This window comes from Spartinivicinus ruber, assembly GCF_011009015.1.
Lineage (GTDB): Bacteria > Pseudomonadota > Gammaproteobacteria > Pseudomonadales > Zooshikellaceae > Spartinivicinus > Spartinivicinus ruber.
This window is the reverse complement of the sequence record NZ_CP048878.1, coordinates 1066545-1181887: the sequence shown is the minus strand read 5'-3', so window position 1 is coordinate 1181887 and position 115343 is coordinate 1066545. Positions and strand designations below refer to the sequence as shown.

The following is a 115343-nucleotide window of genomic DNA, read 5'->3' as shown; positions in this document are numbered from 1 at the left end:
CACCAGTACCACCACCAGTATTAGCTAAGCAGTCCTCAACATACTTTGCTAATTCACTTTCAAATTTTTCAACAGAGCTAAAATCACTGAGTTTTTTAAAATCACTAACCTTTTTATAATCAAAATCAATTGAATAGGCCTGCGTGCAAATAAAAAATAAAAGAAAAATACCAGAGCACAATACTTTCAGCATTTTATACTTTTCCTGATGTCAGTTACTATTAGACTGCTCATGCAATCAAGTATATACCCATCACATTGGGTATTATCACTTAATGCCACTTCGTTACAAGACCATCTTACTGTATTTTACAGAAGTAGGCTATTTTGCCTAAACATAGCGCCAGAACACTTATTTTTCAGGTATAAACCAATTGGAAAATATTTTTTAACACTAGATACAATATTTGGATTAGAGGAAATAAAGAATCAAAAGTTGAATGTTAGCTTCTGATTATCACTAATCATTTCAACCACCGACTCTTTCTTGTTTGCTGCCAGGGAATAAAATGCATTCTGCCCTGCATTCACTTTGGTCAATACTCGCTTGCCTTTACCAACGTAATCACCATTAACAAAATGCTCAGCATCATCACGATTGCTTAATATCACTACCTCAAATGCATTAATACCTAATGCTCGATTAATCTGCTCATTAATATCATTACTAAACGTGCCAGTGAAACGCACATTTACAGCAAACTTAGCATTTCCACTCAAATCCAATGAAAAACTTGAAAAACTATGCTCTAGTATATCGACTTTAGCGACAGGTAAGCTCTGCTGTGCTTTAGCCAAAATCAGTTTTTTAAGTGGCACCAATCCCATACAATCATGGATACTGACCCGAGTACCACAGCTAAAAGTCCCCTTATAGTCCAAGGTTTTAGCTGTTGACACTTCTTTCGTATATCGATCCAGAATCACTTCACGTAAGGCCAATAATTGGATATCTTTTTGATTACGAGTACGTTTAAAGTTACGCTTTAAAGCATCCAACTTGGTTGTAAACTGGGTTAGTTGCTGATTTGTTGAGGCCTCACTGATCTCAAACCGGCTAATATTTGTAGCCAAATCTTCAAGGTCTTGAAACAACACTTTAGGCGTACTTTCAACCGATGAAAGTAGCTCATTGGTAATTTCAGCTCGCTTACTCTTCAACAGAGTTGTTTCAAGCTCCTGAATTTTTTGTTTATATCGTTCCTTATACTCAACCAGTCGCTTGGCTTTCTCTCTCCTCTCCAGCTCCAGATTACGACGCCTGTTTTGCACCTCATTGATTTCTATCAAAATGGATTCAGTGTCGTACTTTTCATAGATAGTGGTTTTGCTCTTTTCCTCTTCGGCAGTCAGCAACGCACCATGGGTGTGGAATGTCACCAACAACACTAACACTCCTAGCCATCTTTTCATTCTCTGCCCCGTCAAATACTCTGCACCTATTTATATAGAAAAAGACTAGCTTCAGGCCTAAGATCGGTCAATAAAGCATCAAATATCATGGAGTTAGTGACGCACACATGTCGTTTGGATGACTGCCAGGTAAAACAAGTAAAGGTTACTGACCTTACTTAATGACTTCAATATTTAGCCAAGTACTAACCCTGAGAAGGTGTTTTAAAAAGAGTGAATGCATACAAAGTTGTATTGTAAGAGATAACTACCAAGGGGTTACTCGTACGGCGGGCATATAGGAATAGGCTCCCTTACTGTTTATTATTGGTTTCGCAAAAATCAAAGATAAACAATAAAAAGAGCCTAAATGGATTATCCAACAGATTTAACTGATACACAATGGGAAATACTGAGCCCTGTATTACCTGCATCCAAATGGCAACCTGGCAATAGAGGCAGACCACCCGTTAATAGACGCCTATTGCTTTATGTCCTAACAACTGGCTGTCAGTGGCGAATGGTGCCTAAAGACTTTGGCTGTTGGCAGACAGTATACGGTTATTTTAATTCCTGGAGCCAGCAGGGGGTTTGGGAAACCATTATGGATACCTTCAGGAAATGCTATCGTGAAAAAGTAGGAAGAAAAGCCGATCCCAGTGCAGGTTGTATTGATAGTCAAAGTATTAAAACTCATACGCAAGGTATTCATGTTGGTTTTGATGGTGGTAAAAAAGTAAAAGGTCGCAAACGTCATATTTTAGTTGATACGCTTGGTATTATTATCTGTGTTGTAGTGACTTCAGCTGCCGTTGGTGAGCGAGAGGGATTAAAACAGCTACTTAAGGGCTATGTTGCAAAAGGCATGACGAGTTTACTCAAAATTTGGCTGGATAGCGGTTATTCTGGCACGCCTATTATTGATTGGGTTAAAGACTTTCATCAAGCTACTCGAAAAATTATTCTAGAGGTGGTTGAAAGGGCAGGTAAAGGATTCAATGTTATTAAACAGCGCTGGGTGGTTGAGCGTACTTTTTCTTGGCTAATTAACTATAGACGACATGCTAAAGACTATGAGGTTCTAACAAAAAATAGTGAAGCAATGATACAGATTGCCATGTTACATATTTTAGTCAGGAGAATCGCTTAAGCTTTTATTTTAAAACACCTTCTGAAACATAGCCCTCCCTATCAGACTGTTAAACCAAAACAATTATTGATAGCTCGCTCAATTAAAACCTGTTATAAAATATCAAACCCAATTATGAACAAAAAATAATAACTCCATATATTGTGTATATCACCAATTAATAAAAACCATTTATTCAAATAAAATTAATTAGCTACAACTAAGTAAAAATATTATGCCAAATACAATATCTCACCCTAGTTTTAAATCAATAGAGCAAGCTCCACTAGTCGAGACAAGCTTCTCTACCACTATTAATAATATTTCACAGTTTGACTCACTTGCTGGCAGCCATTTAGGCGTGACTGCCTGGAGCCCAAGCGTTGCTAATTTAGATGACACTAAAGGAACGTTTGATGTACGTCTAAGCCTGATTGCTCAAGCACTTGAACAATCGAAAAACGATGTTTTTATTGCCCCAGAATACTACTGGAATCAACATGGCGATGAGCTCACTCCTTTCAGCACTGAACAGAAAGATGAACTGGTTGAACAATTGAGAATATTAAGTGAAGGTCAGCAAGATAGACTTGTCATACCTGGTACCATTGTCTGGAGCGATAATGACAACAAAGGTGTGGTACATAATTCAGTATTTGTGTTTTTAAATGGCGAGCAACTTCAAAGTTCAAATGGACTGGACCGATACGACAAACTTGACCTTGACTATGAAAGCAAAACATTCCCTGCTCTAAAATGGGGAGAGGGTGTGCAAGCAGGCTTTGATATTAATTTTAAAGATACAAATGTACGAATAGAAATATGCAGTGATAATGGTATTGATGATAAGTATAAGTCTTCTCCCGCTTCCGAGATTGATCTAAATTTGGTGCTTTCAAGCAAAATCGGTGACCCTTTTAAAAATACCAAAATTGGTGGATCAACTGTCGTTTGTGATGGTGAAGGATGGTCTCGGCACATTGAAAAACTACCACCCGAGCCGAAGCCAGAAGACCCAATGAAATTATTAAGAGAATACCTTCCTGAAGAGCTTCGTAATAAGTTCATGCCGAAGCAACGCCTTAAAGAACTCTTACTAGCACATGTACCTAGAGAGATATTACAACAGCATAAACCTGAGTGGCTACCACCACCTACCGGTGCTCAGGGGGTTTAGCAACTACCTTATACAGACAATTATCATTTTATATTATACCCTGAATAAGTACTAGTATAATTCAAGATTCAAGGTAGTTAAATACTTCTCATTTAAATCCAATAAAAGCCAATTTACAAAACAGTAATTACTGTAAATAAATAAGTATTTATACGATTCTTCCATAAAAAGTATTGAAACCACTCGTTACTTATCAGTAACATCCAGACACTCTACTCTCCTTATGTAAAGACTATAGGAGACATAGAAGCCAAACAATGTATATACAAAAACTTATATAAGATTAATTACACACATTTTATAACGTATAGCCTTCAGGACTACAAATGCAATTTAATAAAACAAAGCTATTTCCATTATCCGCATTATTTTTATCAGTAGTCTCAGCCAGTAGTTTTGCAGCACCAACAAATGACCCCAAAACTGTAGTATTTAAACCACTCAAAAATGCTAAAGGGGTAATAATCAGTAAACCCAAACATCCCAGCAAACAAAAACGACGAGTTAAACGCAATACGCTTTTACAAGATTCAATAAACACCAATGATTGGTTTAACTTAAACCCTGAACAGGATAGCATAGAAGGTTCAAATATAAACAAGGTATACAACAACTTACACCTGAACAATAGCAATCCACCTATCATTGTTGCAGTAATTGACTCAGGTATAGATATTCATCATGAAGACCTTCAAGGTAAAATGTGGGTGAATAATGATGAAATCCCAGATAATGGGATTGATGATGATAACAATGGTTATATTGATGATATTCATGGCTGGAACTTTATTGGTGGATCAGATGGTAGCCAAGTTACAATTGATACCAAAGCAGTCACTAGAGAGTATGCCAGGTATAAAGCATAAGGAACAACGCTATCTGAAGAGCAACTTAGATATTTCCAAAAAGTAGAAGAAAGATACAATCAAGAAATCGCTGAGTATGACTTTAACTATTGGCTGGAAACTGAAGAAAATATTAATGATGCAAAATCAGTTATATCTATCTATGGCCTCACTGATTACTCTAAATTTAGCATAGAGCAGTTTTCTCACTCTGATAGTGAGGTAATGGCAGAAAGAAATTACTTATTAGAGATAGTAGAAGCTTAAGCTCACTTGATGAATACGTAAAGTCCTTAAAAGGATATTTTGATTTAAACCATGATTCAAGAGCCTCTATTGTTAAAGACGACCCTAATAACTTAAGGGAAACAGGTTACGGCAACAATAATGTACTTCCTGCTAGCCCTGATGAAGATCACGGTACTCATGTTACGGGTATAATTACAGCGAACAGAAATAATGATATCGGTATAAGTGGTGTTGCTAATAACGTTAAAATAATGGCAATACGGGCAATTCCTAATGGGGACGAGCGGGACAAAGATGTTGCTAACGCCATCCGTTATGCAGTAGATAATGGTGCTCGTATTATTAATATGAGTTTTGGCAAGCGTTATTCACCGCATAAAAAAATTGTTATCGAAGCCTTTCAATACGCTGAAAGCAAAGGTGTGTTGCTTGTTCATGCAGCAGGTAATGATAGCGAAAATATAGACTTGAATCCTAGCTATCCTAGCAAATACATATCACTAGGTGTTAGTTTAAATAACTGGCTAGAGGTTGGTGCATCTGCTATTAAACCTGATAAGCTCGCTGCCGGTTTTTCTAACTATAGCAAAAAAAGTGTAGATTTATTTGCTCCAGGTGACGACATTCTCTCTACGCCCCCCAACAATGAATATAAAAAGCATGGTGGTACCAGTATGGCTGCACCTGTTGTCTTAGGTGTTGCAGCTCTTGCTTTGTCACAATACCCAGAACTTGATGTTCAAACGCTCAAGCAATACCTACTAAATACTGTAAGAGCCTGTCCTCGTCTACAAGTCGTAAAGCCTGGAGCGGATGATGAAAAAGTCAACTTTTCAGACTTATCTTCAACAGGCGGGGTTGTTGATGCCTATGCTCTTATGCAAGCACTTAGCAGTGACCTCAACAACTCTAGCGAAACAAAAATCAATGATATCTACAATGGTTACCTAGATGATCCTCGAGCATTAGAAAACTGTATCGCAAAAACAAATATTTCATCACAACAAAATAATAAATACTATTATGTTTTTGTACCTACTGGGACTAAAACTCTCAAGTTATCTTTAACTGATGGTGAGGGAAATGCCGACCTTATGTATCAGAAGCAGTTAATGGTTGGCCCTCTGCTACTGAAAATGACTTTTCTTCAACAAAAGATAATAGTACCGATGTTATTGAAATTAAAAATCCTACTTCTGACCAGTTTTATCATATTATGATAGCACCTGCGTCAACATATAGTAATGTTTCCCTTAAAGCAGAGTTGATTAACTAATTTTTTCATTTTCCCTCAAACCATGGTATTTCATGGTTTGAGGGATATGAATTATATGAAGTTTCAACCCTATGAATAACAACAATAATCAGACTGGATGAGGGAGCTCAAGTATTTTTTTGATTATTTTCAACTTTAGTCGGATCAAACTCAGCAAAGTGTTGTCTTCTGACTTCTCCAGGCCCAACACCAAAAATTTTTTTAAAGTTTTTACTAAAGGCAGATACAGATTGATAGCCAACGGTTTCAGCCACTTCAATAACTGCCTCCCTATTTTTTAGTTTTTTCCAGGCTGTTTGCATACGCCACCAGACTAAATACTCCATGGGTGACATACCTGATAGTTTTTTAAACCTATTTGCTAATGTGGTTCTTGATACTGAACATAAACCTGCCAGCTCTTCGAGCTGCCAGTTTTTCGCAATATCTTTATGTATTGCAGATAAAGCTTTTGAGGTTAATGAATCGGTATACAAGTCCAATATCCCCAGCGACTGATGGTTATCAATATAGTATTTTAATATCCTGACGAAAAGAATCTCAGAAAGTTTATTAATTATTAAAGGCAATTCTGGGGAATCGCTTTCAATAATGATTAACTTCAATAAAGGGTCTATCCAAGATTTGGTTTTTTCTATATAAGGAACTAACACAATATCAGGTAATACGTCCAGAAAGCTATTCACTTGAGGATTATCAAATGATAAATAGGCACACAAAGCACCTGCTTTATTGGAAGCATTATTTTTTTCTACATCATAAAGTTTATGCGGCATTTGCCTTGGAAATAGCACCAAGTCACCAGCCTTCAGTTGAAGACTCTTCTTACCGGTTATTTCTAAGTTACAAATCCCCTCTGATACCAAGTGAAAGGATGTTCTACCATAGTTTCTAGAAGGTGGAGACAATAGTAAACCATCACAAGTATGCAGGTTTTTTACTACAAATGCATGCATTGAAAAAACAGACAATAAATCATTAAGGGGAGATGAAGCGACAACCATCAGATAACCTTATCTACTTACAGCTAAAATAATAGTTGAAAATATCATAAACAATACATACAGCATTAAAATTCAATCAGAAGTACAACTAGCTGTCTTTATATTAAAAATAGTAGCGCAAAGGACGTTTTTACAAACCAGATAGACTTAGTGACATTTTTTGTTGCTTAAAATGAACTGAGATACCAAGCACTATACAAACAAGCCCAACCCAACAGCTCCATGTCCAGCCACCATAAGCATAGGCAGCAGCTCCTAAATAAGAACCTAAAGCACCCGCTAAATAGTAGACCAGCATATACATTCCATTAATTCTGCTTCGAGCCTCAGGATTAAGCGAAAAAACTCTAGCTTGGTTGGGGATCTGAGCCACAAATACGCCTAAATCCAGCATAATAACGCCTATAACTAAACCAATGATGCTTGATTTTGAAATGTATAAGCAAACAAATGCTGATAGTATCATTAATAACGCTAACGAAATCACGGGATTTGTACCATAGCGGTCGGCCATGATTCCTGCTCGTCTCGCCCCAACAGCACCAGCCAAACCTACCAAACCAAATAAACCAGCCTGCTGAGTGCTCAGCAAAAAGGGCTCAGAGGTAACATGCATTGCCAACGTGGCCCAAAGACTATTAAACGCGGCAAACCACAAAGCCCCAAGCACTGCTGCTTGCCTTAACTCAGGTAGCTGATTAAATAAACGCAACATTGACTTAATCAACTCTGCATATCGCTCATTTGTACTCGGTTGGGTTGCAGGCAACCGCCAGGCTAATATTCCCCCAATAACTGCAGCAATCGCTGCAGCAACCAAAAACATGGTACGCCAACCAAAGTGTTCACCAACAAAACCACTTATGGTTCTTGAGCATAATAATCCAATGGTTAACCCAGTCATGACAATTCCAATTATACGTCCTCTTGAGCTTTTATTGGATAAACTTGCTGCTAATGGAATTAGTTGTTGAGTAATATTAGCAAATATACCAATTAATAGGCTTGCCAATATTAACATATAAATATTTACCGCAATACTCGCTAAAAACAACGATAAAACAAGCCCTATAGAAAGGAACCGAATTAATACCTTTCTATTAAGTTTATCTCCTAATGGAGATATAAAAAATAAGGCAAGCGCATAACCTAGTTGTGTTGCAGCTGGCACATAACCAACCAAATCGAATGATATACCAAAACTATCTGCAATACTTGGTAACAAAGGCTGATTGTAGTAATTATTTGCTGCCGTTGCAGCAACTGCTACAACTATAATAAAAATAAGGCTAGAACTTAGTTCTGCTTTATACTTTTCCATACTATTCCCACAATATGTTAGTACCACCCAACTTCAGCCCTTAAATGATGCAGTTAAAGGCTCACAGAATTGTAAAGAAAACTACAAGCAGTTAATATTCTCAATTTACAAGATTTCATTCTCCATAAACAAAACTTGTTTACACTATGTTAGCTCCTCCAAAAAACTCATTCTCTATAACTTTATTTTCAATAATCCTGCTTATATACCCAATACGAAGGGCTTTTAGGTGAGGTCATCAAGTGATGAAGTCTCATGAGCCTATATAAATAGATGATTAGAAACGATGATAACAAAACATAGAAATGATTCGCGGCTGGTATACAAACCTTTGACTATTGTATTACTTTGGTCTGTAAACTGCCTCATTGATTATAGCCATCTAATCAACTACACTATACTAAGGATTACATTTATATCTTTTATTATTAAAAGCAGACCAAGATTTAAATGGAATGTTATCGCCAACCCGCAAATGCCATGCACTAATAACAGCACTCCTAATCTGGCTACCACCAGGCTTTGCCTTAGATTGCTTTACCCCCTCACCAAGCAGCCAACAGGGTAAAAAAACTTTCACACCAGTTACAGCATCCAAACTATCAAAATTTTATCAGAAAAAAATATCATTACTGTTTGAAAACCTTGAGGGTAATTGGCGAGGCACAGCGAAAGAAATCGAATGCTTTGGCACCGAAAACTCACCTAAAAAAGAACAATCAAATTATATTGTAGATTTTAGAGTTAGAGAATTTTCCCAGGGGGATATAGAAATTAATTCAACATTAGATGAACAAACCAAAGGGGAGTCAATACAAGAGTATTTCAAGCTCTACAGCAGTAAAGACTATTTACGAATTGAAACAAATAACAATGCGGGTAATGTTGAAATCAATAAACTCTCTTCAAATACAGTAGAATTCGTCCAAAAAATAAGAATACATGGTTTAAGAAAAGAAACCTTCAGACGTTTTGCTATCCATGGTTCACACCTGACAGTGGACTATGAGTTTTACACCCAGGATGTATTAGCTAGAAAAATCACATATCAATTAAAAAAATAGTAACGTATATAAATTTGAACAACCATCCATGGCTGCTATTCATCAACTTGCTTGCAGCTGCTGCCCATCCTGTGCCTGTTTAACCTGGACTACCGCGTTATAACAAGCTTGCAATGATGCCAGTACACTATCTTGCTGAATAGCTACACCATAGCCATTACTGTCATCATATTTAATCGCAATATAAGCAGCTGCATCAGCTTTACTACCAGCTCCGATAGCATGTTCTTGATAATCGCTAATTTCATAGCTAACACTGTCATGGGCCATTAGCGCATTTAAAAATGCTTCTAGTGGTCCATTACCAATACCCACAATGGTAGTTACGCCATTAGGTGTTTCAATGGTAGCATCTAAACGCTGCTTGTCGTGTTGTTGGTGAATATCATAACTCAATATTTTGCCAGCATTATGAACAAAAGTTTCTGCAAATACACTATAGATTTCATCTACAGATACTTCTTTACCAATCCCTTCTGCTTTTTGCTGCACTACTTTGCTTAATGCAATTTGCATCCAACGGGGTAATTTCAGGCCATAGCTTTGTTCCAAGACAAAAGCAACACCACCTTTACCTGACTGACTATTAATTCTAACCACTTCTTGATAGCTACGACCTACATCAGTAGGATCAATGGGTAAGTAGGCTACATCCCAGTGATCATTTTCTGTCTGTACTTGCAGACACTTTTTAATAGCATCCTGATGGCTACCAGAAAATGCGGTATAAACCAGCTCACCCACATAAGGGTGGCGAGGGTGTACTGGTAGTTGCGTGCACTCCTGTACTGTTTGCACAATTTTACTGACACCACTTAAATCTAAAGTTGGATCAATACCCTGACTATATAAATTCATTGCCATAGTGACAATATCCATATTGCCAGTACGCTCACCATTGCCTAATAAAGTACCTTCTACCCGTTGTGCACCTGCCAATACTGCAAGCTCTGCAGCTGCTACGGCACAACCACGATCATTATGGGTATGCACACTTAAGATGACCGAATCACGATAAGCAAAATTCTCGTGCATATATTCAATTTGATCAGCAAATACATTAGGTGTGGTCATTTCCACTGTGGAGGGTAGATTGATTATGGCTGGCTGTTCAGGGGTTGGTTGCCATGCAGCCAACACAGCATTACAAATTTCCACTGCAAACTCTGGTTCAGTAGCACTGAAACTTTCTGGTGAATATTGAAATGTCCAATTTGTTTCTGGGTAGTTGGCTGCTAGCGACTTAACCGTGTTTGCACCATTAACAGCAATTTTCACAATGCCTTGTTTATCTAACTTAAATACTTTTTCTCGCTGAGTTGGTGATGTGGAATTATATAAATGCACAACGGCTTGTTTAACACCTTTTAGGGACTCGAATGTTCTTTCAATCAAGTCACTCCTAGCCTGGGTTAAAACTTGAATAGTAACATCATCAGGTATTTTATTTTGCTCAATCAAGCCTCGAACAAAGTCAAAGTCTGTCTGGCTAGCAGCAGGAAACCCTACTTCTATTTCTTTAAATCCTACTTCAACCAATAAGCTAAATAGTTGGTCTTTTTGCTCAACCGTCATGGGATCAATCAATGCCTGGTTACCGTCCCGGAGATCAACAGAACACCAGATTGGGCTATGCTCAATAGTAGCATTCGGCCAGCGTCTGTCTGTTTTATTGATAGGATGGTAGGGGCTATATTTTGTGTGATCGAATGCCATGATTATAAACCAAGTGATTACCCTATTAATGGTGCAATGCGACCCACTTCAACTAATGTGTGCCGCATCTGTTATCTGCTGCTTTTGCTTACGTCATCATTCCCTTTTGGGGTACTTAAACTAAGCTCGTCTACCTTTTGGGCTATGTCATTTGCTTTGACTAAGACTGGGGACACCTTGTGGGTGGAGTGGGCTTACCATGGGTTAGCTCACCTCTTGACGATGAATAGTATAATTCACTTGCAAGGGTGAATGATTGCAAATATCCTCAATTAAAACCCATTTCAGCAATAGTTAACCAATATATATGATTTTATTAGCATAATTCACCTTATTAAAACCAGGCATTAGCATGACAGCATCATTAGATCGTACTGATAGACGTATTTTAGAGGCCATGCAACAAGATGGTCGAATCAGTAACCTAGAACTGGCAGAACAAGTGGGGCTTTCCCCCTCCCCATGCTCACGTCGAGTAAAGCAGTTAGAAGAATCTGGTATTATCAAACAACATGTCACTCTGCTGGATGCAGAAAAGCTTGATCTGAAGTTAATTGCACTTATTCAAATCTCTATGGACCGTCATACGCCTGACCGTTTTAAGCAGTTTGAAGACAGTATCCGCGAGCTACCCGAAGTATTAGAGTGCTTACTTATCACCGGTCAAGCGGCTGACTATCAGTTAAAAGTAATCGTACCTGACATGAACTACTATCAGTCTTTTTTGTTGGGCAAGCTCACTCGCATAAAGGGAGTTACAGGCGTACACTCAAGTTTCGTACTACAGCAGGTGGTTAATAAAACAGCTTTACCGTTAAATCATTTAAAGTAAAAATACTAACTAATAAGTTTTATACTTTATGAGTCAAGCTCTACAAAGCTGATATTAGCTTGTTGAATCTTGTCTAACTACTTTTGGTGAATGACTTGTTTCAGTTCAGCTTTGCGCTGCTGTCGGTTAGATAGCATTTGAAAATGCTTGAATATTTTGTTAACTATTGTTGAATACATTTGATTTATTATGAATTCCCCCTTATAAATTTACCTACACTAACACCAATTAAGAGAAAATAATGAGCACAGGCAGAGTTAAGTTTTTTGATTCAACCAAAGGCTTTGGTTTTATCACCCCAAGCGAAGGCAAAGACCTATTCTTTCATATGTCAGAAATTAAAGGGCCAGAGCCGCAAGATGGCGACAAAGTAGAGTTTGAAGTAGGCCAAGGTAAGAAAGGCCCATGTGCTGTCAATGTTCGTGTAGTGGACTAGCAATTAATTACTAAAGCCAGCTGCTGCCAGAGATACTGACTAAAAAGCAAGTATTAAGGTTGCTTAACAGCAGCGGCCTTATATGTTTATAGTTGGTTTCTGGATTATTACAAGGCTAGTGTAGTGGTCCATACGCATCAAGCCGAAGCGCCATGTAGGTCTAGGTCATTCTCAATAAAGAAAAACGGTGAGTGTTTTCCACCGCTTTTTCTTTATTAGTGATCAGAAGGCCTCTTTTCCAAAGATTTGAGTTTACTCTACAGGCTTAACTGTAAACTCAGCATTCCCAAAGCCAAGTGCTTTTAGCTCCTCAGCATCAAAGTTGCTAATTATTTCAATACCACCACCAGCATTTTCTCCTCGTAAAGGCTCTGAGCGTTGGACACGCGTTTTAGCACCAATTTTATAGGCTTTACCAAGATCAATAGTGCCTGCATATTGTGACTCCGCATAAAAGTCACCAGATACGTGTGAATAAAATGGACGTAAACTCCTACCAGCGGCATATTGCATACTGCTTAAACCATTTTGTTCAATGGCCCAACTCCAGTCCCACCATTTCACTTCGCCGGGAATATAACGATGATTCCATTGGTAACGGATGTCATTAGCAGGTGCACTTGAGCGACCCATCGTAAAGGTATAACTTTTATAAGGGCGGTTATCAGGGTGAGTATGCCAAGCATTGCCACTCCATCGCAGGAAGCCATTAAAGTTAACGTCGTAGCTGATATCAGCCCCAAACCGGTATGGATAAGAAATGCTTGAGCGGTATAACTCCACTTTAATAGGCATTGCTGAGCGAGCTGGTAGCATCGGACGTGCTTGTAAAGTTACCTGTTCACTATTTAAGCCACCATTAGTATTAGAAAAGCTTTGATTAGCCTCTAAAGAAATAGCTATCTTAGTCTCGCCTACCAATGGCCATTTAAATGTATTTTCAGTTTGCACTTTCTCAGCAAAACCAAAGGTATTAGTTTTTGACCAGTTAGTTGACTCATCCGCTTTCAAGTCCACCACTACTTGTTGTGGTGTATCGTTATGGTTAATTGCAGTGGCATGGAGGGTTTTAACCAGTTGCTTACCAGACTCCACCACTTGTCCATGCCAAAAGTCCTTTTCATTAAGGGTGTAAGCGAAGTTATTTATGGTGATTTTGGTTTTATCATCACAGCGATACCCACTGCATGAGCCATTATTATTCCCCTGGATATACCATTTATCACCAGAACGCCATACATTCATATCTTCAGCGACATACTGCCCATTATTGCCACTCAGCCACGCATAACCTAAATTATGGGCAAGGTAGCTTAGGGGCCTCACGAAAGAGCCAAAGTTATTTACCAGGCTATACTGCACATCCAGCTCACTACCCTCCTCAACTGAACGTGGCGAATACTCTGGCAGCTTTGCTTGATCAGAAACAGGATGGCACCAGGTATTACTATTTGGATAATCTTGTTTTATTTCTCCGTTATAGCCACTCCCCATAATGACCCAGTTATCTTTTAATCCAGCAACCTCCCATTGGCCCATCCGTGCTACAAGATAATCACGGTGAGTGCTGGCTTCAAAATGGTCGATAGGTCGATAACCACTGCGACAAACATCATCACCTAACGAGTCTTTGACTAACTGATCTGGATAGATTTTTGCGTGAGAGCCAGCGGATAAACCGGCAAGTACCGCTACTGCTAGGAATTTTTTTTTCATCATTATGCGGTTCCTTTTCTGTTTTGGGTGTTGTCTTTTTTTGTTTTATTAATTCCCCATTTTTAAACAGGGCTTACCGATTATTAACTCGGGCTAACACCACCTTTTCATAGCAAGCATCACATGAGAACTGAAAAAAAATGAAAAATAATTCCCTTAATAATCAAGTATATAACAAAAAAAATTATAGAAACTTTCATTAGCCTAAACGAGTATTTCCTATGGTTTAGTATTTTTAAAACACCCCAATATTTGACCTCATGCGAAAGATTGTGGCCTTTATTGAAATACAAAGAATGTTTTTTTGGTTTATTAGAATATCCAGGCTAACGACCTCTTTGAACTAGCCTTCCGTTTAGCCAACATTATGGTCTTTCCATTTTGCTTCTCATGAACTAACGTCATGACTGAATCGTCATAAATTACTTCAAAATCATAGGAAAAATAGTCATCATTAAGCAGCAACAGGCTCTGATCTGGATAATCATCAGGAAAAGGCTGCTGAACCTCTGCTGATAACAAGTTTGCATACCCAGAGACATGTAACTTATCAAACTCTGCTACATCAATCAGACCTTGATAACGCACTACTGCAGGTAAACCTGTCCATGGATCATTAAACGACAGTAATTGCACAACTTTACCTGCATGCACTCTTGTTATCCCTGTAACCCGCAGCGGCTTTGCATCAGCTTGAAAATTGACGACACTCAACCGGTAATTATTGTCAGGCAACATCTCAGGTGAATCAACAGTCACAGTAAGAATAAGCACCAATAATGCACCTGCTGTGGTTAAATAAGGAATCATGGCTCAGCCTCCTCAACAAACCGCTGAATCTCATTTACTACATCATTAATTTCAGTATTTTGATAGAAGATATTTATCACCTGATGAGTTTGACGATTGATCACTGATATTTGCTGGTAACTATGAGCCTGCTCGATATAGCTATGACAATTACAATCAAGATTGGCAAGCACCCCTTCTAGCTCAGCAGGGATTTGGTTATTAGCAGGGTAAAATACTTTCACTTGCCCCAGTTCAACGCTATTTAAAGTAGGATGGGGTAACTCAAACAAACGCCATTGATTCAACCTGTAAAACAATATTCCAAGTGCAGAAATCAATAAACACAACGTTAGTATGTAAAGAGTTTTTGCTCGTTCAGCTTTAGCAAAAATCAAACAGTTCTTCAACAACTGCCCAAGTAAATAGATTAACCCTTGAAAACTCTGAAAGAAAGTATTAACTGAAAGCTTTAATTGAGCAGACTTACTAGTTTTACCAGAAGCATTACATCCAATATTTGTTATTAGGGAATTAGCATCTGTATTCGTCTCAGTGCCATTAGTTAGTTCAAGAATAATGGTTCCAGCTACCAACCGATAGCCGACTTTAGGCTCGGTAATAATAAAAGATTGCTGAATACCTAATTTAGTAAAAGCACGACGTAATGCACTAATACTCTTCGCCAGGGAAGTTTCGCCAATAAATTCGCTGCCCCATGCATAATGAATAATATCCTTTCTTTCTACTGCTTGCGGTGAGTGTTGGATCAGGCAATTCAGCACCTGAGCATCACGATATCCTAGCTTTACAGAACGCTGCTGATAAAATAGCTTACGTTGTATCCGATCGAAGTGAACCATAACAGCACTATTGTTATTTTAGACTGCTCTTTTTTTGACAGCTTTAATTAAAGGGTATTACTAACGGACATTTATAAAAAATGATTCGCGATCTTATATTTTTTACAGAAGTTTTCTTTATTAAAACAGCTAATTATTATATTTTTTCCACATAAAATTTTAATTATAAAACATTAAATACAAGACACATCCTTAGAATCCAATATTAGTAACTTAACATAGTTACATCTAATTATTAACCACTAACATTAAAAAAATATTTACAAAAAATTAAAAAAACCAAACTCTGAGTTATATCCAACCTAATACTTGACAAGCTAATCCCCAAACCCGTTATGCTGTATAACCACGCTTTCGTAATTGGAGCAAGGTTATGGTAAGGAAACCAGTTACAGCCGCCTTTATCAACGCTATTTTAGCCGGCTTGTTTAGTTTAGGAGTTAGCCTAGGCTTTTCACAAGTTACACTGGCACAAACGCCACCAAGTGTATTGGTTGTTGGGCAAATCGCTGAGCCCAAATCCATGGATCCGCATACAGCAACTGCATTAAATGATTTTCGTATTTTAATGAACCTCTATGATGGGTTAGTGCGTTATAAAGATGGAACCTTACAAGTAGAGCCTGCTTTAGCTAAATCCTGGCAAATCAGTAAAGATGGCAAAACCTATACTTTTCAGCTCCGACAAGGGGTGAAGTTCCATGATGGCTCCCCTTTAACGGCAGAAGCAATCAAGTTTAATTTCGACCGGCTATTAGATGAAAGTCACCCTTACCATAACACCGGGCCATTTCCATTAGCTTTCTTTTTCAGTGCAGTTGATAAGGTCATTGCCAAGAACATTCATACCATAACATTCCAATTAAAAGAACCTTATGCACCTTTCCTTTCTAATTTAGCTTACCCTACTGGATTAATTATATCGCCAGCTGCAGTCAAAAAACATGGTAAAGCTTATGGGCGCCATCCATCAGGAACAGGCCCATTCCGCTTTGTTGAGTGGAAAAGCAATGCAAAAGTGGTCATTGAGCCTAATTCCAGTTACTGGAATGGTTCCCCTGGCTTAAAAGCAGTTATTTACCGGCCAATTACTGATGCTAATACCAGAGTGGCAGAAATGCTATCTGGAGGTATCGATATGATGGTTGAAGTACCTCCTGACAATTTAAGTAATTTTTCCAAGGAAAAACTCTACCGAATTTATGAGCAAATAGGACCACACTTGTGGTTTTTAATTTTAAATACCAAGGAAGGTCCTATGGCAGATAAGCGAATACGACAGGCAGTGAACTATGCCATTAATAAACAAGCAATAGTCGACAATGTCTTGCAGGGAACAGCTACTGTTGCTAGTGGCCCGATACCTTCGGCTTTTTCCTGGGCCTATAATAGCAACCTACAACCTTATTCCTATAACCCCGAAAAAGCCCAAACACTGATTAAAGCAGCAGGCTATCAAGGTGAAAAATTAACCTTTTATGTTACCGAAGGGGGTTCAGGCATGCTGAATCCTGTTGCCATGGGTGCAACCATTCAGGCTGATTTAGCCAAAGTAGGACTAAACGTAAATATTGAAACCTATGAGTGGAATACTTTTCTTGGCAAAGTTAATCCAGGCTTATCAGGCAAAGCCGACATGGCAGAAATGGCCTGGATGACTAATGATCCAGATACTCTACCTTATTTAACTTTACGCACCGCAGCCTGGCCAAATAAAGGGGGGTTTAACTCTGGCTATTATTCTAACCCCAAAGTCGATAAATTACTGGAGCAAGCTCGCCAAATTACCGACCAAACAGAACGAGGCAAGCTTTATAAAGAAATGCAAACTATTGTACAGGAAGATGCTCCATGGGCTTTTATTGCTAACTGGAAACAAAATGCAGTGGCCAGTACAAGAGTAAAAGGATTTAAACTGCAACCATCGTTCTTTTTATTGTTAAAGGATGTTACTAAGAAATAATAAAGATTGATGTTAATTTATATCATTAAACGCTTACTCACTATTATTCCCATCTTATTTGGCCTGACCCTGATTATCTTTCTGGTTATGGCCTTAATACCAGGTGACCCAGCCACTGCTATTTTAGGTGCTTATGCTACCCCGGAAAATGTAGAACGATTGAATAAACAATTAGGATTAAACAAAACACTCGTAGAACAATACATCATTTGGCTGGGCAATTTATTGCAGGGCGATTTAGGCCGCTCTTATAGCTTGAATCGCCCTGTCATTGATGAAATATTTGAACGTTTTCAAGCGACAATCGTCTTAGCCGGTACATCGTTAGTACTATGTAGTGTAATGGGGTTATTAGCTGGCATTGTGTCAGCAGTTAGACAATTTAGCTGGACTGATAAACTAATTACTTTTTTTGTATTAATTGGCATTTCTATCCCCTCTTTTTGGTTAGGGTTGCTGCTAATCATGTTATTTGCAGTGAAATGGCAATGGTTACCCGCTAGTGGAATGTATGCCATTTATGGTGGTGGTGATTGGTTAGACCTACTAAAACATTTAGTTTTACCAGCCGTTACCCTAGCCTTAGTAGCTACCAGTGTAATTGCCCGATTAACCCGTAGCGCCATGTTAGAAGTACTACGCAAAGATTATATACGCACTGCCCGTGCTAAAGGGTTAACAGAACGAAAAGTCATTTATCGACATGCTTGTAAAATAGCATTAGTCAGTGTGATTCCGGTTATCGGTATTCAGGCTGGTTTTGTGTTAGGTGGTGCAGTTTATATAGAAACGGTTTTTCAATGGCCAGGTATTGGAAGAATGTTGGTTAATGCCATTTCAATGCGGGATATTTTATTGGTACAAGGAGGTGTTTTAATGGTTGCACTTGCTTATGCATTATTTAACTTACTGGCTGATATTATCCAGCACTATCTAGATCCTCGCCTCACTTCATGATTTTTTTAATTAAGAAGCTCAAGGCTGTTCAAACATTAAGTTTATGACTATTCAAATATTACGCTCATGACTGTCCAAACATCGACAGCTCAAATCTCCAGGCCATCTGCCTGGCAACTATTTGCCAACAACCGGTTGGCTTTTATTGGGCTCATTATTTTTTTAGTTTTGTTACTATTAGCATTAACAGCCCCTTTGTTGCCGTTAGCTCGTCCAGCTGAAACAGCTTTAACTCAACGATTACTCCCTCCTCTCAGCAGTGAAAGTGCATTTCTAGGTACAGATCACTTAGGTCGAGATTTATTATCCCGCCTGATATGGGGCACTCGAATCAGTTTAGTGGTTGGTATTTCTGCTACTTTAGTAGCAGCCATTATAGGCTCCACTATTGGCCTATTGGCAGGTTATTTTGGTGGTCGCATTGACAATTTATTCATGCGAAGCATTGATATGCTAATGGCATTTCCCTATATACTGCTTGCGCTGGTCATTGTTGCAGCCCTAGGGCCAGGCTTAATGAACGCACTTTACGCTATTGCCATTGTCAACATTCCCTTCTTTGCCCGTAATATTCGCGGTGCAACCTTAGGCTTATCTCAACAAGCGTTTATTGATGCAGCCCGCCTTTCAGGAAAAGGCAACAGTTTAATTCTAATCACTGAAATATTGCCTAATGTCATGCCTACGATTGTTATTACTATGGCCACCACCATTGGTTGGATGATTTTAGAAACAGCAGGATTAAGTTTTATAGGACTAGGTGCCCAACCACCCCAGGCGGATTTAGGCTCTATGTTGGGAGAAGGCCGCAAACTATTATTTACTGCACCTCATGTTTCTATTATACCTGGGTTAATGATTTTTGCTCTGGTTATGAGTATTAATTTAATCAGCGACGGTATCCGTGATGTCTTAGACCCCCGATTAAAGTCCGGTATTATGAGCCGACCAACCGCAGCCACCGTCGTTAAACACGCCAATAATATCCAAAAACAATTAATCACTAGCAAAATTAACGGATTAAAAGTAACAAGCTTACAAACTGAGTTTCACCTAGGTAAAACAGTCTATAAAGCAGTGGGCGGAGTTGACTTCAATATTCAGCCAGGAGAATGCTTAGGTATTATTGGGGAATCAGGCTCAGGCAAATCCGTCACAGCCATGTCCATTTCACGACTAGTGTCCTCTCCTCCAGGACAAATTGTTGATGGTCAAGTTTTGCTTGATAAACAGGACATATTATCGCTGCCACTCACACAGCTACAACATGTTCGCGGAAATAAAATAGCTTATGTTTTTCAAGACCCTCTTTCTGCCTTACATCCTCTGTTTACTATTGGTGAACAAATTACCGAAGCCATTCGTGCTCATCAACCTATTTCTTATCAGCAAGCCTGGCAAATCGCTATCGACTGGTTGAAAAAGGTAAAAATGCCTAACCCAGAACAACGAGCAAAATGTTATCCTCACCAATTATCAGGCGGCATGCGTCAACGAGCAGTCATTGCTATGGCACTTGTCAATCAAGCTAATCTATTAATTGCTGATGAGCCAACAACTGCATTGGATGTCACGGTACAAGCCCAGATATTAAAATTATTACGTACACTTCAGAAACAAACGAAAGCGGCCTTATTATTTATTACTCACGATTTTGGGGTGGTTTCAGCTATGTGTGAACGGATTGCAATCATGTATGCCGGACGTATCATTGAGTCTGGCCCCACTCACATTGTATTAACAAAACCTGCTCATCCTTATACCCAAAAGTTGATTAATTGTGTACCTACATTAGGCAAAAACAACCAACAGCTTGCGACAATTGAAGGCTTACCACCATCAATGAATCAATTACCTAAAGGCTGCCACTTTGCGGACCGCTGCTCTCAAGTAGAAGATAGTTGTCGACAACAACCTATTGAATTAATGGGTTTATCAAAGGAGCATACGGTACGATGTATTAAACCACTTAACCAATAATAAAGTTAACTTGTTTAATAGAAAAATTACTAACATATGGAAGAGAATATATTACATACACAACAAATAGTTCGCCGATTTGGTGGGGGAAAAACTTTATTAGGCAAGCAAAAGCCTACAGTACACGCTATTCGTGGTATTGATCTGCAAGTTCAACAAGGCGAAATCCTTGGAGTGGTTGGGGAATCTGGTTGCGGTAAATCCACTCTGGCTAAAATGCTAGTGGGACTTGATAAACCTTCTGAAGGAAACATTTATTTCCATAAACAAAATCTTGCTGTCTTTGCTAAACAAAATCGACATGAATTATGCCGACAAATTCAGTATGTATTTCAAGACCCCCTCAGTGCCCTTAACCCACGAAAAACCATTGGTGACATTTTATCTACTCCAATGGTTCATCTGCTCTACATGAATCAAGCAAACCGAACAGAGCAACTGCAAACACTGATGTCAGACATCAGTCTACCTACTGACTTTTTACAACGCTACCCTCATGAACTGTCTGGTGGTCAAGCCCAACGAATAGGTATCGCCCGCACACTAACAGTTAAACCAAGCCTATTAATTCTGGATGAGCCAGTTTCAGCTTTAGATGTATCTGTGCAAGCGCAAATACTCAATTTGTTGTCAAACTTAAAAAACCGTTACCAACTCACTTATGTATTTATCAGCCATGATTTATCTGTGGTAGAAGCCATTAGTGACCGGGTGATAGTAATGTATTTTGGCCGGGTAGTAGAACAAGGACCAGCACAAACCTTATTTAACAACCCAAGCCACCATTACACTCGGTTATTACTAGATTCTGTACCAATGCCTGGTAAACCTCTAGTTGTTGAAGCGGCCAACACCACAGAATTACCAGACCCATTTTTTCCACCACCTGGTTGTGCCTTTGCCCCCCGTTGCCCAAAAGCAACAGAGCACTGCAGACAAGTAATGCCAGAATTACAGCAAATGAAGTATACAAACCACCAAGTAGCCTGTCATTTTCCTCTGGAAGAAATAGAATAATATTTAAATACAAATATTTTAATATATCCTCCATGTTATTTAAAATTCTTGTTATACATATTGGCAATACGTAGTTATTTAAATGGCTTTAGGATAAAATATTCTATTTTCTAGAAAGCTTTGGCAGATATAAAGCTTTAGATCAATAGAGAAAAATATAGCGTCTAATTTTTATTTGGCTACAGATTATAAATAGATAACCTTAACTTTTCTTAGGGCTTGTTAACACCATTTGAGTCATCACTGCCGTAAACTATTTTTCACCTAGCAAAGAACAAAGCATGCCGTGTAGTCATTCTACATAAATGACTACACGGCTAGGGAAAAAATAATTACGGCCCGAAGGGTTATGCACGACTCGTTGTTGCTCATTGTTTATTTAGAACACTAAATTTCTCTCCTCACGCCTAGATTAGTGCTTTTACAGTCACAATAGTGATATTCAAATAGTGTTAACATGCTCTAGCTACATAGAAGCATTCTATGGACCGAAGAAACTCAAATTCGGACAACTTCAAAAGTTAAGTTATTTTTAAATAGTCGACATTGACTAACATAACCAACTCATATTCTAATAAAAATAGAGCAATTAAATAAAAAAATAAAAACACACTACATACAATAAAATGAGGACACTATGAAAAAGTCTTCTACTTTATTTACTTTTTTAATAGCCAGCGTATATTCCTTATATAGCACGGCTGACAGTGAAATAAATATAACTTATAAACAAGAAAAGGCCATCACAAGTAATATAGAAGTAGTTCAAAACAATAACCAAGCAAACTTCATTTACTGCGAGCAAGGAGAAAACCTGGTTATCGTTAATTCCTTGAAAATACAAAAATTTAATATTAACCAACCATGCGAGTTAGTTATTCAAAAAAACAACTCTGTATATACATTTCATAATAACTACATTAAACACTGGACATATGATCAAGATTCTCTCCAAGAGGATGAAACATATTACATTAAACACCAAAAGCTAATTAGTGTCATCAAGCAGAATCCTCCTGTTCGAGCTTTTTTAGATAATAACCTAAATGTATACTCTTTCTCTCCAGAAAATGGCTCAATTTCTGTCACAATATACAACCTACCAAAGTCATCATTAACAAAATTTTTAATATCAACTACTGATACATCAGCACTGACTCTAGGTCATGCTAAACTAACAGTGAATTATTTAAAAACCTGTGTTGTCAACAATAATTACAAATATGCTTGTACTAAACTATCTCCTAAACATAAAGACAATATTACTCTCAAGCTTCATGAACCCTTGCTGAATATAACAGACAAAAATTTTTCTCTGCTTACCCGAGGAAAACTATGGATGAGTAACTATAAAAACAATTATCAGTTATGCTCACTAGAAAAAAATGACAAGTTACTTTGTGTTAGCAATCCTCATAAAAAACTGGATAACGTAGACTATTCTACAGCAATTGGCGACATATCGAACAACCAAATATCCTATAAAACTGTTAGTTATAATACCACTGAAAAGTCTATTTTTTTACAAAGTTCACAAATAGAGATACCCGATACTACAGGCAAAACAACCAAAGAAAAGTACCAGACAGCAAAAATACCGAATAAACCTAAAACATTGTTATCAATTTTTAAGAAAAAATTTACAGAAAACTATAAAAATATAACGCTTGTTGACTTGACTAACAGTACTTCAATAAATGATGCTAATAAACAGTTAAATGGTGCATTAAACAGTAGCCAAGTTATATTAGTGGAAGGAAAACCAAAATTTATTAAACAACTTCGACCCAAGGCTATTTCTGTTTGGGCAGGTGCAAACTTACTAGTCGCAGTTAAGGAGGCAGATAATATATATCATATTAGAACCCTGAATTATGAAGAAAAGAAGTTAAATTCTGACCCTGAAGATTATCTAAATAAAGCTGCTATCAATACCAACCTTACAATAAAAAAACTACTAAACAGAATACAGCACAATAAAACCAACTGATTAGCCAAGAAGACAGGAATATATTATGAATAACAAATTTAAGCACCAATTAACTGTAGTAACCACCTCTATATTAATCAGTAATATCAGTCTTGCAGCTAATATTACTGCTTCGCGCCCCTTCACAATTTGTACTCAAGATTCAGTTAATGCTAGATGTGGCTCATTTGGCACTATAAGAGGAGTTGATGAAAATATAGATGAGCAACGACGTAATATCGATTGGGATATAAGCTTTACATTTGCACTAATGAAAACTAAAAATTTTAAGAACGAGTCAGACTACCACTTTTGGATACAGTCTGCAGGTCGAGGTATAGGCATCACTAACCCCAGAAGAGAAACTGAAGACTTAATTAACTCAGTTTTTGGTCCGCTACTTTCATTTTCACTGCAGACCAATATTTCCCATGATGGGAATAATACCATTGTGTTAGAAAGAAACCCTGAAAATACAGGACAATCAATTAGTATTTCAAAAAGCTATGGTGTTTCGGGAACCTTAGGGTCATCTCCGTCTGGCGGAGTAAATGCATCAGTATCGAACTCAGTTTCCCATGAGCAAAGGCTGGTTAGCGCAACTGAAAGCAATCAAGGTAACCATGTTACTCATAAAATAACTTATACACCTGATAAAAACTGGCATTACTACTCAAGCTCAACAGACTGGTCTGGTGTAAAATATGTTAGAAATATTCCTTTGGATATCAATAATGTGTACACATTTGAAGGGTTAAAGATAGGAGACAATATTAATTACAATTATAAAGTTAATAACTTAAAAGCTACTACTTATTTTTCAGGACCTTTTTCTAACCAATATTTTACCCGTTCAGTTTATTCATTTAATACAACTGCAACCCCAATAAGAGATTCATTTACTATACAAGCTTTTTAGCCAGCTTCCAACTGGCAAAATATTTCCTAATTATCACTATACCTAAGCCATTAACTGCTGTATATTTGAACAGCATGGAAACTTAATTGAGAAGGTATAAATAATGGCTATCAACAAAGTTCAATTTCAAAAAGGCCTGAGTTTAAACGAGTTTCTCAAACAATATGGTACAGAAGAACAATGCTTTAATACCTTATACAAATTGCGATGGCCAGAAGGTTTTCAGTGCCCCAATTGTGGATACGACAAATGCTGTCAACTCACTACTAGAAAGCTTCAGCAGTGCTATAAATGTCACCAGCAAACATCTGTAACTGCAGGTACTATCTTTGAATCAACCAAATTACCATTAAAGACTTGGTTCCAAGGGATGTATTTGATCTCCCAAGACAAAAAAGGTATATCAGCCATAGAATTACATCGCCATTTAGGTATTTCCTATCAAGCTGCCTGGAGAATGAAACATAAGCTCATGAAAGTGATGCAAGAAAGAGAAGGCACCAAGCAATTGTCGGGTTTTATTGAAATTGATGATGCCTATCTTGGTGGTGAGCGTACAGGTTGCAAAAGAGGTAGGGGAGCAGATGGGAAAATACCTTTTGTAGCAGCCGTAGAAACAACAAAACAAGGTCAACCGACACGAATTAAACTGAGCATTTTAAAAGGGTTTAATAAAGAAGAGATAACGGCTTGGAGTAGGCAGAATTTGGCCAAGGGCAGTACCGTAATCTCCGATGGACTGGCCTGTTTTAATGGTGTCATAGAAGCAGGTTGTCTTCATGATAAAATTGTATGCGGTGGTGGTCGTGCATCAGTAGAGGAACCTGAATTTTATTGGGTTAACACCATCCTTGGAAACTTAAAAAGTGCTTTACGTAGTACTTATCATGCTATTCGCGCTAAATATGCACAACGTTATCTTGCTGAATTTCAGTATCGATTTAATCGAAGATTTAGCTTAGTAGAATTTATTCCTAGGCTAGCATTTGTAGCACTGAGAACACCTCCACTACCAGGTAAGCTACTAAATATAGCTTAGGTATGATGATAATTAGGTAATACTAAAAGCAATAAGCTATTTTTACAGATACTATTTCTCCCTATCTAAATATAGTGTGTTCCGATGAAAATTCAGGCCAACATCGGCGGTATAAACCATAAAATGGAGCCCTGCCCAGCTTCAACTTCCACACAGGCAACAGCAGAATTTTGAAACTGAATGACATCACTCGCCTTATTGTCAGCTACTAACTGGGAAACCACTTTTTCTAAGTTAGGTAGATGCCCTACGTACATTGCTCCATCTTCTAATAGGTTATCAACTAGTATATTAGGATCATCGTTTGGAGACATTCCTGTTACTTCAACAAGACTGTTAACATTTAGGTTTTCTGCAAATACTGCAGCAGTTTGTTTGGCTCGTAGCTTTTCACTGTGACATATTTTCTTAATGTTAACGTTATGCTGTTTTAAGTAGACAGCTACTTTCGTGGATTCATTATGCCCAACCTTTGATAAGGGCCTTTCTGCATTAACATCCTTGTCAACAGCAACACCATGCTGTACGAAATACAGTCTCATTTTTTAGTCCTTTAAAGTTTCTAGTTATCTAACAGCTTAGTGCATGAGCATAGCTAGTTGCACTAGCCTACAACGGGGTAACGTCCAGATGGAAGTTAACCCGTTTTATTAGACTTTATTTCTGTGGTTTGTTGTTAATATTTTGCTTTTAACGTTACCCCTTCGAACGGTTTTTCTGCACTAATAGTAATATGATAGTAAGAGCGTGTTTTGGGGTTATTAATTATAATTTTTTCATTGTTGTCACTTGAAACTGAGCTATATTCATGATCAGTTTTAGATGGCCAGCCTTTTGAACTATGCCCAGCAAAAAGGTTGGCATTACCAGTCCCACCTTTTAACTGAATAGAAAGTTCTTTGGCATTTTCAGGCACAAAGATAAAATAGTAACGTCGCCAGTCTGATGACAAACCTTTTTTTGGCACACAAGCAACCAGCTCTTCTGCACGACCAGTTATACTTTCACTGGGCTTGCAGTCATCCGTATCATCATCGTCATCCGTGGGCGGTTTAGGTGGCTTCGGTTTTGGCCAGTCGGGTCCATTATTATCCCCATTGTCCGTATCATCACCATCAGGAAATGGCACTGTGTGAGTTCGATGAGCAGAAATTTCTGCCGCCCGCTCTTTCCATAAGCGCACCATATCGGCATCGGCTGTCCGCCCCATGGGTTCACCTGATTTATCTTTAAGTGATGGATTGGAATAATAATTAAGCTCATTGCCGCACATATGGGTAGTCGAAACCCCATTGTCAAATCCATAAGCATAACGCCAGTTCGTTCTAGTTTTTCCCCAAGGGCAGTGACCACCACCAACATTATGGCCAATTTCATGGCGGAACACCGAATTCCACCCCGCACCTGATACCGTGACATAACCAGGCATCCGCCCCCAACCACCAGCACTACCCGGAGCATCAGTCGGCTTTTGAATAATACCGACAAAGTCAGGGGCTAAGGTTTCTATTTCTCTAGCAAACCAGCCTTCAGCATCACTTAATACAGATGTGACTACACCAGGGTTATAGGACGTTTTACCAGTACCTATCAGCCTAAGTTTTATATTATGAATTCCAGAATTTTTTAAGCCACTATTCACGGTCCCCACTAACATGGCGGCATTCGCATTGATATCACCCACCATGGCTGCTGCATCGTAAGAGTAGCCCATAAAAACATCAATAATTATGTTGCCTTTTTTGTCTCGCTCACCTTTTTCATTACGTTTACTGGCCGCTATCTTTGGATTATTTGCTAGATTAAATGCTTCAGGTTGACCTAACTGATAATACTCAGGATCGATGTCATCCAGTTTGGTTTCTTTAGTGATTCGATATAATGTTTTTGAAACAGGTACAATATTATACTTTCCATGTTCCGTTTCAATAAAGCCAGTCAGTTTACCCGTTTGATGATTTAGAGAAAAAACGGCATTACTAAACTCTTCAAATTGATCCAGACGACTATCGTATACTTTACCATAAATAGTCTCGACATTATTGATTGTTTGCTCTCTATTTATCACAACCAACTCTAAGTCGGCGTCTGCTGAAATATTTAATCTCACCTTATCAGGGAAATTAATGTTTCCCTGCTTATCTACAATATCAATTAACTTTACTTGAACAAGCTCTTCACTAATAGGAGACGTATTTACTGATTCATCTAAAGCAGCTACAGCATTATCTGAAAATAAAGCCGGTGCAGCATAACTATTCAGGTGCAACCCCATGCAACCGACTAGCAAACAAGTAACAGGCAACCTCATGCTTATACCCTATAATATTTAATTATCAAACTGTTTGGCTATATTATTGAAAGCAGAGTGAATTCTATATATGTTCTGAAGGCTGACAATTGTTTATTAAAATGGAAGGCATTTAATTAAATAAAACGTGATTAACTGTATTATGTTCAATAGTTACTGTTTAATAAAAAATATAATATAGTCACATATACGGTGATAATTGTTAGGTTAAAGTTAGCTTTATATAATTCAACAATTAGTGAATTTTCATCACAAGACAGAATGCTTATACTATTTACATCAAAAAATAACAGCACAAGCATTCTTATATAAATTTACTAGTGCCTGTTAACCACTCACCTCCGGTGGCAAAACATCAAACTTAGGAATACCTTCTGGAAATACCGCCCAGCTTGGGGCAGAAGCCGTATAGATTGCCATCTTTGGTGCAAATGTTGAGTTATCTTTCAATGTTGATGCAGCAACTGAATAAAAATCAGCCACAGTAACATCTATACATAAATTAGTTCCGCAGTTGCTACAAAACTAAACGTAAGATGCTTAAGCCGCCGAAAAGTTATCATCAACTATCGCTATATTCCCTTTACTTCGCGCCCTATCCCTTTATTTACCACTCGATTCTCTTAATCCATCCTATGCATATTCTATTCAAGTTTTGTAGCAAAAGTAAGTGTAAAATTTGTAGCAATTGAATATTGGATAATCAGAACTTCAATATTGCTTGTTATGTGCAGATGTAATACATCTAACATTAGTGATTTTGGTATCTAATTTGGTCTCAAACCAATTTAATCTATAACAACTTTATCACCTACTAAGGAAATTCGTATTGTAACTACACGTCGCCCTAATCAATCTGAGCACAGAATAACCCCTAACCGGGACTAAAAGAAAAAACAAAAGTGTACCGTGCTAACCAAAAGCACCCTCAAGACACATAAAAACAACAGACTACAGATAGTGTCTACTTCGCCTCTCCCCTATTCCCACCCATAAACACGACACTATTTGACCATCTAGTAACAAATAAAACTAAAATCTATCTTGCAATATGTTTACAAATATATTTCTAGTGCGATAATGTATTAGTTCCATATTTACATATATAAAACAAAAGGAGGTATTAGCTATGCCATAAGTACAACAATAGCAGTCCATAACAAAACATAAATCAAACCCAAGGGCTACATTAACGCAGCTCCAGGGGATTCCTATGCCTGAATGATTCCAATAGTGAAACAAAGTAAATAAATAAAAAAGAGTAAAAAGTAAAAGGAAACAAGAGAAATGAAAACATACGCTAACCTTAAGCGCATTTCAGGTACTGAAGAAGACCAAGTTAAATTGGAAGCTTCTATGGCTGAGGCAGGCCGGGACCGCTACAGAAAGCAAGTACTTAAAGCCATGGAGAAAGAGGAAGAATCCGATACCACATACGGCAGGCGTCTTGTGTCCACTAAAACAGATGACCTCGCAGATGCCATTGACACATGGAAGGAAAAAGCAGCGATAGCAGCCGGTAGACAACATACAGCCCTACGCTTTTTTAATCTGCTCGACAGTCGAACCATTGCTTACATCAGCTTGAAGATTCTCTTAAACGGGATTACAAGAGAGCAAAAGTTAACCAAGACAGCTAAGGCAATCGGCAAGGCAGTTAACATGGAAGTCGAAATGCGTAACTTGAAGGAAGAGGATGTCCGCCTTTATCGTGGTGTTCTGCGTTCAGCTGATAAGAAAAGCCAGTATCACCGGAAGGTAGCAACAGCCCGCTTTATTGTGAGTGAGGATGGGGCCAGCTTGCATCAGTGGACAGAACAAGAATGCTTCCTCGTTGGTAAAGTGCTCATTGAACTCATTGTTGAAAATTTATGGCTAATAAAAGTTGAGCTTGTGGCACGCAAAGATTCTCGTGAATATGTTGTGTCACCAACAAGAAAATGCTTAGACTGGATACGCAATTCAAATGCACTACACAACAAGTTTGCTGCTATTTATGAGCCTATGGTGGTCCAGCCTTTCCCTTGGCAAGACCCGTTTACTGGAGGCTATTTAACTAATCAGGTGACACCTATCACTCTAGTAAAAACCCGTAGCAAGTCGTACTTGCAGAAGTTGGCAGAGCAAAAAATGCCCTTGGTTTATAAGGCATTAAATAAGATACAAGCGACACCATGGCGCATTAATTTACCTTTACTCGACTTGCTATTATCTTTAGCGGAAACCGACAGTGAATTAGGAGGCTTACCAAGAGCAACAGACTTACCCTTGCCTGAAAAGCCTGATGATATTGCTACAAATGAGGACGCTAAAAAAGAATGGAAAATGGCGAAGGCTGATGTCATGAAACACAATATCAGAATGGATTCAAAGCGCATCTCTTTAGCCATGACTTTAAAAACAGCAGAAAAATATGCTTGCTTTGAAAAAATATATTTTCCATATCAATTAGATTTTCGTGGTCGTGTTTATCCAGTTACCAATGGTTCTTTATCTCCGCAAGGAGCTGACTATGTAAAAGCTTTACTGCAATTCGCTGAAGGTGAAAAGCTGGGAACGCAAGAAGCGGCGGATTGGCTAGCGGTACACATAGCTAATTTGTGGGGTGTTGATAAGGTTTCTTTTGATGAGCGTATAGAATGGACAAAGGAAAACTCAGACATGATTTGTCGTATAGCTGAGAACCCCTATGATAATCGCCAGTGGACAGAAGCAGATAAGCCTTTTCAGGCTATTGCAGCAGCTTTAGAATGGAAAGGCTACCTTGATAATGGCTTAGAACATGTTTCACGTATAGCGGTTGCTCTTGATGGTTCTTGCTCAGGATTACAGCATTTAGGTATGGCCTTACGTTGTGAAGAAACTGGAGCAGCTGTTAATTTAATTCCTTCAGATAAACCCCAAGACATTTATCAGCGTGTAATTGATAGGGTTTATCCAGTACTTGAAGCAATTGTAGGTAAAGGTTGGCAGGACTTAAGTTTACAAGGTATTGAGAAAAGAGCCGAGGAAAAAATGGAGGAAATTTATAATAAAAATAAAAGGAAATATAAAATAACAAAACCTTTTGTACGTTGGAAAGAAGAAGCTAAAGGCGAAAAAAGAAAAAAAGACGGTACACCTATGAAAAGAGCTGTGCCAGAGCAGGAAGCGTATAATATTTACCATGAAATTATGAGCACGTATGCTTGGTTATCTTACGGCTATGACAAAGAAAAAGGCTGTATGAGCCGTAAAATTGCTAAAAGAAACGTGATGACTTTCCCTTATGGCAGTAAAGAGTATGGTTTTAAAGAACAGCTTTTAGAGGACATAATTAAACCAGCAAAGCTTGAGGGAAGGCATTATGGCAATGGTATAGGGATAAGTGCGCCTGAATGGTTCCAATTATGGAATAGAACAGGATATGGTTTTATGGCTGCAACGCAAATGGCTTCATTAATGTATGATGGTGTGGTCCAAACTGTTGTTAAAGCGGCTGAAGGTATGGAGTGGCTGCAGGAAGTCGCTAAAGTGGTTGTGAAAAATGGAGAGGCTTTAACCTGGACAACTCCACTAGGCTTTCCTGTTCAGCAGAATTACTGGAAAGACCAGAGTAAAAGAGTACGCACCAGTTTTCTTGGTAATACGAGAGCAGAATTTAGTATCAAGGTTGAAACGGCTAATGTTGATAAAGCAAAACAAGCCTCTGCTGTCGCACCTAACTTTGTCCATTCGCTTGACGCAACACACTTAATGCTTGTGGTTGCGAAGTCCAATAAGATAAAGAACTGGGCCTTAGTTCACGACTCATTTGGTACACTGCCCAGTCGAACAGGGGAGATTTTCAAGAATATTCGGTATGCATTTTATGAGCTATATACAGAGCATGATGTATTTAGCCAGTTTAGGGACCAGGCAGAGGAACAAGCGCTACCAAAGGACAGAAATAAAATACCACCAGTCCCGTTCTTTGGTAGCCTGGAGCCTTCTTTAATCTTGGATTCACAGTATAGTTTTGCCTAATTAGTTCCATTTTCGTATATAAGTTTAAAGTCCTAGTTAACTCTAGGGCTTCTTCATTTATATGCCTATCAAAAAGTGGGTGCGGAAATCAAAAACACGAATCGCTACAGGCCCCGTCATTCGGGGCTTTGAGTTACCACGCAACTTAGACAATTTTAAAATTCACTTTTCAGATTAAAAAACAATCAATGAAATTAAACTAAAGATTAACTTTAAGATACCTAAAGCCAACCTAAAGATAACTCTCATTATCCCCTTAACTGAAAGGACCTCAATCAATGAATAATATTAATTCTTCATTTTTAACAACCACAGCGCCTATCATCATTGAGAATGTAAACATAAGACAAGATGAGCAAGGCAGATTTTGTCTTAATGATTTGCATAAGGCAGCTGGTGGTGCAGTAAAGCATAGGCCTAGAGACTGGCTCAGAAATAAACAGATACAGGAGCTAGTGGAAGAATACTCAAATAAGCAAATTTGCTCATATCAACAAAATCAAGCACTTAGCGTTAAGGGTGGCAGTTTTGAAAATGGAGGAGGAACATATGTTATACGACCTCTTGTGTATACGTATGCTGCTTGGATAAGCCCGTCTTTTCATAGGAAGGTTTATGACTCATTTGATGCACTAGTAACCGGTCAAATAAAACCGCTAGACGATGACATGGCTATAACTCAAGGCCTCTTAGCAGCCCAACGTAAAATAGAAAAGCAAGAAGCTCTCCTTCTAGAAAGCCAAAAGCAAATCGAAGAGATGCAGCCTAAAGCTGACTTTGTATCTAATTACGTCGAAGCTAAAGGCACAAGTAATCTGGAAGAAACTGCAAAAATACTGAAAATAAAACCTCGCACTTTCACTAGGCAGCTACGCGAAGACCGCGTCCTCTTCTACAACGTGAAAGGTAACAATGTTCCCTACCAGACCTACCTAGACCGTGGTTACTTCACACTCCGTACAGAGCTTAACAAGCAGAATGAAATGGTTTACCAAAGTACGCGTGTAACGGCTAAAGGTCACGAATGGCTGGGTAGGAAATATAAGCACCTAGCTATCCCATTTTAAATGACTTTTTACTGGTCCGTTAAATATAAAATAAAGGCTAAGGAACTTACTTACATTTTTTATCTATTTCTTTATCTATCTCACTTTCAGTACTTCTTTTGAAATATAAAGGATAATCTGGTAAGTGAATAACTAGCTGGTCTTCTGCCTTAGTGATTTTTATTTCTTCACCACCTTCAGTTAATATGGTCCACTTTCCAGGCATGACTGTACTTTTCACTTTTCCATTAAGGATAAAATCAGTACATCCATGTTTAAGGCCTTCTCTAGCTAATAGAGCCATTGTAATCTTGTCGTTTTCTTCTACACCAATTCCCGCAGCACCTGCATCAGTCTTTGGTGGGGGATTTTTTAATAACCAAAATCCTTGGATAGGTTGCAATTCATTAGCTACCGCATTAACTGAGCACAGCGCAAGAACCAGGGACATACAGCGGACCAGCTTCATTGAATAACCTCTTCACTTGTCTTTTAAAGTCAAGTAATTATTCAACAATTAATTACTTATTGTCAATCAAGCAGACCGCTTACGAAGAGAGTATTACATCATGACACCTTTAGTATTAAAAAATAAAAGGGAAATTAACTAACTCCCCCTCCCAGCGCTCAACCTGGAAGCACACAGCTCTCCTTGAGCTTTCTTACATATATACCTTAAATAAATCAAAAGGATTTCCCCATGACTAATTTGACTCGCGCCTACCTTCATTTCTGGGACCACGGCAAGACACTACCTTTAGACCTTGCAGCTCGCCTTATAGAAGATGGTTACGATGTAGAAGCACTTGAACAAAAAGAAGTAAACAACGAAAAACAACGGAGAAATAAAAAGCACTAATGGCAAAAGAAAATTTTATCTCACCTCGCGGCACTCTTGGCCCTTACCCTCATTTAAACACAGCAGACACCAAATTTGATGCTGATGGTGTATACGACGTAAAGCTTATTTTGTCTCATGAAGATGCACAGCCTCTCATTGATGAAATAGACAAACGCTTTGATGCATACTACCAAGAGCAGTGTAAAAAGCTGAAAAAGAAAAAGCTGAAAAAATCCGATTTGCCTTATGAAGAGGATGAAGACGAAGGCACAGTAACTTTTAAGTTTAAAATGAAGGCAAAAATTAAAAAGAAAGATGGCACCGAGTATTCCCGGCGTCCCGCTTTATATGACACCAAGAATAATATAATTCCTGAAGATAAAGTCTTGGGTCAAGGTAGTGAGGTCCGTATTTCGACTGTCTTCTACACTTGGTATACCCCCTCAATAGGTGTAGGTCTCACGCTACAACCACAAGCAGTCCGTGTATATAAATACGAGGAACCAAACTTCACAGCGTCAGCATCTTCTTACGGTTTTGATGATGAGGAAGAAGGCTTTACCTTGGATGATGGAGCCCCATTTGATGCAGAGGAAAAAGACGGCGATATACCTGAAACTGACGAGGAGGACGACGGCGACTTTTAGTGAAGCAACCTATCACAGTTAAAACTAAACCTCTCTCAGTCAATGAAGCCTTTCTTGGCCGTAAAGTAAAAAGCAAGAAATATCGTGATTACGAAGAAATATTAATAAGCACCTTACCTGACGTGTCCGTACCCGAAGGTAAATTAACGCTAAAACTTCTTGTTTCTTACAGTAATAGTAGAGCTGACATTGACAATGCTCTTAAGCCCTTCATTGATGTTCTCCAAAAAAGGTATGACTTTAATGATAATAAAATTTATCGCTTAGTCATCGAAAAGAACATCGTAAAGAAGGGCGAAGAATTTCTTAAATTCCAATTGATACCTTACGAGAAACAGCATGGCAAAGAAGAAAACCAAGAAACCCCAGCGCCAAATAGTCACTGAGCACATATTAAAATACGGCCACATAACCCGTAACGAAGCAATAGGCATGTATGGCATTACGCGTCTAGCTGCTGTGGTCCACGATATGACAAAGAACTACGACGTGCCTATCATCGCGAAACAGGAAGACACTGATTATTCCTACTCTTTCCGTTGGGACTTTTTAAATAAGGTCAGAGATATTAAACACGCCCGAGACTTAATGCATAAGCATGACCTCGCATTTATCCACTAGAGTTGTAAGCCGCGAGCCATGCCCTAGGTGTGGCTCACAGGATAACGTTGCAGTTTATGATGATGGACACGCCAATTGTTATACCCCTAACTGCAACTATTTTCTTAAATCCAATGGAGAGGAAGGAGGAAATAAAAAATCAGTGTCGCACTCTTTAATTGAGGGTAATTATAAAGGCCTAGTTAAACGCAAAATTAGCGAGGAAACATGCCGTAAATTAGGCTATAAAGTAGGCCGATTTAAAGATAAATCCGTTCACATTGCTAACTACGTTTGCCCTAAGACGCACGTTGTACAAGCCCAGAAAATACGCTTTCCTGATAAAACCTTTACAATACTTGGGAATACCCGAAAGCTTCCGTTTTTCGGCTGGCACACTTGGCGTAACGGTGGGCGCAAGCTTGTAATAACTGAAGGTGAAATAGATGCGCTCTCGGTCTCTGAAGCTCAAAATAATAAATATCCTGTTGTGTCCCTACCAAATGGCGCATCTTCTGTTAAGCAGACCTTCCTTGATAATAAGGCTTATTTAGATGGCTTCGAAGAAATTATTATCATGTTTGATAATGATGAACCGGGCCAGATAGCCACAGAAGAAGCCTGTCGTTTACTTGGTGCTAAAGCTCGTGTTGCCTCTCTCCCATTTAAAGATGCTAATGAAGCGCTTGTAGCAGGCCGTATTGACTTAATTATTCCTGCTATATGGGATGCTAAGCCTTTTAAACCCGCTTGCATATTCACTGGTGAGGAAGTTTTAGCAACAGCTTATCAAGAGCCTGAAATGGGCTTATCCTGGCCTTTCCCCACGTTAACCCAGGCAACCTATGGCAAAAGACCAAATGAAATGTACGCCATCGGCTCAGGCACTGGATGTGGTAAAACTGACTTATTAAAGGAGGATATCGCACACAACATTGGGGTCCACAACGAAAAGTGCATGACTTTCTTTCTTGAAGAACCCAATTTACAGCTAACGCTAAATACCATCGCAGGCAAGGTTGACTCAAAATTATATCACGTTCCCGGTTCTTCGTACGATTACACGCAATTTAAAAAGACCAGGGAAAAAGTAGCCCAAAATTTATTGATGTACGCTGTGGATGGCAATACGGAACCTGAAGATATCTTGCAGTACATCCGGTTAGGCGTTGAAGGCTACGGAGCACGTCATGTTTACCTAGACCACATCACTTATATTATGGATGCAGTAGGAGAAGGCCAAGGTCTTGAGGTCCTTAAATCCTTTATGCGTGGCTTGAATGATTTAAATAAAGAACTGCCTTTCACACTCTACTACGTTTCGCACCTACGAAAAAAAGACGGTAAAAAAAGTCACGAGGAAGGCGGTCGAGTAACACTTGACGACTTTGCTGGAGGTAAAGCTAATGTGCAATATGCCAATTTCACCTTTGCCCTTGAACGAGACCAGCAAGCAGAGGAAGACGAAGAAAAAAATAAAACTGTATTTCGGATACTTAAGGACAGATATACCGGCCAGTCTACGGGAACCACGATTAACCTGCTATATGACCCCGCCACAGGCCGAAAGCAAGAGCATGACCCCTTTGATGTAGAGGATGTAAAGGAGTCATCAACGAGTGGATTTTAATAGAAACTGACCCAACTAAGAATCATGCTTTCTTATTTTTTTATACCAAAAAATACTAACAGCAATAGATAAACCGTAAAACAGTAACAGGCTGATATAGGCACCATAAGTGCTTGAGTAAACTTCTGTTATAAATTTCCTTGGTATTACAAAATATAATAATGATTGCGTAGCAGATACAAGATAAAAAATGCCCAGGACTGCTATGTAGTTTGTAACTTTATTTGTCTTGCCTGTTAAAAACAATGCAAAAATAAAAGGAAATAAGGCAAGCAAAATGCCAATAAAATAAACGCTATCCATACCATCCATAAAAGTGCGACTCATCAAAACATAAAAGGGTTGATTATATTATATCCAGCACAAACTATCAATATGAATAACTTCTTCAATTAGTTCAGCAGATACACAAGAAAAGAAAGAGGATTTCTCAATGCAAATTCAAATTAAGCCCATACCTTCTGAGTGGTCCCAGCTAATTTCCATGGTTAACAAGCTAAGAAAAACCAATGTAGTTTATTTAGCCGGTGGTGCACCACGTGACTACCTTTTAGATAAACCAATAAAAGATTGGGACCTTTTTATTTATGTAGAAAATCCTTTAGCTGTTCGTAGCTGTCTCCAAAATCATTTTAACCTTACGCGCTCAGTCGGTAATGCTGATGGTTTTTATAAGGGAATAGCTGAAGAACGAGGCGTTCAGGCAATTGACTACTTTGTGAATATGAATGGTGAACTGCAAGTCATTTACCTATCACGCGACATGCCCCTTGTAGAGCTGCTAGAAGGTATGGACTTTGGGCTTTGCCAAGTGGGAACTGATGGTAAAAGCTGGACCTTTACAGAAGCCTTTATTAAAGACCTGGAAAACCAGACCTTAACGCATTACCGCTACTTTGAAGCTGAAAAGCGGATGAAGGAAAGGTACGCAAGGCTTAGTAAAAAGTATCCAAATATGAAATTAAAATTCGCTTATTAAGGAGGTAAATGACTTCAATTGAATTTGATATAGAAACTAATGGCCTTCTTGATGTCCTCACCAAAATACACTGCATTTGCACCTATGATAAAGTAAAAGATATAAAAGAGAGCTTCCGCCCGAATGAAATAATGGACGCTATTTTATATCTTGAAGACGCCGACGAGCTTATAGCACACAACGGTTTCTGGTTCGATTATCCCGCCATTAAAAAGCTTTATCCCAAATGGAAGCCCCGTGGCCGACTTCGCGATTCCCTAGCAGAAAGCCGCCTTATCTACTCGAACCTTAAAGACATGGACTGGGAGCGCAGCAGGAAAAAGCCTTACGCCTTACCTGCCAAATTATATGGGTCCCACTCCATTAAGGCTTGGGGTTACCGTTTAGGCGTGCTTAAGGGTGACTTTGGCGAAGCTACAGATTGGCAACACTTTTCTGAGGAAATGCTTTCTTATTGTGAACAGGACGTTGAAGTTACTAGGCAGCTTGTAGCCTTACTAGAAAGCAAAAATTATTCGCCTATGGCATTAGACCACGAAAACCGTATTTCTGCTCTCATGGCACTACAGGAGCGCAACGGGTTTGCTTTTAATAAGAAGGCTGCTGTTTCTCTTTATCAGGAGCTAGCACAGAAAAGAGCTTCTATTAAAGAAGATTTAATTATTTCCTTTGGCTGGTGGAATAAGAAAAAGGAAGTTAAACACCCTAAGAAAACTCTCAATTATAAGGACCCACAAAGAGCAAGTGTTGTTGAAGGAGCACCTTACACCACCTTTGAGCGCATAACATTTAATCCTGCTAGTCGTGCTCATATAGTCCAGCGCCTTCAAAAGCTTTACGGCTGGGAACCAAAGGAGTTCACTGATAAGGGACAGGCTAAAATAGATGAGAAAATATTAGGTCGCTTAAATAATCCTCACGCCAAAGCTTTATGCGAATACTTAATGATTAATAAGCGCATTGGTCAACTGGCAGAAGGTGATAACGCTTGGCTACGTATGGAACGCAACGGCTTTATCCACGGTCATGTCAATCCCAATGGTGCAATTACAGGTCGAGCTACCCACGCTTATCCTAACATTGCCCAAGTGCCAAGCACTAAAGCCCCCTATGGTAAAGAGTGCCGGTCCCTCTTCACAGTTCCTGAAGGCTGGACTTTGTTAGGGAGTGACGCTGACCAGCTCGAACTGCGAGTCATGGGGCACTACATGGCTCGTTATGACAAAGGCAAATATGTTGAAGCAATTAAGGCTGGCGATATTCACTGGACCAACACATTAGCCCTTGAGCTTTTACCAAAGGGTACTGTGCGAGATATACATAACCCTAAGCATGAGCACGCCAGAAACATAATAGCTAAGCGCTTTGTTTACTTACTCATTTACGGAGGAGGAGACGAATTAGCAGGTTCAGTAATTAAACCAGATGCACCACCAGAGCTGCATAAAAAGTTAGGCAGAAAATATAAAAATAAATTACTTAAAAACTTACCCGCTCTTAAATACTTACTTGATGCAGTAAAGAAAACAGCAAAGGACCGTGGCTATCTTGTTGGTCTCGATGGTCGTCATGTAGCTGTTTCTTCTCAACACAAAGCCCTTAATTACTTACTTCAAGGGGCCGGTGCTCTTATCTGTAAGCGTTGGTTACTTGAGATAGAGGACTTGTGCCAAGCTAACGGTTTAACTCACGGCTGGCATGGTGACTATGCCTTCTGTGCTTGGGTTCATGATGAGGTCCAGATAGCCTGTCGTACTGAAGAAATAGCTAAGCAGATTGGTTCCTACTGTGAGCAAGCAATGGATAGAGTAACAGAAATATTTAGCTTTAGGTGTCCATTAAAAGCCAGTTATGACATTGGATTAACTTGGGCAGATACACACTAATCTAAAAGTCCAAGTCCTGCAGCAATAACTAAGCAATTAATAAATAAGAAAAGAATTATACATAAATGAAATTTAATAGGATGGTTTTTACGGGTAAATACTGAGTTATTTAACAAATTTCCAAGGAAAGTTATTTCACCTTTGATATAGCATGAAAGAGTCAATACCACACCAGCTAACCCCCCAACAACATATGCAATCTCAGTTACAGTTGGCATTTATATACTCACAAATAAAGTTAATTATATCAGCAAACAGGAGACAATGCGCTTAACACAATTCTCACTTCTCTTTTTTCTAACTGCTTGTACCTCTCATCCTCTATCTACAACAGACCTCCAATGCCTAACCCTCAATATTTACCACGAAGCCCGTGGCGAAGGGCTTATAGGCATGTTGGCAGTGGGTGAAGTAACTCTGAACCGGGTGAATGACAAACGCTGGCCTAGCTCTATATGTGCTGTGGTCTACCAAGAAAAGCAATTTTCATGGACTCATGACAAGCTACCAGATGCTATGAAGGAACCCGAATCAGCTTACCTATCACACCTAGTAGCAAAGGAGTTACTTGCAGGCACAAAACTAAATTTAACCAAGGGAGCAACACATTATCATGCAAATTACGTAAGGCCCTACTGGGCTGAATCTTTAATCAGGACCACAACAATTAATAATCACATTTTTTATAAATAAGCGTGAGAACCCCTAATGAACTTAATTATCAGCCTTATCACAGCTCTTCTTGTTCTATGGGCTTTAACAATTCCGCCTGATGTTGTCCTGATGCGAGATAAAAAGGGTGAGTGGGGCCTAAATAAGTACACTATGGAGCATCATTGCGAAACCTATATAAATAATAAGGAGAAAAAATATTGCCGACTCGTGAAGGTATACAAAAGCACTGGAAAGTAATCGAAGCATTTAAAAACGGGAAAGAAATAGAGTCATATTGTAGACGGGAAAAGGAATGGCTTGACGAGGATTTTCCTACCTTTAACTATTCAGAAGAATTTAGGATAAAGCCTGAAGAAGTATACAAGGTGGATGATTTTGTAAGAGTTACATTTCCCGGTTTACCTGCCGAACTAGCAATAGTGGCCAATGTAGCCCGCGATACTTACTGCCTAATCAGTATAAGAAACGGACAGTGTTGGGCTGAGCCTAAAGTATTTAAAGGGGAAAGGACTAAAATACCCAAATCAATATTAGATAAGGATGGAGATTTAGACCTAGAAAAAGTATGAATGACGTTCTCTGCAATCAATTAGAAGTAGGCGATAAAGTCCTTTACTCCACTATAGGCTCATACCTTCTCCCTGGCCTCGTAGAAAAACAAGACGAATATTTAAAAGACTATTTATGGGTTGATGGTTGCCGTTGTTACTACAAGACTGTTATTAAATTGGAAAATAATAAGGGTAGAAATGATTAAGTATCTACGCAATAACCCTCGGATTACTGTTGGTGAGCTAAAAGCTTTTCTAGAAAAAAATAAAGTGCCTGATTATGCCTTGCTACAAATAGAAGACACTCAAAAGCCCTATTGTGGCTCAGGTCGATTATACGCAACTAACGCTTTCTACGATGCAGAAGAAACAGCCTTAGCTTTTGAGTTTTAAAGAGAGGAAAATAAATGGTCGAATTTACTACAGAAGACATTATTACAGTTAAAGATTTGAAGCGATTTTTAGATGAATATGAAGTCCCAGATGACACCATGCTTTGTAGTAAGGCATTTGAGCATCTCGCAACAATACCCACAGATAAACTCTATTTCGATAAGGTAGACAGGAGCTTAACATTTGAGTTCTAAAAAAGTAGGACTCCTCGACACAGATATACTTTGTTTTCAGGCTTCCTCAGCCGCTCAGACAGCAATTAATTGGGGCAACGATTGGTGGACTTATCACGCTGATTTCAACACTGTTCGGTCCATATTTGAAGGTAAAGTAGATTACATTATCAAGGCTTGCCAATTAGACGAAGTAATTATGTGCCTCACGGATGCAGAAAACTTTCGTAAATCTATTTATCCAGAATATAAGAGCAACAGGAAAGAAGTTCAGAAGCCGTGTGCTTACGCTGGCATCGTTGAGTACGTTAAAGATAATTATGAAACTTTCCAGCGGCCAACGCTAGAAGCTGACGACATTATGGGCATCTTGGCAACGTGGCCTAAGTATAAGCCTGAAGCTGATAAAGTTATTGTGTCCGAGGATAAGGACATGCGTACCATAGGTGGTGTATATCTCTTTAACCCTAACAAAGACCTTGAGCCAGCCTTTAACACTGAACAAGACGCAGAGCTGTACTTTATGCAACAAGTGCTTACTGGTGATGTGGCTGATGGTTATCCGGGTTGTCCTGGCGTTGGCGAAGGGCTAGCACAAGAGCTGCTTAAAGGCGGCTTAAAGTTCGAGCCTTACGAGCACACATTTAAGTCTGGGCTACGCAAAGGGACCACAGAAATAAGGTGGCAAAAAACACCGTCTAGCTCTCTTTGGGAAACCGTGGTGTCATGCTACGAAAAAGCTGGATTAGGCGAGGAAGCCGCATTAATACAAGCTCGGTGTGCTCGAATATTAAGAGCATGTGATTATAACTTTAAGAAAAAGGAGGTTCGCTTGTGGCAGCCTTAATGTCCATATTTTTAGAAATATTTGGTTTTCTGGTCCTATTATCCTTATTTATTGTGGTTGCAAATTCTAAAGGAGAAAAATAAATATTGAATTTTAAAGTAGGCGAAAAAATAGCTGTATCTGATGAATATACGCGCACATGTCTCGCGAAGGGCTTTAGATTACTGTTAAATCCAAATCGGCTTTATACTGTTAAAAAAATATGTAGAGACTTTAGTATTGAGCTAGAAGAAATTGATGGTAATTATCACTTTAGCCACTTTACAACAGCTTCCTATAACACAGAGGAATTCTGGGCGCATATTGACGATACTGATAGCAAGCTGACCCAAGAGAGCAGCAAGACCATTAATTACACATTCTGTGAAGATAAATACTTGAGTGAGCTTGAAAACTACATCAAGAGCACCTACAGCCAGCACTATGCATCAAAAGGCGTACAAACAGCAGAACTTATTTACTCAAATGCTCAACGTGGTCTACATTACACATTAAGTAACATCATGAAATACGCTGACCGCTTTGGGATAAAGGACGGTAAGAATAGACAGGACTTACTGAAGATAGCTCACTACACCATACATGCCCTTCACTGCTTAGATAAACTGGAGGATGACAATGGCTAAGAAGAAAAAGAAAGACAAAGAACCCAAAATAACAGCGCTGGATTACCTAACGTTAATTTCTGAGACCTTACGAATACAAGACACAATGGAGCTAAAACGGTTTCTTGAAGATGGCTCAGTGGAAACTTTCATCGTGAGGAGAGCTGATTAATGAAGCAGGCTATTAAAACAGTTATTAACTACTTCCTTGATAGAGAAGAAGATAAAACCATTTTTACTTATACCTTACCCGATGGCCGTAAAGCATACTTAACCTGCCTTCTGGTAATTGACGAAAAGGCTAATTAATGGACGAAATAGACTTAATTAAGCATAAAGAATTAATCCACTTCCTAGACAAAGAATTCCCATTCAGGACACCAGTACCTAGCGATAGTTTTGAAGATATTATGTATGCCGCTGGCGCTAGACAGATAATAGATGCTCTGGTATTTGGACTTAAAGACCAAGAGGAGGAAGCTTACCAGAAGTAATGTGTTCATCAAGACGCCCTAAAATCCCCCAGCAACCACCACCGCCACCTCCCGCACCACCACCTCCAGAACCTGCCCCAGCTCCTGCTCAGATAGCGACACCCGACAAGGGAAGTGCACAAAGCCCAGCTGCGAAAAAGGCTAAGAAAAAGAGTGGAAGGTCATCTTTACGTATTAACAGAGCAACTCGCGTAGGTGGAGCAGGTGCAGGCTTAAATATTAATGCAGGTTAGCCATTGGAGTTAAATAAAAGTACAGCTAAATCACGTTACGAAAAATTAAAATCAGAGCGAGGTCCCTTTCTCGAAAGAGCACGTTCTTGTGCACAATTAACCATTCCAGCCTTGGTTCCCCCTGAAGGGGCCACAGGACACACAAACTACGCAACGCCTCATCAGTCCATTGGTGCCAGAGCGTTAAATTATTTAGCCGCTCGTTTCCTGTTAACCCTGCTGCCACCTAATGCTCCCTTTTTCCGCTTGAAAGTAGATGACGAAGTAATGAAAGAAGTTAACCCAGCGGATAAGGGAAAAGTCGAGCAGGCCCTCTCAGCAATTGAGCGGCAGGTGATGGATGAAATAGAACAAATGGCTTTACGGGTTGCCTGCTACGAAGCCTTAAAGCATTTAGTCGGCACAGGTAATGCCTTGCTTTACATGGACCCAAAAGACAATAAGACGCGTGTCTTCCACCTATCATCCTACGTTATCTCAAGGGACCCATTGGGTAATGTACTTGAAATAATTACCCATGAAACCCTAAGCCCTTCAGTACTGCCTGATGATGTCCTGATGTATCTGGCAGATGGGAACGCAGATAAAAGGCAGGAATTGTCTAACCAGAAAACACTTAACTTATACCGGCACATTAAACGTGTTCGTGAGCAGTGGGTGTCGTATGAGGAAATTAATGATAAGGAATTACCAGATACAAGAGCTTCATTCCCGCTTGATGGGTTACCTTGGCTACCCCTACGTTTTACCACAGTTGATGGAGAGTCTTATGGTCGCTCTTATGTTGAGCAGTACTACGGTGACCTACATAGCCTAGAAAAGCTAAGCAAGGCCGTTGTTGAAGGCTCTGTGGCTGCATCAAAAGTACTTCTTTTTGTGCGGCCTGATGCAGTAACTAAGAGGAAAGATATTCAGAATGCAGCCAACGGAGAAACAGTACGTGGTGATGTTAATGATGTTGGTGTCCTGCAATTAAATAAATTTGCTGATTTTCGTGTTGCCTCGGACACCATACAACAGTTAACCCAGCGTATAGCCGCAGCCTTCCTCATGAACAGCAGTGTGCAACGGGATGCTGAACGGGTAACAGCTGAAGAAATCCGCTTTATGGCTCAAGAATTAGAAACGGCGCTTGGTGGTGTCTATTCGATATTAAGCCAAGAATTTCAACTGCCCATCGTTAAAATAATTCTCAAACGGTTACAAAGGAAAGAGAAAATACCACCTTTATTTAACAAGGTGCGTTCTTTCGTTACCACAGGTATTGAAGCGTTAGGCCGTGGGCAAGATTTAGATAAGCTAACGACCTTTATGCGCTACCTTGATGCTTTAGGACCAGAAACCATAGCGCGTGAATTAAATCTTAATGACTACATGGCTCGTTTAGCTGCATCCATAGGCATAGACACAAAAGGCTTAATTAAAAGTGAAGAGCAGAAAAAGCAAGAATTACAACAGCAACAAGAAGCTATGCAACAAGAAGTGATGCAGCAGGCCGCACTTAATGCTGCTGGTCCTGTTGCCAATAATTTAACTAAAGGAGATTAATATTTGGACGTAAACGAGCAAGAAAATAAAACACAGGAACAAGAAACAGAAGTAACCGAAACACAGCCACAAGAAAGTCAACAAGATACACCACAAGACCCACCTCAAGCTGAACCTGAAGCAAAACCCGAAGACGAACCAAAAGCTGATGTTAATGAGGAGCAAGTAAAAAGCCTCATTGAACAGGCTGGTTTAGACTTTGATACTTTCCAGGGCGAATACGAAACTGATGGCTCCTTATCTGATGAAAGTTACCAAAAGTTAGAAGCTGCTGGATTCCCTCGTTCAATTGTTGATGCTCATATAGACGGTTTGCGTGCTACTGAAGAATTACAAATGCAAACCCTTTATAACACAGTTGGAGGTGAAGAGAATTTAAATCAGCTTTTATCCTGGGCTGGTCAACATTTACAAGAGGAAGAAATTAATTCTTTCAATGATATTGCCGCTAATGGAGACATGAGCCAAATTAAACTAGCCCTGAATGGACTTAAGGCTCAATATGAATCACAAAATGGCTCAATGCAGGTTACGTCTTATAGCGGGACACAGCCACAAACAGCAACTGATGTATTTACCTCTATGGATGAGTTAGTCGAAGCAATGAGTGACCCGCGTTATCAAGACAATCCAGTATACCGCAATGAAGTTTCTCGAAAATTAGAACGTTCACCAATTTACTAATACCCTTTCTATAACCCTTCGGTGTTGCCTTCAGTGCAGCACCAACCTTTCCGCAATGGAGCAAAATGACAACAACCGCAACATTCCCAGAACAACAAACAGTTTCCTTTACAGGTCAAGAAAACCTAACAGGAGAACAACGAAAGCTTTTTGAAACAAAGTTTGGTGGTGAAGTTTTCACGCTATTTAAAAGTGAAAATATAATGATGTCTCGCCACCGTGTCATGAAAATTTCAAAAGGTGACTCTTACTCTTTCCCTATGATTGGTAAGGCTGGAGGCTACTACCACACACCAGGGCGTCAAATTAAAGCTGACCCAATTGCACACGCAAAACGTAAGGCAACAATTGACGCATTAATGGTTAGCCCAGTCTTTATTGATAATTTACAAGATGCACTAACAGAGTACGAATACCGTAAACCATACGCTGACGAGTGTGGCTACTTTCTTACTGACTGTGCGGATAAAAATATTTTACGCATGGCTTGTAAGGCTTCCTTTATTACTAATGAGGATGAATGCAAAGCAGCTGGAATTATCCCAGTAAAAGGTGAAACCTTCACTGACAATATTACCTTAAATGCCAAAGGTGATGAGCTGAAAGGGGATAAGATTTATAACGCATTGGTTGATGCTAAAAACGAACTTGCTAAAAAGAAAGTCCGTGGCAGACCTTACGTTATTCTTGCTTCTGACCAGTATCACGCACTACTGAAAGCACATAACGGTAATGTCGCTGGTATGGTCCACATGAATAAAGATGTTGGTGGCGAAGGCTCAGTTTCTTCAGGCACTGTTCCTCGTATAGCTGGTTTTGACATTCTAATGTCTAATAATTTGCCTCAACAGGATGAATCAGCAGGTCTTATTGATACGCCTGAATTTGAAGGAAGACCAGAAGCATATCGAGGCGATTATTCAAAAGTCGTTGGAATCGTAATGCTTCCTGATGCCGTTTGTACTGTGAAAGCTTTTGATTTAGCTATCGAGAGTAAGTATCAAATGGAGTATCAAGGCAATTTAGTAATTGCTAAGTATGCAATGGGACACAATATTTTACGTCCTGCATGTGCGATTACAATCTTGAAAAAATCCGCTTAATTTAAATGGGGGAGTACTTAGCTCCCCTCATTTTATTTTTTTAATTTATTTCTTTGCCGTCGATAGCACATTGGATACGTTTAGCAAGAATTTCTATGCTACCAATATTTTCAGCTAATGGCTGTTTGCTTGCAGATTCAGATAGAGCTTCAGCTCGAATTAATTCTAGAGCAGCCAGAACAGATACATAGCGTTTATAATCATTATCTTGTTCAGTGTAAATGGCATAAGAACCAATAATTTCGTGGAATGGTTCATTCGTACTCATAGTAACTTCCCTATTTTAACTTTATTTAACTTACCTCTCACTTAACTAAAAATGAGCATAATTGTTTTAAGCGCAGTAAATGAAATGTTGCAATCCATAGGTGAAAGTCCAGTAACTTCTCTTAACAGCGGCCTTTTGGAAGCAGCAATAGCACTCGATTTACTGGACCAACAAAATGAAAAGATACAGGCTATTGGTTACCCTTTCAATACAGAAAAGAACTTTCGCTTATCCCGAGACATTGATGGAATAATTCACTTACCTGATAACACCTTAAAAGTCTGTGGTCCACTTACTGATAACGGTTATGTGAAACAAAGAGGCCACAAACTTTATAACAGCAAAGAACAATCATTTACCTTTTCAGCAAGTGTTGTAGTTAACTTGGTCCTGAAGATTCCTTTTGATGAACTAACAGTCACAACGCGTAATTATATCACGCTTAAAGCTGCTCGAATTTTCCAAGACAGAACGATAGGTGCTAATGATTTACACGGCTACCAAAAGCAAGACGAGGAAGAAGCAAGGCGACTCTTTTTAGATGAAGCTGACACAGAAAAATACAACATATTCCACGGGCCAATGCGTTATGATTTACAACGGGATTTATTTTAGTGCTAATTGAAAAGCCAATACCTAACTTAATTAATGGGGTCTCGCAGCAACCGCCGGGTATCCGTTTGCCGACCCAATGTGAAGAGCAGGTTAATGGGTTATCAAGTGTGGTCTATGGGCTACAAAAAAGACCGCCAACGGAACACTTAGCCCGTATTTCTAATAGCAGTTTTACTGGCTCTTTTATCCATACAATAAATAGAGATAAATGGGAAAAATATATTACCGTAATTGCTAATGGTGATATTCGTGTTTTTGATTTGAATGGACAAGAGCGTACAGTTAAAAAGCCTAGCGATACTACATATTTAAAAGCGCATGACCCTGCAACCGCCTTTTCAGCCGTCACAGTAGCCGACCACACCTTCATAGTTAACAAAGAGCGAACAGTAAGAAGTTATGACCCAACGAAGAATATAAAGCTGACGCCAGTTAACCAGCGATACCAGACGATAACAATTACGCCTATCGTTCCAGCCTATAAGGATGAACTGTGGAATAGAGAAAAATGGTTCCGTTGTTGGTCCCTTTATAAATGTCGTGTAGGTGGCCGTACCTATGCCTACTCAGCCGAGAATGGTGGTGCTTCAGGTTTTGCCTCGTACCTTGCAGCAAAATTAAGAGACGATACAGGGCTGCATGTAGTTAACAATGGCCATGCTGTTGAAATACCGTTAAATACTAATCAGCAGCCTTTCTCAGTAGCCGACGAGAGCGCGACAGGCGTATTAACCTGGGATACAGAAACGTATTACAGAGACAAGCGAGAAGGTGTCGAGCGGCGAACCAGAAAGGTAAACCCAAGATGTAGCCATAAGAGAACTAGCGGCATTGTCAGGAGCACGACAAGTACTCGCCTAATTGGTTATAGGAGTGAAGGAGGAGATATTCTCCCAGCACCAACACCTAATAATAAAATGGGTATCGTGCATGTTCGTGTGGGTGACTATGGGACAGCTTACAAAGTTAATGTAAATGGTGTACAGCAAGCTTTAGTTGAAACTGATGCTAAAAATAGGTCGGAAATATCGACAGTAGCAATTACTACTAAGCTTTATGAAAAATTAAGGGATAAATTAAAAACCAACTTTACTGTAGCTCAAAAAGATAATGTGATTTCCATTACAGCTAAAAACCCCAAGGCAGACTTTACGTTAACTTGCAGCGATAGTTTAGGTGATAAGGCTATTTTTGCATGTAAAGGGCGTGTCCAGTCATTTACCCATTTACCGGCCTCTTGTTTCCACGGTTTCACAATTAAAGTGGCTGGTGAAAATGGTGTTGCTGATGACGATTATTATGTGCAGTATCAGGAAAATACCAAGGGAGAAAGTACGTCTGGCTCTTGGGTTGAAGTAGCTAAGCCAGGATTAGATAGGCGACCTTCACCACAAACTATGCCTCACCGTTTAGTGTCCAATGCTGATGGCTCTTTTACTTTTGAAGCTATCGATTGGGACGCGAGGAAAGCAGGAGATGAGGACACAGCCCCTGAACCCTCATTTATAAATAAGCCCCTCAGTGACATTTTCTTCTTTAAAAATAGGCTTGGCTTACTTTCAGATGAAAATATTATCTTTAGTGAGCTTGGGTCCTATTATAATTTTTACCCGGCAACAGTAGTTCAAATGCTGGACACAAACCCCATAGATATTGCTGTTACAAATGACACAGTATCCTTATTACGTCATGCAGTCCCTTTTAATGAGACTCTTTTATTATTCTCAGATTTAACGCAATTTATTATTCGTGGACAGGACAGATTAACAGCTGAAGATATTTCTGTTGATGTTACCACTCGATTTGAATGTGAGCTTAAAGCGAAGCCTGTAGGTGCCGGTAAGAACGTTTATTTCTCAACAAGACGCGGTAATGCTGCTGGTATCCGTGAGTATTATGTGGACCCAGAAAGTAAGGTAAATGACGCTGCTGATATAACTTCACATTGCCCGACGTATATTAAAGGCAGCGTAAGGCACCTATCAGCTTCTTCAAACGAGGATATGTTACTTACAGTTACCGACCAGGACCCAAGCTCTCTTTACGTATATAACTATTACTGGCAAGGGAACGAAAAGCTACAAAGCTCTTGGTCCCGTTGGGAGGTTGACGGCGTTATCCTGGCAGCTTCTTTTATGGAGTCCAATATAGTGCTTGTGGTCGATAGAGCTGACGGTGTTTGCCTGGAGCGCATCACGTTAACCAAGGTCAATGAGCCAAGGTCTCGCTCGTTCCCAACAGAGATTAACTTAGACCGCCGCTGCTTTATTCCTAAAGGTGGCAACAGGCCATATCAGGATAACAGGACACGAGCTGTAGATATCGAGGGCAACATTTATGAAGGCGACAAGTTAACTGCATTCTTTACTGGTGGCGCTAAGCAGGACTGCTACATTGGCATACCTTATCGTTTTTATTATCTCTTTTCTGAACAGGTAGCAACTGACGGGAATAAGGTGGCTATTTTAGAAGGCCGTTTGCAGCTTAAGCGTTTTACGGTGTCCTATGTTGAGAGCGGATTCTTTAAGGCATCTGTGGAACCTGAAGCACGCCCAGAGCAAACTTATACATTTACGGGTCGTCTTATCGGGTCCACCAGAAACCGTATTTCTCGGGTTCCCATAGAGAGCGGCAAGTTCTCTTTTAATATTCAGTCAGAGGCAAGCAAGGTGAAAGTAGCGCTTATTTCTGAGTCACATCTTCCATTAACTTTTCAGGCTGCCCAGTGGACAGCTCGATTTTACAAAAGGAACCAACGTATTTAAGCAGTTACACTTCTTCTGCTTCCTTTATTTCAATATGTTTGCCATAAACGGTTTCACTTATTAACTCAGTTATCTCTCGTCTAGGGCTAATAATTGTTAATTGACCACAATACTTTTTAATTACTGAGCTCACTACAGCTAAGTCTCCTATTCCCATTGAGTCAATATACTTAACTCCCGTAATATCTAATATTACATTGATGTCATCCTTGCTTATCCGCTTGTTTAACTTATTGACCAAACTAATCCTGTTCCCAGCAATCAAGTTTCCCGTCACGCAAGCGATTAATGTTTTCCCGACTGCTCTGCAGTGTAATTTAAATGACATTAGACCGTACCACTTATGCCAATATACACTTTAACTTAAGCACAACTAATGAAGACTAAAAATTTAAAGCGACACTCTACAATAAAAATCCGACAAGCGGACAAAAGCGACTGCTACTTACTGGCTACACGATTAAGACAGCAAGATTTAGATGAATTAGAAGCTCTTGGGGTTACTCCTCTAGACTAACTATTAGTGTTGTACTGCAGGGGGAATGATAAGCCTATTGTTTTGTTTGGCGTTAGAGGTTACAAAAATTCAGGTTGTTCTTGGATGTTAGGCAGCTTTAGTATACAAGAGAATGGCGCAAGACGTGCTCACCTAATGAGCACATTAAAACAAATTGAATAGTACTAATTTTTCCATCCAGTTCTTCAGTAACTGATTTAAATTCAATTTCCCAGCTGTTACCTTTGAAAAGTTCTATTGTTATTTCGGCTGCTCAATGTACAGCTCGCTTTTACAAAAGGAATCAACGTATTTGACAGTATAAAGGAATGGCTATGAAACGTTTTTTATTCTCACAATATTTTTAAATATTAAATTTAGAATTGAGTTACAGGATTGTGATGGATTGATGATGGTAAAACTACCTCCTAGCTTATAAATCATAGAATGTAGTGCCAATAACTCCCCAAGTCCTGATGAGTCAATATAACCAATATTTGACATATCCAATTGAATATTAATAGGACAAGTTGTTATGATTTTATTAACTGCATCAGTTAGGCTGATTTTATTAAATTGAGTTAAGTTACCCTTCAAAGAAATTAGAGTTAAATCTTTTTCTACTTTATAACTCAGTTTACAGGACATCATACTATACCTAATTAGGGACACCTATTTAGCAGTATAATACAGGCAGTCATTAGTATGAAGTAAACCTTGGTGTGTTTATTTTAAGAGGATTATTATTTGATAGAAATTAGACAAGCAGAAGAAAAAGATTGTTACTTATTAGCTCCCAGGATTAGACAGCAAGATTTAGACGAACTAGAAGCGCTTGGAGTCACTCCTTTAGATTCGCTATTACACGGCTTACGCTATGGTGTCGAGTGTTATACTGCATGGGAGAATAATAGTCCCATTACTATGTTTGGAGTTTCTAAACAAAATGGACAAGCTATTCCTTGGCTTTTAGGAAGCGATGAATTGAATTTTAAAAGGAAAACTCTTTGTCAACTCGGTAAAAAGTATGTAAATGAATGGATTAAAAATTATAGGTATTTAAGTAATTTTGTCTACATAAAAAACATCATGGCTATTGAGTGGCTAAAGTATTTAGGTGCAACTTTTGATTTTAGGAGTAAATATGGAGTTGAGGCTGAGTTTTATTCTTTTTCCTTTGGAGAAAAGGCTTCTTATGTTTGATATCCACTAAAGTGAAGCCTTTAAGTTTTTTTATCTATACTTGGAGAGTGTAATGAATTTTAAAACTATTAGCTTCCTCGTCTACTGGGTTTAGTTTTTTCTGTATGCGCCACCCTTTATCACGATACATTGACTCTACTGTATCAGCAATGAAATTAAGTTCATCTTTTTTAAAGTCGGCGCTATAGTCTGGTAAAGCAAGAATATCTACTTTATTTTGTGTCTTGCTTTCGTCTAGAGCTAAATTTATTGCTTCTATTGATATCTTTATTAAGGGTTTATACTCTTGAAACATATCCTCTATTTGAGGGTTCTTAAAATTTTCTGGTAAAGGTACTAATTCCGCCAGTTCTTCATCACTACATAGCATTTCCTTTAATTTCTCATTTTCCATAAGCAGGATTCCTTAAAAGAATAATTTATGTGTCACCCAGCAATACCTGCAATTATAGCAGCTGCTGGTTCCGCTTACAGCATACACGAGCAAGGCCAGCAAACTAAATTACAAAATAAGCTCGCAGAGCACAATCAAAATAGGCAGAATAGAGCCTTATTAGAAGATTACAAAAATCAGAATTCTCAATTAAATATTCAAGAAGCCGAAGAAGACGATGCGGCTACCGAAGAAAAAATACGCATAAAACGTGAAACCCAGAAGCGTATCGCAGAAGCTCGCGTTAGCTCAGCAGAAGCTGGCGTTTCTGGTTTATCCATTGATTCCCTCGTTAGCGACATAATCAGAGGAGGTGCCAATAACGTAAGCACAATTGAAAGTAATTTAGAGTCATCTGCTTGGCAAAGGCAAAGAGAGCGACAGGCGCTGTGGAATAATGCCCGGTACGGTTTAAGGACACTTGCCAGTTATAAGCCAAGTAAGATGGCCAAAAGTGTTGGGTCCGCCTTACAGATAAGTAGTTCTGCAATGGGTGCCTATTCCTCAGCTGGCGGCTCCTTTGGAGGAAGCTAAATGACAAGACAAAAAGTAGAACCCATGAGCCAATATAGACGACAAGTTAACGCCAGACCCACAACGCCCTTTGCCTCTGCTGCTCCCATCACTGGCTCAATAGACCCACAAAGTAACGCGCTTATCCGTGGGTTAACTTCCTTTACGCAAAGCCTCGCAGGAGCTGTACGACAACAGCAGCAGGCCACCTTTGAATCTCAAGCTCTTACAGCTCACGCCAATAAATCAGCGTACATAAAAGAGGCATCAGAATACCTGGAAAACACGCCAGATGGTGGCTTAGGTGACCCAGCACAGTATCAAGAAGCGTTAGGTAAACTGCGTGAGAAGTACTTCAGCAGTATTACGCATGGGCGATTGAAAGAGAGCATTAATACAGAAATAGATGCTTGGAATACAGGGCAATTAGGTGCACTTCAACAAAATGCAGCTGCTAAGCAACGCCTGGAACTGGGCCAAAATGTGCTTGAAACAAAGGTAGAAGAATTAGGTGCTCTGCTTGAAAAAGGCGAGATAAATCAAGACCAGTATAACCAAGAAATAAGTGCTGTATTTAAATATGCCCGTGAATCTGAAGCTATCGCAATGAGCGAGGAAGATGTAGGCCGCTTTGCGATTCAGTTGCAAGAATTAAATGGACGGAACCCGGCACTAGCAAAGGCTTTGGAAAACTCGGAGCTTATCTCAGTGGGTCATAGGGCAACCCTGAAGAAACAAAGAGAACAAGCTGAGGCCATGCAGCCAGCCGAAAGACAATTAAAACAATTAGAGCTGCAAGCCCCTATTGAAAAATTGATGGCTCAGAATCAGCTAACCCGCTCTTGGTTTAAGCCCTACGTTGCTAAAGGCATCTTCACAGCTGGCCAAGCGCAAGCTTATTTAAATCAGCAGAAAAAGTTACAAGAAGAAGCCGCAACTAATTTTAATTATCTCGCTATTTTTGGGTCTGAAAACGTTAAGCTGTTGAAGCAGAAAGACCAACAAAAGGCACTGCAATTTAGTCATCAGCAATATATAAAGCAGTACGGGTCCAAGCAAGGCCAAGACCTTTTTGATATGAAGTTAAGAAAAAATGGCATTGTCTATAAGCCATATCAGTCTACCTTGCGTGCTGGTCTTCCCGCTTTAGGCGCTGTTATCACCTCTGAAAAAGACATACCGAAAAATACCGTTGAAGCCTTTAATCTTTATAAACGGTTGGAAGCTATGGGTATGGTCGATTTGTATCTATCGAATGAAGAGGCCACGGCTTATGCGGCTATTGATGGCTATGTTGAAACAGGCGATACAATGGAAGAAGCCTTAAATAAACATTTAGCTGTTGAAAATGACCCAAACACACAGCATCTTGTGCCTACCTGGAATGAGCTAAATGATGTAGCAGCAGATATTAGAAGCGAGATGTCGCCTTATTGGGGTGATGCTCCTCCAATGCTTTCGGGTCTTGAAGCTTCCGCGAAGGCGATGTATACCAATCTAATTAAACGCAAAGTTGCCCCAGAAAAAGCGAAAGAACTTGTCGTTAATCGGATGACAAATACTTATGACGTTATCGATGGCCAATTAATTAATAAGCGTTTATTGGGTTTTAATTATGACAGAGACGATTTAACCGCACGTTTTAACCATTTAATTGACCACTACAAAAAAGAAAATCCGGCTATTGATAAGGACGAAGAGTTAGCTCTTGAACCCATGGAAGGTGGCTTTTTCCGTTTGGTCGATAAAGAGTCAGGCTTTCCGTACTTTGATAATAACGGCAAAGCTTATCGTTTTTCTTATCAGCAAATGATGGGAAAAGGTGAAGATACAGTGTCAAAGATAATGAAGAATACTAAGTTAAAAGCTTTGCAGGAGGAAATTAAAAATAGAAATCAAATTAGACACAACAAAGCCGAAGCAAGAAGACTCTTTAAATACAGACACATACCTTACAGCCCCGACGATTAATCAACAGGATATCTTAAGCGAGCCTGAAGATACTGATATAACTTCCATGCGGCCTATTTCAGATAGGCAATATGCGCAATACAACGCTTACTTAGCGCAAAAAGAAGAGACGGTAGCGAACAGCGTTTCTACCAGCGAATTTATTTCTACCACACTTGACGAGCATTGGATTTCTTCCCATGCATTAAGACAGCTTAACCGTGATGACCTTGTGCCTGACCCCTCGTGGGTCCCCTCAATGGAAGAATACGACCAGTTAATTAATGGGATTCCTGAAGATTTACACGATGAATTTAATAGTGCGGTAAGTCGTGGTCATGCCTTTCAAATTAGGAATGAGATTTTAGAGTCCTTAAAACGGAAAGAAACGTTAATGTCTCAAGGTGCCTTTATTGGGATTAGCGCTGGCTTAGCTGCCTCCATAGTTGACCCTGGTGCTTGGGGAATGGCTGTGGCAACTGAGGGATTAGCCTCACCACTCTTAGCAGTACATAAAATTACCCGGTTTAAACGTATTTTATCCTCTGGTCTTCTTACAGCAACAAGCTCTGCGACAGTTGAAGGTTACATAGCTTCACAGGACCCAACCTATGATGCGACTGATGTGCTCATAGGCTCTGCTGCATCTTTCTTAATGGGCGCTGGCATATCAACATGGCGGACTCGCTTTGATGCCAAGGTTAATGAATTTAGGCAAGTAGTAGAGCTTGAAGAAATACGACAAGCTGGTGGTGAACTGAGCGAGGCAGGGAAAAAGAAATATAAAAAATTACTGAATGCGGATGGCTCGATTCCAACCCCAGAAGAACGCATAGCGGCTATTTTTGAAGATGGCGCAGAACGTGGAACCGAGTTTGGCAAGCAGCGTTTTGACAGAGCAGGCATTAATTTAAGCTCAGATTTAGACGAGGTTAGAGGACTTTCTGCTGCTTTAATGTCAGATGCATTAGGTGGCAAGAAAGGCGAGTTAGTTAAAGAAGCGGCGTCTATCTGGAAGCGGATAAAAACCGATGGCTTTATGGTTGCCTTTTATAAAAGCCACAATCAACATTTTAATAACTTTTTACGTGCTGAAGGTATTTCTACTGTTGGGTCTAATCTAAAACACCAGCACAGAAAGCGCTTTAATGAGCTGGTCACCCGATATATTCGCGGAGAAGCCATTGAGAACCCTCACGTAAAAGCCCACGGAGACATGCTGAAAGACGCCTACAAGCGTATTTTATCTATGGCAAAGAAACCCCAAGGTGATGAAAACATACCTAATGCTGTCCCTGTGCGTGGCGCTGATGAGGTGGATTTTAATGAATTTTATAGCCCTCGACACTGGAGCGCCGCAAAGATAGTCCAGCAGATTCAGCAAGCCGGTTATACCCGAGTTCAACATACTATAGCTCGTGCATTTAATAATATTGAAGGCGAAGCTGCTTTAGAACTAGCAGGTGCTTTTATCGATATTATTACTACAGCTAAAAGAGGCAATATTGATTTACCCCAGTTAAATAAAGCTATTAATGAAAACCTTTCTGAGCAATTAATTAATGAGCTTGGTCTCGATGCAACAAAAGCGGCTGAAATAGCTAAGCGTATCCAAAAGGCCCTTAAGCAAAAAGACCAGGGGAAAACAACACGCTTAAAGAGTCGTGTGGACCTGGATGAAAATAAAATAGCTGACTTGCTGGAGAATGACTCAGAATTACTTTTCCTTAATTATTCCAATACGATGTTGGGTCATATTGCCCTAGCGCGACAGGGGATAGACAGTGAGTCCACCTTTAAAGCTGCTATGGAAAAAATCGAGAAAAAGCGTGCTTATAATCCAGGTAAAACAGAAGCTGAAAGGACGCGGCATAAGCTAGAAATAAAGCAACTGTACGATGCCTATAACCACCTTGTCGGTCGTCCTATTGATACAGACCCAACAGCCAGAAGCAGCCGTATTCTTCGCACAATAAGAAAGATTCAATATGCTCGCAACATGAACCAAGTGGGCTTTGCGCAGCTGATGGAAATGGGACCCGCTTTAAGCCATGTTGGTTGGTCTCAATTTTTAAAGCATGTGCCAGAGCTACGTAAAATGATTAAGCGCATGGAGAGTGGCAATTATAAAGATGACTTGCTAGAAGAACTCTCTGACGCGATGGGTGGTTGGGCCAATGGGCGGCTAATGCATCAGGTGACTAATCAAATAGACGACTTTGGTGCGACGTTTAACGGCCATACAAATAAGTGGGATAAGCTAGAGCGTGGGTTAGACCACATGGGCAAATTTACAGCGAATATGTCGGGTTTCCATTCTATAAACCACATGCTCCAGAATTTAACCATGAAAGGTATGGCTCAGCGCTTCCTTGATTACAGCCTGAAGAATAAAGCTGTACTTAAGCCTAATAGACTACGGGAGCTGGGTATTGATGATGCGCTATTAGCAAGAATTAAAAATGAATATCGGCACGTTGAGCATAAAAATGGCAAGTTAACCACAATGAACTTTGATAAGTGGGACCCTGAAGTCTTCGCTAAGTTTTCTTACGGCCTGCGCTTATGGGGCAACCGGATTATTCAGGAACAAGATTTTGGCGATGGAGTTTCCTACTTGATGAGCAAGGAGCTTGGTAAAACCTTAATTCAATTTCGTACCTTTGCTATCACCGCTTACTCAAAACAGTTGTTGCATGGTCTCAAGCACAGGGACCTACAAACCGCTTCACTTTTCCTACATTCAACTTTCTTTGCTGGTCTTGTCTATGTTGGTCAAACCCATTTACAAGCCACTGGCAGACACGACAGACGGGAATTTTTACGCAGACGGCTAGCACCGGATGAAGTCGCTAAGGCGGCTTTCCAGCGCTCTGCATATGCTTCTGTTTTCCCGATGTTTATTGACAGTGGTGCAGAGGTATTAACAGGTGAGCCGGTCTTTAATGCGCGTATGTCTGAATTGGCTACTAATTTGTGGACAGGTAATGCGTCGTATGACTGGATAGAAAAAGCTTCTTCAGGTGTGTCAGGTATCGCCAGAGCAGGACTAAGTAATAATTATGATTTCTCACAAAAAGACTGGAATAATTTATATCGCACGTTACCTTTTCAGAATATGTTAGGTATACAGCAGTTTTTACATAATTTAGGTGCAGACCTACCCAAATATTCGGAGGACAGATATTAATTAATGGCATTATCATACAAAGATTATATTGCCGATGGACAAACCAAAGACTTTGCAATTCCTTTTAAATTTCTCAACCAAGTGCACATTAAAGTTTTCGTTGATGGTAAAGCGCAAGACCACGTAATCAATAATAACGTTGTCTCTTTGGCTTCCCCGCCAGAAGCTAATGTTGTGGTCCGTGTTAAACGAGAGACACCATTGCATGAACGTGCTGTTGATTTTGACGATGGCGCTATTTTATCTGAGGCAGTCTTGGACATGGCCAATGAACAGCTCTTTTATGTCGCTCAGGAAGTGCTCGATTATTCCGAGGGTTTGCTGAAGATGAAAGAGGACGGTCATTTTAACGCTTTGAATAGGCGTATACGTCAAGTTTCGAACCCTGTTGAAGAAAATGATGCTGTTAATTTAAGTTTCATGCGCTCACAGTATATCCCGACTGCACGAGCAGAAGCAGACCGAGCAAGGAACGAAAGAGAAACCTCGGAACAGATTAGAGCGACTACTAATCAACTAAAAATTGACACAGAGCAAACTTTAAGTGAAGCCAGAACTTTTACTACTTCAATTAAAAATGATACTGAGGTAATAAGGGGGAAAGCTGAGCAACATATGGTGACTGCCCATGCGCATAAAGAAAAAGCTATTGCAGAAGCAAATAAGGCAACGTCGGAGGCTAATCGCGCATATGGAGAAGCCAACCGAGCCAAAGGCTATGTTGAGCAGTACAAGCCAGAGGTAAAAGGCGCTTGGACATTTGATAATTATGTTGAGTGGCCAACCCTTGGCGTAGGTCAAGGGCGCGCGGCCATCTATAACGACGGCATATACCACAAATGCCTTATGATTCACGGAAATGACTCGAAGGTTGCTGGAGAATACCGCGTAGGTATGTGGAATCATGTCACGGTCTATGGCAGTTTATATATCACAGGTGAGTTATACGTCAAAGATAAGCCTGTTTATCACCGAGGGAATATTCATATAAGCACGGGAAACCCTTCAGGTGGTGCCGATGGTCAAATCTGGTTTAAATACAGTTAATGTCAGAAACCTTTTTAAATATCAATAATCACTGGCGTTCACTTGATACCGCTTTTGTTAATGTAAATGGTCGTTGGAAAGAAGCGGATATTTTTATCAATGTTAACGGCTCTTGGAAATTAGTTTCCCTTAAACGTGTTTCACTAGGTAGCGGAACAAATGTGAATTTATTTGCCACTCTACTTTCTCATGTTGGCAGTGCGGGTAATATTGAAATTACCTTAACTGGCACTTTTAAAGCTTCCTCCACTAGAAATGCTGCGCTTGTTTTAGGTACTCAATTTGCCAGTAGAAAAGTCAAAATAATTAATAATGCCATTATCCTTGGCAAAGAAGGTGCCGGTGGTCCGGGTGGTCAAGGGGTTACTAATAGAGACAGTAGTGGTTATGCGACTAATGGAAACGGTGGAGGCGCTGGTGGTACAGCATTACTCGTCAATACTAATCATGGTTGCAAACGTTTAGAATTCTACAACACGTCAGGTGGAAGGATTTACGCCGGTGGAGGTGGAGGAGGCGGCGGTGGAGGCACCTATGCTGAAGCACGAAGAGGTGGAGACCGTCAGCAGTTTACAGGGACAGGAGGAACAGGTGGACGCGGCAGAGGCTCCGCAGGTAACGCTACAGATGGAGGCCGTGGTTCTGGACGAGATACCCGTGGTGGCAATGGCGGAAACGGCGGTGACTACGGTACGAAAGGGGCTAGCGGTGGTAAAGGTTCAAGTAATATTTTTCTTTCCAAGTTCGGCTCTGGAGGTCCCGGTGGCACTGAGGGTATCGCTATACATAATGTGCGGTCTATGATTTTATCTGGCTACACCAACACCAGCTACATTATCGGAAGGAGAATTTAAATAAGTAAAAAATGAAATTTAAAATAATAAATTATCAAAAAGAAACAGGCTCACTGGATATTGAGCTAGAAAACGGATTTACAGTTAATATCGGTCTTGATTCATTAATAGATAAAGACAACCCAACAGAACAAGAATTAATTGAGGCCATTTCCCGGTCCCTGCCTGAAGACGATTACTTTAACCGTCGTATCCCCAAAGCCCCTGTCATTAGCTCTATGCTTAACAAGTTGTATACCCCTGCCAATGTAGATGCCCACTCAGAAATAGGCACCTGGGACATTATACGCGGCCACAGGAACGAGCTGTTACGGGCGACAGACTGGACACAAATGACTGATAACAGCCTTACCGATGAGCAAAGAAAGGCTTGGGCCAAATACCGGCAAAGGCTGCGAGATATACCACAAGTTAACGATGAACCACAGGAAGTAACGTGGCCAATTCCCCCAGATACAGAAGGATTTGAAATTTAATAAATGCTAGATTGGTTTAAAACCTCACTTCCCACAATTGTAATAATGCTTACGCTTGCCTTTGGTAGCTACGTTGTTCTAATTGAGCAAAGGCTCAGTACATTAGAAGCAAACTACAAACAATTAGAAACCTTGACTGAAGTTGTAAAAGATTTAAATAAACTGATGCATAAAACAGACAAAAGAATAAGTATTTTGGAGGCCACGCTATTAGGTACGAATGAGGGACTATAAAAAAGAATATCGCGAATATCACAGTAAACCTGCACAGAAAAAACGACGCGCAATGCGTAATGCCGCAAGACGATTGATGATTAAAAAGGGTCTTGCAAAGAAAGGGGATGGTAAAGACGTAGACCACAAAGATAGAAACCCCTTAAATAATAGTATTAAAAATCTAAGAATAACTAACCAAAAGAAAAATAGAGGATGGCGAAAGCATGATAAGTAGTTTTATTTTACGATTTCTGGCGACAAAGCTTGTTAAGAAAATTGTACTGACCTTGTTAAAAGAAATGGCTAAACGGACTGACAATAAAATAGATGATGCAATTGTAGCTATTGTTGAAAAGGAGGCTTTAAATGACTGAGGAATTCACTAAGACGCTTGCGGAGCATGAAGAATTATTCAGACAAACCAGTATTTATTACAACGTTACTGAACATGACAACGGCTACTTTACAATGAACTATTTTCTAGGCGAACAAAAGCATGAATTAGAATTTCGTCCTGATGGCTCTTTAATTGTGCAGGAGAATCTTTGACAAAAACTATCGACCAAATACTATCCCAATTACATGAAGAATTAGCCGAGCATCTTCTCGACAAATTAACCAAACCAAAAAACGGCGAAGCACCTAACGCTTCTGAGCTAAACGTTATTCGCCAGTTTCTAAAAGACAATCACATCAGTGATATTCCCCGCCCCAATAGTCCGTTAGCCGAACTTGAAAATAAGCTGAATGAAATAGATATGTTCGATGCTGACGATATACGACAAACCCACTAAATAAACAAGCTGAGGGCAGCTCTAAGCCCTCCTTGTTCCCGCCTATATCAACCCACCAGGAATTAATGAAACAACGAGAGAAAGAACTAGAACACCGATTAAAGACAGAATTTGTATTCTTCTTAACTGTTATATGGAAATATTTACGGCTACCGCCTCCAACGGAGCTACAAAAGGACATAGCGCTTTATTTACAGGAGGGACCCAAACGAAAAATAATTATGGGGTTCCGAGGTGTAGCTAAAAGTTGGATAACGTCAGCTTATGTGCTCTGGCGGTTATATAAAAATCCTCAAGTTAAAGTGTTGGTCGTATCTGCAAGCAAGGAACGGGCTGACAGCTTTTCTACGTTCACAAAGAGGCTAATTGATGAAATACCCTTTCTAAATCATTTAAAGCCTAGGAGAGAGCAGAGGGACTCTAAAATAGCCTTTGATGTTGGACCCGCAAGTGCTGACCATAGCCCCTCAGTTAAATCTGTCGGAATTACTGGGCAACTGACAGGCTCACGCGCTGACATCATTGTGGCTGATGACATTGAGGTCTTAAATAACAGTGCAACGCAAACGGCCAGGGATAAGTTGGCAGAACTGGTCAAAGAATTTGATGCTATTTTAAAGCCCTTAACAACCTCTGAAATTACTTTTCTTGGGACCCCTCAAACGGAAATGTCCCTATATAATAAGCTGGTTAAAGAAAGGGGTTATAAAGTCCGTATCTGGACAGCGCTTTATCCTGACCCTGATGTAATCGAAAAATGGCAAGGCAATTTATCCGCGCTTATTTATGACAAAGTCATTCGTAATGCATCTTTAGCTGGTACTACCACAGAGCCTAGCCGTTTCCCTGATTCAGATTTAGCTGAGCGGCGTTTGTCGTATGGTAAAGCAGGATTTGCACTGCAATTTATGCTGGATACGAGTTTAAGTGATGCTGATAAGTACCCGCTTAAATTGGCTGATTTAATGGTGATGTCCCTCGACTTAAAACGAGCTCCTATCGATTTAGCGTGGTGTAACTCAGCAGATAAAGTGCTAGAAGTACCAACCCTTGGGTTAACAGGCGACCGCTTCTACTCGCCAATGTGGGTGGACAAGGAAATGGCAGAGTATACCGGCTCAGTCATGTTTATTGACCCATCAGGCCGGGGAGCCGATGAAACCAGTTATGCTGTGGTCAAGTTTTTACACGGGTATCAGTTTCTAATTGACGCTGGCGGTTACCGCGATGGTTATACGCCTTCTACCTTACAGAAATTGGCTAACACTGCCCAGCAGCATAAAGTGAACATGGTGCAAGTGGAAGATAACTTCGGTGATGGCATGTTTATTGAGTTATTTAAACCCATACTGAGGAAGGTTCATAGTTGCCAAGTTGAAGGGAAAAGAGCTAAGGGACAAAAAGAAAAGCGTATTATCGACTCTCTTGAGCCAGTCATGAGCCAACACCGGCTAATAGTGGATACAAGACTTATAGAGAAGGATTATAAGGAATGTGAGGGTGATTTTAGTTACTCACTTTTTTATCAAATGTCCCGCATAACACACGACAGAGGCGCCCTAAAACACGATGACAGGCTCGAAGCTGTCGCAGGGGCTGTTGCGTATTGGGTAGAGCAGATGGCGCTTGATGGGGCTGTGGAGGCTGAGAGGCATAGGGCTGAAGCTCTGGAAGCTGAGTTTGAAAAGTTTGCTGAGGGGTGCCTGGGGTTTCAGCCAAAGAAAGAGGTAGGGAATTTTTGTAGTTAATTTAGAAGACAGGAGGAGAAAGACTCCTCCTATTTTTTATTAAAGACCTAACTTACGCAGGGTATCCATCAGTTTAAATGGTTTTTGTAGCTGCGGGATATCTTCAAGCTGCTGACGCGTTTTTTCATTAAGTAGTAGATATTCAGCATTTAGTCGTAGGTAACTCCAATTATTGCCTGTTATTAACTCTGAAAGTTGCGCAGGGTCTTTATCACCTATGATTTTTTTACCTATTACTGGGTTATGTTTAATAGCTTGTTGCCAGTTACTTAAAGCAAATAAAAAGTTTGCATCCTCTTTATGCGTACACTCTGCTGAGGCCTTACGACTAAGGAATGTAAGTGCTCTAAACAGCTTTTCTTTTTCAAGGTTAATCTTTTTGAATAAATCTGGTGACAATTCAACCTCTTGCGCTTTACATTCTTCTATCTTGGCACCAGCAGCAGCAACAGCCTTGTTTAACTCATTTGCAGCAATTTGAAATGCCAAACGTTCTACGTCAGGTGTAGGCTTTTCTCCAGCAAATACTGCGAAAGATAAACAGCCTGTAATGAATAAAGTGGTAAGATGCTTACTTTTGACAACCATATTCTACCGCCTGCCAGAATTCTTTTTGTTTTTGGTCATTAAGGTGAGCAAGAACTTGATTACCTGCTACCTTCTCAATTTCTCTACGTGCTATTGTTGGGACACTGCCCATTGCTTGCCCGAAGGCTTCCCAGTCAGTAGTGCTAATGGTGAAGCTGGACTCAACCATGCGATTGCCTAAAAAGATATTCACAACTGTTCCCAAAGATACTGCTGTTGCTAGGGCATTCGCTAAGCCTTGAATATCTTTAATACGCTGAATAGCTTGTTTACTGGCGGAATCAAAGGTAACTCCATTTATCGGGACACAACGCATTTACACCTACTCCATCAAATTACATATGCTGGCAGAATGCTATAAGGGGAGATGGGATAAAGCAACATGGCTTAAGAGGCATGGGTCATAATATTAGATGAGGCAGGCTTGTAAGTGTGATGCTGTCTGACAGATGGTTAAAAAGCAGGCGCGGAAATTAAAAAGTCCAATCGCTGAAGCCCTTGGTATCCGGGGGCTTGAGTTACCACGCAACTTAGAAGGGATTCCCCCTGGGTTGAAATATGAGATTTAACCTTAAGATATCTTAAAGACACCTATAGATACTTAAAGATTATCTTAAGGATGCCTAAGCTAACTTTAAGACTCCTATGAACATAGATGACTTAAAGCTCACCTTAGCTAAGCCTTAATACACCTTCTGCTTTGTTCTTCATTGTTGTTTATTACCCAATTAATAAGAAATAATAGCCTGATACTACATTAGTTGTATTTTCTATTTCTACGATAACTTCCATCTATCCTATTTTTCAAATAAAAGCTGAGGCCAATAAACATTACTCCAAATGCGAATATCATATTAGCTAGACCGAAAACATGAGAGAATGTTAGTAAGAACTGAGGGAGATGGCTTTGTATAGGTTCGTAGCTTAAAGATATCCATTCATTGAAATTTACGTAATGAAGAATCTGTATCGAATAGAACAGTGATGAAGCAGCAATCAGGAAGCTTCCACTTATTAAGCAGATGAGATGCAGTAAAAACATTGTTAGCTGGTATCCTTCGTTACTACAAGTTACTTTCTTCAAGCCAACCACCTAATTATAGTAAGTGAGCACCTATTGGTCCAATGCTATAAGGCGAAGATTCTGATATTTAGTCGTGTTTAGGTTTAAAAAATATATAGAAAAAGCTAGAAAGAAAATTTCCTTCTTAGCAACTAAGCATTTGAATTTTGTGGTCCATATCCTTGCTGCGAGTGGACGTGCATTGGTTACCTTATAGCTGACTATTATCAATCCTTTAGTCATCTTTATGCGCCTATCAAGCTTATTATCCTTTGTTGTGTGGTCCTGTAAAATAAATATGCCCTGTGCCCTCCTCAGTGGCTCTATAAGCTTTCTCGATACAAACCAAGACATTCCCCTTCGTTATAGATTTAAATTGTACGTGAAGGCTTTCAGGGGGCTTATACGACACATTGGACGCTGAGAAAGACTTAGGGTAGACTCTGGCTCCTTTGGGATACATTGAGGATTGGAGGGTTTGTGTTAAGGCTAAAAGAAGTTGTACGTATACGGCAAGTACTAGCTGAACATAATATCACCATATTGCAATTTGAAATTTTATTAGCTGTCGAACTAAATGAAGGAAGTACATTATCAGATATAATGGGAAGAGGATTTCTACCAACCTCTAGCACTATTGCTACTATATCATCACCAATCCAACGTTTAGCGGAAGGCACTCCAAGAACTCCTGGTAGAGGGTTAGTAAAAAAAGAACCAAGCCCACACCATAAAAACGCCAGCCTTCTATATCTTACAAAAGATGGTAGAGAAGTCTTAGAAGATATTAAAAATAAATTGGATTACAAATAATTTTTGACAAAAAATCTGAGAGCTGTTTTTGAATAAAACTCTCCCGAAATCTCCCCCGTAGCCTCCATTTTAAATAAGCAAATTCACGCCAATAGACACGCCTTTTAGTCACAGATATAGCTACAAGCCTTTTAAAATAAGGAGTACAAATACACACACAGTTTTATTCTTAATTGCATTAAGTGTGTTTAGATGCCCACTCTTTTTATTTATCTCTTTATGTTTAATATCCTGTTTTTACTTGTTGACGTATTTAAAGTTTTTTGCTAGCTTATATATTAAGTTGAACATAGCGACCCAGAAATAATAAATTAATACTTCCTATACATCTTAGGGGCAAAGAGAAAGATGTAAAAATAAACCCCAAGTATTAATTAAATAACTTAATGTTACCTCCTTGGTTCTCTTTAAGTTGCGCTCAATATATCGCGATGTTCAATATTGTAATCACCAAGCATTCTACAGCACGCCACTGTAAGTAAGTTCTTTAACAATATGGATTAGAAATAAACGGATTTAGTAAAAGTAATATTTTACCTCCCTCTATTTCGCTGTAAGTACGCTTTAAGTAGGTCATTAGTTATCTAGTGGCCTATCTAAAGCCTGCTTAAAGAAAATAAATATAAATTAAATAACAAAAGGAGACCAAAGCCAATGGACCTATCATTATTACCTACGTACCCAGTAGAAGAGCTAGAACGTATTAATTACTTTGAATATTCACCATCTCAATTAATCAGCTTTTTAGGCATTATTAAATGCAGCTACGAACGTGAAGTTATCTACAATGCCTTAGCTCTTAAAGGTGTTCAAATAGATAGAGATGTATTTTTTAGGATGAATAATATTGATAATTAAGGATAAACACATGCCTACCTACCTTGCAGGCTGGAATGTTCCCGGCTATTTGCCTGAAGTTGAACCCGCCACATTTAGCACACACAGCGAAGCCCTAGATTATATAAAAGACGAGATTAAACAGCACATTGACCTGCTCATAGACTCAGGCCAGAGGGAGCAGATAGCGCCCAACTTAAAATCTTTATGCTGTCTTGAAAACTGCCCAAAGGAAGGTAAGCCTGTTGCTGTCTTCTTCGCTGATTATGTTTACTGGATTCAACCACAATAATTAATTAAAAGGATATTTAATCATGGCAACAATCACTTTCTACTCACTCTATGACTACAACTGTGGTGAACTCCTTGCTAACACTTTTGACCTTGACAACTATGAAGCATACGAGGAATTAATCAGCGATATACACGCATGGCTACAAGAATTAACCAAGCAGATTAATGACGGGGTTCTACGTGAAGAGTGGATAGTCGCTGATTATGAGGATATACCCGATAAATATGTAGGAGAGCATAGCCTTGACTCGGAATATTTTACTTATGTTGTGGTCCTTAACGAGCTTAGCGAATGGTACAATAATGACGCTGAGAATATACTACAAGCCTGGATTGACTATGGTTACCCTTTGGATGCTGAGCAGATAAAAGACGCCTACATAGGCCATTATACGACACCTCGCGACTTTGGAGAGGAATATTTAGCTGAGCTTGAGGACTTGTCTAACATTCCTGAGCGTTTGCGCTATTACATTGATTGGGAACGAATGGCAGAAGATGCCTTAATAAATGACTTTTGGGAAACAAAAGGTTATACCTTCTTTCGCGTATAAAACAAGAAGGTAACCAGTAGATAAGTCCAAGCGAGTAAAAAATAATAACTACACCAACTGTCCTACAACAGTGAAGTGTTTCACCTGCCGCAAATCTCCTTAATCCTCTATACATCACATGCCAGCTATCAGCTATAGGAATAGTTGCCCTTCTGGAACTTTTCCTTACAAAAGTGTGGCCTAGTTCACTGTACATGTATACAATAAGACATTTGTGTTACACGCGTTACGTGATGCAGCCAGCTTACGCACCTTTAGTAGTAAATGTAAGCTTACTCCAGAATTATATTCACCGATAAAGGAGAAATAATGGATAAAAACCCAATAGGTGAACAAATGAATTTAAGTAAATTAATTTACGCAGAACACACCGACCTCGTATTTAATGCACTGTTAAGCGAGGAAGAATGTCAAAGCGAGTATCAAAGCGTTAAACACTGGTGGTCCATCAGTCCCCAATTAGGCCATGAATTAGCAAGCAAATCAATAGCAGGTATTTATATACTTGAGCATGACTATGGTACATGGCTTGGACTAACTGAGGAAACACGCGACGTAGAAAGTGCAGTAAGTCGTCTGTTTATTTAATCACCTATAGTTTGCTTGCACTACATTACATATAGAACTTATGTTCTGTTGTTACGTAGTGCTTTTTTATGTAACATATTTGGAGGGGATAATAAATGATTAAAAGTCATACACATCTGAGCACATACAAAAAGAGAACCCAACAATGTACAACAGAGGAAAGCTTTTAAAGCTACAAAACTTACTAGTAACGTTGCAAAACGAAGAATTAGGAATGTCATTAGTTCAGTTTGCAGCATTATTGACCATCGCCCGAGAAGAAGGACAAGGTATTACTGAGGTTAAAGACCGCTTAGGATTACCTAAAGCGACAGGCACACGCACTATTACCGCTCTCACAGAAAGAGCAGGACCAGGAAAAGAGGGCTACGGATTGGTTGATGTACGCTTCGACCCAATGGACGCAAGACGAAAAGGTTTATATTTAAATGAGGCAGGCAAGGAGTTTGTTGCTAAGTATGTAAATATGATTTAAACCCTTTTCGCTTTATCCGAGGTTAGCGCGTGTGCATAACCTCACCCTCCCCCTTATTTTTTCTGTTTTTTTTCTTCCCAATAAAAATACCTATCATTAAAGGATTGTAACCTATGGCTATCCGTAAGCGCGGCCAAAGGTGGCAAGTTGACGTATATATCAATAAAAAAAGAGTACGTGAAAACTGTGCTACTAAGGCAGAAGCCCTAGCAAGGCAAGCAGAACTCTTAGCGATTAAAGCAGGTAATGAAGAAAACCCACAAGCACCCAAGCAATACAAAAAGTTAACCCTTAGCGAACTTTTAGAATTAACTACGGCGCGCTACTGGGCAGGAACTAAAAGCGAGTTGGTCCAGTACAAAACAGGAATGCAAATAATTAAAGCCATTGGACCAAACACCTTAGCCACTGATATTAACCTCACCACAATTGATGCCTTTATTTCCCAATGTAAAACTGAAGGCAACGCAGCTGCCACAATAAACAGAAAAATAGCTGTACTACAGAAAATGCTCCGTTATGCCCACGAGCGCGGCTATATTTCCTCAATGCCACGCTTTGAACGTATGAAGACAAGGCAAGGCCGCATTCGTTACCTATCATATGAGGAAGAAGAGCAACTACTTTTATTAGCAGATAAAGATTTGGCCGATTTTATTTTACTCGCCATAGAAACAGGTGGCCGACGTTCAGAAATATTTAAATTAAAGCCACAAGATATTCTCGACAATAAAATAATATTCAGCGACACAAAGAACGGCAAAACGCGCTCTGTCCCATTAACCAGAAAGGCTAAAGCTGTCGTACAGCGTCGTTTAGAATCTGCTGGCAACCTATGGCCTACCCAATGGACAACAGACAGCATTACACAAGCCTGGGCCAAGCTGCGGAAACAGATGGACCTGGAGCACGACACTGACTTTGTATTCCACTGCACCAGACATACATGTGCTACAAGACTACTTAGGGCCAAGGCGAGCTTAAGGGAGGTCCAGCACTGGCTAGGACACTCCAATATCACGCAAACAGCTATTTATGCTCACCTTGAGGAAGACGCCTATTACAGCCTTGCAGAGCAGCTAGATAGCCAAAGGACTAAACCTTAATCCTTGACTAATATGTCTCTCACGCAGCTGAAGTCTATCTGTTGCATACTTTCATTAAGTAGTTTTAAGCTGAACCCTGAGCCGTAAACACCGTGGGTCATGTCGCCCTGTGCATGGCCTAAGAGTGCCTTGATATGCTCGCTAGGTACACGACTCTCAACAGCTAAGTCCCTGAAGGTGTGGCGGAAGCTGTGGAAGACTTTTGATGGTGGAAAGCCAATCTGCCTTTTTAGCTTGGAAAACCAAGATGTAACACTCTTACCGTATAACCCACCATTAAGAGTTAACGCAAAAAGCTTTGTCTGTCCTTCTTGGCTATCTACATAATCAAGAAACTCTATAGACATTAATAGGTCATGCAATGGAATCTTTCTTATAGATGCTTTATTCTTAAGTTGGTGTGTGCCACAGTCATTAATATCAAGATAATAAATATCACCTGCTTGCTTTATATCAGCCACGTTTAATTGGGCTAACTCTTCCAGCCGCGCGCCTGTAAATAAAGCAAGTGCGGGTATCCAAAATTGCCATATTTTTTTTAGCTGCGAGTCTTTGTTCAGGTAATGCCCGAATAAAGTACGTAATTCAGAAGTAGTAAAAGCCTCTTTGGTCTTAGCTGTGATGTGTTTAGCTCTAGGTTTAAGTCCTGAAAATGGGTTAGCCTTTATATAATCTCTACGTTGCATCCAGTTAAAAAAACCAGAAATATAATTGAGCATTTTTAATGCAGTGGTAGGTGCTATAGTAGGCACACCTTTTTCTTTTAAAGAAGCAAGGCTTAAATTTTTATTTTTTCCCCGGCTACGTTTGACAGGATAATCATAAAGCTCTTGAACGAAATCTATTGCTACATTCTTTGTTACTTTTTTAACCTCCAAATTTCCTAAAATATCTATGAGACATTTAAAGGCAGGTAGGTTATTTTCAGCTGAACGCTTCCCCCAATCCATCTTTTTCTTCTCTTTCAGAAAAAGTGCATATACCTCTTCTAGTGTTAAACAGGGTTCTTCTTGTAGTTGCTCTGACAAAACAGGAGCTACTATAACTGGCTGTAGTTTTTTAATCTTTCCTGTCGCCTGAAATGTCTTAATATAGACTACAAGCTCTCGATAAACATTTTTCTGCTGCTCTCTGCATGTTAAGCGCTGCATTTCATATATGGAGCTTTCAACGGCTGCTTGAACAGCAAAGGCTTTGGAGTGAGCTAAACGTTTTGCCTTGGTGTGTAATGAGAAAGTTATTTCTCTTTTTTGAATCACTTTTTGTAGGTTTTTAGGTAATACCTTTCTGTAATGATATGTAGTACCACGTAATACTAAATTGCGCATCCGCCGACCTCATTTTTGTAGCAAAAGTAGATTCTTTTGAAACTAGGCAGGACGGATAGTGAGAATCTTTTTGTAGCAATTCTCGATGCAGAATTTGTAGCAAACTGTTAACCACTCACCTCCGGTGGCAAAACATCAAACTTAGGAATACCTTCTGGAAATACCGCCCAGCTTGGGGCAGAAGCCGTATAGATTGCCATCTTTGGTGCAAATGTTGAGTTATCTTTCAATGTTGATGCAGCAACTGAATAAAAATCAGCCACAGTAACATCTATACATAAATTAGTTCCGCAGTTGCTACAAAACTGATGATGCATATCTTTACCAGAATCTCCTTTACGGGTATAAGTATCAGGCTTGCCTTTAGTAATGGTAAACTTACCCTTGGGCACCCATAACCCGAACCACTTATCAGATCCTGAATGCACCTGGCATTCCTTACAGTAACAAAATACCGAGTTAATAGGCTCTCCTTCAAAACTGTATTCGATAGACCCGCACCCACAACGCCCTTCATAATTTGCCATACGCTAGAACTCCCCATTAATGTTGACGAATTTCTCGCCAACAATATAAAGTAAGACTCCTGACAGCATTATGTCAGGAGCTTAAAACGCAACGCTTTGGCCTCGCTGGGGAATATCTGCTTGTATCCCCTTTTCATCCCACAGCTTTTGTGAAAGAACATCCAAGGATTCAGGCTCACCATGAACTAACATGATATGGGGGTTACCTTTAAATTGGCTGATCCATTCAACCAGTTCTGTTTGTCCTGCATGGGCAGAGAAACCTCCTAAGGTTTCAATACGTGCCTTCACAACATACTCTTCACCAAACAGTCGTATATGTTTAACTCCATCGACTAAAATGCGTCCAAGGGTTCCATATGCCTGAAATCCTACAAAAATAATCCGGTTAAGCTTGTTCCAAATCCGCTGTTTAAAGTGATGTCTAATTCGCCCACCCGTGCACATACCACTGCCAGCAATAATAATTGCTCCACTTTTAATATTGTTAATGGCCATAGACTCTTCAGGTGTTATTGTTAAGTGAAGCTTAGGAAGAAATTTACCTAATAACGTTTGATCACCTGAACAAAGTGGTTTAATACCTTCACAATCCAGTGTATGCAACCAACGATCATAAATTCGGGTTACTTGAATCGCCATGGGGCTATCCAAATATACGTGCCAATTATCCAATACACCTTCATGATGTAAACGACCTAAATAAAATAACAGTTCCTGGGTTCTGCCAACCGCAAATGCAGGAATAAAAACATTCCCACCTTCCTCCCAAGTTTCTTGTAGAATATCCCTTAGTTGGTCAATGGTATTATCAAGAGAACGATGATCACGATTACCATAAGTGCCTTCCATTAACACCACATCAGCCTGGGTAAGCGTTACTGGGTCATTCATTAGCACAGTATTTTTTTTGCCCAAATCACCCGAAAAAACCAATGTTTTTCGTTGTTGCTTTTCCTGAAGTATAATTTCAACAATCGCTGAGCCTAAAATATGGCCAGCATCATGAAAAATGACAGTTGCATCATCAGTGAAGGCAAATTGCTTGTTATAAGGTTGAGGTTTACAAAGCTTTAACACTTTAGCTACATCACCTGGTACAACCTGTGGTTTTAAGGGCTTTTTCCCTTTTCTGGCACGACGCAAGTTCTCTTTTTCCAAGTCTCTCTGATAAAGGTTCGTGGAATCATTCAGCATAATATCAAGCAGTTCAGCTGTTGCTTCAGTACAATAAATAGGTCCTTTGAAACCATCATGAACTAGCTTGGGTAGTAAACCAGAATGATCAATATGCGCATGAGAGAGTATAACTGCATCAATCTGTTGAGGATCAAACTGAAAGCTCTCATGCTGCAGTCTATCAACAGCATCTCCCCCTTGGTGCATTCCACAATCCAACAGTACTTTACCAGTAGCAGAAGACTCTAAAAAGTGGCAAGATCCCGTTACCTCTTGAGCAGCTCCAATAAACTTTATTGTTGCCATATCAAAACTTTTCCATACGAGTATGATAAGTTAGGTTATTATAGTCGTATTAACCTGGATGCTTCACCCAGCCATATTACTTTTGGTTAAAATAACAAAAATAGCGCTTCACTTTTTGTTAATAAAAATTAAACTACAACTGAAATATAACTTTATGAATACTTAAGCTACAACTACATACTATGCAAACAAATACCAACACCCAACAACTTACAATAGAAGCAAATAGCTCCACGAGGTGGTGGGGTGAAATGACATTAACAATGGAAAGAAATCAAATCTGGGATTTCGGAACATTGTTATTTAGCTTAAGGCGCCAACAACGTGAATGGCAAGTTCATTACAAGCACTTTAATATAAACCCTGAAGCAGAACGAAACGACGTGTTAACCTGGTGTGGTGAAAGCGAGCTAACTGATAGCGATAACTTTAAGCGATTTGTATTTAGCCGTACTCACAAAGATCTGACAATAACTCCGATATTGCCTGACCGAAACCTAGTAGCCAAACCAATCGTCAGCATCACCTTAATGCCTGAGGAACAAATAACACTTTATGTCAGCGTAGCACTATGGCTTCGAGTTAGTGTTAAGAACCCCACTGTAGAAAGTATTAAAAATAATAAAGATGACTATATAACCCTTTGTGAATTGCCTATACGTGAGTTGTCGAATACTTGGTTTGGTCCCAACACCTTAGAAGGTGAACTCTGTTATGCCAGCAAAACCCACGCCCTGGTTAACCAAGAGTCACTACCTTTAAAACCCTATCGAGCGATTGTTCCCGTAACAGTAACCAACAATCAACCAGAGATTTTAAAAATCGAAAAAATTAACATTCCCGTATCAGCTTTAGGCTTGTACCGGAACAGTAATGGTTTATTTTGGGCATCAGGTGTAACATTAGTTAAATTAAAAGGGAGCAATCAAATTAAACTCTCTACAACCAATGATATCAGCACTACATCTCATGAAAAGTTTAAGAATGAGTCAAATTCTGACCTCAATGAGGTTAGTAAAAATACTGGCAATGAGCCTGCCACTCAATTTCAACAATGGGAAAAAGTTGCCGACCCACGCAAACCAATTGAAGAAAAATTTATTACCCGAGCATACGATGTATTCTTTTCCTAATTAACCCTATTGAATTACTATTTTACACAGCTATGGAAACACTACGTAACTTAAGTTTTAGCCAGATACTTATCAGTCTTGCTTTTATTATCGTTGGCTTTATTTTAGCTAAACTAGCTACCAAAGCAATTGCCAGATTAAGCAAAGACAAACTGACTCAGCATCAGTCATTACTATTCCAACGAATTAGTTACTACCTTATCATCGCGCTTTTTATCATCACTGCTCTACAACAAATCAATGTGGATTTAGGTGTTATTCTTGGTGCCGCAGGTATCTTGTCTGTTGCTATTGGTTTTGCTTCACAAACTTCCGCTTCAAATATTATCAGTGGTTTATTTTTACTTGGTGAAAAGCCATTTGGTGTCGGAGATGCTATTAAAGTAGGCTCAACGACGGGAGAAATACTTGCTATTGATTTATTATCAATAAAGTTACGCACCTTTGATAACTTATTTGTGAGAATTCCCAATGAAACTATTATAAAGTCGGAGGTCACTACCCTTACCCGTTTTCCAATCCGTCGTTTTGACCTAGTGGTTGGAGTTGCTTATAAAGAAGACTTAACCAAAGTTAAACAAGTTCTATTAAAAGTAGCAGATGACTATCATTTGTGTTTAGAAGACCCTGAACCTCTTTATTTATTGCAAGGATTTGGTGACTCTGCTATTAATATTCAACTTTCAGTATGGGCAAAGCGTGAAGACTTCTTAGCATTAAAAAATGGCATTATTCAACGGGTTAAAGAAGCATTTGACGAAAACGATATAGAAATACCATTTCCACATCGAACGTTTTATACCGGTTCTGAGACAAAGCCCTTTCCAATCCAGCACATTAAATAGCTATAAATGTAGCTAAAAAGGTAGCCAATGTCTGACGAAAACGACTTTAACTGTAGAGTTTTTCCTAGTGCAGCTGACGATGTAGAGCACGCCAAGCGCGTCGAGTGCAGTAAGCAACTCATGACTTCTTCAGCATTTCGATTAGCATATGATGATAAAGAGTTTGTCCTAAGGGACGAAATGAGGCCTGTTAGGCTACTACTTGAGCTTAGCAAGACCGAGTTGACGCTTAATGATCATAATATCAATAACACTGTAGTAATGTTTGGTAGTGCTCGCATATTAAGACCTAAAAAAGCTAAAAAAAGACTATTTCACACCAAACAACAACTGGAACAACAACCAGATGACCCAGAATTTAAAAATCAATACCAGCAAGCTAAAATACGGCAACAACAAACTGACTATTATACCCAAGCACGAATATTAGCCAAAATAATTACAGAACAATCCATGCTGGGTGATATACCCAATCTATATGTTGTGACTGGTGGTGGACCAGGTATTATGGAAGCTGCTAACCGAGGAGCCAACGATGCCAACGGAAAGTCAGTAGGCCTTAACATAGTACTACCAGAAGAACAGCAGCCAAACCCTTATATAACCTCTGAGCTTTGCTTTCGCTTTCACTATTTTGCGATGCGCAAAATGCACTTTCTACTAAGAGCTAAAGCATTAGTGGTATTTCCTGGAGGCTTTGGCACCCTGGATGAGCTGTTTGAAACCCTTACCTTGGTACAAACCAAAAAAATAAAGCCCATGCCCATTTTATTATTCGGCAAAGAGTACTGGCAACGCTTGTTAAACTGGAATGTCTTGGTTGAAGAGGGAATGATTAATGAAGAAGACTTAAACCATTTTGTCTATGTGGAGAGTGTTGAGCAAGCATGGCAAATTATTGAAAAACATGTCAAAGGGTTACGTAAACCACATAAAAGCTTATAAAGCCTTAGGCACCAACCTGTGACTCAGCGGGTAAATTTAAAACTGAAGAACTAGGCTTAGTTGGCTCAACTGCTTCTATTACAGATAACTTCTTACAAATCGCATTAGCCTGTGACATTTGTTCAATAAAGCGTCGACTTAAGCTGACAACCTGTAAAGCGACATCTATTATATGAATTCCCGCTCTTTCATCAACGACTGCTGCAATAAGCTGTTTTTTCAGAGCATCATATTGTTCAATTAAACTTGTTAACTGCTCCTGTTCTAATAAAGTGTCGCAATGATGGAGTATGTGAGTAACTTGGTCAGCAGCAGCTAACCAATGATGCACGCGCTCTACCGCAGTCAACTTGTCAAGCCGGATAGACTGATATAGCAAGACAGCTTCTGCATATAATTTACAGGCATTATAAAGCCGGTAAGCGACTGCAAGACCATTAGTGACTATTGCACCTTGTTCTTTAGCCAGAGTAGATTTCAACAGCAAGCTAATAAATACATTAACTTGCTCAATCCTAGTTCTAAACTGCAGTATTTCTTCCTGCTTTTTTTCATGAACAAAGCTGAATTGACCCACTTCTTCCAACAATAAATTAAGTTCCAATACCATCGCTCGAATAGCTAAGTCAGGTACAGTAGCAATATTGGCATCTAAATGAGATTTGAAGTGATCTTTCACTGGCTTTTTATAACGTGACAATAAAAAACGCGACAGGTAAGGTTCAATAGGCCACATCAACACCACACCAAGAATATTAAAGCAAGTGTGAAAAACAGCCAACAAAGCCGTCAAGCTGCTATCTGTTCCAGTTAATTCTACCATCCAAGTTACTGTTGCCCAGAATATTGGCAACATTACAAGTGCAACTGCTGCCGTAAGCATATTAAAAACCACATGTGCCCATGCAAGCCGTTTAGCATTAATAGTTGCACCAAAGCTGGCAATCAGTGCTGTAGATGTGGTGCCAATATTAGCACCAATAACTGCTGCTGCAGCTACCTGAACACCTGCTACTCCACTTGCAACTGCAGTTAAAATAATGGCTATAGCAGCACTTGAAGACTGAGTAAGTAAAGTTAAAATAAAGCCAATAAATAACCCCCACAGAATTTCATGGCCCCCTTCAGCTAAAATACTGGTGATATTAATTTGATTAGCATAACCGGAAAAATTTTCTTTAAGGGCATCAATTCCCATAAAAAGTAAACCGAATCCAGCCAACGCCATACCCAGTGCTTTACCTCTTTCATAAGGGAAGAAAATTCGTAACGCAGCTCCTATTCCTACTAAAGGAAATGCAAATGCATCAATCTTCACCGTAAAACCAAACAGGGTAACAATCCATGCCGTTAACGTTGTACCAACATTACTACCAAAAACCACCCATAATGCTTGCTGAAATGTAAGTATACCTGCATTAACAAAACCAATAGTAGCGACAGTAACAGCACTGGATGATTGCACCAAGCCTGTAATTAAAACACCAGAAAACAACCCCCGTTGTCGGTTAGACGTCCACTGTGCTAGTAACTGCTCCAAAGCCTTGCCACCAGCTAACTTAAGCCCTTCAGTCATTAACCACATACCTAATAAAAACAGACCTAATGAGCCCACCAGATTAAAAATCACCTGTTTCTCCTAAGTAAAAACCTAACCTAAATGTCAAAATTTTTGATAGCTAATGAAATATTCAAACGAGGTTATAAACTGGCTATTATAGTCGTATACTATTAACTCAATAATTTAAAGTGCAAGGATGATGATAGCCAAATCACTCCAGCAAAAAATATGAATAATTTATTACCAACAAGCGATTGTAAGTTTATTTATGCTACTACCTATATTTCTAACTATTAAATCAGTCCTCCTTAACTCGTTTCTATACCTGAAACATGCCACCTATTTAAGGAGCAGCTAATGGATTTACTGATTGGGCTAGGAATACTTATCTGTATCTCTCAATCAGCTATGTTTTCTGGTCTGAATCTGGCTTTTTTTAGTATCACCCGACTACGGCTTGAAGTAGAAGCAGCAAAAGGAAGTGCACAGGCTAAGCAAATACTCACATTACGCAAGAACTCTAACCAACTATTGGCAACTATTCTTTGGGGTAATGTGGGTGTTAATGTACTGCTTACATTATTATCAGACAGCATACTTGCTGGCATTTCGGCATTTGTATTTTCTACTGTGGTCATTACCATTTTAGGTGAAATCATGCCTCAAGCTTATTTTTCCCGGCATGCGATAAAAGCCGCTTCTTTTTTTTCACCTCTTTTAAAATTTTATCAAATTTTACTTTATCCAGTTGCTACACCAACAGGCAAGATACTAGATTGCTGGATTGGGCCTGAATCCATTAATTATTTCCAAGAGGAAGATTTTTACCAACTCATCAAGCTACATGTCACTTCTTTTAAAACTAATATCAGTCACATTGAAGGTACAGGAGTAATTAATTTTTTAGCACTTGATGATATTCCCGTGAAAGATGAAGGCGAAGAGGTTAGCCAAAAGAGTATTATCACTTTGCCATTTAAAGAGAGCAAGCCTATATTTCCTGATATTACGTGTGACACCAATGACTCTTTTCTTAGACTGCTAAGAAGTGCTAGAAAAAAGTGGATTATTATTGTTGATGAAACTCAAACCCCTAGAGCCATCATTAATGCCTACCGTTTTACCAGTGGTGCACTATTTGACAATGACTCATTTGATCCAAATAGCTATGTAATAAAGCCACTCATTATTGAAGATAATCATGCTCAATTAGGCTTCTTAATCAGCCAGTGGAAAACATGGGGAGACTCATTAGTAAACGATGTAATACTACTGTGGGGCAAAAATAAAAGAATTGTTACTGGTTCAGATATTTTAGGCAGACTACTTGAAGGCATTATAAGCACATCGTCTTATAAACCAACACCAGAACAGATATAGGGCATTATTCTATACCCAATGCGAAGGATTTTTAGGTGAGGCCATCAAGTGGCGAAGCCTCATGAGCCTGTATTAATAGGTGATTGGGGTGAGGAACTAAGATAACAAAACTTAAAAATGATTCGTGATGGGTATAGATTAATTTGAGAGAGTATTATGAGTCTTAGTCAACTAGAAAAACAATTTCCCTCATTTCGCTTAATCCCTGATGCTTTAGCTAGATTAATTGAAGGCAGGTTGTGGGTAAAAGTATTAATAGGCCTTGGCCTGGGGATAATAGTCGGTATTTTATTAGGTCCCGACCTTGCTTTACTTTCAAAAGAAAATTCATTGGTAATCGTTGGTTGGCTAGCACTACCAGGTAAACTATTTATTGCCATGGTACAAATGATTGTTGTGCCGTTAGTCTTTACTTCCATTATTCGCGGTTTAGCATCCACTTCAGACCTTGAAACATTGAAACGAATGGGTATTCGTTGTGGACTATTTTTTTTGGTAACCACTGCTATTGCATCAGTTGTTGGGTTAACTATTGCAGGCGTTATAAATCCTGGTGAATTTGTAGACCGGGAAGCAGTAAAAGCCAGCCTAATGAGCGAACCAGCACCAGCTGTTATCAATAAAACAATGCAAATGCCATCTTTGGCTGAAATACCACAAACGTTGCTTAGTTTACTACCAGTTAATCCCGCTCAGTCTATGGTAAATGGGGAAATGTTACAGGTTATTCTATTTGCCATGATTATTGGTATCGCTCTACTTAACCTAGCAACTAAAAAGAGCGAGCCTATTTTTAATTTACTGATTTCAATTCAAGAACTGTGCATGAAAATAGTTTCATGGGCAATGATTCTAGCACCTTATGCAGTATTTGGCCTGGTTGCCCGATTAACCGCTATGGTTGGGATTGAAATACTCGCAGGCATGTTTGTTTATATGATAACCGTCGTTTTGGGTCTGGGAATATTACTTGGGTGTTATCTATTCTTTATCAAAGCAGCCAGCGGCATCATACCTAAACACTTTATTAAAGAATCTAAAGAGCTTTTATTAATGGCATTTTCTACCTCTAGCTCTGCTGCAGTCATGCCACTTTCTTTAGAAACAGCAGAAAACAAACTACATGTGCCTCCTCATATTGCCAAATTTGTTATTCCCTTGGGCGCAACCGTCAATATGACCGGTACTGCGCTATATCAAGCTATAGCAGTCGTTTTTCTCTCTCAGGTGTTTTCAGTACAACTCGATACCATGAGCTATGCCTTGGTTGTTTTCATGAGTGTTGCTGCTTCTATTGGCTCCCCTGCCACACCCGGTGCAGGCATTATTATTTTAGCGATGATATTAGAGTCAGTCGGTATTCCTTCTGCAGGTGTGGCATTATTACTGGGGGTAGATCGAATTTTAGATATGATGCGAACAACAGTGAATGTAGTGGGAGATTTATCTGCATGTCTTTTCTTAAAAGAAAACCCAAAGATTGCGGCAATCTCTTCTAATGCTAATCAAACGACTTAACATGTCATACATTTTCAACACAAACCCTTTTTAGTTAAAACATAAATAAGGCTATAGTAACCATGTGCCCAACAGGTCTAGCGACTCTTGATTAGACCTGGCCATTGTTTAAGCATTTACTACTACTGTTTAGGACAATACATACCTATGGCAAATCACCATTTATCGCAATGGGAAAGTTCTGAAGCCAATATCCCTCAATCTTTTCTTAACTTATTATCACTACTGATTCGTAATCCTTCTGTTGTAGGTGCAGAGCACTCTTTCTTTCGTGTATTGCAACGTGAGCTTGAAGAGCGCGGAGCGCATGTCACCTGGTATGAAGGTGTATTGGTTGCTCAAGGCAATGCACCTGATAGTTTGATGTTGTCTGCTCATATTGATCGGCACGGCTTAATCTGCACAGGCCCCAATGAGTTTCAATATGCCGCTTTTATTTCTGGTGCCCGTTCTGACTTATTAGGTAACTCTGTTAGCGAGCAGTTAATGCGAAAGATTTCTACCCGTTTTCAAGATACGCCAGTTTACGCCTATGAGCCTTGGTCTGGTACTTATCGTGGCAAAGGCCAGATTCGTGGAACTTATATTTGCGAGTATCGTAATAACCTAATCTTCGAGTTAAATGACTTAGAACATTTAGTCGCTGGCACCCCTGTGGCTTTTACAGATAAATTAACAGTTACATCAGAAGCTTTGGTTGGCCAGCTAGACAATGTATTAACAGCAGCAGCGCTCGTCTATTTATTTGAGCAGGGCTTTCAAGGAACAGCTTTTTTTACTGCACAAGAGGAAGCCGGAAAAAGCTGGCGTTATTTGTTAGAGTGGTTTCGTCGCTTTGGTGGTTCCACCAACCAGCTAATTGTGGTTGATACCAGTCCTTTTTCAGACTTTGAAACAGCTAAACGACAACATCTTGTACTAAGAAACAAAGATGCCAACGCTACATTCAACCAAGAGTTAACTCAAAACTTAGCCTCTCTTTGTCAACAACATAGCATTGAAGCACTATTCAAAGACCAATATGTAGAAGAGCTTAATGCCCAACTGGTTGCTAGAGGAGAAGAGCCAAACTCCATCGGTTCAACAGAGATGGGGCGCATTATTGCCGCTTCCAATGGCTTAGTAGATGGTACAACCTTACAAATTCCAACATCGGGTTATCACACTATGATGGAATCAGCCCCAATAGCATCAGTTAATGCGTTTCTTCATACATTAAAAGCAATGGCCAATTTAACTTAAGCAGGTTGAAGCTGCTCGGGCCTGTTAACACTACTACAGGATGAGGTAAAATAGCCAAGTCCGAATATTTCATCAGATATTAAAGATTCAGGGCATTCTGGCTACACATGCTAAAGCCCCTAACATCACTGGGTTAAATAGCATTTTTCTGTGGCTTAATGAATTATTCGGGCTAGTGTTGCCTTCTTTTTGATGTGACAACACTAGTCAACTCAATGGCTTGGTAGTTATTAGATATGCAGCTAAACCGCTTTACCGATTATTCGATCCGTGTCTTGCTTTATGCTTCTGTTAATCGCGAACAATTACTTACCATGGCAAGTGTCGCTGCGTTCTATCATGTCTCAGTTGAGCATATGCGCAAAGTTGTACACAATCTAGCCAAGCTTAATTATATCAAAACCTACAAAGGCAAAAATGGTGGCTTCGAGCTCGCCTGCGAGCCTAGCGAAATTAACCTAGGTTCCATTATCAGGGAAATAGAGGGGCTTACCCCATTAATTAATTGTGAAAAAGAAGAATGTCGACTTAACCCACAATGCACACTCAAGGGAATTCTACGTGAAGCTCAACTGGCTTTTATTCAATCACTTGAGCAATATACCTTAGCAGATCTCGTGACCGACAAATTTATGCAAAAAAGTCTCAATATTCAGCTTATTCAGAAAAGCTAGCTCCTAACTCCTCCTTCGTTAAGCAATTCAATCACCCTATATATACTTTTAGTAAGTAAATATACTCTTCACGAATCATTTGTGAAGAGTATATATCCTAATTAATACCGACAAGTTAAATTATCATCTAGAAAATATTAATGCATACAACTACTGTTAATTTTTACAAATTATTTTAAACTATAATGGCTAAAGTTTTTCACTTAATAACCAATAAATACCTGACACGCTATTATAAGCTAATTACATAAGAAGTGTTTCTATCAGGATTCCATTCAAAGAAAATGGCAGGAGTAACTGAATTGAGCAAACGTCTTTTTTGCACCACTTTATGTGCAACCCAATTACTAGTAATAACAGGAGCTACCGCAGACTCCTTTACTGGTGATTCAAAACTCAATCTACAACTACGCAATTATTATTTTAATCGGGATTTTCGTCATAACACGGGCGGACAAAGTTATCGTGAAGAGTGGACACAATCCTTCTTTGTTAACTATGAGTCTGGCTACTTTGCAGATTTTATTGGGTTTGATGCTTCTATTTTCAGTACCCTTAAATTGGATTCAGGCAAAGGCACTTCCGGTACTGGGTTATTGGTTACTACTGATGATGGTGATTCAGAAAGCTATGCATCACTTGGAGTGGCATTACTTAAAGCTAAATTTGCTGAAACTGAGATCAAATGGGGGCGTCAGTTAACTACCTCACCACTATTTTATTATGGTGATTCACGGGCCCAGCCTCAGTCTTTTAAAGGCATTAGTATCCAATCTAATGATGTTAGCAATCTGACAATCACTGGTGGACGCTTTACTGAAGTTAAAAACAAAGCCAGCAGTAATTTTGAATCATTCAGCACAACAGAATATGGCTTTAATGGTGATTCTGATAGTTTCAGCTTTATTGGCTTTGACTATAATTTAAGCGACACCTCCAGTATTAGTTTTCATACCTCAAAATACGACGACATCTGGAAACAGTTTTACTACAACTATAACCAAAGCTTCACGCTTACTGATGACTTAGCTTTAAGTATGGACCTGGTTCATTACCGTACAATCAATGATGGAGACCCAACTGACACTGGTTACACCGACCGTGATAACAAAGCCAGCAGTGCTAGCTTTAAACTAAGCAAAGGTGGTGCAGGTGTAACAGTTGCCTACCAAACCATTACTGGTGACTACTTATACGATTACATTTTAGACTCTGATTCAATTTACCTGGCAAACTCTGCTCAGCTTTATGACTTTAACTTTGAAGATGAACGCAGCTGGCAGGTGCGGTTTGATTATGACTTCAGTGGTGTAGGGATCCCTGGTCTAAACTTTATGACCCGCTATATTAAAGGCGACAATATTGATCTAGACTCCAGCCTTTCCAATTCAGCCCTTGGAATCAGTGGCGAGTCCAGCCGTGGTGAAGAATGGGAACGAGATATTGAAGCCCGTTATACCCTTCAAAATGGTTCATTGAAAGGGATGCAATTCAGACTACGATTAGCTTCATTAAGAACAAACTATGATGATAGAGACCGCGATGAAATCAGGTTAATAGTTAACCATAGTTTTGACTTGTTATAATGCAAGAATAACAGCTGCTACCTACATATCTAGGTAGCAGTATCTATCTAAGTATTACTACTTTTTCTTATTTGTTTTAATAGTAGTTATTCAACTGATACAGTTTCTTAGCAGTCATCACTGTTCCTGTACGACCAACACCTGTAGTACAATGTACTAGAAAATTATCAGTTCCACCTTATTTAATATTTTCTCTCTAGCATCATTAATAGTTTCTACCAGCTGACATAGTTGCCTTATTTAATTACACCATGATCAGGCTATTGTTGACCTTGTAGATTATATAGTGCCTGACAGAAAAAGCCGTAAATTGCTCTTAGGATTATAAATTGTTTAACAATATGCTTATTAACAATAGCTATTTTTGCTAGCAAAAATAGCTTTCCAGTAAAAATAGGGTTTTTTATCCACAAGAAAGGGTGGAGTTGCTTAATTTTAAGCAGGCTGCCCCCTCTAGAGTGACTTTATGACTAGATGATAATGCTTTGTTTATTGGCAAAATATTTATTACGCGGCTTTTCGACGTGAACTTTTTGCTTGGCGATAGCGTTTTTCTTTTTCTTGTTGGTAAAGAATAACCCCTAACTTTTGGATATTCCGTCCCAACACGGCCAGTGACACATAGCGCTTAAACCCACGAATGCTATGGTCAGGGCATCGATCAAGTCCATGGACTTCTAGGGCATTAATGGCAGACTCTACAGCTGAATGTTGTTTTCTTGCTTTTTTAAACTGGTCTTCATTTTCATCTGCTTTTTCTTTAACTGTTAAACGCCCTTTTTTAGGTAGCACAACCTGATCTAATTCTTTCTCCAATTTCAATTGGTTTTTCGATGAATAAAAGCCTTTATCAAAGCTACACTGACGGAGTAAAGGAAATTTAGCCTTTGTGGCTTTCACCATGTCTACTGCTACGTCGACATCTTGCTCATTTTCCATCACGCGATGGTACAGAATAAAACCTGCTTGGCTCTCTAGTACACAGACTTTGATGCCTAATTCAACAGGCACGCCAGCCTTACCTTTACTTATCCACTCTGTATGTGGTTGAAAAATTGAATACACTTTTTCATCTTGGGGATGACTTCTCCTTCAATCACCCGTCGCCAGCATTGAGAGGCTTGGCGTTGCCCATGGCTCAGGTAATGATGAATGTTTCGTAACTCCCAGACCGGCGCAGACAATGCTGATAATTTGGCTAAGGTGTATTGGGCCTTTTGCATAAGCCCTTTGGCGTGGGTGACATAGTGCCGATAGGCAGCCTGCTTGGCTGCCGCTGATTTTTTACCTTTCGCTTGATTGCTTTTCTGCGCTTGTCTGAAACATCTTTTAAGTGCCTTTAAATTATACCGATATTGTCGCCAATCACTCAGCCCGTAGCATTCACATAGCCGACTGATCAGCAATATCACTTTTCGTAAAGCATCCCATAATAAATGAATATCGGTAGGGTAATGGACCGTCGTTTTAACTACAAATGAGTCACAGCGGCCCCGCAAGCTTTCTTCAGTGTTTTTTTTAACAGGGCATGACCTGACTCAACCACGAGGGTATTAATTTTATCTAGCATCTCCGGGGTTAGCAGCGGGACATTATCTTTGAGTGTTTGGATATGGTAGGGCGTTAAATCTTCCCAATGCTCTCCATGACCCAACATGGCCCTGATGGTTCGATGTTGATTCACCAGTTCATGCAAACGGTCAAAATCACAATTTAAATTCAGCCGGAGTATCCCCATCACCAGTATTTTCCACCAATCCATCCCAGGGCGCCCTAGCATTGGGTTGGCCCGGCTGGCCATCTCCTCTTCAATAATGCTAAACACCTGGTTTCGAAGCTCATCAGTACAATACAGGTGTTGCAAGCCTCTCAGCGCTTGGGGAATATCATCTCGGGATTTAGGGTCAAAATGAATCGTTGAGATGTCTGTTTGACCAAACTGAAGTTGAGGGTTGTGTACGTGCCGCATACTGTTGTATCCACCGAAGTTTTGCCTATTTTAACTGAAAAATGGCTGATTTTAAGCATTCTCCAAACATAAGGCTGTAAACTTCAGGTGGTGTTTACGTATGGTAAGCCTTGTCAATGAAGGGATTAAGGAGTTTTCGGTCAGGCACTATATAGTATTAGGACACAATTCATTATTGTCGACTTACCTTTAATTTTAATTAACTTAAAAAAACCTTTTCTTCTCAAATACAACACAAGGTTCTCCATAAACTCCACCACCTAATAGTTTAGGATCACCAATTTCAATAACTGGCCCCGACCCCATCTTAGATTCCCACGAACCATTTATTTTTTGGCAAATTGAGTGAGTTGGATAAATAACACCATCATTAAACTTCACTACTGTTGCAAGAGTATCCTTAAGCTCATCACTTATGCGTTTATTACTAACTAAAATATCCCTAGCTACCTCAGGTGTTATGCCAAACACAATAATTTTTTCTTTTCTTGGGTTACGTTTAAATGGATCAGGCTCCTGATCTAGATTGGTAGCTGTGTAGCCCATACGTGAAAACCATTCAACAACAGCACTATGAGCCTCCTGGGCATCCATATAAAAAGCCAAAAGATCTGCAGGCCCATCATACCCAGAATCCAGACGAACAGCATAGCAGTGGCAATTTAGTTTATCATCTGCTCCTCTGGTTTCAGAAAACTGCTGCGTTTCTAGCCTAGGTAATTCATCGGGATATAGAGTTAAATAATCACTAAACTGATGATTAGTAGAAACCACAAGTTCTTGGCCTTCGCTACTTATAGAAGCAATACCTAGCAATGAGTTGTCAGAAACTTTCATATTCGCTAACTTAAAAACACTGAAATAATATTACATGAGCCTTAATATTACACAACATAACATATTGAATGATATAGATTTTAGCCTGATTTTATTAATATTAGGCAGGACATGAAGTATAAAAAGTAAAACTACAACAACCAAAGTAGTCTTAAAAAAGTATATTTCAAATACTTAGCAGTGTCATATTGATATAAAAAGCATACTCTCTCCAAAAAAAACAACATTCTCCCAACTAGTTACAATAAAAAACTCATATTTTTGAATCAAAAAACAACCAAAAAATAAAAAACAATATACTAAATTTAAAATATAGCTTACTCAAAGAATACTAAGTTCACTATCATAAATTAAACTTCAGTTAGAACAGCCATAATAGATGACGACTATTTTCATAATATTAATAGTCTATTACATTTTCCTCACCATTTTATTTATATTGACTAAATTTCACTTGATTTATATCGGTTAGCACAATGCTTCAAGCCCCAATTAAAACCCAACATTCGACGGCATCTTCACCCAACACTCAAACAAGTCAGTCAGCCAATTCAGGTCGACTATCTAATGGAAATAAAGTAGAGTTAAAACCCGTGGAGAGTGATGCAAAAGATCTATTTAATAAAGAAACAAAAAATACTAACAATATTCAAGCTAATAATACAGATTTAAGCCTACATAAAACAGAAAACTCAACTCAAAGTAGTAAATCAATCTCCCTTGCTCAATCCATATCAACCACTCAAGACATACAAACAGCCAAACTAGACCTTCCACCATATAAAGGTGAGTTTAGTGATTTTTATTACTCTGTCGCTCCCTCTTCTGTACACGAATTAATAAAGTCTCAAGGGCTGAAAGTTGCGGATGAGCAGAGAGTTCTTAATGGAGCCACCTGTGGAAATGAATATTTAAACAAAAAATCATTACCAATGAAGCGTGCTATCTATCAAGCCTCCATTAAATCAGGAAAATTTGATGAAAGTGCTTATAAGGAAAATGTAACAAAGCTTAAGGATAAATTAAAATCTACGACAGCACATGGCCATTCAATGAAAGATCTAGTTGAAAGTTATGAAGGTAATAATAAGCATAAATTTAGATATCATCCAAGTTATATTCAGCATATAAAAAATAATTTCCCAGATCAAAAATTACCTGATATAGCATTTATTCAAGAAACTCTTGGAATCAAAAGACTAAATAGAACTATTGGCACACCTGCAAAAATAGAAGAAGCATTAAAACTCGATAATGATCAAGAGTTAAAAGACATTATATGTGCAAGCACATATGAAAAAGCTAGCGAAGAGGCATATGGAAACTGTATTGGCAAACTATATCTTACAACAAGTATTGATAAAATTAAGGATTATACTGGTCATAAAACTGATCCTAAAGATGAATCAGCATACGCTCATGTTTATCGGATACCAAAAAGCTTAGTGCAAATAGCAGGGGAAGATACACAAGAAAACGATGCTGTTTTTATGACCCAAGATATCCCTGCTGACAAACTAGAATGGATGACAGTTAAGCCTCGAACAGCTTACGAGCATAAAGATTTAGGCAATAATCAGTTTAATGTCTCTGTTAGTAACAACACAACAATAAAAGCAGGAACAATACAACAGATAAAAGACACCTCTCAGAGATCTGAGCAAAAAACCAGTGCCAGTAATGGTAGCAATATATTCGGAGAATCATATACCCTACTTAAGAAAAGCGCCGAGGCTCCAAATCAATTGGGAAAATTTGAAGCTCAACGAAATACACTTAAAGACAGCTTTGAAACGCTAGATCAACTGACTAAACAAGCCAACAACCTAAACTTAAATAATCACCCAGAAAAATCTCTACGAGCTGCACAAAAGCTAATGAGTAATGAGTTTTCATCAAAAATGGTGAACATGCTCTACAATCCTGATGATACGAAAGAAACCTTCCATTTAAAACTAACAGCTAATCGTGACTATGTTAGTTTACTTACTGCTGCTATCAAGGAAGGGAAAATCAACGCTAATCAGGCGCTTGACGTGCTAACAAGAAATGCAAGAGAGTTTAAAGAAAATCAACCAGGTTATTTATTCCGGATTACAAACTTTTCAAAAAATAACTCTCCAAAGATGGCCAATGCTGTTGCAGACTTAATTATTGCTATCAATGATAAGCTTCCACTTGCGGACAAAGAGTTAGGAAAAGTCAGAATGGCATTATTAGCTGAAAATAGCTATAGAGAAAACAAGACCAATTGGCAAATAGTACGTAATTTTTTCAAAAGTAAACAAGGCCCCAGAGATTTTTATAGCAAACTATTTGACGATGGAAAAACTAAAAATTTAGGGAAAGGGGCTATGATTATTGCTGAAAAACTTAGAGAAAATGACTTACTGCCATATGCCCATGAAGTAGAGTCACTTATCTCAAGCTCTCGCCTGAAAAAGTTTGACCGAGCATCAGATAATGCCCAAAATTACATAAAAGATCATAAGGACTTAGTTACCAAATCAGAATACAACGTGGATGATAGCTCCAACAAATTGGCTTCAAATATTAAGGAAAGTAATGTGGACGGAATCATAAAAAATGAGCTTAATAAAATTGATCAAAGTGAAAAATCAACTAAAGTCGAAAACCAAATAAGTAGATTTGAAAGAGAATTAACCAGTCAAATTCATGAAATTTGGGATAAGATAATTAAAGAAAAAAAGCGTAAGCTATCCTCCAACGAAACTGAGTTCTTAAATACTAAAATACCCCCATCATTAATAGATGAGTGCATTAGTAAGGCTAAAAATCACCCTGATTTTGCAAACTTAATGAAATCACAAGCGCTTTATAATCATAATGGTATTAAACCTGAAGAAATTAAAATAAAACCTGGAGATTTTGATAATTTAGAAAAAGAAATTGCTAAACTAGATAAGGACTTCATAACATTACGTGTCGATAGTTTATCTGACAAAGCCGTCAAACAAGCTAAATCAGATTATGCTGACTTTAAACGTAAACAGGAGCAACAAAGACAGCAACAGCTTGAAGAACAAAAGCGAGCTCAAACAACAAGAGTTGCCAGCCAAAGTACTTCAAGTAGACGCTCTCACTCTACATCACAACCAAATAGTTCATTTGGTGGCTTTTCAGAATCAAAGCCTTCAAGTTCATCAACACCAAAAAGCTCGACGACGACTAGTTCAGCCAGCACCCCATCATCGGTATCTAGACCAGCTCCCCAGCCCGCTCCAGAACCAAAACGAACTGCGAATTATGCTCGCTGGTCACCAGAACACAGAGGTTATACTGAAAGGCGTTAGCAAATAAACTGTAGTCTTTTTGCCATAACCACAGTTCAATTGTGGCTTTTTTGATTTGCACCAAATCTGCACATTTCCCTCACGGAAATTGCATTTTAGCTTGCCATAATCAGCACAACTGTCAAGCTCAGGGGTGTTGATTATGTTTAAACAAAAGATTCAGCCAGTGGTGCTGGTGGCTAGCCTTGCTGCCGCAGGGTTAGCGTTATTCTTAGAAGGTGCGCTTGGGTTTGCTCTATTCATCTGCACCTTATTGGTGATCTTAATTGCCGCTCGCCGGTCATTTAATAATAATGACGAAATAATTAAAACCCAATGGTGGCTGATTGGAACAGCTTGCTTATTGACTCTACTGCCTGTTTTCAGAGCATCTCCAGTGCTACATGCATTAAGTTATCTAGGCTTAGCTATCACATCCCTACTTGCTTTAGCCATTGCCTACTCCCAAAAAAACCCGGTCAACATTGCCATTGTTACTGTAATAAGTAGCCCATTTAAAGTACTTGGCTATTTAGTTGCCACTTTACCTAGTTTTACTATTCAGGCTGTATCACCATTTACAGCCATTAATAGTACCAAACGCCACTATCTTCGTTCTATTATATTTGGACTGTTATGGGCAACACCTCTGCTGTTATTATTTGGTGGATTATTAATCACCTCAGACCCCAGATTTCAGAATTTTGCAGAGAATTTTTTTGCATTTAACGCTAATGAAATAATATTAACCGGTTTAGAGTTTGGCTGTTATTGGCTAATTACCCTGGTTTTTTTCTATTTAACCCTAGCACCAGGATTAGGCCAAGCAAAGCCAAGTAATGAGTTATTAAATACAACTGAACGAGCGCCGGTTGCCATTGACAGCATTCAAGTTTTAACCGTATTAGCCAGTATTAACCTATTGTTCTTTGCTTTTATTGGGGTTCAGTTAACCTATTTTTTTGGTGGCGATAAACTGGTACTTGGCACTAATAACCTTAGCTACGCTACCTATGCAAAACAGGGTTTTTGGGAACTAGTATTTGTAGCCATACTTGTCATCCCCGTTCTGTTGGTTGTTGATGCATTACAAACCAATAAACCATCTAACATCAAAAAGTGGTGTATACGACTTTCTGTTTTAACAATTGTAGCTACCGCCATTATCGAATTATCTGCCTTACATCGAATGGCACTTTATTTAAAAAACTACAGCTTAACTGAGCTAAGGTTTTATTCAATAGCCTTTTTACTTTTTATTATGAGTATCTTTATTTGCTATGCTGCTACTGTACTGCGGCAAAAAAGAGGGGCTTTTGTGCTTTGGTCAAGTAGTGCTGCTTTAAGCTTTATTCTCGTACTCAATATCATTAATCCCGATGCATTAATCGCTAAAGCCAACTTGGAAAACAAGTTTTCCAATATAAGACCAGATACCTCTTATTTATCGAGCTTAAGTGAGGATGCTTACCCAGTAATTGCAGATTATATTCAGGAAAACTCGACAAAAAACTGGTGTAACCTATTAGTGCAATTTAACTATCGTCTACAAGATTACCAAAATGCCAGCTGGCAGCAGTGGAACAGATCAAGAGATCAAGCACAACAAGTCGTTGCTTCATTAAGTGAAAAGCAAGATTGTAAAATAATGACTTACCTTCAATAAGAGAAGTATTTCAGTGCTGGTAGGAGGTAATGGCTTTCAGCACTGAAATTAAGCTTAATAAAAAATTACTTTTTCCTATTATAGAAAAAACCTTTTATTAATCCTACTGCCGTTTCAATATCATTCTGGTTAATATCCTTATGAATGACAAACCGAATAGTGTTGGAAGGGCTGATCAGTATACCGTTATTTTGTAAATGACTTGCTAGTTCTGCTGGGGTTGAACTTTTTAACTCAGCAAAAACCATATTGGTTTGTACTTTCGTTATATCAACTGAAAGCTCTTCTATATTTGCCAGTTTATGAGCGAGAATCAGTGCATTTTCATGGTCTTCTGCCAGCCTGTCTACTTGCTCATTTAGTGCAACAATGCCTGCCGCGGCTAAAATACCAGCCTGACGCATACCACCACCAAGCACTTTTCTCCAGCGACGAGCTTTCTTAATCAACTCATGACTACCACATAATAAAGAACCCACGGGGGCAGCCAGCCCTTTAGATAAACAAATGGAGACTGAATCAAAGTGTTGGGTAATCTGTTTTACATCAATGTTTTGTTTAACCACTGCATTAAATAACCGTGCACCATCCAAATGGCAGGCTAATCCGACAGATTTAGCATAGCTGGTCGCTTCTTTGATATAATCAAGTGACTGCACTCTACCGGAATGGGTATTTTCTAAACACAGTAATTGGGTTCTAGCAAAATGGGGGTCAATAGGCTTTATTGCCGCTTTAATATCCTCCAACGGTAAGCACCCATTTTCACCTTCTAAAATAGGTTGCGGTTGAATACTTCCTAAAACAGCAGCCCCACCTCCTTCAAATTTATAGGTATGTGCTTGCTGTCCTACCAGGTATTCATCCCCCCGTTCACAATGCGCCATTAATGCTATTAAATTGGTTTGCGTGCCACTGGCTGCAAAAATAGCATCCTCATATCCTAGTTTTTCAGCCGCTATTGCTTGCAGTTCATTAACCGTTGGATCATCACCATAAACATCATCACCTACTACAGCATTAGCCATCACCTGACGCATTTTTTCTGTTGGCCGCGTTACTGTATCACTACGAAAATCAATAGATTGCATAAATGACCCCTTAACCTTTTTAATCATCATTTACAGAAATATGGAGTGATGGAGGTATTCTGAAACGACGGTCTGGAACCTGTTTAACTCTAAAGGCCATGGATGGATTTGTAGAGTGACAGAAGAATATCCCATTACTTCATATTTAATTAAGGTAAATCTTAAGGGAATAACAGATTCAATAACAGATACAGATTGATTAGCTTTCAACCATAACAGATAATTAAAGTTGAGATAACAGTAGAACGTCATGCTTATAATCGTTCACTAATGCCTTAATATAGTCAAAGTCATTCGCGAAGAGTATAACAAATAGTTACTTCTATGAAGCAGACACCGATCTATCAACAGCTTGCGGAACAGCTTGCCGAGCAAATAAAAACAGGGGTGTATCAAGCCGGACAGAAACTGCCATCGGTAAGAGGTCTAGCTAAACAAATGAATATTAGCATTACCAGTGTAATGGCTGCTTACAATTATCTGGAAGCCCAAGAAATTATTGAAGCGCGTTACAAATCAGGATTTTATGTAAAACCCCAAGTGCATTTTGCTGCCCCTCAAGCAGGTGATAATAAGATACCACCCACCCCCGAGTCAGTTACTAGTTCCCAGCTTATAATTGACTTGGTAGCCAGCGCTGCTGATGGCAAATACCACCAGTTTAGTGTAGCAAATCCAGCGGCTGACTTACCTGCCAATGAACCATTAAGAAAAAGCTTTGCCAAGCTGGTTCGTCAGCGTTACTCCGTTATGCAGCGCAATACCGAGTTACAAGGTACGATTAAGTTACGCCAACAACTTACCCGTGTTTTGGCAGATGCAGGGATTATGACAACACCAGACAACATCATCATTACCACCGGTTGCCAAAGCGCCATGATGCTGTGTTTGAGAGCATTAGCTAAGCCTGGGGATATTATTGCCATCAGCTCACCCGCTTACTATCGTATATTGCAACTACTGGAAGCGTTGGATCTGAAAGTGCTTGAAATTCCAAGCCACCCAGTCACCGGCATCGACTTAACTGTACTTGACGGCATGCTAAGTCAATGGCCTGTAAAAGCACTGATTACTTGCCCTAATTTTGCTAACCCTTTAGGCGATAGTATGCCTATAGAACATCAACAACAGCTACTGGAAATTGTCACTAAGTATAATACGACAATTATAGAAGATGATGTTTTTGGCGAGCTAGGCTATCAAAAAGAGCGCCCTAAAGCGTTAAAATCGCTGGATAAAAATGGGCAAGTGTTATATTGCTCGTCCGCCTCAAAATCGATTTCTCCTCAATTAAAAACAGGCTGGTTAGTAGCAGACAAACATAAACAAACGATTCTTTACCAGCAATTACTGATGGGGCTAGCTCCCCCAATGATAAACCAACTTTCCCTGGCAGATTACTTAACGTATGGCAATTATCACCAGCACTTAAGTCAGGCACGGCAACGCTATCAACAACGTTATTATCAAGCACTGACTATTCTGCAGGATTACTTTCCTACGGATATTCGCCTTTCAAGCCCCAAAGGTGGTTTCGTATTATGGGTAGAACTACCCAAATCCTCTGATACCACTCAACTGTATTTCTCAGCTAAAGAACAAGGAATTCTTATTGCTCCAGGAGAATTATTTTCTGTTAGCCCTGAAAAATATAAACATTGTTTCAGGATTAACTTTTCTCAACCATGGGAACAAGATCGAATTGAGGCGATTAAAAAACTAGGTACATTAATTAAGCAGTTAACTACAAGCATATAAAGCTTAACTGATGAGCCTCTAGCGGGAGCGGCATCTCAAATCGGCCTTGTTGCTCTAAAATAACGTGATCTGGCAAACTATTGGCACGTTTCCGGTTTTGTTTAATGCATACGTCCACTGTATTTATTAGCATAACCAGCTGCATTAAGCCGTCATAGTTTCGAATCATCGTGAATAACTGATCCCTAAAATCACGTCTGATGTTAGTAGCATCCCCAGGGCAATCGCATATAAATTTACACGGAACAAATCAACTTCATTAAATACTCATGATCCCAACCAGCAGACAGCCTCTTATTTTTTATACCAATTTTATAAGTGTCATCTTGTTTAAGTATATTAAGGGCTATTTGTCTAATCCTGGACATGTTTTCAGCTGAATGGCCTATACGAATTCGACTATCATCTTCCCTAAATGCAACATCCAGACTCCAATGTAGGCTATTCTCAATTTGCCAATGATGCTGAATCATTTCACTGACAGCTTTTGCTGACAAGGGCTGGCTAGAAATATAATAGCGTTGTTCTTTTGCTTTTTTGCCTTGCAAGGTGCGCTCTGTTTCAACCCTAACGACAGCCGCTAAATCGATCCACTCTGTTGCTATAGGTAGTTTAGCCACTGAGTGATAAACCCAGCAGCGCCGTATCTCATGACGGCCATGCTGTTCTTTTTCTGAAGAATGAAAGTCTATAGCGGGACGTTGATACACTTTGGCTTTTTTAGAATACAGTTGTTCTTGAATAGCAGAATATAAACGAGGTTGGTTATTTTTAACTGCCAACAAGTAATGAGCCTCTTTTTCACGAGTTTTTTCAGCAATGGCTTTGTGACATCCCATCGCATCTATTGATACAACAGCACCTTTAACTGTTATTGCTTCTAATAGTTCAGGAATGGCGGTGATTTCATTGGATTTCCTATCAGTTTTAAGTTGGCCTAACACCAGCTTATTTTCTATTGACCATGCGTTAACCAAGTGAATAGCGTTCTTCTTATCAGGTTCAGTAAATGATCGTCTAAGGGTTTTACCATCAATTGCTACCAGCTTGCCAGGTAAGCTATCAGTGATTGACTGAATCCATTGGATGAAGCAGCTTTGAAACGAGATAGGGCAAAGGCGTGAGAAAAAACGACCAAAGGTATCATGAGAGGGTATTCCATTCGGTAGTTCTAGAAAGCTTTTAAACCATGATTCTTTGGCGTTACCAAATCGCTCAATAGCTACCCAGTCATCTGCTCCACATAAAGCGGCACAAATCGTAATAGTAATAATATCAATGAGCTTATGGCGACGATGGCGTTCCATTCGAGGATCATCTAACTGTTCAAAATGATCTAAAACTGTACTATTTTTTACCAATGTTGCACTCTATATCAGTTGCTTTTTATCCTATTATACTGATTTTGTTGTATTTTTATATGCGATTGCCCTGTGTATTATCCCCTGCTCCCGCAGATAAACAGCCTCTGATTTTATCAATGCCTGTGTAGTTTCTGGTAAACCAGCAATGTCTTGCTCAATTGCCTTTAACCAGTCTTGGTGAGGTGGTTGCTGCCACAAGTTAAACTGCAGGCACTGCATTTTAAATAATTCCAGTAATTCTAGTTGCCACTGTTTATCTTCACACTCTCTACCTTGCATATCAGCTAATGCCAGAAAATAAATCAATTCCAAATCCACTTTTCTGGCCAACTGCAAATAGTCCACAAATGGCTTATCTTTTATCACTAACCATTTAGGTACCTGATGCTCTCCAACCAAATGCAAAACAGTCAACCAAGCCGCTTTTGGCAATTCAAAAGGTAACAGGCGAAATAATAAATAATCGCGCCCGATAGTTTCATGTTTAGGGGATACCCATCTCAGCAGGTCACGCACCTCACGCTGCAAGGTAGTAACTGGCTTGGCTATATCATGCAGCAAAGCACCTAAGATTAAGCTGGCCCGTCGCCACCCCTTAATATGGGCAGCCTCATTATCCAACAACCGATAAAGCGCGGTTAACACCATCTCTGTATGAATAGCCACATCCCCTTCTGCATGCCATTGTGGCTCTTGTAGTGTATGTTGAAATTCCTTTAATAAAGGGAGTTGCTCACCTAATACCGATAAGCATTCAGTAAAAGATGGTTTTGCACGATCAGTTAATGCCATTATCCAGTTCTTCACTGGATTTATTTTTGTGCCATTAGTTTTCACTCTATTTTTATTATTCATCACTATGCACTCCCCTCAGCGTCCACTATTTTATTTGGCGCTAATTTATTGGGTAGAATGGGTTTATGCATCCAATGTTCATCACTGGTAACATGGCCAGCCCGCACCCATTTGGCAACGGCCTGGCTAAACTCATCGTAATGGAATGATGTAGCTAGTCTAACTACATAGCCTTCTGATTGCTGGGTATTAATTTTTAGGGCTCTAACCAGTTTTTCATTCCATTCGCCTTGATACAACACATTTGGTATGGCTAGCCCCCATTGGTTAGCTTGCTCCAATGTTTGCTGCCAATTAAGACAAACATTATTTTCATCCCAAATCGAAAACAGATAAAAATAGCTGATTAAGTTGTCGTAAATAATGGAATGTTGGGCATAAATATTTTCCCCACATAGCCGCCAACCTTCAGGAATAAGATGACATATCTCACCATGTAAACGTTTTACCCAATTACGAGATGGGTGCTGCCGGCTATCCACTGAACGAGCATGGATATTATCCCGATACATAGTGGTATTTTCACCATCCAGTTTTTCGGTAATCACCACTTCTTTGCCTGTAAAACGGTCACAATGGTCCATGGCAATATCATCAGCGGAAAAACCAGGAGACCAGGGCAAATGCAAGGTGCGGGGGTATTTATAGTAGTTCATGTAATAAACCTCACAAACCAACTACGGACTAACTATAAAAATGCACTTTCTCAAGAGCACAAAACAGCAGATCACTTAAAATCTACGCAATCAGTAGTTGATTAATTAAAACAATAGAAACCACTCTGTCGATCATGACGACAGAAACTCCGTATGGTGTGAATATCCTTCTCGAAGGATTTTTAGGGTTTGTTGTCGTCGTTCTTCACCCAGTCATTTATAAATACATAAACTCATGGGTCTCATCACTCGACGGCCGCCCCTAAAAGCCATTCGCTTTGGCTATATAGTTTGAGGTATTACATGGTTCTTCTGAGTTCTACTCAGCCTTTATCTTGGTGTTCTATATTGAAAGGCGAGATTTAATCATAGTTAATTGAAAGTTACAACTAAGATTAGATCAAACAATATACTTTAGCTTGATTACAACCTTCCTCACAAGCAAATGCCATATAAGTATTTTCAAACTGGCCTACATAGTGAATTTGGTAAATACCATTTTCATGCTGATAAGGTACTGCTAGTTTAATACTTTTAAAATTGAGTGACATTCCTTTGCCGATGGCTTTGGTTAAAGCTTCTTTTTTTGTCCACGTCTTATAAAAAAGGTCTTCATTTAATCCTTGCTCTTGCCAAGCTGCATATTCATCAGGGTGCATAAAATACTCGGCCACTCCCTGTCGATCATTCATTGTTTTTGATGTTTCAATATCAATACCGCAAGCCGCTTGATGACAAACCATGACTGCAACAGCACAGTCAGTATGAGATAAATTAAACTGGCAGTCTGTCTGGTCAACAAGTGATGGTTTTCCATATTTATCACTAATAAATCGAAACTTGCTTGGATCACACTCAGTAAACTTGGCCAAGACTATTCTTTTAAAATAGTGGGACAACCTAAATTTTAGTCGTAGTTGCTCAGTAACAAAACGCTGTCCGCGCTGCTGTTCTTCTTCACTTAAAATACTGGTATCAAGATACGACTCTAGATTATTAAAATCAGCATAAAAAATATTAATTCTATTATTTTTTAACTGATCAATTTTAAGAAAATCAGAAAAGTTTATAACTGTGTGTTCAATATTCATAAAGAAAAAAATACTTAGAAACTTTTATACCCTCACCCCACCCCTCTCCCAGAGGGAGGGTGAGTGAGCTAAAATTGAAGCAGAGCAAAAACTCTAGGTGAGAAAAACCACAACAGTTATTACACAATTTTCATGTATTGCTTAATAACATTAGTAAACCCTTGATCAAGAGACTCAACAATCAAGGCATGACCAATAGAGACTTCTTTAATATTAGGGATTGTTAAAAAAGTAGCCAAGTTTCGCAGATCCAAATCATGACCTGCATTGACTTCTAAACCAATAGATGTCGCATATTCAGTGGCTTGCTTATACTGCTCTAATACAGATGTATAATCACCTGCTTGAAATGAGCTAGCATAGGACTCTGTGTATAGCTCTATCCGATCAGCTCCAACCTGTTTGGCAAGTTCAATTTGTTCTTTAACGGGATCCATAAACAAACTAACCCGAATGCCAGCCGCTTTAAGCTGTTCAACAATAGGGGCCACCTGTTTACTTTGAGTGATTAAATCCCAACCATGATCTGACGTTAGCTGATCTGGTTGGTCAGGAACCAAAGTGCATTGATGGGGTGAGTTTTTTAATACTACATCCAGAAACTCAGGAATAGGATTCCCTTCTATATTGAGTTCTTTACCAGAAAACTCCTGAACAACGCCCTTTAGCAAAGCCACATCATCATAAGTAGCATGGCGTTGGTCAGGGCGAGGATGAATGGTTACACCACCAGCTCCTACCTGTAAACACTGCCTGGCATAGTGCTCTATTTGAGGGTAATTACGCCCTCGTGAGTTTCTTAACAAAGCGATTTTATTTAAGTTAACACTCAATACCGTTGCCATTTTCCAACCCCACCCACTGTTTTAGTAACGCCAGTATAAATTAGTTGTTACTCATCATCACTGAGCAAATGCTCCATCAGCTGAGCACGAATATTATCATCAATGGGTACTGAACGCTTAGTTTGATAGTCATACTGAACTAAAGTGGTATTTCCTTGTGCCACACGTTGCTGTCGTTGATAAGCACGCTGGCTAACAACAAACGAAGCATTACCTACTTTCTGCAAGCCTGTATGAATTTCAACCGGCTCACCATACTTAATTTCGGCTAAAAACTGTACATCAAAACCGGCCAATATTAAACGCCATTTAGTGGGGTCTAAGTCAGGGGTAAAATATTTAAAAAGCGGTTCTCTTGTTTTTTCAAACCACATAGGAATCACTGTATTGTTGATGTGCCCTAATGCATCCGTTTCGTAAAAGCCAGGTGTTATTATTTGTTTAAACATAGTTAGCCTTGTTTGGTACAGAGTTTAATGAGATAGTATAAAGAGGTCGTAACGCCGAGTACAGAAACAAAAGGTGAAGCAAGACAGTTATTATTGGTTGCTTTGCTTATAATAAGTCATCGACTCCTCTACCCACTTTTCAATTAGCTTAGTATTTCTAATCTTTATTATTTCCTGGTTAATCTTTGGCAATAATGAAGCATAAGGCGATTTTTTTGAAACAGTAATATAGAACTTTTCATTAACCACATGCTTTTTAAGAGCAATGATTTTACCTTCATAGCCATATTTGTTTACTTCTATCAACCCAGGGTATAAACCACACAAAAAGTAATCTACCCGCCCATACTCTAGCTTTTTAAAATGGTTAATATATTTTTGCTCCCAGTCCATTGCTAGATTCTGTTTAATGTACTGGTCAAATGCTTCTCCATAACTTTCACCTAGTTGGGTTGTACCCTGTTTTTCAATTAAGTCATCCCATGATTCATAATTAAACTGCCTATTATGCCATACAAATAGCACAACAGGATCTTCCATAAACCACTCACTATATAATAAATACTCTTTTCTTTCACTATTCATATAAGCTGCAGCAATAATATCTATTTTTCCATCTTTAGCACTTTTATGCACCCTCTTCCAAGGCCCTACTGGAGTAGCTATATATTCAATGGATAGCTTAGTAAAAATATGGTCAATTAATTTAAAGGCAGCGCCAACCATTTTATCCTGTTGCTGCCACATAATAGGAGGATAGGAAGGATGAGCGGAAATAATTGCAGGTTTTTGTATATCAGCTTGAGCAGAAAAGCTCCACCAAAATAATAAAAAAGAGATAATATAAATAAATTGCTTAAGCACATTTAGTAATTTTTTAAAATAAATAGTGCTCACACCAAAACCACAAACTACTTATCCAGCATAGTTCAATAATGCATAGAAACTTTATCTAGACTAGCCATTGCTTGATTGGATAATAAAGCTGTAACAAGTCAATATATGCAATTATAGCTTATATTAAAAAATTTTATGCAGCTTCAGCTTGTAGTATAGAAGTAGCTTGAAAGAAGTGTTTTAGTAAACGAGGCGTTGTGGAGCCATTTTCATAATATGTCTGCCATAACTGGGCTAAATTAAGTTTTGTTGCACTCTCAGGTAATATCAGTCCTTGTGAGCAGTAAATACTCCACGCTATTGCACTTGCATAACGAATATTAACCACTAACTCCTGATGTGGCGCTTCCAAAAAAGCCCGCTGTGATGCCATCCCTCTGATAGTGCTTGCCTGTTCAGGCGAAAAAGCCAAACATTGATCCCACACCGCTTGATGGGCTGCTGGTGTAATTTGAAATACACCCAGCTGCTCTTCCATAAACCGATGTTGACCAGCACGCCAACCCTCTGTTTTAGCCGTGCCTAGCAATAGCTGACAAGCCACGTTTGAAGTTTCGCCCAGTTTATCTAAGGCATCTCTTATAACTGCTGTCAGTAGGTTGTCGGTAAACCACATTTTCAACACCTCTACTGAGTTAGACCATTATTTTTTTACTTATTGTTCATATTTATCTTATCGGCCAAACCACCTGCTTATTTATTTTTTAATGCTCAATAATCAAGTAATCAGTTATACTATTTTCTAACAAAACAGTTTAGTTTTATGCAGTATACTTATCACGATTCATTTTTAGGTGTAAAATTCATTCGCAAAAGGTATGCAAACACTTTCAGCTAATAGGGACTACTTATGCTGACAGGAAAGGTAATAAGCCAGGGCTGGCCTGTTTCACGTTTATATTTACTTATCTGCATCTCACTATTTGTCGCTTGCTCTGATGAATCATCCACTAAACCCAGTCAACAACCACCTGCCGTTAAAGCAATTTCGATTAGCCCTCAACCCATCCACCCCAGTGTTGAGTTAGTAGGACGAACTGAGCCTACAGAAGACGTAAAAATCCGCTCTCGGGTATCAGGCAACTTGTTAACCCGGCACTTTCAAGAAGGGCAGGAAGTGGAAAAAGACGCTCTGTTATTTGAAATTGACCCAGGACCTTATCAGTCAGAAGTTAATCGTTTAAAAGCAGAACTAGCTAGTCAGATAGCAGCAAAAGAAGTTGCCGACCTTAATTTTCAACGTGGCAAACAATTAGTAAGAAAAGGCACTATCAGTCAATCACAAATGGACGACTTAACCAGTAAAAAATTACAGGCTGAAGCCGCTGTCACTGCAAGTGAAGCCGCTTTGAAAACAGCAGAGTTAAATCTTAGTTACACGAAAATAACAGCTCCAGTTAGTGGACGCATTGGGCAGTCAGAAAAAAGTATTGGAGACCTAATTAGCCCATCTCAAGATGTTTTAGCCAATATTGTCACCCTAAACCCAATGTATGTACATTTTCAGGCCAATGAAAAAGACGTACTCAATTTCAGACAAGAGACAAAAGCATTACAACAGAATAACACACAACAACTGGTGACTGTTCAACTGAAATTAGCGAATAAGAGCATTTACGATAAGCAAGGTAAAGTCGATTTTCTGGATAACCGCATTGATGAAGCTACTGGTACTCTTAAGGTACGTGCCGTCTTCCCTAACCCTGATAAGTTACTGATTCCAGGTCAGTTTGTAACAGTCATTATTAAGCGAACCCAACCCAGACAGGCAATTACAATTCCACAAGCTGCCGTACAAGAAGACCAAGCAGGCAAGTTTGTAGTTGTGATTAATGAGCAAAAGCTTGCTACCGTACAACGCATCACCATTGGAGCAAAAATAGGTAACAGTTGGGAAGTAAAAGAAGGGTTAACAACTGGCCAGCAGGTTATTATTGAAGGTTTACAAAAGCTAAAAATAGGACAGCCTGTTAAAGCCACACTTATCAAAACCAATACAACACCAAAAGTGTAGGCTACACCCAATACTGCTAGTCAATGATGAGTTAAATTATGTTTAGCCAATTTTTTATTAGCCGCCCTAAATTTGCTTTTGTTATTTCTATTGTCATTACTCTCTCAGGTTTATTATCCATTCCTCTACTGCCAGTTGCCCAGTTTCCTGAAATTACGCCGCCTGTCATAGAGGTCACTGCATCCTATCCAGGCTCCAGTGCCAGTATTGTAAAAGAAACTATTGCAAACCCTATTGAAGCAGAGGTAAACGGGGTAGAAGATATGATTTATATGTCTTCTAAAAGTGCAAATGATGGCAGTTATAAATTAGCTGTCACCTTTGCTGTTGGTACTGACTCAGACCTGGCACAAATTAATGTGCAGAATCGAGTCGCACTGGCCAACCCCAAATTACCAGAAGAAGCAATCCGCCAGGGCATTTCAGTCAAGAAAAAATCAAATAATATGCTGCTGGTGGTTAACCTGACCTCCCCTAATAAGAGCTACGATGCTCTATTTTTATCTAATTATGCCAGTATCAATATTCGCGATACCCTGGCTAGGATTTCAGGGGTGAGTGATGCACAAATTTTAGGTGGTACTGACTATGGCATGCGTATTTGGTTAAACCCTGACCGAATGGCAAGTTTAGGAATCACAACGTTGGACATTGCCAATGCTTTAAAAGAACAAAATCTCCAGGTACCTGCCGGACAATTAGGTGCCGCGCCCACTCCACCTGACCAGCAGTTTCAATATACCTTGCAAACCAAAGGAAGATTAAATGAACCTGCTGACTTTGAAAAAGTAGTCCTCAAAGCAACAGCCGATGGTTCTATCGTCTATTTAAAAGATGTTGCGAAAATAGAGTTAGGTGCAGCAAACTACAGCTGGTTTGGTGAATTAAATAACCAACCTAGTGTGATTATGGCTGTATACCAGTCTCCTGATGCAAATGCCTTGGCTATAGCTAAAGCTATTAATCAAAAAATGGAGGAGCTGGAAAAACAATTTCCAGAAGATGTACAGTACGAAATACTCTACGACTCCACCCGTTTTATTGAAGAATCCATTAGTGAAGTAGTAGAAACCCTGTTTGTTGCTGTCGCTTTAGTGATTTTTGTTGTTTTTATTTTTCTTCAGGATTGGCGCTCAACCCTCATACCAGCAATTGCTATTCCCGTATCATTAATTGGTACCTTTGCCGTGTTATATGGTTTAGGCTTTTCAATTAATACCATCTCTCTATTTGCTGTGATTCTAGCCATTGGTATCGTTGTAGATGATGCAATTGTAGTCATTGAAAATGTTCAACGCCTATTGGCAGAGGGCCATGACCCTGTCACTGCAACACGACAGTCAATGACTGAAGTTTCTGGCCCAATTGTCGCCACAACGCTGGTATTATTAGCTGTATTTGTACCAGTTGGATTAATGCCGGGTATTACAGGTAAATTATACCAGCAGTTTGCTGTTACCATTTCCATTGCCGTACTGATTTCTTCAATTAATGCATTAACATTAAGCCCTGCCTTATGTGCCAGCTTGCTAAAAAACGAGCTAACCACACCTATCTATCCACTGCAATTATTCAACAAATGGTTTGACTGGTTAACTCATCATTACTCCAGTGGAGTCAGTCAACTGCTAAAAAGACTAAGCCTGGTAAGCTGTTTATTTGTCGTGTTAATTGGCTTTATTTGGTTATTTGCAAAACAACTGCCTTCTGGTTTTATCCCAGCCGAAGACACTGGCTATTTTATGATTGATATTCAGTTACCTGATGGGGCTTCATTAAACCGAACCAGCCAGGTCTCTCAAAAGGTCAGTAATATTATTAAACAGCAGCCAGGTGTATCCGATGTAATGACTGTAACAGGCTACAGTTTGCTAAACGGGGCAGTTTCTTCTAATGCTGGCTTAGGTATTGTGGTATTAGAGCCTTGGCATAACCGAGAGAAGCCAGAATTATTTCAGCTGCAAATTTTACAGCAAGTGCAGGCTAAATTAAGTCAATTAGCCGAAGCTAAAGTAATGGCATTTAGCACTCCAGCTATACCCGGGTTAGGTACTACTGGGGGTTTTGAATTTGTACTAACTGATCAAATGGGCAGAGATGCCGAAGAAATAGCAGGGGTAATGCGTGCTTTAATTCTACAGGCCAATCAGTCAGAGGAGATTAGTGTTGCCTATAGCACTTTTCGGGCTAACGTACCGCAAATTTATCTGAATGTTGATCGACTTAAGGCAAAAAACTTAGGGGTCCCTTTAAGTGATATATTTTCAACACTGCAAACTCAGTTAGGATCTTACTATGTAAATGATTTTAATAAATTCGGACAAACCTACCGGGTTATGTTGCAGGCTGAAGCAGACTTTCGTGATGATGAAAAAGATATCAACCGTTTTTATGTAAGAAGTCACGAAGGAAAAATGGTGCCCTTAGGGACTCTAATTAATACCAGCTCTATTCTGGGGCCAGATATTGCTACTCGCTATAATCTCTTTAACTCAATTAGCATTAATGGCCAGCCTGCTGAAGGTGTCAGCTCTGGTGAAGCCATTACCGCGATGGAAGCAGTAGCCAAAAAAGTGCTACCCACAGGGTATAATTTTGAGTGGACAGGGATGACCTTCCAAGAATTAGCGGCTGGAAATCTTGCACCTGTATTATTCAGCCTAGCCTTGGTTTTTGTTTATTTGTTTCTTGTCGCACAATATGAAAGCTGGTCAATTCCTTGGGCTGTGATTCTGGCAGTACCCGTCGCGATACTTGGCGCATTTATTTACGTTTGGTTAATGAGTGCTGATATTAACCTATACACCCAAATTGGCTTAGTATTATTAATTGGCCTAGCCACCAAAAATGCCATTCTCATAGTAGAGTTTGCAAAGGTTCAGCGAGAAGAACATGGACTTAAGATTACTGAAGCAGCTATGCAAGCAGCTAAATTACGATTTAGAGCCGTATTAATGACTGCTTTTTCTTTTATATTAGGCGTCTTACCCTTGGTGATTGCCACCGGTGCAGGGGCTGCCAGCCGTCGGTCAATTGGTTATAGTGTATTTGGTGGTATGTTAGCAGCAGGCATAGTTGGTACTCTATTAGTACCTGTATTTTATGTAATTGTTCAGTCTATTCGCGAACGGTTGAAAAGGGGAACCACCAACGTCAGTTCAGGACATGAAAAATAATCCAATATCAGTGTATGATCCTGCAGAGTAATCTATGAAACGACCGTTCGAGTCTATTTATTTTTTTTTAGCAAAATACTAATACTATATCATACTACTCTTAGTGGTAAGCCGTTACCAGCTTAACCTTAGAGCAAAAACCACTTAAAAATGATATACCGGTATTTCAATGAAATATTGTACCTTAACCCTGTTTATTTTATTCCTTAGCTTCAAAGCCGTTGCTGACATAAAGCTTTGTGGTGTTGAGTGGCCACCATTTACTTATGGAAAAGACAATCATCTGGTTAAAGGGATTTCCATCGATGTTTACAAAGAAGCATTTCCCAGAATGGGGATGATATTCATTGCTGATCAGTTACCTTGGGCCCGTTGCTTAAAAGATGTAGCTGAAGGCTATTATGATGCAGTTATCGATAATGCGAATCTTCCGCCTTATATTGTTGCTGATACACCTACTAGTGTCTATCCACTAGGAATTTATGTACGTAAAGACTTTCCTCAAAATACGTTTTCCTGGGAAAATATCACAGGTAAACCAGTTGCAATGGTTACTGCTTATGATTATACAAAAAAAATTGCCGCTTTTTCCGGCTGGCAACGTGTTGATTTTGCCAGTGACGAAAAAGTACTAGAGGCGCTAAAGCTAAAACGCTATAACTATGCCTTGATTGATGTATTCAGTGCCCCTATATTAGCAAAAAAAGTTAATCTACAAATTAAATTGCTTAAGCCAGTGGTTGACTCAACCAATCTTTATCTGGCTTTTGCTCCTAAAAACAATGTGTTAGCAAAAAAATTCGGTGCCACAATCAAAGATATGATTAAAGAAGGCATTATGGACAAAATTTATCGAAAGCATATATCGATGAGTTACTCAGAAGTGTTAGAACTTAGCCAAAGCAGTAATAAGTAATAAAAATCTTGTTTAATTATTTGTGTTTTTAACTTTATTCAATTGATCAGGAGGCACCATCATTATTGCCTCTTTTAATGAAGCCTGTGGGCGCATATAGTAAAAGCCTTGAGCCTGTTCACACCCCATCCTTACTAATGTTTTAGCATGTTCTGGCTGTTCAACCCCTTCAGCTACTACTTCCAGATTAAGCTCTTTGGCAATCGAAATAATAGTTGAAACAATTGCTTTATCATCTGAATCAACCAACATGTCACGAGTAAAGCTCTTATCAATTTTTAATTTTGAAGCAGGTAAACGCTTCAAATAAGACAATGAAGAGTAACCAGTACCAAAGTCATCCAAGGCAAGTTTAATTCCCAACTCACGGATTTTATGCAATCGTTGAATGGCTCCACTTGAGTCATCCATTGTTAAGTCTTCGGTAACCTCAAGCACCAGCAAATGAGGAGGTAAGCCAGTTGTTGTTAATACATTACTTAAATGATCAATAAATCCCTCACTACCAAACTGAACAGGACTAACATTCACTGCAATAGGCACTTGGCGTTGGCAACCACCTTCTTTTAGTTGTGCCATCATTTCCTTACAAGCTTGCTCTATAACCCAATTCCCCACTTGCATAATTAACCCCGTTTCACTTAGCTGAGTTATAAAGTTATTGGGTGATATCAGCCTCCCGTCTTTATGCCATCGAATTAAAGCTTCAATGCTCACAACTTGATTTGTTTCCATATCAACGATAGGTTGGTAGAAAAGCACAAACTCCTTGTTATGAATAGCTTCTCGTAAAGCGACAAGCAAATTAAGTCGTTTAGCAGAGGCTATATCGAGTTCTTTTGAATACATCGTAAAATTATTACGACCTGCAGCTTTTGACTTATACATTGATAGATCAGCTCGCCGCAATAGTTCATCTACATCATCACCATCTGCTGGACATAGTGCCCCCCCCATACTTGCAGTTACAGACAGCTTATTACCCGTCACATAGAACGGATGTGCCAGTGATGTACATAACTTGCCAGCTACTATTGCTAAAGACTGTCGAGCAACAGTCTCACTTTTCCCTAAATTGTTCAACAAAATAATAAACTCATCACCACCCAAACGCCCAACAGAATCCTCCTCTCGCACATCTTCCTTCAAACGCAGACTAACTGCTACTAACAATTCATCACCAATATTATGTCCTAAAGAATCATTAATATCTTTAAAGTAATCCAAGTCCACAAATAATACGCCACTATAATCATCGTGGCGTTTATTATGTAGTAATGCTTGATGAATACGGTCACGAATAAGTGCTCTATTAGGTAAACCAGTCAAACTATCATACCATGCCATTCGATTGATTTTGGCTTCTTGAGATTTACGCTCGCGAATATCCCGAGACAAAATCAATAACTGGGGGCGCTCGTGATAGTCAATAATTGAGCTCACTGCTTCAACAGGAATTGACTGACCATCTGCAGAAAAAACCCTTAACTCCTTTACCTCAATATTTTCATCACTAGCATCTATTTCATTATTAAATGCTGTAATATCCTTAAAGTTACAGGGGAATATCTGCTTAATCAGTTGCCCCGATAATTCACCCTCTTGATACCCTAAAACTTGCTCTGCCCGCCGATTGCAAGTGCTAATTGTTTGTTTTTCTATATCAACGACTAAGATAATGTCACTTGATCCATCGAATACCTTTTTTAGCTGGTTTTTTTGATTTTGAACATCATCAAACAGCTCCTGCATCTTTTCAAATGAACGACTCAAGCGTATGCGCATTTCTTCAATGATTGATACTAATTCGTCCAACTCATCTGGTTTAGCTTTGGTTCGTTTTGATTCTATTTTTGGCGGTAACTCATCGGAGCTGGGATCCCACTTAGCTAAAAAAGCTGAAATAACTCCCAAACGATGGGTAACTACAGAATAAATGATAAAAAGAATTACCCCAGAGACCAGAAATGTTTTAATGGCTTGAGAGGTTAATATAACAAATACTTTATCCAACAAACGGTTGTAGATATTATCTAATGTTGCCCAAACAATTAATACTCCAATTCTCCTTTCTCCTTGAGGACTATCATAAATTAATGGCCATTCTTTTTTAATCAGATACTCTCCCTCTTTCGCTCCTACATGGTAAAACACCCTATCTTTATCATCCAGCAACTCAGTGTAAACAAAGTCAGGAAGGCTATTAATTCCTTCTAACTGAGATTCGACTATATCTTTATTCAATAACCAAATATTAGAAATTAAACTGGGTATATGACTCCGCTCAACTTCAGCAAAGCGTTCATCTAAAAGCCCGCGATCTACTCTGTAATCAAGATAAAGCTGAGTGATAGTAAGAAATAAAGTAATGATTGAACTGGCAATAATAATCAAAAAAAGTAATTTTCTACCTAATCCTGTAGAGCGAATTTTAAGAAATGAAGGAATATCCATGGACTTTTTTATATCATTTAAAGTTATGGCTTTTATCTATGGGATTAAAGTATTTATATATTACATTGATTCTATAACACCTATCGGTAAAAAGAGTCATGGATAGCCAACAAAAAGCAACGGCATGCATAGCTTTATAATTAAAAATAATTTCTTTATTACTTTTAATGGTGATAAGCTTACTAAAGATAGTTAGGTAACTAAAGAAAGGAAATAGTGACAGGAGTTAAAATATTCTCTTCTCTAAGGCCCTTTAATAGGGCCACCCGCTTTATTTACTATTCCACCGCCTCTATTCGAGTTACTCCGAAATCTTCAAGGATTGAGTACAATGCAGGTAAAACAATCAATACCAAGATGGTCGAAGCTATAAGACCAAAAGTGATACTGGCAACCAAGGGTATTAATATTTTTGCCTGAAAACTGGTTTCAAATAATAATGGCAGCATTCCCATCACTGTTGTTAAAGAAGTGAGAAAGATTGCCCTGAAGCGATCCCGTGTTGCTTGACTTGCGGCATCATGAACACTCATTCCTTCCCTTACCCGTAGCTTAACAAACTCAACTAACAAGATAGAATTATTAATAACAATGCCTGCTAGAGATACAAACCCCATAACACTCGGCATACTCAGGTCCAATCCTAAAAGATAATGCCCCCAAATAACCCCTATTAACGAAAGTGGTATAGCGACTAGCACAATGATCGGTTCTATATAGTTTCTAAACTGCAAACTCAACAAAAAGAAGATGCCGGCAATACCCACAAGGAAAGCTTTAACAAATGAGTTTCCTGTTGTTTTATTATTTTTACTCTCACCTTCAATAAGTAGTTTTACTTCAGGATATTGCTTAGCTAATTCAGGAAAGAAATTTCGCTGAGTATCCATAATTATTTCTGCTGCATTAGCAACATCTGACTCTATTTCTCCATATACTGTTACTGTGCGTATATTATTCAGCCTGTTTATTCTTGCATAAGAACGGGTTTGATCAATATTAGCGATAGCAGCTAAAGGTATTGCTTGTTTAGTTTGTGGATGAATAATTGTCATATAGTCAAAGTCCGTTAAGGTGTTTTTTGACTCATCAGCAAGCATAACCTTTATTTCATAGGTTTCATTCTCATATTGAACTTCATCTACCTTTACACCTTGATAAGCAGCCCTCAACTGTTGTGATAAGTCTTGTGCATTAATCCCTATTCCCAGCACTCCCTCCTGTAGATTAACCGAAAATTCAGGCTTTCCAGGCCTTAAGTCATCGGCAACATCAACGACTCCAGGGTATCCACGTAACCAGTTTTGTAATGCATTCGAAGCTGCAGACAATTCTTCCAGGCTATCAGCCTGAAGACGAATTTTTATTGGCCGACCTGCCGGCCCGCGAGAAGGCTCCTTGTACTGTAATGAAATAATATCAGGTATATCCCCTACTTTTTCACGCCAAGTACGAGCAAAGGTTGTAATAGTCGTATTACGTGTTTCTGCAGATAACAAGTCAACACTCACTGTAGCAATATGAGTACCCGACTCATAAGCTTCTGAGTTTTTATTAAAATCGACTCTAATATTGCGGACTAATGCATCCTTTTCATTAGCACTTAATTCAATATCTGTTGCTTTTAGTCCTGTTACTACCTGCTTCACTACTTCTTCAGTTTTTTCAAGCGGTGTCCCTTGTGGTAATAAAATAAGGGCTTGAACAATGTCACCATCAATATCTGGAAAACCTTTAAATTTAACCACACCAGCAGGTATCAGGCTGATAGTTAAAAACAGTGCAGCAAACGTTAGTCCAACAAAGGCATATCGAAACTTAACCGATAAATCAGCTAAACGCCCCACTTTCTCACGAAACTTTTCAAATGTATCAGCAAATGTCTGCCGCCAGCGAGGGGATTGACCATTATTTGCCTGTTGTTTTTCTAACGACTGCTTTAAGTGGTGAGGTAAAATTAAAAAAGCTTCAATCAAGCTAACGGTTAACACCGAGATTAACACAATCGGTAATACCTTTAGGACCTGCCCAATATCCCCTTTTAAAAATAACAAGCCCCCAAAAATAAGAATGGTCGTTACAAACGATGATAAAATACCTCTAGCAACTCGCTTAACACCTGCTACTGCTGCATCTAGTGGCGATAAACCTTTTTTATACTCTGTAGCAATACTTTCAGAGATAACAATCGCATCATCCATTAATATTCCAATAGCAATTAACATACCTACCATTGAAATCATATTAATCGAAACACCAAATGCAGAAATCACCAAAAAACTGGCCATAAATGAAACCGGCAGTCCCATCGCGACCCAAAAGGTATAACGTGCACTAAAAAATAAAAATAATGCCAATATAACTAAGATAATGCCTTGCCAGCTATTAGTTAAGAGTAACTGCAGTCGATCTTTTACAATAGAGGTAGAGTCTTCAGTAAGGTATAGCTTAACACCTTCAGGCAACCTGGCATTTTCTTCCGCTACAAACCGAGTGACTGCATCAAATATTTTAAGGCTGTCATCAGCTTTATTTTTACTGATTTTTAGAATGGCTGCAGGGTTGCCATTAAAAATAATTTTATCTTCCTTCGTTTCAAAAGTATCGGTTACAGTAGCTATATCACCTAGTCTAACTTCACCGCCTTGTTCACCGGATATAATGATCAATTCTTCTAACTGTTCAGGCGTTCTCCGTAAGTCAACAAATTTTATCTGGTGGCTACCATACTGCGTTTCTAATTCACCAGTGGGTAAGTCGAGCGCTTGTGATTTAATGATATTGGCTAAACTGTCAACACTCAGTCCATATTTTTGTAAGTTATAGTCTTCAACCTCTACTTTTAATAGCCTGTCCGAAAACCCTTGAATATCCACAATGGGGATATTCGGTTGTTGCAATAGCTTATTTTTATAATATTCAGCAAGATATTTAAGCTCTGTGCTGGATGCATTGGCACTGATTGCGATACTGATTACCTGACTGGTCAAATTTAATTCTTGAACAATCGGGTCTTCTACATCATCGGGAAAACTATCAATACCATCGACAGCTCGGTTTATATCATCAATAAACTGGAGCATATCTCCTTGCTCCTGCATTTTTAAAGTCATTACCCCGGTGCTGTTTTTTGCCTCACAACTTTTTTCTTCTATATAGTTGATACCATCTGTCGCATCTTCTAATGGCTGGCAGATCCCTTCTTCAACATCACTTGCACTAGCACCTGGGTAAGCCACCGATACCTCAACCTGATATTTCTCAATAACTGGGAAGGTCTCTTTTTTCATGCTAGGTATCGCTACTATCCCCAGCAACAGAAATACCAGCATTAATACATTAGCTGCAGTAGGATGGCTCGCAAAATAGCGTATCATTTAAAGTCTCCTTTACCACTTGCCAATAACTTCATGGCCTCTTGGAGCTTTTCATTATGTGCTAAATCTAGCTGCATACCTTCTACAGCCGGAATTACATCACTTGTTACCAGTCGGTCACCTGGCTTTACCCCTTCAGCAATGGCAATCAATTCACCCTGGTAAAATTCAATTTTCACAGGCTTTATCTGTAAAGTGTTGTTTTGACTTGCGATATACGCTTTACCTTGGTGAATAGCTTGACGGGGTACTACTATTCGCTGTTTTGCTGATGACTGAAACTCAACTTCTGTGTACATCCCTTTTAATAAGGGTGGTCGTTCCCCCGGAATACCTTTTTGATAGCTACTATCAACAGCCACGATAAAAGATACTGTACGACTTGTTTGGTCAATTTCTTCCCCTAAACGTACTGCTTTTGCCTTCCAGCTTGCTTTCTTTAAAGTGCCTACCAGTCTTACAGTGACATCAAGGCCAAGTGCCTCCAATATTCTCTGTGGAGATGGCGGTTGTTGAGTAAGTAAAGAGCGGTCAACCCCAAGTACTAAGGGCCTAGCATGCTTCATGGGTAATTGCGCATGGATTTCTACTCTGCCAATACTACTTGCATCAAAAAGTTTGGTTCCTACATTCACATACTCATCCAAGTCAACATGAACTTCACCAATTCGTCCTCTAAATGGCATGGTTATAGTCGTGCGTTCGAGGTTTTTTTGCTGTTCTTTCAGTTGTGCGCTGGCCTGTGCAATTTGCGCTTCAATTACTGCTCTACGGCTGGGTGAAGTAGATAAGGTGTTTTGTAAGCTTTGAAATTGCTCTTGCAGGGCAAGTACTTTTTGCTCTTCGGCATCAACTACTGACTGGGAAACAGATTGCTGTTTACGCAGCTGGTTTTTACGCTCAAGCTCACTTTTGCCTATTTCATAATTACGTTTAGCAATTTCAAGCAAGGTTTTGGTATTTTTCTCTTCAATATCCAACTCCTTTAAGTTTGCTTGATAGACTGCCAAGTTAGCTTGTGCTTGACTAATTCCCAGCTCATAGTCAGTTGTATCAATCTGAAGTACTTTTACTCCCTTATCAATACTGCCGCCTTTCTTCAAGCCAGGATGCACATAGACAACTTTACCTGCCACTTGAGCATTAGCTGCAAGTGTCGTTTCTGGCTGGACTGTGCCATAACCAATGGCTCTTGCTTTAACTGGCATCTCTTGTACATCGATATACCATACTTTGCGAGATACTTTAGCCTGCTCAACACGAGCCATCTCTGGCTTTTGTTTTATAAAAGAGACAGCCAAGATCAACCCAGCAATAGCAATAAGAGGTAAGCTCAACTTACTTTTCAACCAATTGGTTAACATTCACACACTCCAATCTACTCATTCCAATTTCAATGGATAAAAGCACCTGCAAAGTAATATAGCCAATACTATCAAGAGTCCCTAATAGATAGTCATAAAAGTTACACCAAGAATTAGAAGCAGGGTTAAAAAGTATTGGGCAGAATACGAATGAAAAATTACCCGTTCACTAAAAACGCAGCCTAATAGCAAACGGGTCAAGGGACTCAAGAAGCTTTACCAAACCTCACAAGTAAAAGATTATGCTGGCTAAAATAAGACAGGTTCAATCGGATTTACGTAATATTTACACTTATTTAAAGTAAGTTATGGATAATTAATCAAAATATCACACTTTATCAGAAACAGAAAACTGCCCTATTTTGCTGATGCCATTTTGATCCAAACAACGACAGTAATATAGATAAGGAACATGAAACTTCAAACTTGTTGGATTTGTTTTAGCCTGAAACCGATTGACACCTTGGCGATAACTCACATAATTAAATTTTATTAGTAGCTTTATTTTTTGTATTTTATTTTCAGTTTTTAGTGGCTTGCCAATAAATAATGTATCCTGCCAACCAATATCACTGGTAACAAGTGGCTGATCATCAATACTAATAATAAGAAATGATGCACCATAAATATGAATAGAATAGTTACCCGTCAGCTCAAGCATCCATATTTCGTCTTCTTCTCTCAAGAGTGTACTTTCAATTTCATTAAATTGATAAATAGTATTAGCAGCTAAACTATCATTTTTTGAAACATCAGATCCAAATTTAATTTGTTTAGTTACAGGTAATGTATTAACCAAATTGTAATTAACGTTCAAACTATTAGGTCTCAATCGACTTGGAAGCACAGTTTCCGTACATGCAACATCCTCAACGGTTATTTTTAGTGCAAGGAAAGAAATATCTGAAAATAATTTATCAGTAGCAAGTAGAGCAATATTTTTATTTCCCTCTTTTAAGAAAATCATAATTTCACTGCGCTCACCAGAAGCAAGGGTTAAGCTTGTCATCGCGACTGGGCTATTCAACATCCCCCCATCAGATGCAACTTTATAAAAGGTGGCTTGCTCAGAGAATGAAAAATCAAAAACCCGTGTATTTGACGCATTAAGCAAACGGAAACGCACCCAACCTGGAGCAATGGATAAATAAGGATTTATTGTCCCATTAACAATAACAGTATATTCATCTAACAAGTTAGTTGATTGTTTAGTGTAAATTTGCTGGCCATTGTTATCAAAAACTTTATCTTGAACAA

Annotated in this window: 112 protein-coding genes and 3 pseudogenes (2 of these 115 cut by a window edge); 74 read left to right on the top strand and 41 right to left on the bottom strand. The window is 39.2% G+C overall.

Annotation, left to right across the window (positions count from 1 at the left end; translation table 11 throughout):
• Positions 1-193, bottom strand: partial view of a lysozyme inhibitor LprI family protein gene (locus G4Y78_RS05430; RefSeq protein WP_163832065.1) — the 5' portion only. 323 nt of this gene lie to the left of the window's left edge; 193 of the gene's 516 nt are visible here — the first part of the coding sequence; the start codon lies at positions 191-193; its stop codon lies beyond the left edge, outside the window.
• Between the two features lie 236 nt (positions 194-429).
• Positions 430-1413 (bottom strand): hypothetical protein, encoded by a 984-nt coding sequence (locus G4Y78_RS05425; RefSeq protein ID WP_163832064.1) that lies wholly within the window; start codon positions 1411-1413, stop codon positions 430-432.
• A gap of 349 nt (positions 1414-1762) precedes the next feature.
• On the opposite strand from G4Y78_RS05425, the gene G4Y78_RS05420 reads away from it, so the two are divergent.
• From G4Y78_RS05420 to G4Y78_RS05405, 4 genes are all read left to right on the top strand, one after another.
• Complete coding sequence (locus tag G4Y78_RS05420; protein ID WP_163832063.1) at positions 1763-2542, top strand: IS5 family transposase; 780 nt, start codon at positions 1763-1765, stop codon at positions 2540-2542.
• A 214-nt stretch (positions 2543-2756) separates the two neighbouring features.
• Positions 2757-3698 (top strand): hypothetical protein, encoded by a 942-nt coding sequence (locus G4Y78_RS05415; protein WP_163832062.1) that lies wholly within the window; start codon positions 2757-2759, stop codon positions 3696-3698.
• Between the two features lie 326 nt (positions 3699-4024).
• Entirely contained in the window at positions 4025-4564 is a 540-nt protein-coding gene (locus G4Y78_RS05410) for a S8/S53 family peptidase (protein WP_163832061.1), read from the top strand.
• Between the two features lie 224 nt (positions 4565-4788).
• Positions 4789-6012 carry a S8 family serine peptidase gene (locus G4Y78_RS05405; protein ID WP_163836391.1) on the top strand — a complete coding sequence of 408 codons (1224 nt, stop codon included), beginning with the start codon at positions 4789-4791 and terminating at the stop codon, positions 6010-6012.
• 163 nt (positions 6013-6175) lie between these two features.
• Here G4Y78_RS05405 and G4Y78_RS05400 read toward each other — a convergent pair whose 3' ends face one another.
• Complete coding sequence (locus G4Y78_RS05400; RefSeq protein WP_163832060.1) at positions 6176-7072, bottom strand: AraC family transcriptional regulator; 897 nt, start codon at positions 7070-7072, stop codon at positions 6176-6178.
• A 130-nt stretch (positions 7073-7202) separates the two neighbouring features.
• The gene (locus tag G4Y78_RS05395) at positions 7203-8393 is read right to left on the bottom strand and encodes an MFS transporter (RefSeq protein ID WP_163832059.1); all 1191 of its coding nucleotides are present in this window, start codon (positions 8391-8393) and stop codon (positions 7203-7205) included.
• A gap of 455 nt (positions 8394-8848) precedes the next feature.
• Here G4Y78_RS05395 and G4Y78_RS05390 point away from each other — a divergent pair, with 455 nt between their 5' ends.
• Positions 8849-9457 carry a hypothetical protein gene (locus tag G4Y78_RS05390; protein ID WP_163832058.1) on the top strand — a complete coding sequence of 203 codons (609 nt, stop codon included), beginning with the start codon at positions 8849-8851 and terminating at the stop codon, positions 9455-9457.
• 42 nt (positions 9458-9499) lie between these two features.
• Here the strand turns inward: G4Y78_RS05390 and leuA are convergent, their stop codons facing one another.
• Positions 9500-11173 (bottom strand): 2-isopropylmalate synthase, encoded by a 1674-nt coding sequence (gene leuA / locus G4Y78_RS05385; RefSeq protein ID WP_230425702.1) that lies wholly within the window; start codon positions 11171-11173, stop codon positions 9500-9502.
• Between the two features lie 352 nt (positions 11174-11525).
• Here leuA and G4Y78_RS05380 point away from each other — a divergent pair, with 352 nt between their 5' ends.
• Together G4Y78_RS05380 and G4Y78_RS05375 are read left to right on the top strand one after the other, a co-directional pair.
• Positions 11526-12005 (top strand): Lrp/AsnC family transcriptional regulator, encoded by a 480-nt coding sequence (locus tag G4Y78_RS05380; protein ID WP_163832057.1) that lies wholly within the window; start codon positions 11526-11528, stop codon positions 12003-12005.
• Between the two features lie 241 nt (positions 12006-12246).
• Complete coding sequence (locus G4Y78_RS05375; protein ID WP_163832056.1) at positions 12247-12441, top strand: cold-shock protein; 195 nt, start codon at positions 12247-12249, stop codon at positions 12439-12441.
• A 252-nt stretch (positions 12442-12693) separates the two neighbouring features.
• Here G4Y78_RS05375 and G4Y78_RS05370 read toward each other — a convergent pair whose 3' ends face one another.
• From G4Y78_RS05370 to G4Y78_RS05360, 3 genes are all read right to left on the bottom strand, one after another.
• On the bottom strand, positions 12694-14160 hold the full coding sequence (locus G4Y78_RS05370; protein ID WP_163832055.1) for an aerolysin family beta-barrel pore-forming toxin: 1467 nt from the start codon (positions 14158-14160) through the stop codon (positions 12694-12696).
• A 309-nt stretch (positions 14161-14469) separates the two neighbouring features.
• Complete coding sequence (locus tag G4Y78_RS05365; RefSeq protein ID WP_163832054.1) at positions 14470-14967, bottom strand: hypothetical protein; 498 nt, start codon at positions 14965-14967, stop codon at positions 14470-14472.
• Positions 14964-15809: a winged helix-turn-helix domain-containing protein gene (locus G4Y78_RS05360; protein ID WP_163832053.1), complete on the bottom strand. Its 846-nt coding sequence runs from the start codon at positions 15807-15809 to the stop codon at positions 14964-14966. Before G4Y78_RS05360 ends, G4Y78_RS05365 begins: the two co-directional genes overlap by 4 nt.
• A 373-nt stretch (positions 15810-16182) precedes the next feature.
• Between G4Y78_RS05360 and G4Y78_RS05355 the strand changes: the two genes are divergently transcribed.
• The 7 genes from G4Y78_RS05355 to G4Y78_RS05325 all read left to right on the top strand — a co-directional run bounded on the left by G4Y78_RS05355 (position 16183) and on the right by G4Y78_RS05325 (position 25653).
• Positions 16183-17772 carry an ABC transporter substrate-binding protein gene (locus G4Y78_RS05355; protein WP_163832052.1) on the top strand — a complete coding sequence of 530 codons (1590 nt, stop codon included), beginning with the start codon at positions 16183-16185 and terminating at the stop codon, positions 17770-17772.
• A 9-nt stretch (positions 17773-17781) separates the two neighbouring features.
• Complete coding sequence (locus G4Y78_RS05350) at positions 17782-18729, top strand: ABC transporter permease (RefSeq protein WP_163832051.1); 948 nt, start codon at positions 17782-17784, stop codon at positions 18727-18729.
• Positions 18730-18795: 66 nt separating this feature from the next.
• Complete coding sequence (locus G4Y78_RS05345) at positions 18796-20709, top strand: dipeptide/oligopeptide/nickel ABC transporter permease/ATP-binding protein (protein ID WP_163832050.1); 1914 nt, start codon at positions 18796-18798, stop codon at positions 20707-20709.
• A gap of 36 nt (positions 20710-20745) precedes the next feature.
• Positions 20746-21726, top strand: a complete 981-nt coding sequence (locus G4Y78_RS05340) for an ABC transporter ATP-binding protein (RefSeq protein ID WP_163832049.1) — start codon at positions 20746-20748, stop codon at positions 21724-21726.
• Between the two features lie 637 nt (positions 21727-22363).
• A complete protein-coding gene (locus tag G4Y78_RS05335) occupies positions 22364-23716 on the top strand; it encodes a hypothetical protein (protein WP_163832048.1) in 1353 nt (450 codons plus the stop codon).
• Positions 23717-23741: 25 nt separating this feature from the next.
• Positions 23742-24614, top strand: coding sequence for a hypothetical protein (locus G4Y78_RS05330; RefSeq protein ID WP_163832047.1), 873 nt, complete (start codon positions 23742-23744; stop codon positions 24612-24614).
• Positions 24615-24717: 103 nt separating this feature from the next.
• On the top strand, positions 24718-25653 hold the full coding sequence (locus G4Y78_RS05325; RefSeq protein WP_163830705.1) for an IS1595 family transposase: 936 nt from the start codon (positions 24718-24720) through the stop codon (positions 25651-25653).
• 92 nt (positions 25654-25745) lie between these two features.
• On the opposite strand, the gene sixA is transcribed toward G4Y78_RS05325, so the two are convergent.
• The 3 genes from sixA to G4Y78_RS05310 all read right to left on the bottom strand — a co-directional run bounded on the left by sixA (position 25746) and on the right by G4Y78_RS05310 (position 28447).
• On the bottom strand, positions 25746-26195 hold the full coding sequence (gene sixA, locus G4Y78_RS05320; RefSeq protein ID WP_163832046.1) for a phosphohistidine phosphatase SixA: 450 nt from the start codon (positions 26193-26195) through the stop codon (positions 25746-25748).
• 134 nt (positions 26196-26329) lie between these two features.
• Complete coding sequence (locus G4Y78_RS05315; protein WP_163832045.1) at positions 26330-27964, bottom strand: pre-peptidase C-terminal domain-containing protein; 1635 nt, start codon at positions 27962-27964, stop codon at positions 26330-26332.
• A 327-nt stretch (positions 27965-28291) separates the two neighbouring features.
• Positions 28292-28447 (bottom strand): hypothetical protein, encoded by a 156-nt coding sequence (locus tag G4Y78_RS05310; protein ID WP_163832044.1) that lies wholly within the window; start codon positions 28445-28447, stop codon positions 28292-28294.
• 804 nt (positions 28448-29251) lie between these two features.
• On the opposite strand from G4Y78_RS05310, the gene G4Y78_RS05305 reads away from it, so the two are divergent.
• Positions 29252-31969, top strand: coding sequence for a DNA-directed RNA polymerase (locus tag G4Y78_RS05305; RefSeq protein ID WP_163832043.1), 2718 nt, complete (start codon positions 29252-29254; stop codon positions 31967-31969).
• A 278-nt stretch (positions 31970-32247) separates the two neighbouring features.
• On the top strand, positions 32248-33036 hold the full coding sequence (locus tag G4Y78_RS05300) for a phage antirepressor KilAC domain-containing protein (RefSeq protein ID WP_163832042.1): 789 nt from the start codon (positions 32248-32250) through the stop codon (positions 33034-33036).
• Positions 33037-33082: 46 nt separating this feature from the next.
• On the opposite strand, the gene G4Y78_RS05295 is transcribed toward G4Y78_RS05300, so the two are convergent.
• A complete protein-coding gene (locus G4Y78_RS05295; RefSeq protein ID WP_163832041.1) occupies positions 33083-33466 on the bottom strand; it encodes a hypothetical protein in 384 nt (127 codons plus the stop codon).
• 249 nt (positions 33467-33715) lie between these two features.
• On the opposite strand from G4Y78_RS05295, the gene G4Y78_RS05290 reads away from it, so the two are divergent.
• From G4Y78_RS05290 to G4Y78_RS05270, 6 genes and pseudogenes are all read left to right on the top strand, one after another.
• Positions 33716-33874 (top strand): hypothetical protein, encoded by a 159-nt coding sequence (locus G4Y78_RS05290; RefSeq protein ID WP_163832040.1) that lies wholly within the window; start codon positions 33716-33718, stop codon positions 33872-33874.
• Positions 33874-34503: a hypothetical protein gene (locus G4Y78_RS05285; RefSeq protein WP_163832039.1), complete on the top strand. Its 630-nt coding sequence runs from the start codon at positions 33874-33876 to the stop codon at positions 34501-34503. Before G4Y78_RS05290 ends, G4Y78_RS05285 begins: the two co-directional genes overlap by 1 nt.
• The gene (locus tag G4Y78_RS05280) at positions 34503-34889 is read left to right on the top strand and encodes a RusA family crossover junction endodeoxyribonuclease (RefSeq protein WP_178124451.1); all 387 of its coding nucleotides are present in this window, start codon (positions 34503-34505) and stop codon (positions 34887-34889) included. Before G4Y78_RS05285 ends, G4Y78_RS05280 begins: the two co-directional genes overlap by 1 nt.
• Positions 34879-34929 (top strand): annotated as a pseudogene (locus G4Y78_RS31615) (hypothetical protein); the annotation flags it as partial. The gene G4Y78_RS05280 and the pseudogene G4Y78_RS31615, both read left to right, overlap by 11 nt.
• Positions 34930-34974: 45 nt before the next feature.
• Complete coding sequence (locus G4Y78_RS30955; RefSeq protein WP_163832038.1) at positions 34975-35124, top strand: hypothetical protein; 150 nt, start codon at positions 34975-34977, stop codon at positions 35122-35124.
• Positions 35102-36733 carry a toprim domain-containing protein gene (locus G4Y78_RS05270; protein ID WP_163832037.1) on the top strand — a complete coding sequence of 544 codons (1632 nt, stop codon included), beginning with the start codon at positions 35102-35104 and terminating at the stop codon, positions 36731-36733. The genes G4Y78_RS30955 and G4Y78_RS05270 overlap by 23 nt, the downstream gene beginning before the upstream one ends.
• Positions 36734-36748: 15 nt before the next feature.
• On the opposite strand, the gene G4Y78_RS05265 is transcribed toward G4Y78_RS05270, so the two are convergent.
• Positions 36749-37045, bottom strand: a complete 297-nt coding sequence (locus tag G4Y78_RS05265) for a hypothetical protein (protein WP_163832036.1) — start codon at positions 37043-37045, stop codon at positions 36749-36751.
• Between the two features lie 121 nt (positions 37046-37166).
• Between G4Y78_RS05265 and G4Y78_RS05260 the strand changes: the two genes are divergently transcribed.
• Together G4Y78_RS05260 and G4Y78_RS05255 are read left to right on the top strand one after the other, a co-directional pair.
• Complete coding sequence (locus G4Y78_RS05260) at positions 37167-37712, top strand: hypothetical protein (RefSeq protein ID WP_163832035.1); 546 nt, start codon at positions 37167-37169, stop codon at positions 37710-37712.
• 8 nt (positions 37713-37720) lie between these two features.
• On the top strand, positions 37721-39598 hold the full coding sequence (locus tag G4Y78_RS05255) for a DNA polymerase (RefSeq protein WP_163832034.1): 1878 nt from the start codon (positions 37721-37723) through the stop codon (positions 39596-39598).
• Here the strand turns inward: G4Y78_RS05255 and G4Y78_RS05250 are convergent.
• A complete protein-coding gene (locus G4Y78_RS05250; RefSeq protein ID WP_163832033.1) occupies positions 39595-39816 on the bottom strand; it encodes a hypothetical protein in 222 nt (73 codons plus the stop codon). The genes G4Y78_RS05255 and G4Y78_RS05250 overlap by 4 nt on opposite strands.
• A 46-nt stretch (positions 39817-39862) precedes the next feature.
• Here G4Y78_RS05250 and G4Y78_RS05245 point away from each other — a divergent pair, with 46 nt between their 5' ends.
• From G4Y78_RS05245 to G4Y78_RS05185, 13 genes are all read left to right on the top strand, one after another.
• On the top strand, positions 39863-40291 hold the full coding sequence (locus tag G4Y78_RS05245; protein WP_163832032.1) for a cell wall hydrolase: 429 nt from the start codon (positions 39863-39865) through the stop codon (positions 40289-40291).
• A 179-nt stretch (positions 40292-40470) separates the two neighbouring features.
• Positions 40471-40842 carry a hypothetical protein gene (locus G4Y78_RS05240; protein ID WP_163832031.1) on the top strand — a complete coding sequence of 124 codons (372 nt, stop codon included), beginning with the start codon at positions 40471-40473 and terminating at the stop codon, positions 40840-40842.
• A 180-nt stretch (positions 40843-41022) separates the two neighbouring features.
• Entirely contained in the window at positions 41023-41217 is a 195-nt protein-coding gene (locus G4Y78_RS05235) for a M20 family metallo-hydrolase (RefSeq protein ID WP_163832030.1), read from the top strand.
• A 14-nt stretch (positions 41218-41231) separates the two neighbouring features.
• The gene (locus G4Y78_RS05230) at positions 41232-41411 is read left to right on the top strand and encodes a hypothetical protein (RefSeq protein ID WP_163832029.1); all 180 of its coding nucleotides are present in this window, start codon (positions 41232-41234) and stop codon (positions 41409-41411) included.
• Positions 41401-42237: an exonuclease gene (locus tag G4Y78_RS05225; protein WP_163832028.1), complete on the top strand. Its 837-nt coding sequence runs from the start codon at positions 41401-41403 to the stop codon at positions 42235-42237. Before G4Y78_RS05230 ends, G4Y78_RS05225 begins: the two co-directional genes overlap by 11 nt.
• A gap of 86 nt (positions 42238-42323) precedes the next feature.
• Positions 42324-42863: a DUF3310 domain-containing protein gene (locus G4Y78_RS05220; protein ID WP_163832027.1), complete on the top strand. Its 540-nt coding sequence runs from the start codon at positions 42324-42326 to the stop codon at positions 42861-42863.
• Positions 42856-43014 carry a hypothetical protein gene (locus G4Y78_RS05215; protein ID WP_163832026.1) on the top strand — a complete coding sequence of 53 codons (159 nt, stop codon included), beginning with the start codon at positions 42856-42858 and terminating at the stop codon, positions 43012-43014. The genes G4Y78_RS05220 and G4Y78_RS05215 overlap by 8 nt, the downstream gene beginning before the upstream one ends.
• Positions 43014-43151, top strand: coding sequence for a hypothetical protein (locus G4Y78_RS05210; protein WP_163832025.1), 138 nt, complete (start codon positions 43014-43016; stop codon positions 43149-43151). The genes G4Y78_RS05215 and G4Y78_RS05210 overlap by 1 nt, the downstream gene beginning before the upstream one ends.
• Positions 43151-43336 (top strand): hypothetical protein, encoded by a 186-nt coding sequence (locus tag G4Y78_RS05205; protein ID WP_163832024.1) that lies wholly within the window; start codon positions 43151-43153, stop codon positions 43334-43336. Before G4Y78_RS05210 ends, G4Y78_RS05205 begins: the two co-directional genes overlap by 1 nt.
• Entirely contained in the window at positions 43336-43569 is a 234-nt protein-coding gene (locus tag G4Y78_RS05200; RefSeq protein WP_163832023.1) for a hypothetical protein, read from the top strand. Before G4Y78_RS05205 ends, G4Y78_RS05200 begins: the two co-directional genes overlap by 1 nt.
• 3 nt (positions 43570-43572) lie before the next feature.
• On the top strand, positions 43573-45117 hold the full coding sequence (locus G4Y78_RS05195) for a portal protein (protein WP_163832022.1): 1545 nt from the start codon (positions 43573-43575) through the stop codon (positions 45115-45117).
• Positions 45118-45120: 3 nt separating this feature from the next.
• Positions 45121-45801 (top strand): capsid assembly protein, encoded by a 681-nt coding sequence (locus tag G4Y78_RS05190; RefSeq protein WP_163832021.1) that lies wholly within the window; start codon positions 45121-45123, stop codon positions 45799-45801.
• A gap of 65 nt (positions 45802-45866) precedes the next feature.
• A complete protein-coding gene (locus tag G4Y78_RS05185) occupies positions 45867-46904 on the top strand; it encodes a major capsid protein (protein WP_163832020.1) in 1038 nt (345 codons plus the stop codon).
• Positions 46905-46944: 40 nt separating this feature from the next.
• Here the strand turns inward: G4Y78_RS05185 and G4Y78_RS05180 are convergent, their stop codons facing one another.
• On the bottom strand, positions 46945-47172 hold the full coding sequence (locus G4Y78_RS05180; RefSeq protein WP_163832019.1) for a hypothetical protein: 228 nt from the start codon (positions 47170-47172) through the stop codon (positions 46945-46947).
• Positions 47173-47223: 51 nt separating this feature from the next.
• On the opposite strand from G4Y78_RS05180, the gene G4Y78_RS05175 reads away from it, so the two are divergent.
• Positions 47224-47787 (top strand): hypothetical protein, encoded by a 564-nt coding sequence (locus G4Y78_RS05175; RefSeq protein ID WP_268935052.1) that lies wholly within the window; start codon positions 47224-47226, stop codon positions 47785-47787.
• Positions 47787-50552, top strand: a complete 2766-nt coding sequence (locus G4Y78_RS05170) for a phage nozzle protein (protein WP_163832017.1) — start codon at positions 47787-47789, stop codon at positions 50550-50552. Before G4Y78_RS05175 ends, G4Y78_RS05170 begins: the two co-directional genes overlap by 1 nt.
• Positions 50553-50556: 4 nt before the next feature.
• On the opposite strand, the gene G4Y78_RS05165 is transcribed toward G4Y78_RS05170, so the two are convergent.
• Positions 50557-50880 carry an STAS domain-containing protein gene (locus G4Y78_RS05165; RefSeq protein ID WP_163832016.1) on the bottom strand — a complete coding sequence of 108 codons (324 nt, stop codon included), beginning with the start codon at positions 50878-50880 and terminating at the stop codon, positions 50557-50559.
• A 48-nt stretch (positions 50881-50928) separates the two neighbouring features.
• Between G4Y78_RS05165 and G4Y78_RS05160 the strand changes: the two genes are divergently transcribed.
• Positions 50929-51069, top strand: coding sequence for a hypothetical protein (locus G4Y78_RS05160; protein WP_163832015.1), 141 nt, complete (start codon positions 50929-50931; stop codon positions 51067-51069).
• Between the two features lie 312 nt (positions 51070-51381).
• Here G4Y78_RS05160 and G4Y78_RS05155 read toward each other — a convergent pair whose 3' ends face one another.
• Positions 51382-51699: an STAS domain-containing protein gene (locus tag G4Y78_RS05155; protein ID WP_163832014.1), complete on the bottom strand. Its 318-nt coding sequence runs from the start codon at positions 51697-51699 to the stop codon at positions 51382-51384.
• 96 nt (positions 51700-51795) lie between these two features.
• Between G4Y78_RS05155 and G4Y78_RS05150 the strand changes: the two genes are divergently transcribed.
• Positions 51796-52251, top strand: coding sequence for a hypothetical protein (locus tag G4Y78_RS05150; protein ID WP_163832013.1), 456 nt, complete (start codon positions 51796-51798; stop codon positions 52249-52251).
• A 34-nt stretch (positions 52252-52285) separates the two neighbouring features.
• Here G4Y78_RS05150 and G4Y78_RS05145 read toward each other — a convergent pair whose 3' ends face one another.
• The gene (locus G4Y78_RS05145) at positions 52286-52645 is read right to left on the bottom strand and encodes a hypothetical protein (RefSeq protein ID WP_163832012.1); all 360 of its coding nucleotides are present in this window, start codon (positions 52643-52645) and stop codon (positions 52286-52288) included.
• Positions 52646-52672: 27 nt separating this feature from the next.
• Between G4Y78_RS05145 and G4Y78_RS05140 the strand changes: the two genes are divergently transcribed.
• From G4Y78_RS05140 to terL, 12 genes are all read left to right on the top strand, one after another.
• Entirely contained in the window at positions 52673-53218 is a 546-nt protein-coding gene (locus tag G4Y78_RS05140; protein ID WP_163832011.1) for a virion core protein, T7 gp14 family, read from the top strand.
• Positions 53219-55168 (top strand): hypothetical protein, encoded by a 1950-nt coding sequence (locus tag G4Y78_RS05135; protein WP_163832010.1) that lies wholly within the window; start codon positions 53219-53221, stop codon positions 55166-55168. It begins immediately after the preceding gene.
• 46 nt (positions 55169-55214) lie between these two features.
• Positions 55215-58337, top strand: a complete 3123-nt coding sequence (locus G4Y78_RS05130) for a hypothetical protein (protein ID WP_163832009.1) — start codon at positions 55215-55217, stop codon at positions 58335-58337.
• A 3-nt stretch (positions 58338-58340) separates the two neighbouring features.
• Entirely contained in the window at positions 58341-59384 is a 1044-nt protein-coding gene (locus tag G4Y78_RS05125; RefSeq protein ID WP_163832008.1) for a phage tail fiber domain-containing protein, read from the top strand.
• On the top strand, positions 59384-60238 hold the full coding sequence (locus G4Y78_RS05120) for a hypothetical protein (RefSeq protein WP_163832007.1): 855 nt from the start codon (positions 59384-59386) through the stop codon (positions 60236-60238). The genes G4Y78_RS05125 and G4Y78_RS05120 overlap by 1 nt, the downstream gene beginning before the upstream one ends.
• 11 nt (positions 60239-60249) lie before the next feature.
• Positions 60250-60714, top strand: coding sequence for a tail fiber assembly protein (locus G4Y78_RS05115; RefSeq protein ID WP_163832006.1), 465 nt, complete (start codon positions 60250-60252; stop codon positions 60712-60714).
• Positions 60715-60717: 3 nt separating this feature from the next.
• Positions 60718-60948 (top strand): hypothetical protein, encoded by a 231-nt coding sequence (locus tag G4Y78_RS05110; protein ID WP_163832005.1) that lies wholly within the window; start codon positions 60718-60720, stop codon positions 60946-60948.
• Complete coding sequence (locus G4Y78_RS05105) at positions 60935-61165, top strand: HNH endonuclease (protein WP_163832004.1); 231 nt, start codon at positions 60935-60937, stop codon at positions 61163-61165. Before G4Y78_RS05110 ends, G4Y78_RS05105 begins: the two co-directional genes overlap by 14 nt.
• On the top strand, positions 61155-61304 hold the full coding sequence (locus tag G4Y78_RS05100; RefSeq protein WP_163832003.1) for a hypothetical protein: 150 nt from the start codon (positions 61155-61157) through the stop codon (positions 61302-61304). The genes G4Y78_RS05105 and G4Y78_RS05100 overlap by 11 nt, the downstream gene beginning before the upstream one ends.
• On the top strand, positions 61297-61479 hold the full coding sequence (locus tag G4Y78_RS05095; RefSeq protein ID WP_163832002.1) for a hypothetical protein: 183 nt from the start codon (positions 61297-61299) through the stop codon (positions 61477-61479). The genes G4Y78_RS05100 and G4Y78_RS05095 overlap by 8 nt, the downstream gene beginning before the upstream one ends.
• Entirely contained in the window at positions 61476-61724 is a 249-nt protein-coding gene (locus G4Y78_RS05090; protein WP_163832001.1) for a hypothetical protein, read from the top strand. Before G4Y78_RS05095 ends, G4Y78_RS05090 begins: the two co-directional genes overlap by 4 nt.
• A 65-nt stretch (positions 61725-61789) precedes the next feature.
• Positions 61790-63472 (top strand): phage terminase large subunit, encoded by a 1683-nt coding sequence (gene terL, locus G4Y78_RS05085; protein WP_163832000.1) that lies wholly within the window; start codon positions 61790-61792, stop codon positions 63470-63472.
• Between the two features lie 39 nt (positions 63473-63511).
• Here the strand turns inward: terL and G4Y78_RS05080 are convergent, their stop codons facing one another.
• On the bottom strand, positions 63512-64060 hold the full coding sequence (locus tag G4Y78_RS05080; protein WP_163831999.1) for a hypothetical protein: 549 nt from the start codon (positions 64058-64060) through the stop codon (positions 63512-63514).
• Complete coding sequence (locus G4Y78_RS05075; protein WP_163831998.1) at positions 64044-64376, bottom strand: hypothetical protein; 333 nt, start codon at positions 64374-64376, stop codon at positions 64044-64046. Before G4Y78_RS05075 ends, G4Y78_RS05080 begins: the two co-directional genes overlap by 17 nt.
• Positions 64377-65603: 1227 nt before the next feature.
• Here G4Y78_RS05075 and G4Y78_RS05070 point away from each other — a divergent pair.
• From G4Y78_RS05070 to G4Y78_RS05040, 7 genes are all read left to right on the top strand, one after another.
• Entirely contained in the window at positions 65604-65936 is a 333-nt protein-coding gene (locus tag G4Y78_RS05070) for a MarR family winged helix-turn-helix transcriptional regulator (RefSeq protein ID WP_163831997.1), read from the top strand.
• A 654-nt stretch (positions 65937-66590) separates the two neighbouring features.
• Positions 66591-66794, top strand: coding sequence for a hypothetical protein (locus G4Y78_RS05065; RefSeq protein WP_163831996.1), 204 nt, complete (start codon positions 66591-66593; stop codon positions 66792-66794).
• Between the two features lie 10 nt (positions 66795-66804).
• Positions 66805-67065, top strand: a complete 261-nt coding sequence (locus G4Y78_RS05060) for a hypothetical protein (protein ID WP_163831995.1) — start codon at positions 66805-66807, stop codon at positions 67063-67065.
• Positions 67066-67087: 22 nt separating this feature from the next.
• The gene (locus G4Y78_RS05055) at positions 67088-67621 is read left to right on the top strand and encodes an antirestriction protein ArdA (RefSeq protein ID WP_163831994.1); all 534 of its coding nucleotides are present in this window, start codon (positions 67088-67090) and stop codon (positions 67619-67621) included.
• A gap of 309 nt (positions 67622-67930) precedes the next feature.
• Positions 67931-68209 carry a hypothetical protein gene (locus G4Y78_RS05050; protein ID WP_163831993.1) on the top strand — a complete coding sequence of 93 codons (279 nt, stop codon included), beginning with the start codon at positions 67931-67933 and terminating at the stop codon, positions 68207-68209.
• 214 nt (positions 68210-68423) lie between these two features.
• Entirely contained in the window at positions 68424-68684 is a 261-nt protein-coding gene (locus G4Y78_RS05045) for a MarR family winged helix-turn-helix transcriptional regulator (protein WP_163831992.1), read from the top strand.
• 113 nt (positions 68685-68797) lie between these two features.
• On the top strand, positions 68798-69790 hold the full coding sequence (locus G4Y78_RS05040; protein ID WP_163831991.1) for a tyrosine-type recombinase/integrase: 993 nt from the start codon (positions 68798-68800) through the stop codon (positions 69788-69790).
• Here G4Y78_RS05040 and G4Y78_RS05035 read toward each other — a convergent pair.
• From G4Y78_RS05035 to G4Y78_RS05025, 3 genes are all read right to left on the bottom strand, one after another.
• On the bottom strand, positions 69787-71118 hold the full coding sequence (locus tag G4Y78_RS05035; RefSeq protein WP_163831990.1) for a site-specific integrase: 1332 nt from the start codon (positions 71116-71118) through the stop codon (positions 69787-69789). The two genes, G4Y78_RS05040 and G4Y78_RS05035, sit on opposite strands and share 4 nt — an antisense overlap.
• A 107-nt stretch (positions 71119-71225) precedes the next feature.
• Positions 71226-71645 (bottom strand): GFA family protein, encoded by a 420-nt coding sequence (locus G4Y78_RS05030; RefSeq protein ID WP_163831989.1) that lies wholly within the window; start codon positions 71643-71645, stop codon positions 71226-71228.
• Between the two features lie 81 nt (positions 71646-71726).
• Positions 71727-73130 (bottom strand): MBL fold metallo-hydrolase RNA specificity domain-containing protein, encoded by a 1404-nt coding sequence (locus G4Y78_RS05025; protein WP_163831988.1) that lies wholly within the window; start codon positions 73128-73130, stop codon positions 71727-71729.
• Positions 73131-73381: 251 nt separating this feature from the next.
• Between G4Y78_RS05025 and G4Y78_RS05020 the strand changes: the two genes are divergently transcribed.
• From G4Y78_RS05020 to G4Y78_RS05010, 3 genes are read left to right on the top strand one after another with little or no spacing between them, the layout of a single operon-like run.
• On the top strand, positions 73382-74263 hold the full coding sequence (locus G4Y78_RS05020) for a hypothetical protein (RefSeq protein WP_163831987.1): 882 nt from the start codon (positions 73382-73384) through the stop codon (positions 74261-74263).
• Positions 74264-74295: 32 nt separating this feature from the next.
• On the top strand, positions 74296-75108 hold the full coding sequence (locus G4Y78_RS05015; protein WP_163831986.1) for a mechanosensitive ion channel family protein: 813 nt from the start codon (positions 74296-74298) through the stop codon (positions 75106-75108).
• 27 nt (positions 75109-75135) lie between these two features.
• Positions 75136-76053, top strand: coding sequence for an LOG family protein (locus G4Y78_RS05010; RefSeq protein ID WP_163831985.1), 918 nt, complete (start codon positions 75136-75138; stop codon positions 76051-76053).
• 4 nt (positions 76054-76057) lie between these two features.
• Here G4Y78_RS05010 and G4Y78_RS05005 read toward each other — a convergent pair whose 3' ends face one another.
• On the bottom strand, positions 76058-77683 hold the full coding sequence (locus G4Y78_RS05005) for a Na/Pi cotransporter family protein (protein WP_163831984.1): 1626 nt from the start codon (positions 77681-77683) through the stop codon (positions 76058-76060).
• Positions 77684-77971: 288 nt separating this feature from the next.
• On the opposite strand from G4Y78_RS05005, the gene G4Y78_RS05000 reads away from it, so the two are divergent.
• The 5 genes from G4Y78_RS05000 to G4Y78_RS04980 all read left to right on the top strand — a co-directional run bounded on the left by G4Y78_RS05000 (position 77972) and on the right by G4Y78_RS04980 (position 84014).
• Positions 77972-78994, top strand: a complete 1023-nt coding sequence (locus G4Y78_RS05000) for a DUF21 domain-containing protein (RefSeq protein WP_163831983.1) — start codon at positions 77972-77974, stop codon at positions 78992-78994.
• A gap of 156 nt (positions 78995-79150) precedes the next feature.
• The gene (locus tag G4Y78_RS04995) at positions 79151-80512 is read left to right on the top strand and encodes a dicarboxylate/amino acid:cation symporter (protein ID WP_163831982.1); all 1362 of its coding nucleotides are present in this window, start codon (positions 79151-79153) and stop codon (positions 80510-80512) included.
• A gap of 147 nt (positions 80513-80659) precedes the next feature.
• Positions 80660-81754, top strand: a complete 1095-nt coding sequence (locus tag G4Y78_RS04990; RefSeq protein WP_163831981.1) for a peptidase M42 — start codon at positions 80660-80662, stop codon at positions 81752-81754.
• Between the two features lie 236 nt (positions 81755-81990).
• Positions 81991-82428, top strand: a complete 438-nt coding sequence (locus G4Y78_RS04985) for an Rrf2 family transcriptional regulator (RefSeq protein WP_163831980.1) — start codon at positions 81991-81993, stop codon at positions 82426-82428.
• Positions 82429-82730: 302 nt separating this feature from the next.
• Positions 82731-84014, top strand: a complete 1284-nt coding sequence (locus G4Y78_RS04980) for an OprD family outer membrane porin (RefSeq protein WP_163831979.1) — start codon at positions 82731-82733, stop codon at positions 84012-84014.
• 76 nt (positions 84015-84090) lie between these two features.
• On the opposite strand, the pseudogene G4Y78_RS31610 reads toward G4Y78_RS04980, so the two are convergent.
• The 3 genes and pseudogenes from G4Y78_RS31610 to G4Y78_RS04965 form a co-directional block, all read right to left on the bottom strand.
• Positions 84091-84171: pseudogene (locus G4Y78_RS31610) on the bottom strand (hypothetical protein); the annotation flags it as partial.
• Positions 84172-84521: 350 nt separating this feature from the next.
• Positions 84522-85983, bottom strand: a pseudogene (locus G4Y78_RS04970) (ISNCY family transposase).
• Between the two features lie 204 nt (positions 85984-86187).
• Positions 86188-86820, bottom strand: a complete 633-nt coding sequence (locus G4Y78_RS04965) for a DUF7689 domain-containing protein (RefSeq protein WP_163831978.1) — start codon at positions 86818-86820, stop codon at positions 86188-86190.
• Positions 86821-87296: 476 nt separating this feature from the next.
• Here G4Y78_RS04965 and G4Y78_RS04960 point away from each other — a divergent pair, with 476 nt between their 5' ends.
• Positions 87297-90134, top strand: coding sequence for a hypothetical protein (locus tag G4Y78_RS04960; protein WP_163831977.1), 2838 nt, complete (start codon positions 87297-87299; stop codon positions 90132-90134).
• Between the two features lie 142 nt (positions 90135-90276).
• Positions 90277-91779: a DUF4153 domain-containing protein gene (locus G4Y78_RS04955; protein ID WP_163831976.1), complete on the top strand. Its 1503-nt coding sequence runs from the start codon at positions 90277-90279 to the stop codon at positions 91777-91779.
• A gap of 65 nt (positions 91780-91844) precedes the next feature.
• Here the strand turns inward: G4Y78_RS04955 and ltaE are convergent, their stop codons facing one another.
• Complete coding sequence (gene ltaE, locus G4Y78_RS04950; RefSeq protein WP_163831975.1) at positions 91845-92870, bottom strand: low-specificity L-threonine aldolase; 1026 nt, start codon at positions 92868-92870, stop codon at positions 91845-91847.
• 324 nt (positions 92871-93194) lie between these two features.
• On the opposite strand from ltaE, the gene G4Y78_RS04945 reads away from it, so the two are divergent.
• Positions 93195-94628 carry an aminotransferase-like domain-containing protein gene (locus G4Y78_RS04945; protein ID WP_163831974.1) on the top strand — a complete coding sequence of 478 codons (1434 nt, stop codon included), beginning with the start codon at positions 93195-93197 and terminating at the stop codon, positions 94626-94628.
• Here G4Y78_RS04945 and G4Y78_RS31605 read toward each other — a convergent pair.
• The 9 genes from G4Y78_RS31605 to G4Y78_RS04905 form a co-directional block, all read right to left on the bottom strand.
• Positions 94615-94830 (bottom strand): hypothetical protein, encoded by a 216-nt coding sequence (locus G4Y78_RS31605; protein ID WP_408022090.1) that lies wholly within the window; start codon positions 94828-94830, stop codon positions 94615-94617. The two genes, G4Y78_RS04945 and G4Y78_RS31605, sit on opposite strands and share 14 nt — an antisense overlap.
• A gap of 34 nt (positions 94831-94864) precedes the next feature.
• A complete protein-coding gene (locus G4Y78_RS04940) occupies positions 94865-95989 on the bottom strand; it encodes an ISAs1 family transposase (protein ID WP_222937590.1) in 1125 nt (374 codons plus the stop codon).
• 33 nt (positions 95990-96022) lie between these two features.
• A complete protein-coding gene (locus G4Y78_RS04935) occupies positions 96023-96847 on the bottom strand; it encodes an HD domain-containing protein (protein ID WP_163831973.1) in 825 nt (274 codons plus the stop codon).
• A gap of 2 nt (positions 96848-96849) precedes the next feature.
• Positions 96850-97503: an RNA ligase family protein gene (locus G4Y78_RS04930; RefSeq protein WP_163831972.1), complete on the bottom strand. Its 654-nt coding sequence runs from the start codon at positions 97501-97503 to the stop codon at positions 96850-96852.
• A 395-nt stretch (positions 97504-97898) separates the two neighbouring features.
• Positions 97899-98594, bottom strand: coding sequence for a 4'-phosphopantetheinyl transferase family protein (locus tag G4Y78_RS04925; RefSeq protein WP_163831971.1), 696 nt, complete (start codon positions 98592-98594; stop codon positions 97899-97901).
• Between the two features lie 119 nt (positions 98595-98713).
• On the bottom strand, positions 98714-99439 hold the full coding sequence (locus G4Y78_RS04920) for a pyridoxine 5'-phosphate synthase (RefSeq protein ID WP_163831970.1): 726 nt from the start codon (positions 99437-99439) through the stop codon (positions 98714-98716).
• 47 nt (positions 99440-99486) lie between these two features.
• Positions 99487-99888 carry an acyl-CoA thioesterase gene (locus G4Y78_RS04915; protein ID WP_163831969.1) on the bottom strand — a complete coding sequence of 134 codons (402 nt, stop codon included), beginning with the start codon at positions 99886-99888 and terminating at the stop codon, positions 99487-99489.
• A gap of 90 nt (positions 99889-99978) precedes the next feature.
• Complete coding sequence (locus G4Y78_RS04910; RefSeq protein WP_163831968.1) at positions 99979-100785, bottom strand: substrate-binding periplasmic protein; 807 nt, start codon at positions 100783-100785, stop codon at positions 99979-99981.
• A gap of 133 nt (positions 100786-100918) precedes the next feature.
• Positions 100919-101401, bottom strand: coding sequence for a hypothetical protein (locus G4Y78_RS04905; RefSeq protein ID WP_163831967.1), 483 nt, complete (start codon positions 101399-101401; stop codon positions 100919-100921).
• Positions 101402-101635: 234 nt separating this feature from the next.
• Here G4Y78_RS04905 and G4Y78_RS04900 point away from each other — a divergent pair, with 234 nt between their 5' ends.
• The 3 genes from G4Y78_RS04900 to G4Y78_RS04890 all read left to right on the top strand — a co-directional run bounded on the left by G4Y78_RS04900 (position 101636) and on the right by G4Y78_RS04890 (position 106891).
• Positions 101636-102799 (top strand): efflux RND transporter periplasmic adaptor subunit, encoded by a 1164-nt coding sequence (locus G4Y78_RS04900; protein ID WP_163831966.1) that lies wholly within the window; start codon positions 101636-101638, stop codon positions 102797-102799.
• Positions 102800-102837: 38 nt separating this feature from the next.
• Positions 102838-105975, top strand: a complete 3138-nt coding sequence (locus G4Y78_RS04895) for an efflux RND transporter permease subunit (RefSeq protein ID WP_163831965.1) — start codon at positions 102838-102840, stop codon at positions 105973-105975.
• Between the two features lie 169 nt (positions 105976-106144).
• Positions 106145-106891: a substrate-binding periplasmic protein gene (locus G4Y78_RS04890; protein ID WP_163831964.1), complete on the top strand. Its 747-nt coding sequence runs from the start codon at positions 106145-106147 to the stop codon at positions 106889-106891.
• A gap of 12 nt (positions 106892-106903) precedes the next feature.
• Here the strand turns inward: G4Y78_RS04890 and G4Y78_RS04885 are convergent, their stop codons facing one another.
• The 4 genes from G4Y78_RS04885 to G4Y78_RS04870 all read right to left on the bottom strand — a co-directional run.
• On the bottom strand, positions 106904-109345 hold the full coding sequence (locus G4Y78_RS04885; protein WP_163831963.1) for an EAL domain-containing protein: 2442 nt from the start codon (positions 109343-109345) through the stop codon (positions 106904-106906).
• Between the two features lie 278 nt (positions 109346-109623).
• A complete protein-coding gene (locus tag G4Y78_RS04880) occupies positions 109624-112722 on the bottom strand; it encodes an efflux RND transporter permease subunit (protein ID WP_163831962.1) in 3099 nt (1032 codons plus the stop codon).
• On the bottom strand, positions 112719-114086 hold the full coding sequence (locus G4Y78_RS04875) for an efflux RND transporter periplasmic adaptor subunit (RefSeq protein WP_163831961.1): 1368 nt from the start codon (positions 114084-114086) through the stop codon (positions 112719-112721). Before G4Y78_RS04875 ends, G4Y78_RS04880 begins: the two co-directional genes overlap by 4 nt.
• 328 nt (positions 114087-114414) lie before the next feature.
• Positions 114415-115343, bottom strand: the 3' portion of a protein-coding gene (locus G4Y78_RS04870; protein ID WP_163831960.1) for a multicopper oxidase domain-containing protein. The gene runs 592 nt beyond the window's last position; only the last 929 of its 1521 coding nucleotides appear in the window; its start codon lies off the right edge, out of view — the gene reads right to left on this strand; its stop codon occupies positions 114415-114417.

What these genes read in the sequence shown, in the direction of transcription:
- terL (WP_163832000.1), top strand. Translation starts at nt 61,790, where the DNA reads ATGAAACAACGAGAGAAAGAACTAGAACACCGATTAAAGACAGAATTT.
- G4Y78_RS05065 (WP_163831996.1), top strand. Translation starts at nt 66,591, where the DNA reads ATGGACCTATCATTATTACCTACGTACCCAGTAGAAGAGCTAGAACGT.
- G4Y78_RS05055 (WP_163831994.1), top strand. Translation starts at nt 67,088, where the DNA reads ATGGCAACAATCACTTTCTACTCACTCTATGACTACAACTGTGGTGAA.
- G4Y78_RS05125 (WP_163832008.1), top strand. Translation starts at nt 58,341, where the DNA reads ATGGCATTATCATACAAAGATTATATTGCCGATGGACAAACCAAAGAC.
- G4Y78_RS05340 (WP_163832049.1), top strand. Translation starts at nt 20,746, where the DNA reads ATGGAAGAGAATATATTACATACACAACAAATAGTTCGCCGATTTGGT.
- G4Y78_RS05330 (WP_163832047.1), top strand. Translation starts at nt 23,742, where the DNA reads ATGAATAACAAATTTAAGCACCAATTAACTGTAGTAACCACCTCTATA.
- G4Y78_RS04995 (WP_163831982.1), top strand. Translation starts at nt 79,151, where the DNA reads ATGAGTCTTAGTCAACTAGAAAAACAATTTCCCTCATTTCGCTTAATC.
- G4Y78_RS05375 (WP_163832056.1), top strand. Translation starts at nt 12,247, where the DNA reads ATGAGCACAGGCAGAGTTAAGTTTTTTGATTCAACCAAAGGCTTTGGT.
- G4Y78_RS05020 (WP_163831987.1), top strand. Translation starts at nt 73,382, where the DNA reads ATGACATTAACAATGGAAAGAAATCAAATCTGGGATTTCGGAACATTG.
- G4Y78_RS05335 (WP_163832048.1), top strand. Translation starts at nt 22,364, where the DNA reads ATGAAAAAGTCTTCTACTTTATTTACTTTTTTAATAGCCAGCGTATAT.
- G4Y78_RS04985 (WP_163831980.1), top strand. Translation starts at nt 81,991, where the DNA reads ATGCAGCTAAACCGCTTTACCGATTATTCGATCCGTGTCTTGCTTTAT.
- G4Y78_RS05235 (WP_163832030.1), top strand. Translation starts at nt 41,023, where the DNA reads ATGATTAAGTATCTACGCAATAACCCTCGGATTACTGTTGGTGAGCTA.
- G4Y78_RS05420 (WP_163832063.1), top strand. Translation starts at nt 1,763, where the DNA reads ATGGATTATCCAACAGATTTAACTGATACACAATGGGAAATACTGAGC.
- G4Y78_RS05365 (WP_163832054.1), bottom strand. Translation starts at nt 14,967, where the DNA reads ATGATTCCTTATTTAACCACAGCAGGTGCATTATTGGTGCTTATTCTT.
- G4Y78_RS05015 (WP_163831986.1), top strand. Translation starts at nt 74,296, where the DNA reads ATGGAAACACTACGTAACTTAAGTTTTAGCCAGATACTTATCAGTCTT.
- G4Y78_RS05010 (WP_163831985.1), top strand. Translation starts at nt 75,136, where the DNA reads ATGTCTGACGAAAACGACTTTAACTGTAGAGTTTTTCCTAGTGCAGCT.
- G4Y78_RS05160 (WP_163832015.1), top strand. Translation starts at nt 50,929, where the DNA reads ATGAAGACTAAAAATTTAAAGCGACACTCTACAATAAAAATCCGACAA.
- G4Y78_RS05215 (WP_163832026.1), top strand. Translation starts at nt 42,856, where the DNA reads ATGGCTAAGAAGAAAAAGAAAGACAAAGAACCCAAAATAACAGCGCTG.
- G4Y78_RS05415 (WP_163832062.1), top strand. Translation starts at nt 2,757, where the DNA reads ATGCCAAATACAATATCTCACCCTAGTTTTAAATCAATAGAGCAAGCT.
- G4Y78_RS05295 (WP_163832041.1), bottom strand. Translation starts at nt 33,466, where the DNA reads ATGTCCCTGGTTCTTGCGCTGTGCTCAGTTAATGCGGTAGCTAATGAA.
- G4Y78_RS04955 (WP_163831976.1), top strand. Translation starts at nt 90,277, where the DNA reads ATGTTTAAACAAAAGATTCAGCCAGTGGTGCTGGTGGCTAGCCTTGCT.
- G4Y78_RS05110 (WP_163832005.1), top strand. Translation starts at nt 60,718, where the DNA reads ATGCTAGATTGGTTTAAAACCTCACTTCCCACAATTGTAATAATGCTT.
- G4Y78_RS05260 (WP_163832035.1), top strand. Translation starts at nt 37,167, where the DNA reads ATGCAAATTCAAATTAAGCCCATACCTTCTGAGTGGTCCCAGCTAATT.
- G4Y78_RS04935 (WP_163831973.1), bottom strand. Translation starts at nt 96,847, where the DNA reads ATGAATAATAAAAATAGAGTGAAAACTAATGGCACAAAAATAAATCCA.
- G4Y78_RS05095 (WP_163832002.1), top strand. Translation starts at nt 61,297, where the DNA reads ATGACTGAGGAATTCACTAAGACGCTTGCGGAGCATGAAGAATTATTC.
- G4Y78_RS05255 (WP_163832034.1), top strand. Translation starts at nt 37,721, where the DNA reads ATGACTTCAATTGAATTTGATATAGAAACTAATGGCCTTCTTGATGTC.
- G4Y78_RS05135 (WP_163832010.1), top strand. Translation starts at nt 53,219, where the DNA reads ATGACAAGACAAAAAGTAGAACCCATGAGCCAATATAGACGACAAGTT.
- G4Y78_RS05245 (WP_163832032.1), top strand. Translation starts at nt 39,863, where the DNA reads ATGCGCTTAACACAATTCTCACTTCTCTTTTTTCTAACTGCTTGTACC.
- G4Y78_RS30955 (WP_163832038.1), top strand. Translation starts at nt 34,975, where the DNA reads ATGACAAAGAACTACGACGTGCCTATCATCGCGAAACAGGAAGACACT.
- G4Y78_RS05210 (WP_163832025.1), top strand. Translation starts at nt 43,014, where the DNA reads ATGAAGCAGGCTATTAAAACAGTTATTAACTACTTCCTTGATAGAGAA.
- G4Y78_RS05045 (WP_163831992.1), top strand. Translation starts at nt 68,424, where the DNA reads ATGTCATTAGTTCAGTTTGCAGCATTATTGACCATCGCCCGAGAAGAA.
- G4Y78_RS05315 (WP_163832045.1), bottom strand. Translation starts at nt 27,964, where the DNA reads ATGAGGTTGCCTGTTACTTGTTTGCTAGTCGGTTGCATGGGGTTGCAC.
- G4Y78_RS05370 (WP_163832055.1), bottom strand. Translation starts at nt 14,160, where the DNA reads ATGATGAAAAAAAAATTCCTAGCAGTAGCGGTACTTGCCGGTTTATCC.
- G4Y78_RS05100 (WP_163832003.1), top strand. Translation starts at nt 61,155, where the DNA reads ATGATAAGTAGTTTTATTTTACGATTTCTGGCGACAAAGCTTGTTAAG.
- G4Y78_RS05130 (WP_163832009.1), top strand. Translation starts at nt 55,215, where the DNA reads ATGCGGCCTATTTCAGATAGGCAATATGCGCAATACAACGCTTACTTA.
- G4Y78_RS05075 (WP_163831998.1), bottom strand. Translation starts at nt 64,376, where the DNA reads ATGCGTTGTGTCCCGATAAATGGAGTTACCTTTGATTCCGCCAGTAAA.
- G4Y78_RS05350 (WP_163832051.1), top strand. Translation starts at nt 17,782, where the DNA reads ATGTTAATTTATATCATTAAACGCTTACTCACTATTATTCCCATCTTA.
- G4Y78_RS05380 (WP_163832057.1), top strand. Translation starts at nt 11,526, where the DNA reads ATGACAGCATCATTAGATCGTACTGATAGACGTATTTTAGAGGCCATG.
- G4Y78_RS05175 (WP_268935052.1), top strand. Translation starts at nt 47,224, where the DNA reads ATGAGCATAATTGTTTTAAGCGCAGTAAATGAAATGTTGCAATCCATA.
- G4Y78_RS04965 (WP_163831978.1), bottom strand. Translation starts at nt 86,820, where the DNA reads ATGAAAGTTTCTGACAACTCATTGCTAGGTATTGCTTCTATAAGTAGC.
- ltaE (WP_163831975.1), bottom strand. Translation starts at nt 92,870, where the DNA reads ATGCAATCTATTGATTTTCGTAGTGATACAGTAACGCGGCCAACAGAA.
- G4Y78_RS05200 (WP_163832023.1), top strand. Translation starts at nt 43,336, where the DNA reads ATGTGTTCATCAAGACGCCCTAAAATCCCCCAGCAACCACCACCGCCA.
- G4Y78_RS05185 (WP_163832020.1), top strand. Translation starts at nt 45,867, where the DNA reads ATGACAACAACCGCAACATTCCCAGAACAACAAACAGTTTCCTTTACA.
- G4Y78_RS04905 (WP_163831967.1), bottom strand. Translation starts at nt 101,401, where the DNA reads ATGTGGTTTACCGACAACCTACTGACAGCAGTTATAAGAGATGCCTTA.
- G4Y78_RS05285 (WP_163832039.1), top strand. Translation starts at nt 33,874, where the DNA reads ATGGCAAAAGAAAATTTTATCTCACCTCGCGGCACTCTTGGCCCTTAC.
- G4Y78_RS05105 (WP_163832004.1), top strand. Translation starts at nt 60,935, where the DNA reads ATGAGGGACTATAAAAAAGAATATCGCGAATATCACAGTAAACCTGCA.
- G4Y78_RS05155 (WP_163832014.1), bottom strand. Translation starts at nt 51,699, where the DNA reads ATGATGTCCTGTAAACTGAGTTATAAAGTAGAAAAAGATTTAACTCTA.
- G4Y78_RS05145 (WP_163832012.1), bottom strand. Translation starts at nt 52,645, where the DNA reads ATGGAAAATGAGAAATTAAAGGAAATGCTATGTAGTGATGAAGAACTG.
- G4Y78_RS05025 (WP_163831988.1), bottom strand. Translation starts at nt 73,130, where the DNA reads ATGGCAACAATAAAGTTTATTGGAGCTGCTCAAGAGGTAACGGGATCT.
- G4Y78_RS05205 (WP_163832024.1), top strand. Translation starts at nt 43,151, where the DNA reads ATGGACGAAATAGACTTAATTAAGCATAAAGAATTAATCCACTTCCTA.
- G4Y78_RS04915 (WP_163831969.1), bottom strand. Translation starts at nt 99,888, where the DNA reads ATGTTTAAACAAATAATAACACCTGGCTTTTACGAAACGGATGCATTA.
- G4Y78_RS05390 (WP_163832058.1), top strand. Translation starts at nt 8,849, where the DNA reads ATGTTATCGCCAACCCGCAAATGCCATGCACTAATAACAGCACTCCTA.
- G4Y78_RS05140 (WP_163832011.1), top strand. Translation starts at nt 52,673, where the DNA reads ATGTGTCACCCAGCAATACCTGCAATTATAGCAGCTGCTGGTTCCGCT.
- G4Y78_RS05410 (WP_163832061.1), top strand. Translation starts at nt 4,025, where the DNA reads ATGCAATTTAATAAAACAAAGCTATTTCCATTATCCGCATTATTTTTA.
- G4Y78_RS05115 (WP_163832006.1), top strand. Translation starts at nt 60,250, where the DNA reads ATGAAATTTAAAATAATAAATTATCAAAAAGAAACAGGCTCACTGGAT.
- G4Y78_RS05270 (WP_163832037.1), top strand. Translation starts at nt 35,102, where the DNA reads ATGACCTCGCATTTATCCACTAGAGTTGTAAGCCGCGAGCCATGCCCT.
- G4Y78_RS05120 (WP_163832007.1), top strand. Translation starts at nt 59,384, where the DNA reads ATGTCAGAAACCTTTTTAAATATCAATAATCACTGGCGTTCACTTGAT.
- G4Y78_RS04875 (WP_163831961.1), bottom strand. Translation starts at nt 114,086, where the DNA reads ATGTTAACCAATTGGTTGAAAAGTAAGTTGAGCTTACCTCTTATTGCT.
- G4Y78_RS05300 (WP_163832042.1), top strand. Translation starts at nt 32,248, where the DNA reads ATGAATAATATTAATTCTTCATTTTTAACAACCACAGCGCCTATCATC.
- G4Y78_RS05425 (WP_163832064.1), bottom strand. Translation starts at nt 1,413, where the DNA reads ATGAAAAGATGGCTAGGAGTGTTAGTGTTGTTGGTGACATTCCACACC.
- G4Y78_RS05165 (WP_163832016.1), bottom strand. Translation starts at nt 50,880, where the DNA reads ATGTCATTTAAATTACACTGCAGAGCAGTCGGGAAAACATTAATCGCT.
- G4Y78_RS05400 (WP_163832060.1), bottom strand. Translation starts at nt 7,072, where the DNA reads ATGGTTGTCGCTTCATCTCCCCTTAATGATTTATTGTCTGTTTTTTCA.
- G4Y78_RS05250 (WP_163832033.1), bottom strand. Translation starts at nt 39,816, where the DNA reads ATGCCAACTGTAACTGAGATTGCATATGTTGTTGGGGGGTTAGCTGGT.
- G4Y78_RS04890 (WP_163831964.1), top strand. Translation starts at nt 106,145, where the DNA reads ATGAAATATTGTACCTTAACCCTGTTTATTTTATTCCTTAGCTTCAAA.
- G4Y78_RS05050 (WP_163831993.1), top strand. Translation starts at nt 67,931, where the DNA reads ATGGATAAAAACCCAATAGGTGAACAAATGAATTTAAGTAAATTAATT.
- G4Y78_RS05305 (WP_163832043.1), top strand. Translation starts at nt 29,252, where the DNA reads ATGAAAACATACGCTAACCTTAAGCGCATTTCAGGTACTGAAGAAGAC.
- G4Y78_RS05265 (WP_163832036.1), bottom strand. Translation starts at nt 37,045, where the DNA reads ATGGATGGTATGGATAGCGTTTATTTTATTGGCATTTTGCTTGCCTTA.
- G4Y78_RS04880 (WP_163831962.1), bottom strand. Translation starts at nt 112,722, where the DNA reads ATGATACGCTATTTTGCGAGCCATCCTACTGCAGCTAATGTATTAATG.
- G4Y78_RS04900 (WP_163831966.1), top strand. Translation starts at nt 101,636, where the DNA reads ATGCTGACAGGAAAGGTAATAAGCCAGGGCTGGCCTGTTTCACGTTTA.
- sixA (WP_163832046.1), bottom strand. Translation starts at nt 26,195, where the DNA reads ATGAGACTGTATTTCGTACAGCATGGTGTTGCTGTTGACAAGGATGTT.
- G4Y78_RS05325 (WP_163830705.1), top strand. Translation starts at nt 24,718, where the DNA reads ATGGCTATCAACAAAGTTCAATTTCAAAAAGGCCTGAGTTTAAACGAG.
- leuA (WP_230425702.1), bottom strand. Translation starts at nt 11,173, where the DNA reads ATGGCATTCGATCACACAAAATATAGCCCCTACCATCCTATCAATAAA.
- G4Y78_RS05040 (WP_163831991.1), top strand. Translation starts at nt 68,798, where the DNA reads ATGGCTATCCGTAAGCGCGGCCAAAGGTGGCAAGTTGACGTATATATC.
- G4Y78_RS05030 (WP_163831989.1), bottom strand. Translation starts at nt 71,645, where the DNA reads ATGGCAAATTATGAAGGGCGTTGTGGGTGCGGGTCTATCGAATACAGT.
- G4Y78_RS04960 (WP_163831977.1), top strand. Translation starts at nt 87,297, where the DNA reads ATGCTTCAAGCCCCAATTAAAACCCAACATTCGACGGCATCTTCACCC.
- G4Y78_RS05290 (WP_163832040.1), top strand. Translation starts at nt 33,716, where the DNA reads ATGACTAATTTGACTCGCGCCTACCTTCATTTCTGGGACCACGGCAAG.
- G4Y78_RS05035 (WP_163831990.1), bottom strand. Translation starts at nt 71,118, where the DNA reads ATGCGCAATTTAGTATTACGTGGTACTACATATCATTACAGAAAGGTA.
- G4Y78_RS05080 (WP_163831999.1), bottom strand. Translation starts at nt 64,060, where the DNA reads ATGGTTGTCAAAAGTAAGCATCTTACCACTTTATTCATTACAGGCTGT.
- G4Y78_RS05360 (WP_163832053.1), bottom strand. Translation starts at nt 15,809, where the DNA reads ATGGTTCACTTCGATCGGATACAACGTAAGCTATTTTATCAGCAGCGT.
- G4Y78_RS04945 (WP_163831974.1), top strand. Translation starts at nt 93,195, where the DNA reads ATGAAGCAGACACCGATCTATCAACAGCTTGCGGAACAGCTTGCCGAG.
- G4Y78_RS05060 (WP_163831995.1), top strand. Translation starts at nt 66,805, where the DNA reads ATGCCTACCTACCTTGCAGGCTGGAATGTTCCCGGCTATTTGCCTGAA.
- G4Y78_RS05345 (WP_163832050.1), top strand. Translation starts at nt 18,796, where the DNA reads ATGACTGTCCAAACATCGACAGCTCAAATCTCCAGGCCATCTGCCTGG.
- G4Y78_RS04920 (WP_163831970.1), bottom strand. Translation starts at nt 99,439, where the DNA reads ATGGCAACGGTATTGAGTGTTAACTTAAATAAAATCGCTTTGTTAAGA.
- G4Y78_RS04930 (WP_163831972.1), bottom strand. Translation starts at nt 97,503, where the DNA reads ATGAACTACTATAAATACCCCCGCACCTTGCATTTGCCCTGGTCTCCT.
- G4Y78_RS05000 (WP_163831983.1), top strand. Translation starts at nt 77,972, where the DNA reads ATGGATTTACTGATTGGGCTAGGAATACTTATCTGTATCTCTCAATCA.
- G4Y78_RS05180 (WP_163832019.1), bottom strand. Translation starts at nt 47,172, where the DNA reads ATGAGTACGAATGAACCATTCCACGAAATTATTGGTTCTTATGCCATT.
- G4Y78_RS04925 (WP_163831971.1), bottom strand. Translation starts at nt 98,594, where the DNA reads ATGAATATTGAACACACAGTTATAAACTTTTCTGATTTTCTTAAAATT.
- G4Y78_RS04885 (WP_163831963.1), bottom strand. Translation starts at nt 109,345, where the DNA reads ATGGATATTCCTTCATTTCTTAAAATTCGCTCTACAGGATTAGGTAGA.
- G4Y78_RS04990 (WP_163831981.1), top strand. Translation starts at nt 80,660, where the DNA reads ATGGCAAATCACCATTTATCGCAATGGGAAAGTTCTGAAGCCAATATC.
- G4Y78_RS05395 (WP_163832059.1), bottom strand. Translation starts at nt 8,393, where the DNA reads ATGGAAAAGTATAAAGCAGAACTAAGTTCTAGCCTTATTTTTATTATA.
- G4Y78_RS05355 (WP_163832052.1), top strand. Translation starts at nt 16,183, where the DNA reads ATGGTAAGGAAACCAGTTACAGCCGCCTTTATCAACGCTATTTTAGCC.
- G4Y78_RS04895 (WP_163831965.1), top strand. Translation starts at nt 102,838, where the DNA reads ATGTTTAGCCAATTTTTTATTAGCCGCCCTAAATTTGCTTTTGTTATT.
- G4Y78_RS05230 (WP_163832029.1), top strand. Translation starts at nt 41,232, where the DNA reads ATGGTCGAATTTACTACAGAAGACATTATTACAGTTAAAGATTTGAAG.